The following is a 114,032-nucleotide window of genomic DNA, read 5'->3' as shown; positions in this document are numbered from 1 at the left end:
TCGCGCTGCTCGCGCTGCGCGCGCCGCTCGCCGGCACCGACGCACCCGCCTTCGGCCTGCTCGTGCTCGGCTCGCCCGATCCGCGCCGCTTCCACGACGGGATGGCCACCGATTTCCTCGCGCAGATCGCGACGCTCGCCAGCGCGGCGCTCACGCGCCTGCTGCCGCACTGATCCGCCGAACGCGATGACAGACGATCCGATCGCCGCCTACCTGTCGAACCTGAAGCACGTCAGGCAGCTGTCGGAACACACGCTGCGCGCGTACACGCACGAACTCGACGAGCTGAAAAAGCTCGCGGCCGGCCGGCCGCTCGACGCGCTGACGGCCGCCGACATGCGCGGCGCGGTCGCGCGCGCGCATGCGGGCGGGCTGTCCGCACGGTCGATCTCGCACCGCCTGTCGGCGTGGCGCGCGTTCTACCGCTGGCTCGCGCAGCGCATCGAGATGCCCGCGAACCCGGTCGCCGCGGTGCGCGCGCCCAAGCGGCCGAAAACGCTGCCGAAGGCGCTGTCGGTCGACGACGCATCCGCGTTGATGGACGCACCGGTCGCCGACACGACCGAAGGCATCCGCGATCACGCGATCCTCGAGCTGTTCTATTCGTCCGGGCTGCGCCTGGCCGAGCTGATCGGGCTCGACGTCATGTACACCCAGGCCGACGGCTACCGCTCGGCCGGCTGGCTCGATCTGGCCGAAGCCGAAGTCACCGTGCGCGGCAAGGGCAACAAGGAGCGCAAGGTGCCGGTCGGCCGCAAGGCGATCGAAGCGCTGAACGCATGGCTCGCGGTGCGCGGCGAATTCGTGAAGCACGATCCGCATCCGCTCTTCCTGTCCGTGCGTGGCAACCGGATGGCGCCGGGCGTCGTGCGCGACCGCGTGAAGCGCGCCGCACTCGCCGCCGGCATCCCCGCCAACGTCCATCCGCACGTACTGCGCCATTCGTTCGCAACGCACGTGCTGCAGTCGAGCGGCGACCTGCGCGCGGTGCAGGAGCTGCTCGGCCACGCGAGCGTCGCCGCGACGCAGGTCTATACGTCGCTCGACTTCCAGCACCTCGCGAAGATTTACGACAGCGCGCATCCGCGCGCGAAAAAGCGCGACTGACGCGCTTCCCGTGTTACCCGCCGCGCGCGGCGCCGGCAACGGCCGGCTGCGGGCGCGGCCCACTTCGATCTCATCATGCAAACCGTCACACTCAAGCCGTCCAAGGAAAAGTCGCTGCTGCGCCGCCATCCGTGGGTCTACGCCAATGCGATCGACCGCGTCGACGGCAAGCCCGCGCCCGGCACGACCGTGATCGTGCGCGCGCACGACGGCCGCTTCCTCGCGCGCGGCGCGTACAGCCCGCAGTCGCAGATCCGCGTGCGCATATGGAGCTTCGACGAGAACGAGCCGATCGACCACGCATTCTTCAAGCGCCGCGTGCAGCGCGCGGTCGCGCACCGCACGACGATGGTGTCGGGCACGGGCGCGGTGCGGCTCGTGTTCGGCGAGGCCGACGGGCTGCCGGGGCTGATCGTCGACTACTACGTCGCGGACACCGCGGAAGCCGGCGCCGCGCCGCGCGGCCAGCTCGTCTGCCAGTTCATGGCGGCGGGCGTCGAAGCATGGAAGGACGCGATCGTCGCGGCGCTCACCGGCGCGACGGGCTGCCCGAACGTGTACGAACGCTCGGACGTGTCGATCCGCGACAAGGAAGGGCTCGAACAGACGACCGGCGTGCTGGCCGGCGATGCGCCGCCCGCAACGCTGATCGCGAACGAAAACGGCGTGCGTTACCACGTCGACGTGCCGAACGGGCACAAGACCGGCTTCTACGTCGACCAGCGCGACAACCGCGCGCTCGTCGCGCAATATGCGGCCGACCGCGACGTGCTGAACTGCTTCTGCTACACGGGCGGCTTCTCGCTCGCGGCGCTCAAGGGCGGCGCGAAACGCGTCGTGTCGATCGACTCGTCGGGCGATGCGCTCGCGCTCGCGCAGCAGAACGTCGTCGCCAACGGCTTCGATGCCGAACGCGCGACCTGGCTCGACGCCGACGCGTTCAAGACGCTGCGCCGCCTCGTCGACGAAGGCGAGCGCTTCGACCTGATCGTGCTCGATCCGCCGAAGTTCGCGCCGACCCGCGACAGCGTCGATCGCGCGGCGCGCGCGTACAAGGACATCAACCTGAGCGGCTTCAAGCTGCTGCGTCCGGGCGGCCTGCTGTTCACGTACTCGTGCTCGGGCGCGATCGACATGGACCTGTTCCAGAAGATCGTCGCGGGCGCGGCTGCCGATGCGAAGGTCGACGCGCGCATCCTGAAGCGGCTCGGCGCGGGCGTCGATCACCCGCTGCTCGCCGCGTTCCCGGAAGGCGAATATCTGAAGGGGCTGCTGTTGCAAATCGTCTGATCGCCCCGATCTTGGCGGACAGCCCTGTCCGCCGGCCCTGCCTGGCGGGCCAGCGCTCGCGCCTGTCGTCCGGACGACGGGCGGGGGCTTGACAGGTATGTTTCAATGAATGGTTGTGCGCCCCGGCTCGCAGCGCGAGGGCGCGACGCACATCCTGGTTTTGACCCCGATTCACGAACCACAGGCGACCGACATGGCCACTCCCGTCACCATCCTTACCGGCTTCCTCGGCAGCGGCAAGACGACGCTGCTCAAGCGCATCCTGAACGAACAGCACGGCATGAAGATCGCCGTGATCGAGAACGAGTTCGGCGAAGAGAACATCGACAACGAAATTCTCGTGCAGGACACGACCGAGCAGATCATCCAGATGAGCAACGGCTGCATCTGCTGCACGATCCGCGGCGACCTCGCACGCGCGCTCGGCGATCTCGCCGCGAAGAAGCGCGAAGGCAAGCTCGACTTCGACCGCATCGTGATCGAGACGACCGGCCTCGCTAACCCGGGCCCCGTCGCGCAAACCTTCTTCATCGACAGCGAAATCGCCGACGACTTCCTGCTCGACGCGGTCATCACGCTCGTCGACGCGAAGCACGCGAACGCGCAGCTCGACGAACACGAAGTCGTGCAGCGCCAGGTCGGTTTCGCCGACCGCCTGTTCATCACGAAGTCGGATCTCGTCGACGACCAGACCGTCGCCGGCCTCAAGCACCGCCTGATGCACATGAACCCGAAGGCGACGATCAGGATCGTGAATTTCGGCGAAGCCGACATCAAGGAGATCTTCGACCTGCGCGGCTTCAACCTGAACGCAAAGCTCGAGATCGACCCCGACTTCCTCGCCGAAGACGATCACGCGCATCACCACCACGATCACGACCATGATCACGATCACGCCGATTGCGACCACGATCACGGTCAATGCGCGCACGATCACGAGCACGGTCACGGCCACCACAATCACCACCACGCGCATCACGACGACAAGATCAAGTCGTTCGTGTACCGCAACGACCGCCCGTTCGACCCGAACAAGCTGGAAGACTTCCTCGGCGGCATCCTGCAGATCTACGGCGAGCGGATGCTGCGCTACAAGGGCGTGCTGTACATGAAGGGCGTCGACCGCAAGGTCGTGTTCCAGGGCGTGCACCAGATGATGGGCAGCGACCTCGCCGCGAAGTGGCTGCCGGTCGAGAAGAAGACCAACAAGATGGTGTTCATCGGCGTCGATCTGCCGCAGGACCTGATCACCGACGGCCTCGACGCCTGCCTCGCCTGACGCGCGCGGGCGCCGTTTGCGCCCTTTTGCGCCCCGCCCGCGCCGCCGCTTTCGCGGCGGCCCCGGCGGCGGCGTGCGGGGAGGGTTTCGCCGTCATCGCTTTTTCGCGATTTGCGCGTTATATTTTCTAGATATTGGCGCAGCCGACGGGGATCGACCCGATACGGCGCCCGCTTGCGATTCAGTTACAATACGTGCCCGCTGGAGTACGGCAACAAACAGGCCCGGTTCTTGCTGAACCAGTTTCCGGGCATCGCAACCGCGCCGGATCGCCAATCCGCCACCCGGCCGCGGCCGATGCGATCTGCCGCGCAGCATACCGGTTCGCCGCGCGCGCAAATCCGCGCCAGGTCTGTCCTGGTATTTGAGAACCGGTTTTCCAGAGGCTTTCGGCCCCGCGGCGGCAAATCGCAAATGATTGCAAGCGCGGTTGCGGGTAATCCCAAAGTGCAGGCAATATCTCTTGATTTGCCGCACATTGAAGAAGCAAGCAGATGACGAAGAAACTCTTGACCGAAGCCGAAATCCTGAAGATGAGCGACAAGGATTACATGAATGAGGATCAGCTCGCCTTCTTCAAAAATCGGCTCGAACAGTTGCAGGCGGACATCCTCAAGAATGCAGGCCAGACGACCGAGAACCTCCGCGAGACGGTGATCGTGCCCGATCCCGCCGATCGCGCGACGATCGAGGAAGAGCACGCGCTCGAACTGCGTACGCGCGATCGCGAACGCAAGCTCCTCAAGAAGGTTCAGCAGTCGCTCGCCCGCATCGATTCCGGCGATTACGGCTGGTGCGAGGAAACCGGCGAACCGATCGGCATTCCGCGCCTGCTCGCGCGCCCGACGGCCACGCTGTCGCTCGAGGCGCAAGAGCGCCGCGAGCTGCGCCAGAAGCTGTTCGGCGACTGATCGAGCGGCGTTCCGCTCCGACACGCTGCTTCCCGAAAGCGCGCGGCCTGCCGCGCGCTTTTTGTTTTTCCGGCACCGGTTCCCGCACCTGCTCCCGTTAACAACGTGCCCTTGCGGCGGCCAGCGCCTCAAGCGATGTTTCCAAAACGGCGAACGTGCGCTGGCCCGCCGATTTGCCTCCCGCCTCTTGATATCCCGGCGCCCGCCCTAAAATGAAACGGACGCGCGCCGGGCCGCTCCCCGGCGCACTGCGATTCACGCGGCGGCGCCTCGCGCCGCCCGACTCTTCCCCGTTTTTCTCAAGGAACGCAGATGGAGCAATTTCACGGCACGACCATCGTTTCGGTCCGGCGCGGCGACAAGGTCGCGCTCGGCGGCGACGGCCAGGTAACCCTCGGCAACATCGTCATGAAGGGTGGCGCGCGGAAAGTGCGGCGGATCTACAACAACCAGGTACTGGTCGGATTCGCGGGCGGCACCGCCGATGCGTTCTCGCTACTCGACCGCTTCGAGGCGAAGCTCGAGAAGCACCAGGGCAACCTGACCCGCGCGGCCGTCGAGCTCGCGAAGGACTGGCGCACCGACCGGATGCTGCGCCGCCTCGAAGCGATGCTGATCACGGCCGATGCAACCACGACGCTCGTGATTACCGGCAACGGCGACGTGCTCGATCCGGAAGGCGGCATCTGCGCGATCGGCTCGGGTGGCGCGTATGCGCAGGCCGCGGCCCGCGCGCTCGCGGAAAACACCGAGCTGTCGCCGCGCGAAATCGTCGAGAAGTCGCTCGAGATCGCCGGCGACATGTGCATCTACACGAACCACAACCGCATCATCGAAACGATCGAGTAAGGACCGCACCATGAGCACCATGACCCCTGCCGAGATCGTCTCGGAACTCGACAAGCACATCATCGGCCAGGCGAAGGCGAAGAAAGCGGTTGCGGTCGCGCTGCGCAACCGCTGGCGCCGTCAGCAGGTCGCCGACCCGCTGCGCCAGGAAATCACGCCGAAGAACATCCTGATGATCGGGCCGACGGGCGTCGGCAAGACCGAAATCGCGCGCCGCCTCGCGAAGCTCGCGGATGCGCCGTTCATCAAGATCGAAGCGACCAAGTTCACCGAAGTCGGCTACGTGGGCCGCGACGTCGACAGCATCGTGCGCGACCTCATGGAGACCTCGGTCAAGCAGACGCGCGAAACCGAGATGCGCAAGGTGCGCAGCAAGGCGACCGACCAGGCGGAAGACCGCATCCTCGACATCCTGCTGCCGCAGCCGCGTGCGGTCGGTTTCGGCGGCAACGCCGAACACGCGAACGACGACAACAACGCGACGCGCCAGACGTTCCGCAAGCGCCTGCGCGAAGGCCAGCTCGACGACAAGGAAGTCGAGCTCGACCTCGAACAGCCGTCGGCCGGCATGGACATCATGGCGCCGCCAGGGATGGAAGAGATGACCGAGCAGATCCGCTCGATGTTCTCGAACCTCGGCAGCGGCAAGAAGCAGCGCCGCAAGGTGAAGATCAAGGAAGCGCTGAAGCTGCTGACCGACGAGGAAGCGGCGAAGATGCTGAACGAAGAGGAAGTAAAGACGAAGGCCGTGCAGAACGTCGAGCAGAACGGCATCGTGTTCCTCGACGAGATCGACAAGATCACGTCGCGCAACAACGAAGGCAGCGGCGGCGAAGTGTCGCGCCAGGGCGTGCAACGCGACCTGCTGCCGCTCGTCGAAGGCACGACGGTCAACACGAAGTACGGGATGGTCAAGACCGATCACATCCTGTTCATCGCGAGCGGCGCGTTCCACCTCGCGAAGCCGAGCGACCTGATTCCCGAACTGCAGGGCCGCTTCCCGATCCGCGTCGAGCTCGACTCGCTGTCGGTCGAAGACTTCGAGGCGATCCTCGATGCGACCGACGCGAGCCTCGTGAAGCAATACCAGGCACTGCTCGCGACCGAAGACGTGCAGCTCGAATTCGCCGACGACGGCATCCGCCGTCTTGCGGAGATCGCGTTTGCGGTCAACGAGAAGACCGAGAACATCGGCGCGCGCCGGCTGTACACGGTGATCGAGAAACTGCTCGAGGAAGTGTCGTTCGCGGCCGGCAACCACGCCGGCGAGCGCGTGACGATCGACGCGAAATACGTCGACCGGGCGCTCGGCGAAGTGTCGCAGGACGAGGATCTGTCGCGCTACGTGCTGTAACGTAACGCGCGCGATGTCCGACGCAAAACGGGCGGCCCTTTCGGGGCCGCCCGTTTTCGTTGGTGCGCAGGGCTGGCCACCGTGCGTCGCCGGCCCGCAGGCGTGATCGCGCACCGAAGGTGCGCGGCGCGCCCCCGCTTACTGCCGCACCGGCTTCTTCGCGAGCTTGCGCTGCAGCGTGCGGCGGTGCATGTTCAACGCGCGCGCGGTCGCCGAGATGTTGTTGTTGTTCTCGGCCAGCACGCGCTGGATGTGCTCCCATTCGAGCCGGTCGACCGACAGCACGACCGGGTTCTCGAGCGCCTCGTCGGCCTGCACTTCGGTCGCGTTGGTCTGCAGCGCGGCCAGGATCGACTCGACGTTCGCGGGCTTCGCGAGATAGTTGTCGGCGCCTTCCTTCACCGCTTGCACGGCGGTCGCGATGCTCGCGTAACCGGTCAGCACCAGGATTCGCGCATCGGGCTGCAGGTCGCACAGCGGCGCGATCAGGCTCAGGCCCGAATCCTCGCCGAGATGCAGGTCGACGGTGATGAACTGGAACTTGCCGCCGGCGGCGAGCCTGAGCGCCGTCTCCTTGTCGTGCGCCTGCTGGACCGCGTAACCGCGGCGCTCGAGGCCGCGCGCGAGCGTGCCCGCGAACACCTCGTTGTCGTCGATCACCAGGAAATTGTTCTCGCTCATGTGGTTTCTCCGTCTACGTGTTGGTTGAGGCGGCCGGCGCCGCGACGCGCACGACCGGCAGGCGCAGCACGGCCCGCGTGCCGCGCCCGGTAGCTGCTCCGGCCGCGCGGCCGTCCGGCGCGAGCGTCGTTCGTTCGGCCATGCGTTCGCCCGCGCGCTGGCCCGACACAGCAGCGGCCTGGCCGTTCGTCGCTGCACTGCCGGCCCGCCCGTTGCCGCCTGCCGCGCGCGGCGTGACATCGGACAATTCGATCTCGCCGCCCAGCCGCGCGGCTGCGCTGAACGCGAGATACAGGCCGACCCCGTGTCCGCCCTGCGTACTGTCGACCGGCATCGCGCCGAGCGATTCACGCAACGCGGCCGGAATGCCGGGCCCATCGTCGCATACCTCGAATTCGATTTCGTCGGCCGGACGATCGTGCGCGACCTTCGCGGCCAGCGTCACGCGCTGCGGGCTCGCGCGCGCGGCGTTGTCGAGCAGGATCGTCAGGATCTGGCCGGCCGCGACCGTGTCGTCGAGTGCGACGCCCGCCGGACGCGCGCCGAGCAGCTCGAACTGCACGTGCGGATGCCGCAGGCGCCAGTGCTCGACGAACGTGTCGAGCCAGTCGTCCACCGGCTGGCGGCTCGCGGGCGCGCTCGCGCGGCTGCGCAGGCGCGCGAGCGCCGACGTGCAAAGCGTCATCTGTTCTTCGAGCACCTTCAGGTCGGCCTCGTAGCGGGCGAGCCCCGGATCGGCGCGCGCCGCGTCGCGCAGTTCCTCGGCGAGCATCGCGATCGTCGACAGCGGCGTGCCCATCTCGTGTGCGACGGTGGCGGCCTGCACGCCGAGCGCGACCGCCCGCTCGTCGCGCAGCAGGTGCTGCTGCGCCTCGCCGAGCGCCGCATCGCGCTGGCGCAGCGCGTTCGACATGCGCGCGACGAACCACGCGATCAGCCCGACGCTGACCATGAAGTTCGCCCACATCCCGGTGCGGTAGTAGTCGAACAGGTTCGCGGGATTGTCCATGTTGAGCGGCACCGAATCGAAGCCGAGCGCCGCGTAGCATGCGACCGCGAACGCCGCGAGCCAGATCATCAGGTGCCACGGCAGCACGGCCGCCGCGATCGCGAGCGACGGCAGGTACAGCGACACGAACGGGTTGGTCGTGCCGCCCGACAGGAACAGCAGCGCCGACAACGCGCCGAGGTCGACCCACAGCTGGCCGAGCAGCTCGAAATTGGTCTCGGGCCGCGCGCGCAGCACGCGCACCCAGGTCAGCGCGTTGAAAACGATTTCGAGCGCGATGACCATCAGCATCGCCGGTAACGGCAGATGCACGCCGAAATAGGTCTGCACGACGCCGATCGTCACGAGCTGGCCGATGATCGCGAGATTGCGGAGCCAGAACAGGTGACTGAGGTTGACGCGTCCGGTGGTGGTGATTCGTTGCATCCGGGCAGTTTACCCGTTTAGCGGGCGGCGCCTCTAGCGGGGCCGGATCGGCGCGCGCGAACCACGCGCACCGTGTGCGCGGCAGACGCCGTCAGCCGGCCGCGCCGGCCATGCGCTGCGCGATCTCGTCGGCCAGGCATTCGGGGCAGCGGCAACGCGCGCCGGCCGCGGGCTGCGCGCCGCCGGGCAGCGCCGGCATCGACGCGCACCAGCACTCGAACGGCTGCGTACGCGCGCCGCAGTCGAAGCCGCGCCCGCAGTGCGGACAGCGCGCGCGGCGCGGGGCGGAACAGGCAGCGGCGGCGGAATCGGTCATGGAGGAATCGCGGAAGCGGGCGAGCAATCGCCCCACGCGACAAGCATAGCGCGGCGCACGGAATTTGCACGCCGGCCGCCCGGCCGATGCGCGCCGCGAACGCACGCGGCCCACCCTGCTGCTGCCGCCCGCGCGGCATCGCCCGCATCGCGCAGCGCCATAGCCGGCGGGCCGCCGCGTGCGGCGCCCGCCCCGCGCCACCTGCCTTCCGGCCAGCCCAAAAACCCGATGCTGCGCTGCGCCACTCCTGTACAATTCGCCCTGTTTCAACCGTTCCCAGCCAGAGCCGCCGCCATGTCCGAGCCCATCGACCTCTCGCAAATCGCCCCCACGCTGAAGGCAGAAATCCTCGCCGAAGCGCTGCCGTACATCCGCCGCTACCACGGCAAGACCGTGGTCATCAAATACGGCGGCAACGCGATGACGGAAGAGCGGCTCAAGCAAGGCTTCGCGCGCGACGTGATCCTGCTGAAACTGGTCGGCATCAATCCGGTGATCGTCCACGGCGGCGGTCCGCAGATCGACCACGCGCTGAAGAAGATCGGCAAGGCCGGCACCTTCATCCAGGGCATGCGCGTCACCGACGAAGAGACGATGGAAGTCGTCGAATGGGTGCTGGGCGGCGAAGTGCAGCAGGACATCGTGATGCTGATCAACCACTTCGGCGGCCACGCGGTGGGCCTGACAGGCAAGGACGGCGGCCTGATCCACGCACGCAAGCTGTTGATGCCGGACCGCGACAACCCGGGCCAGTACATCGACATCGGCCAGGTCGGCGAAGTCGAGGCGATCAACCCGGCGGTCGTGAAGGCGTTGCAGGACGACGCGTTCATCCCGGTGATCTCGCCGATCGGCTTCGGCGAAGATGGCCTGTCGTACAACATCAATGCAGACCTCGTCGCGGGCAAGCTCGCGACCGTGCTGAACGCCGAGAAGCTGCTGATGATGACCAACATCCCGGGCGTGATGGACAAGGACGGCAACCTGCTGACCGATCTGTCCGCGCGCGAGATCGACGCGCTGTTCGAGGACGGCACGATCTCCGGCGGCATGCTGCCGAAGATCTCGTCGGCGCTCGACGCCGCGAAGAGCGGCGTGAAGTCGGTGCACATCGTCGATGGCCGGATCGAGCACTCGGTGCTGCTGGAAATCCTGACCGAGCAGCCGTTCGGCACGATGATCCGCTCGCATTGAGCGCGCGCCGCCCGCCCCCTTCCCCCGACCTGCCGGCCGCCCTGCGGCGCCGGCGCATCTCGCGCAGCCGGCCGCGTGCCGGCGCGCCCGTCTGGCTGTTCGATCTCGACAACACGCTGCACCACGCATCGCACGCGATCTTTCCCGAGATCAACCGCGCGATGACGCAGTACATCATCGACACGCTGCAGGTCGAGCGGGCCGAAGCCGACCGCCTGCGCACCGGCTACACCGAGCGCTACGGCGCCGCGCTCCTCGGCCTCACGCGCCATCACCCGATCGATCCGCACGATTTCCTGCGCGCGGTCCACACGTTTCCCGATCTCCCCGCGATGCTGCGCGCCGAACGCGGCCTCGCGCGCATCGTCGCCGCGTTGCCGGGCCGCAAGCTGATCCTGACCAACGCGCCGGAGAACTACGCGCGCGCGGTGCTGCGCGAGCTGCGCATCGAGCGGCTGTTCGAGCGCGTGATCGCGATCGAGCACATGCGCGACCGCCGCACGTGGCGCGCAAAGCCCGATCACACGATGCTGCGCCGGACGCTGCGCGCCGCAAATGCGCGCATGTCCGACGCGATCCTCGTCGAGGATACGCGCGGCCACCTGAAGCGCTACAAGCGTCTCGGCATCGGCACGGTCTGGATCACGGGCCACCTGCCCGGCCATCTGCCGGGAACCGGACGCCCGCATTATGTCGATCAGCGCATTCGTTCGTTAAAATCGCTGCGACTGGGCACACGATCGGGGCGACAAAAATGCAGCCGACTTACCCGCAGGACCAAGCCGTAACGGAAAGCCAGGCCACACCGCCGCGCCCGCGCCCGAAGCCGGGCGAGCGCCGCGTGATGATCCTGCAGATGCTCGCGACGATGCTCGAGGTGCCGAAACCCGAGAAAATCACGACTGCCGCGCTCGCGGCCCGGCTCGACGTGTCGGAAGCCGCGCTCTACCGGCATTTCCCCAGCAAGGCGAAGATGTACGAAGGGCTGATCGAGTTCATCGAACAGGCGCTGTTCGGGCTCGTCAACCAGATCGTCGAAAAGGAGCCGAACGGCGTGCTGCAGGCGCGCACGATCGCGCTGACGATGCTCAATTTCGCCGCGAAGAACCCCGGCATGACGCGCGTGCTGACCGGCGAGGCGCTGGTCGGCGAGGACGAGCGGCTCACCGAACGCGTGAACCAGCTCATCGATCGCATCGAAGCAACCGTCAAGCAGTGCCTGCGGGTCGCGCGCACGGAGGCGAACGCGCCCGACGGCACGGCGCCGTTCGCGCTGCCGGCCGACTACGATCCGGCCGCGCGTGCGAGCCTGCTCGTCAGCTACGTGATCGGCAGGTGGCACCGCTTCGCGAAAGGCGGATTCCAGAAATCGCCGGGCGAGCAGGCCGACGCGCATCTGCGGCTGATCCTCCAGTAAGCGCAGCGTCGCCGGCCTCGCAACTCCGCGCGCCGCGCCGGCACGGCCGACGGCTGCGTATCGGACGGCATTCGCCGCAACGCGCATGAAATTCGAACTTATCCAATATCGCATTTAGTCAGTGCAGGCTATTTTTTCACCCAATCAAGCAAATCGAGGTGATTGGGTGAAGTACACATTCCTGATGTTCCGGGCGCGCCACTGCCGGCAACTCGCGTACTCCGTGGCATTCGCCGGCGCGGTGGCGCCCTGGCCGTCGGCAGCCGAGGTCCGCACGGAAGGCGGGCGGCAGGCCGATGGCGTGGTTTTGGAGGTCGCCCCCGGCGACTATTCGACGTCCGGCGACAACCGCCCGGTATTCTCCGCGCTCAACGGCGGCAGCCTGATCGCCACCGGCAAGACGCGCCTCTTCTCGTTCGGGCACGGTTCGAGCGGCGCCGCCGCCACAGGCAGCGGCTCGCACATCGAACTGCGCAACACCGAAATCCGCACCCGCGGCATTTTCGCCACCGGCATCGACGCCCGCTCCGGCGGCAGCGTAAGCGCCGACCAGGTCACCATCGACACCGATCATGACAGCGCACACGGCGTCTTTGTCGAGGGCGCCGGCAGCCACGCCGACATCGTCGACAGCCTGATCGTGACGCGCGGGCGCGAGGCGCATGGCATCGCCCTGCACCATTCGCCGGGCGGCGCCGTCGTCAACCTGGCCGATACGCAGATCCTCACGGGAGGCGATTTCGCCAATGGCGTCTACATGGGCGATGACGGCCTGCACGCGCGCGTCGAACGCGCCGCGATCCGCACGACGGGCGACCATGCGTCGATCCTGTTCATGCCGGGCGCCTCCACCGCGACATTCGACGATTCGCGCCTGCAAACCGACGGTTACGCCGCGCTCGGCGTGGACACGCGCGAAGGCCATGTCGAACTCGCGCGCACGCAGGTACTGACCAACGGGCACAGCTCGCACGGCCTGTACGCATCGAAGGAATACACCGGCACGCCATCCGTGAACGCGATCGACACGCAGGTGACGACGACCGGTGAGCGCGCAATCGGCGCAATTGCCCGGCTCGGCGGCAGGATCGCGATGACCGGAGGCGGCGTCGCCACGCACGGCGAACGTTCGCTCGGCGTCGTCTCCACCGGCACGGATTCGGTGGCCGCGCTCACCGATCTGGCCGTCGAAACGCATGGCAAGGACGCCGACGCACTCCATGCCGGCGCCGGCGGCACGATCGACGTGCTGCGCACCCGCGCGCACGCAACCGGCGACGGCGCGCATGCCGCGCGCGTCCTCGGCGGTACGCTGAACGTCGACCACGGCGTGCTCCTGAGCGAGCGATACAGCGCCATCGAAGCCGGCGATGCCGTCATCGCGCTGCGAAACGGCGCGCGCGCCGCCGGTGGCAACGGCACGCTGCTGTCGGTACGCGCGCAGTCAGGCGCTCCGGTACGCCTGACGCTCGAATCCGGCGCGCACGCCCAAGGCGACATCGTGAACCGCCCGGCCGACGACGGCAGCGCGACGCCTGCCGTGACCGACGTCGCACTGTCCGGCGCGTCGACGTGGGCCGGCGCCACGCATGCCGTGCGCGCGCTGTCGCTCGACACGAACAGCCGCTGGACCGTCACCGCCGATTCGACCGTCGGCTCCGTCGCACTGAACGGCTCGACGATCGCGTTCGCCGAGCCGAATGCCGGCGTGCCGCGCACGCTCGCCGTGCAGGGCGACTACGCGGCAAACAACGGCAAGCTGGTGATGCACGCGGTGCTCGGCGACGATGCGTCGCCCGCCGACCGCCTCGTGATCGACGGCGGCCACGCGTCCGGCAATACGGGGATCATCGTGAAACGCACCGGCGGCGAGGGCGCACAGACGACGATCGGCATCCCGCTCGTCGAAACCCGCAACGGCGGCACGACGGACGCCGCGGCATTTGCACTCGATGCCGCATCCGACGGCTACCGCCAGGGCTTCGGCACACTGTCTGCGGGCGGCTACGACTACATGCTCGCGCGCGGCGGGCAAGGCGGTCAGGCGGACGACTGGTATCTCGTGTCCGCCGCGCAACCCGAACCGCCGGTACCACCGGTCCAGCCCGGCCCGGGCGATCCCGATCCGTCAGTCAAGCCGGAAACCAAGCCGGAAATCGGGCCGCCGCCGCGCGCGGTCGCCCCCGAACCCGATGCGTATCTCGCCAACGCCGATGCGGCCGCGACGATGGCGATCCACTCGCTGCATCAACGTGAAGACCGGACGCTGCGCACCGAAGACGCCGCAGCAGGCCCGCTCGACGGCGCGGTCTGGATGCGCGCCGAGGGCCAGTTCACGTCGCAGTCGGGCGGTACGCGCAGCGTATCGGGCACCGGCCGCCTGATCCACGCGGGCGCGGACCTGCTCCGGTTCGACGACGGCCGCGGTGGCCACTTCCGCATCGGCGCGATGGGTATGTATGGCAGCCGCACGAGCTGGTCGACGCGCCCGCTATGGAATGCGGCCGAGCAACGCATCGCGAACGCCACCGCGCGCGGCAGCGTCGCGGGCTACAACGCGGGCCTGTACGGCACGTGGTACGGCAATCGCGACAGCCTGTCCGGCCCGTACGTCGATGCGTGGGTGATGTTCGGCGCGTACGCGAACCATGTCGGCGGCAGTCTCGCCGGCGATTCGTATCGGTCGCGCACCGTCACGGGCTCGCTCGAGGCCGGCCATTCGTTCCCGCTCCTCAGCAGCGGCGACACGCGCTTCTTCGTCGAGCCCGAGGCGCAACTCATCGTGTCGGACTACCGCGCGGCCGCGCACGACGCACCGGGCGGGCGCCTCGACGCACAGGGCTCGACCGATGTGCTGACCCGCGTCGGCGTGCGCGTGCACGGCGTGACGGCGATGGCCCACGGGCGCGCGCTTCGGCCGTTCATCGAAGCGAACTGGTGGCACGGGCCCGGCTCGCGGTCGCTGACGCTCGACCGCAACGCCTTCTCGTTCAGCGTCCCGCGCGATCGTGCGGCGCTCCGGGTCGGCGCGACCGGCGAAATGTCCCGGCGGTTCGCGGTGTCGGCCAGCGTCGGCGTGGAAGGCAATTTCTCCGACTACTCGGTGGTCAGCGGGCAGCTCGCCGCGAAATACCGCTGGTAACGTGGCGGCGCGGCGGCGGGCCGAAGCTGCCCGGCCGTCGAATCCGCCGTGAAATCCGTGCCCTGCGGAATTCCGCTATACTTTCCCGACTGCCGCCACCCTTGGCGGCATGTCGGAAACGCGCCGATTTGCTGACTCGATTGCGGGCGCGCGAACCGGCCGGGGCTTCGTCCCGGCGGTTCACTACAAATGCGGCTAAAGAGGTCGTCAGCCGCGCATCTCCGACTCCGCGCATCGCCGACACCATTTAGCTGCCCAGTCATAAGGCGGAACGAATGGAATCGATCGGCATCGTCGCTCCACAGACCATGCACTTCGCCGAACCGCTGCGCTTGCAAAGCGGCAGTGTGATCGGCAACTATCAGCTCGTCGTCGAGACGTACGGCGAACTCAACGCCGCGCGCTCGAACGCGGTGCTCGTCTGCCACGCGCTCAATGCGTCGCATCACGTCGCCGGCGTCTACGCGGACGATCCGCGCAGCACCGGCTGGTGGGACAACATGGTCGGGCCCGGCAAGCCGCTCGACACCAACCGCTTCTTCGTGATCGGCGTGAACAACCTCGGCTCGTGTTTCGGCTCGACCGGCCCGATGAGCACCGATCCGTCGACCGGCAAGCCGTACGGCGCGCGCTATCCGGTCGTCACCGTCGAGGACTGGGTGCACGCGCAGGCGCGCGTCGCCGACGCGTTCGGCATCGAGCGCTTCGCCGCCGTGATGGGCGGCAGCCTCGGCGGAATGCAGGCGCTCGCGTGGAGCCTGATGTATCCGGAGCGCGTCGCGCACTGCATCGACATCGCGTCGACGCCGAAGCTGTCCGCGCAGAACATCGCGTTCAACGAGGTCGCGCGCTCGGCGATCCTGTCCGACCCCGACTTCCACGGCGGCGACTACTACGCGCACGGCGTGAAGCCGAAGCGCGGCCTGCGTGTCGCGCGGATGATCGGCCACATCACGTATCTGTCCGACGACGACATGGCCGAGAAATTCGGCCGCGCGCTGCGCCGCGCCGACGGCGCGCTCGATGCGTACAACTTCAGCTTCGACGTCGAGTTCGAAGTCGAGTCGTACCTGCGCTACCAGGGCGACAAGTTCGCCGACTACTTCGACGCGAATACCTACCTGCTGATCACACGCGCGCTCGACTACTTCGACCCGGCCAAGGCGTTCGACGGCAACCTGACGGCCGCGCTCGCGCAAACGCAGGCGAAATACCTGATCGCGAGTTTCTCGACCGACTGGCGTTTCGCGCCCGCGCGTTCGCGCGAGATCGTGAAGGCGCTGCTCGACAACAAACGCACGGTCAGCTACGCGGAAATCGACGCGCCGCACGGCCACGACGCGTTCCTGCTCGACGACGCGCGCTATCACAACCTGATCCGCGCGTATTACGAACGAATCGCCAACGAGGTGGGTGCATGAACCAGCAAGCGCTGAATTCCCTGTCCGCGCGCGCGGACTTCCGCACGATCGCGCGCTGGGTCGAGCCGCGCTCGACCGTGCTCGACCTCGGCTGCGGCGACGGCTCGCTGCTCGCGCTGCTGATGGAGGAGCTGGACGTCACCGGCTACGGCATCGAGCTGAATGACGCGGGCGTGCTCGCGAGCACGAAGAACGGCATCAACGTGATCCAGCAGAATCTCGAGGACGGCCTGCGCCTGTTCGAGGATCACAGCTTCGACATCGCGATCCTGTCGCAAACGCTGCAGACGATCCACCAGACGGCCGCGATCCTGCGCGAAACGGCGCGCGTCGGCCGCGAGTGCATCGTGTCGTTCCCGAACTTCGGCTACTGGTCGCACCGGCTGTCGGTGCTGCACGGCCGGATGCCCGTGTCGAAATCGCTGCCGTACCAGTGGCACAACACGCCGAACGTGCGGGTGCTGACGATCAAGGATTTCGAGGCGCTCGCGCCCGAAGTCGGCGTCACGATCCTCGACCGCGTCGTGCTGCACGAGGGCCAGCCGATTCGATGGGGAGCGAACTGGCGTGGTAGTCTTGCTGTCTACCGCGTCAAGCGCAGCTGAGCCGGGGGGCCGTTGACGAACGCCGGGCCCGGCCCGCGCTGCCCCCTCCCGCCGCGCGCTGCCGCCGCCATCAGTCAACGCTACCCAGTTTCTGTCCATGTCGAAAACGCCACACGAGGCGCCCGCACTCACCGCTCACGAGGATCACCCCGGCTGGCGAGCCTATCTGAACACGCACATGCTGATCTGCGTGTTCCTCGGCTTCACGTCGGGTCTGCCCCTCTTCACGCTCGTCTATCTCGTGCAGGCATGGCTGCGCTCCGAGGGCGTGAACCTGAAGGAAATCGGCCTGTTCGCGCTGATCCAGTTCCCGTACACGTGGAAGTTCCTGTGGGCGCCGCTGATGGACCGCTACCTCCCGCGCCTGCCCGGCTGGCGGCCGGGCCGCCGGCGCGGCTGGATGCTGCTCACGCAGGTGCTGGTCGCGGGCGCGATCGCCGCGCTCGGCTTCGTGTCGCCGCGCGATTCCATCTGGACGGTCGCCGCGCTCACGACGCTCGTCGCGTTCTTCGGCGCAAGCTCCGACATCGTGATCGACGCGTATCGCCGCGAACTGCTGCGCGATACCGAGCAGGGCCTCGGCAACGCGATTCACGTGAATGCGTACAAGCTCGCCGCGCTGATCCCCGGCTCGCTCGCGCTGATCCTGTCCGACCACCTGCCGTGGGACGTCGTGTTCGCGCTCACCGGCGCGTTCATGCTGCCGGGCATCCTGATGACGCTCGTCGTGCGCGAACCCGAAGTGATCGGCGCGCCGCCGCGCAACCTGCGCGACGCGATCGTGCTGCCGTTCCGCGAATTCATCCAGCGTGACGGCTGGGCCGGCGCGCTGCTCGTCATCGCATTCATCTTCCTGTTCAAGATCGGCGACACGATGGCCACCACGCTGTCGACGTCGTTCTTCCTCGACATCGGCTTCTCGCGCACCGAGATCGGCATCGTCGCGAAAACCACCGCGCTCGTCGCGAGCGTCGCCGGCGGCATCATCGGCGGCGTGTGGCTCGTGAAGATCGGTATCGGCCGCGGGCTGTGGATCTTCGGCGCGCTGCAGATGGTGTCGACGCTCGGCTTCGCGTGGCTCGCGCAGCTCGGCCCCGGCTCGCCGGCCCTCGCGGTGCTCTACGACTTCACCGTATCGACGAGCCACGCGATCGCGTCGGCGCTGTCGGTGTTCGGCATTGCCGTCACGCCGCAATTCAGCCCGATGACGGTCGCGCTCGCGCTCGTCTACGGTGTCGAAACCTTCACGACCGGCCTGACGATGGCCGCGTTCGTCGCGTACATCGCGAGCACGACCGACCCGCGTTATACGGCCACGCAGTTCGCGCTGTTCACGAGCCTTGCATCGGTGCCGCGCACGCTCGCGTCGGCCGCGAGCGGCTTCATCGTCGCGAAGATCGGCTGGTTCGACTACTTCATCGTGTGCACCGCGCTCGCGATTCCCGGCATGCTGCTGCTGTTCAAGATCGCGCCGTGGAACGGTACCGCACGCAATGGCGAGGCCAGCCGTGCGCAGTAACCGCCTGCACCGCCTCGCGCGCGCTGCGGCTTCGTTGAGCGTCGGCGTCGCGGCACTCGCCGCGGGGCTCGCGCACGCGACCGACACCGGCGCGAGCACGGCAGGCTCCGCGCCGGCCGCGGCGCCGGCTGCGCCTTCGGCGCCCGCCGCAGCCGTTCCGCCGGCCGCCGCCGAAGCCGCGCAGCCGACCGGCTCCGCCGCGTCGACGAAGGCCTATACGCCGGCACCGCCGCAGGTTCGCTACGGCAACGAGATCGCCTTCCGCACGCTGATCCCGTCACAGCTGCTCGAGCAGCTCACCGCGAACGAATACGCGCAGATCGTGCAGGCGGCCGCCGACAGCAACCGCCTGCTGCCCGCGAGCCAGCCGCGCGTGAAGCGCCTGCGCGCGATCGTCGCGAAGCTCGCGCCGTATTCGGTGAAATGGAACGACCGCGTCAAGAACTGGACGTGGGACGTCAACGCGATCCGCTCGCGCGACATCCGCCTGACCTGCCTGCCGGGCGGCAAGGTGCTCGTGTACGGCGGCATGCTCGACCGCATCCGCCTGAACGACGACGAGTTCGGCGTGCTGCTCGCGCACGGCATCGCGCACGCGCTGCGCGAACACGCGCGCAGCAACTTCAGCGCGACCTCGCAAACGTCGCTGCGCGCGGCCACGCTGCCGCCGCTGTTCGGCGTCGGCGATCCGCTGCCGCAGGCACTGAACATCGGCGAGCGGCTGCAAGCGCTCCACTACGACCCGACCGACGAGACCGAAGCCGACGTGATCGGCGGCGACATCGCCGCCCGCGCGGGCTTCGATCCGCGCGCGGCGATCACGCTGTGGGACAAGCTCGCGGTCGCGACGCGCGCGAACAAGACGACCGGCTTCATCTATACGCATCCGTACAGCACGGCCCGGCGCCAGGATCTGTTGAACCGCCTGCCGGACCTGATGCCGCTGTACGCGAAGGCGATCGGCAAACGCGTCGACACGCTGCCCGACTACGCGGGCATCAGCGCGCAACGGCGCAAGGTCGTGCGGCGCTAGGCGTCGACGTCCGATTCGGCGGACAGGTCGATCGCGGCGCGCCCGCCGATCGTCCGGCTGCCGCTCTCGCGCATCCAGCGCACTTCGTCACCCGGGCTGCGGCCGAACAGCCGCTTGAACTCGCGGCTGAACTGCGACGCGCTCGCATAACCGACGCGCGCGGCGGCCGCGCCGGCGCCGATTCCGTCCTGCACCATCATCAGCCGCGCCTGGTGCAGCCGCGCGGCCTTCACGTACTGCATCGGCGACGTCGCCGTCACGTGCTTGAACTGCGCGTGGAATACCGCAAGGCTCATCCCGGCTTCGCGCGCGAGCGTCTCGACGTCGAGGTCGGCCTTGAGTTCGAGGTGGATGCGCCGCAGCGCCTTCGCGATGCGGCCGAAGTGATGCTGCTGGACGAGCGCCGCGCGGATCGCGTCGCCCTGCGCGCCTGTCAGCACGCGGTACGCGATCTCGCGCATGATCGCGGGCCCGAGCACGCGCGTGTCGTGCGGCGACGCGAGCGCCTCGAGCAAGCGCACGACCGCGTCGGCCAGCGGCGCGTCGAGCGGCGTCGAATAGACGCCGTGCGGCTCGCTGACGGCCGCGCCGAGCGTTTCGTCGAGCAGGATCGCGAGCTCGGCGATCACCGCGAGATCGATGCGGATCGAGATCGCGAGAAACGGCTCGTCCATGCTCGCGAAGGTCTCACATTCGAACGGCAGCGGCACCGACAGCACGAGATATTGCTGCGCGTCGTAGACGAACGAGCGGTCGCCGAGATAACCGAGCTTGCGCCCCTGACACACGACGATGATGCTCGGCTCGTACAGCACCGGCATGCGCGGCGCGGGACGGCTCACGCGGATGAAGCGCACGCCGTCGAGCGCCGCGAGCGTGTCGCCCTCGTTCGGCGCGAGGCGCGTGTGCAGTTCGATCATGCGGCGCTGCACGCGCTCGCCCGCGTCGGCGAAAAGGGGCTGGAAGCTCATCGGCGTGGTCCTGTCCGGCAAGAGAATCTGGCTCGCAATGTAGCACCTTGAAGGCATTTTGACGGCCGTTCGCGTGCAATTCGAGAGGAATAGGCAAATCTTCCAGACCTTCGTGTATTTCGCCGCAACGCCGCACTCCTTACGATGACGTCCTGCCTCGCCGCATCACCACAGGGTGCGACGACAGTCTGTTTCGCCGGACGTTTTTCCCGGACAAGGAGCCCCCTGCATGAGCACCACCTACGCTTACGCGGCGACCGATTCGCAGTCGCCGCTCGCCCCGTTCGAATTCCAGCGTCGCGCGCTGCGCGATCTCGACGTCCAGATCGACGTCCTCTACTGCGGCGTCTGTCACTCGGATCTGCACCAGGCCCGCAACGAATGGCGCAACACGATCTATCCGGTCGTGCCGGGCCATGAAATCGTCGGCCGCGTGACCGCGACCGGCCCGCAGGTGTCGCGCTTCAAGGTCGGCGAGCTGGTCGGCGTCGGCTGCCTCGTCGATTCGTGCCGCACCTGCCCGAGCTGCGCGGACGGCCTCGAGCAATATTGCGAGAACGGCTTCGTCGGCACCTACAACGGCCAGGATCGCGTGACGGGCGACGTCACGTACGGCGGTTATTCGACGCAGTTGGTCGTCGACGAGGCGTTCGTGCTGCGCGTGCCCGAGACGCTCGACCCGGCCGGCGCCGCACCGCTGCTGTGCGCGGGCATCACGACCTACTCGCCGCTGCGGCAGTGGAACGTCGGCCCCGGCAAGAAGGTCGGCATCGTGGGCCTCGGCGGCCTCGGCCACATGGGCGTGAAGCTGGCGCGCGCGATGGGCGCGCACGTCGTGCTGTTCACGACGTCGCCGTCGAAGATCGAGGACGGCAAGCGCGTCGGCGCGCACGAAGTCGTGATCTCGAAGGACGAAGCGCAGATGAATGCGCACCTGAACAGCTTCGACTTCATCCTGAACACGGTCGCCGCGCAGCACGACCTGAACCCGTTCCTGCACCTGCTGAAGCGCGACGGCACGATGACGCTCGTCGGCGCACCGGAGCACGATCACCCGTCGCCGCAGGTGTTCAACCTGATCTTCAAGCGCCGCCGCCTCGCGGGCTCGCTGATCGGCGGGATCGCGGAAACGCAGGAAATGCTCGACTTCTGCGCGGAGCACGGGATCACGTCGGATATCGAAACGATTCCGATGCAGCAGATCAACGCGGCCTACGAACGGATGCTGAAGAGCGACGTGAAGTACCGGTTCGTGGTGGATATGGCGTCGATCAAGCAGTAAGCGCCGCGCCGAAACAAAACGGGCCGCATGTTCGACATGCGGCCCGTTCTGCATTCGGCGATCCGGCGGCGCTAGCGCGCCCGATACTCAGCCCCGGACATCACTTCTTGTAGTCGTAGTCGATCGTCAGCGGCGCGTGATCGCTGAACTTGATGTCCTTGAAGATCGACGTGCTTTTCGCGGTGCCGGCCACGCCCGGCGTCGCGATCTGGTAATCGATCCGCCACCCGACGTTCTTCGCATACGCCTGGCCGCGGTTGCTCCACCACGTGTACTGCTCGGCGCGCGGGTCGAGCGTGCGGAACACGTCGACGTAACCGACGTCGTCGAACAGCTTCGTGAGCCACTCGCGCTCTTCCGGCAGGCAACCCGAGTTCTTCTGGTTGCTCTTCCAGTTCTTGATGTCGATTTCCTTGTGGACGATGTTCACGTCGCCGCACAGGATCACCTCGCGCTTCTTCTTGAGCTGCGCGAGATGCGGCATGAATTCGTCCATGAAGCGGTACTTCGCCTGCTGGCGCTCTTCGCCGCTCGAGCCGGACGGCACGTACACCGACACCACCGACAGCTTGCCGTAGCGCGCCTCGACGTAGCGCCCCTCGGAATCGAATTCGCTGCTGCCGAAGCCGATGATCACGTCATCGGGCTCGTGGCGGCTGTACACGCCCGCGCCGCTGTAGCCCTTCTTCTCGGCGTGGTGGAAATAGCTCTTGAAGCCGTGCGGCTCGACGAATTCGGCCGGCAGGTCGTCGGCCGATACCTTGATTTCCTGCACGCACACGCAATCGGCATTCTGTTCGCCGAGCCAGTCGAAGAAGCCCTTCTTCGCGGCGGAGCGGATGCCGTTCAGGTTGGCGGTAATCACTCGCATCATGTCGGGTTCCGTTGTTCAGTTCAGTTCGATGTTTTTTACAGGACGAAGCCTAGCGGATCTTCACGCCTTCGAGTTCGGGCTTCGGCGGCGGGAATTCCAGCTTCATGTCGGTCATCGTGCGCAGCAGCAGCTCGGCGATCATCACGTTGCGGTGCGTCTTCGAGTTCGCCGGGATCACGTACCACGGCGCATGCTCGGCCGACGTCGCGACGAGCGCGTCGCGGTAGGCAGACTGGTACGCGTCCCAGTGCTTGCGCGCGTCGAGATCGGAGATGTCGAACTTCCAGTGCTTGGTCGGATCGTCGATGCGCGCCTGCAGCCGCTCGCGCTGCTCGTCCTTCGAGATGTGCAGGAAGCACTTGATGATCGTCGTGCCGTTCTCGACGAGCATCGTCTCGAAATCGCGGATCTGCCGGTAGCGGCGCTCGCATTCCTTGCCGTCGATCGTGTCGAGCACACGCGGCACGAGCACGTCTTCGTAGTGGCTGCGGTTGAAGATCGCGAGCTCCCCCGCGGCCGGCACCTGCGCGTGCACGCGCCACAGAAAGTCGTGCGCGGCCTCGATCGGTGTCGGCGCCTTGAACGGCACGACGCGCAGGCCGAGCGGATCGACCTCGCGGAACACCGCGCGCACGGTGCCGTCCTTGCCGCTGGTGTCCATGCCCTGCAGCACGAGCAGCACGCGCTTCTTCTGCTGCGTGTGCAGGCGCTCCTGCTGCGTGTCGAGCTCGGTCGACACGGCCGACAGCCGCTCGCGGTCGGCGTCCTTCGAACCGGACGAGAACGGCTTCGCGGCCGGGTCGAACGCATCGAGCTTGAATGCGGCGGCTTCCTTCTCGCGCGTGTAGTACGGCACGCGGAAATCGTCGAGCGACGGTTGTTTCGCCATTCGTTCCTCCGTTGGTCTGTGTGGTGCATACGATAACGCACCCGCCAAACGCAACGGGCCGCCCCGAACGCATTCGGGGCGGCCCGTCGTCAAGCGCGGTTCAGGCGCGCGGTCATGTTCAGCCGAGTTTCTTCTTCAACAGTTCGTTGACCTGCTGCGGATTGGCCTTGCCCTTCGTCGCCTTCATCGCCTGGCCGATCAGCGCGTTGAACGCCTTTTCCTTGCCCGCGCGGAATTCCTCGACCGACTTCGCGTTCGCGGCGAGCACCTCGTCGATGATCGCTTCGAGCGCGCCGGTGTCGGAGATCTGCTTCAGCCCCTTCGCATCGATGATGCGGTCGGCCGCGCCTTCGTCGTCCGCCTTTTCGTCCCAGATCGTCGAGAAGATTTCCTTCGCGATCTTGTTCGAGATCGTGCCGTCGGCGATGCGCTGCAGCACCAGCGCGAGCTGCGCGGCCGAGACCGGAATCGCGTCGATCTCGATGCCGTCGCGGTTCAGTTGCGAGGATACGTCGCCCATCAGCCAGTTCGCGGCGATCTTCGCGTTGGCCGCACCGGCCTTCGCGACGACCGACTCGAAATACGCGGCCATCGCCTTGCTCGACGTCAGCACGCCCGCGTCGTACGCGGACACGCCGTACTGCTCGGCAAAGCGCTGCTGCATCGCGGCCGGCAGCTCGGGCATCCCGGACTGCACGCGCTCGATCCAGTCCTGGCCGATCACGAGCGGCATCAGGTCGGGGTCGGGGAAGTAGCGGTAATCGTGCGCGTCTTCCTTGCTGCGCATCGAACGCGTCTCGCGCTTGTCCGGATCGTAGAGGCGCGTTTCCTGCACGACTTCGCCGCCGTCCTCGATCAGCTCGATCTGGCGACGCACTTCATAGTTGATCGCTTCCTCGAGGAACCGGAACGAGTTCAGGTTCTTGATTTCCGCGCGCGTGCCGAACTTCTCCTGGCCGACCGGTCGCACCGACACGTTCGCGTCACAGCGGAACGAGCCTTCCTGCATGTTGCCGTCGCAGATGCCGAGCCACACGACCAGCCCGTGCAGCGCCTTCGCGTAGGCCACGGCCTCGGCCGCGCTGCGCATTTCCGGCTCGGTGACGATCTCGAGCAGCGGCGTGCCCGCACGGTTCAGGTCGATCCCCGTCATCCCCGCGAAGTCTTCGTGCAGCGACTTGCCTGCATCTTCCTCGAGGTGCGCGCGGGTCAGGTTGACCGTCTTCTCGTACGCGTCCTTGCCGGCCTTTTCGTTGGCGGGTACCTGGATCGTGATCTGGCCGCCCTGCACGACCGGAATCTCGTACTGGCTGATCTGATAGCCCTTCGGCAGATCGGGGTAGAAATAATTCTTGCGCGCGAAGATGCTGCGCGGCGCGATGGTCGAGCCGATCGCGAGACCGAAGCGGATCGCGCGCTCGACCGCGCCGCGGTTCAGCACCGGCAGTACGCCCGGCAGCGCCAGGTCGACCGGGCACGCCTGCGTGTTCGGCTCCGCGCCGAACTGCGTCGATGCGCCCGAGAAAATCTTCGAGACGGTCGACAGTTGCGCGTGCGTCTCGAGACCGATGACGACTTCCCATTGAGTAGCCATATGCTTACACCCCTGCCGGAACTTGCTTGTGCCAATCGGTCGCGCGCTGGAACGCGTCGGCGACCTGCAGCATCCGGGCTTCGTTGAAATAGTTGCCGATGATCTGCAGACCGACCGGGCGCTTCGCGTTCGCGCCCGCGCCGAAGCCGCACGGCACGCTCATGCCGGGCAGGCCGGCGAGGCTCACCGACAGCGTGTAGATATCCGCGAGATACATCGCCACCGGATCGTCGCCCTTCGCGCCGAGATCCCATGCGACCGTCGGCGACGCCGGGCCCATGATCACGTCGCAGGACTTGAACGCTTCCTGGAAATCGTTCGCGATGATGCGGCGGATCTTCTGCGCCTGCAGGTAGTACGCGTCGTAGTAGCCGTGCGACAGCACGTACGCGCCGACGAGAATCCGGCGCTTCACCTCGGGGCCGAAGCCTTCGGCGCGCGACTTCTTGTACATGTCGAGCAGATCGCCGTACTGCGCGGCGCGGTGGCCGAAGCGCACGCCGTCGAAACGCGACAGGTTCGACGACGCCTCGGCCGGCGCGATCACGTAATACACGGGGATCGACAGTTCCGTCTTCGGCAGCGACACGGGCACGAGCGTCGCGCCGAGCGCTTCATACTGCTTCAATGCGGCGTCGATCGTCGCGCGCACGTCGTCGGCGAGGCCTTCGCCGAAATACTCGTTCGGCAAGCCGATGCGCAGGCCCGCGAGCGGCTTGCCCGCATCGTTGCCGGCCGCCCACGGCTGGCCGAGGTGGCGCGTGAAATCCTCGTCGTCGCGCTCGAGGCTCGTCGAGTCGCGCTCGTCGAAGCCGGCCATCGCGTTGAGCAGCAGCGCGCAGTCGGACGCGCTCTGCGCCATCGGGCCGCCCTGATCGAGCGACGACGCGAACGCGATCATCCCGTAGCGCGACACGCGGCCGTAGGTCGGCTTGATGCCCGTCACGCCCGCGAACGACGCGGGCTGGCGGATCGAGCCGCCGGTGTCGGTGCCGGTCGCGGCCGGCGCGATGCGCGCGGCGACGGCGGCCGAGCTGCCGCCCGAGCTGCCGCCCGGCACCGCGTTGGTGTCCCACGGGTTCTTCACCGCGCCGAACGCGGAATTCTCGTTCGACGAGCCCATCGCGAACTCGTCCATGTTGGTCTTGCCGAGCGTGACCATGCCGGCCGCCTGCAGGCGGGCGACGACGGTCGCGTCGAACGGGCTCTCGTAATTCGCGAGCATCTTCGAGCCGGCGGTCGAGCGCCAGCCGCGCGTGACGAAGACATCCTTGTGCGCGATCGGCAGGCCGGTCAGCGCGCCGCCCGCGCCGCGCGCGAGCTCGGCATCGGCGGCCTTCGCCTGCGCGAGGGTCAGATCGGCGTCGACGTGGACGAACGCGTTCAGGCCGCGTGCGGCGTCGATCCGTTTCAGGTAGTGCTGCGCGAGCTCGACGGCCGAGCATTCCTTGGCGGCGAGCGCGGCGCGCAGTTCGGTCAGGCTTTTTTCGTGCATTGAGTGGTTTTCCTGGGAATTCTGGGTGGCGCGCGGCGCAAGCCGGCCGGCGCGCTTGTCATCGAATGCTTACTCGATCACCTTCGGCACGAGATAGAGGCCGTCCTGGACGGCCGGCGCCGGACGCTGGTTGTCGTCGCGATTGACGACTTCCGTCACGGCGTCGTCGCGCAGGCGCTGCGCGACTTCCTGGATCTGTTCGATCGGGTGGGCGAGCGGCGCGATGCCGGCAGTGTCGACCGCCTGCATCTGTTCGACGAGGCCGAAGAATTCATTGAGCTGGCCGAGCATGTGCTCGGCGTCGGCGTCGGCCATTTCGAGTCGCGCCAGGTGCGCGATGCGTTTCACATCGGTCAGGTTCAGGGCCATGCGATCACCGGAAAAACAAGGCTGCGCAGCGCATCAAAAGCAGCGCGGCGGCGGGGGGTTGGAGGGTGCGATCCCACCCTCAAAAATCGGGGACGAAGCGGCAAAAATACCACCCGTTTCGATTCAAATACCGTGAAATTATAAGGTATCATTACGCGTTCGACCCAAACCCGGCAGCCTTTTCCCGCATCGTTTCGCCCCATTTCGGCAAGCCGTGCGTGCTTCGTGCGATCCCCGGTAGACATCACTCGCAGCTTCGTGCGCCGCGGCGGCCGCTTCCGCCACGCTTCCCGAGGCTGTTATTTTTTCCGCTGCCGCCCTCAGCGTTCGCTATGCAGGGCCGGCCCAGAGCGAAACAGGATTCTGAATGTTCGGTTTTTTGCGCAGCTACTTCTCCAACGATCTGGCGATCGACCTCGGTACCGCAAACACCCTGATCTACATGCGCGGCAAGGGCATCGTGCTCGATGAGCCGTCCGTCGTGTCGATTCGTCAGGAAGGCGGCCCCAACGGCAAGAAGACGATCCAGGCGGTCGGCAAGGAAGCCAAGCAGATGCTCGGCAAGGTGCCGGGCAACATCGAGGCGATCCGCCCGATGAAGGACGGCGTGATCGCCGACTTCACCGTCACCGAGCAGATGATCAAGCAGTTCATCAAGACGGCGCACGAGTCGCGCATGTTCTCGCCGTCGCCGCGCATCATCATCTGCGTGCCGTGCGGTTCGACCCAGGTCGAGCGCCGCGCGATCAAGGAAGCGGCGCACGGCGCCGGCGCCTCGCAGGTCTACCTGATCGAGGAGCCGATGGCGGCCGCGATCGGCGCGGGCCTGCCGGTGTCGGAAGCGACCGGCTCGATGGTCGTCGACATCGGCGGCGGCACGACGGAAGTCGGCGTGATCTCGCTCGGCGGCATCGTGTACAAGGGCTCGGTGCGCGTCGGCGGCGACAAGTTCGACGAGGCGATCGTCAACTACATCCGCCGCAACTACGGGATGCTGATCGGCGAACAGACCGCCGAAGCGATCAAGAAGGAAATCGGCTCCGCGTTCCCGGGCTCGGAAGTCAAGGAAATGGAAGTGAAGGGCCGCAACCTGTCGGAAGGCATCCCGCGCAGCTTCACGATCTCCAGCAACGAAATCCTCGAAGCGCTGACCGATCCGCTGAACCAGATCGTGTCGTCGGTGAAGATCGCGCTCGAACAGACGCCGCCGGAGCTCGGCGCCGACATCGCCGAACGCGGGATGATGCTGACGGGCGGCGGCGCATTGCTGCGCGACCTCGACCGCCTGCTCGCGGAAGAAACCGGCCTGCCGGTGCTCGTCGCCGAAGATCCGCTCACCTGCGTCGTGCGCGGCTCAGGCATGGCGCTCGAGCGCATGGACAAGCTGGGCAGCATCTTCTCGTACGAGTGATCGTCTAAGCTGTTTCGTTGACATGACGCACCTGCGGCGTGGCCGGATCGCTCGTTTAGAACGAACCGCCGCGCCGTTTGCGCGTCTGAGCATCATTTAACCGATCACACGCGCCCGGCGCCGACCATGGAATACAGTCCGCCGCCCCTCTTCAAGCAAGGTCCGCCCGCGCTCGCGCGGCTCATCTTCTTCGTTGCCCTCGCCATCGCGCTCCTCATCTCGGACGCGCGCTTCAGCACGCTCGAAATCGTGCGCGGCGTGCTCGGCACCGTGCTCTATCCGCTGCAGCGCGCGGCGCTCGTGCCGCGCGACCTGTTCATGGGCGCGGCCGACATCGCCGTCACCGGCTCGTCGCTGCGCCACGAGAACGACGACCTCCGCAAGCGCAACCTCCAGTTGTCCACGCAGGCCAACCAGGCCGCCGTGCTCACGCAGGAAAACGGGCATCTGCGCGCGGTGCTCGAGCTGCGCCAGCACATCGCGACGCAATCGACGCCGGTCGAGATCCAGTACGACACGAGCGACCCGTTCACGCAGAAGATCGTGATCGGGCAAGGTTCGCAGCAAGGCATCCAGGACGGCTCGCCGGTCGTCAGCGAAGACGGCGTGATTGGCCAGGTCACGCGCGTGTTCCCGCTGCAGTCGGAAGTCACGCTGGTCACCGACCGCGATCTCGCGATTCCCGTGCAGGTGCTGCGCACCGGCCTGCGCAGCGTGATCTACGGCACGCCAAAGGGCGATTCGCTCGACCTGCGCTTCGTGCCGACGAGCGCGGATCTCGTCGTCGGCGACGAGCTCGTCACGAGCGGCCTCGACGGCGTCTATCCGCCCGGCCTGCCGGTCGCGAAGGTCGCGCGCGTCGACAAGCTCGCCGATACGGCATTCGCGCGCGTGACCTGCGCGCCGATCGCCGCCGTGCGCGGCGCGCGCCAGATGCTCGTGCTGCATTACCAGAACGACATCCCGCCGCGCCCGGCCGAGCCCGATCCGGCCGCCGACAAGAACGCGAAGGGCGGCAAGAAGGGCGCGAAAGCCGCCGCGAAGGGCGAAAAAACCGACAAGGCCGACGCGAACGCGAAGCCGGCCGCCGCGGCCCAGCCTGCCGCGAAGCCTGCGCCCGCCCCTGCCGGCAAGCCCGCCACCGCGCCGGCGAAGCCCGCGGCCGGGCAACCAGGAGCCCAGCGATGAACCGCCCGCAATACATCCTGCAGCCGGTCAATCCGTACTTCATCGTCTTCAGCCTCGCCGCCGCGTTCCTGCTGAACCTGATGCCGTGGGGCCGCCTGCCCGGCGTGCCCGACTTCGTCGCGCTCGTGCTGCTGTTCTGGAACATCCACCAGCCGCGCAAGGTCGGGATGGGCGTCGCGTTCGCGCTCGGCATCCTGATGGACGTGCATGACGCGGGGCTGCTCGGCGAGCACGCGCTCGCCTATACGCTGCTGTCGTACGGCGCGATCACGATCCACCGCCGCGTGCTGTGGATGCCGATCGGCGTGCAGGTGCTGTACGTGACGCCGCTGCTCGTCGTCGCGCAGCTCGTGCCGTTCGTGATCCGTCTCGTAATGGGCGCCGCGTTCCCCGGCTGGCGCTACCTGGTCGACGGCTTCGTCGAGGCCGCGCTGTGGCCGATCGCGAGCCACCTGCTGCTGATGCCGCAACGCCGCCCGGTCGATCCGGACGATACGCGCCCCATCTGAGCCGGACCGACCTTGACTACCCGCCGCCCCCACGTCCGCGCACTGCGCTCCGGGGCGGCACCTCGCCCGCCCGCGCGCGGGTTGGATAGACCTAGGGTCTATTTACATATGGAACGTACATGCGAATGCCCGAAATCGCTCGTAGGGCAAGAAGTGAGGAGCGCCGTTTGGCCGAGCCAAACAAGCGACGAGCGACGCCGCCATACGGGCGATTTCGGGCATTCCCCTGGAATGAATTTTAAGTTTGGGGTTGCCACGAGAACGGCCGCTCGCTGCGTTGCGCTCCTTGCGAATACGTCCAGTATTCGCGGCGTCACGCGCCTCGCGAGCGGCCGTTCTCGTGGCAACGCATGCACGTTCCATATGTAAATAGACCCTAGTCGCATGACCGAATTCAACGACACCCAACAGCAGCTCTCGAAGTTCCGCCTGCGCGTCGCGGCGGCGGGCGTGTTCGTGTTCGTCTGCTTCGGGCTGCTCGCGAGCCGCTTCTTCTACCTGCAGTTGATGCAGCACGGCAAATACGCGCTGCAGGCCGAGGAAAACCGCATCTCGGTCGCGCCGATCGTGCCGAACCGCGGGATCATCACCGACCGCAACGGCGTGATCCTCGCGAAGAACTACTCGGCCTACACGCTCGAGATCACGCCGTCGAAGCTCGACGACACGCTCGACAACACGATCGACAAGCTGTCCGAGATCATCCCGATCGACGCTCGCGACCGCCGCCGTTTCAAGAAGCTGCAGGAAGACTCGAAGAACTTCGAGAGCCTGCCGATCCGCACACGGCTCACCGACGCGGAAGTCGCACGCTTCACCGCGCAGCGCTTCCGCTTCCCCGGCGTCGACGTGCGCGCGCGGCTGTTCCGCCAATACCCGCTCGGCACGACCGCCGCGCACGTGATCGGCTACATCGGCCGGATCTCGAAGCGCGACCAGGATCGTATCGACGCGATGAGCGACGACAATGACAGCGACCAGGAAAACTACGATCCGCGACGCGACGCGAACAACTACAAGGGCACCGACTACATCGGCAAGATCGGTGTCGAGCAGAGCTACGAAACCGAGCTGCACGGGCTGACGGGCTTCGAGGAAGTCGAGGTGACGGCCGGCGGCCGGCCGGTGCGCACGCTGTCGCGCACGCAGGCGACGCCCGGCAACAACCTCGTGCTGTCGCTCGACATCGGGCTGCAGCAGGTCGCCGAGCAGGCGTTCGCCGGCAAGCGCGGCGCGCTCGTCGCGATCGAGCCGAAGACGGGCGACGTGCTCGCGTTCGTATCGTCGCCGAGCTTCGACCCGAATTCGTTCGTCGACGGCATCGACCAGCAGACCTGGGACGAGCTGAACACCTCGACCGACAAGCCGCTGCTGAACCGCCCGCTGCACGGCACCTACCCGCCCGGCTCGACGTACAAGCCGTTCATGGCGCTCGCGGGCCTGACGCTCGGCAAGCGCTCGCCGGGCTGGGGTTTCCAGGATCCCGGCTACTTCACGTTCGGCGGCCACACGTTCCGCAACGACGTGCGCTCGGGCCAGGGCTGGGTCGACATGAACAAGGCGATCATGGTGTCGAACGACACCTACTTCTACATGCTCGCGCGCGACCTCGGCGTGAACGCGATCGCGAACTTCATGAAGCCGTTCGGCTTCGGCCAGATCACCGGGATCGACATCCAGGGCGAAGCGCGCGGGATCCTGCCGTCGACCGACTGGAAGAAGAAGGCGTTCAAGAAGGCCGCGCAGCAGAAGTGGTTCGACGGCGAGACGATCAGCCTCGGGATCGGCCAGGGCTACAACTCGTTCACGATCCTGCAGCTCGCGCACGCGACCGCGACGCTCGCGAACAACGGCGTCGTGATGAAGCCTCACCTCGTGAAGGAAGTCGAGGATCCGATCTCGCGCGGGCGCCGCCTGACCGTGCCGAAGGAAAGCGAAGTGATCCCGCTCAAGCAGGCCGACATCGACGTCGTGAAGCGCGGGATGGAAAACGTGATCGAGAACCCGTCCGGCACCGCGTACAAGGTGTTCCGCGGCGCGCCGTACCTCGCCGCCGGCAAGACCGGTACCGCACAGGTGTTCTCGCTGCAGGGCTCGAACTACAAGGGTCACCTGCTCGCCGAGCACCTGCGCGACCACGCGCTGTTCATCGCGTACGCACCGGTCGACCATCCGCAGATCGCCGTCGCGCTGGTCGTCGAGAACGGCGGCTGGGGCGCGCAGGCCGCGGGCCCGATCGCGCGCCGCGTGCTCGACTTCTACCTGATCGACCGTCAGAACCCGAAGAACGAGGCCGCGGCCGTGGCGGCCGCGGCGTCGGCGACCGAACCCGTCAACGCGCCGGTGATCGGCGACGCGAACAAGCCCGCCGCCGTCGCGGCCGGCTTCAAGGCGCTGCCGCAGCCGGTCGTGCCGAACGCGGCCAGCGCGGCGGATGCGGCCTCGGCCGCCTCGGCGCCCGACGCGTCGGGTGCGGCCGGTGCTGCCGGCGCCAGCGTCGGCGCGGCGCAGCCGGCGAATGCGAACGCCAGCGCGAGCGCCGCGGCGCCGATGCCCGCGAGCCTGCCGCCGATCCGGCGCCCGCACCGGCCGCGCCGCCCCGCCAGTGACGCGCAACCGCTCGCTGTCGCGCCGCGGGACGACAACCAGCGTGCGACGCCCCCCGCGAAAGCGGCGGACGCCGGCACCGCTCATTAACGGAGAAAGGCATGCAATTCGACAAGCGCGCCTGGCTCGACAAGATCAAGCAGATGTTCGCGGGCTTCGACCGCCCGCTCGCCCTCATCGTGTTCCTGCTGCTGTGTGTCGGCATCGTCACGCTGTACAGCGCGGCGATCGACATGCCGGGCCGCGTCGAGGATCAACTGCGCAACATCCTGCTGACGTTCGTGCTGATGTGGGTGATCGCCAACATCCCGCCAACAACATTGATGCGCTTCGCGGTCCCGCTCTATACGTTCGGGGTCGCGCTGCTGGTCGCGGTCGCGCTGTTCGGGATGACCAAGAAGGGCGCGAAGCGCTGGCTGAACGTCGGCGTCGTGATCCAGCCGTCGGAGATCCTCAAGATCGCAACCCCCTTGATGCTCGCGTGGTACTACCAGCGCCGCGAAGGCGGGCTGCGCTGGTACGACTTCATCGCCGCGTTCGGGATCCTGCTGGTGCCGGTCGGACTGATCGCGAAGCAGCCCGACCTCGGCACGGGCCTGCTCGTGTTCGCGGCCGGCTTCTTCGTGATCTACCTCGCCGGCCTGTCGTTCAAGCTGATCGTGCCGGTGCTGGTCGCGGGCGTGATCGCGGTCGGCTCGATCGCCGTGTTCGAGCAGCGCATCTGCCAGCCCGAAGTGCAGTGGCCGCTGATGCACGACTACCAGAAGCATCGTGTGTGCACGCTGCTCGACCCGACCTCCGATCCGCTCGGTAAGGGCTTCCACACGATCCAGGCCGTGATCGCGATCGGTTCCGGCGGCGTGCTCGGCAAGGGCTACCTGAAAGGCACGCAGGCGCACCTCGAATTCATTCCGGAGAAGCACACCGACTTCATCTTCGCGGTGTTCTCGGAGGAATGGGGGCTCGCGGGCGGGCTCGTGCTGCTGACGCTGTACATGGCGCTGATCGCGCGCGGGCTCTACATCGCCGCGCAGGGCGCGACGCTGTTCGGCCGCCTGCTCGCGGGTTCGCTCACGCTCGCGTTCTTCGTTTATGCGTTCGTCAACATCGGGATGGTGAGTGGCGTGCTGCCGGTCGTCGGCGTGCCGTTGCCGTTCATGAGTTACGGCGGCACCGCGCTCACGACGCTCGGCATCGCGATCGGGATGATCATGAGCGTCGGGCGACAGCGGCGGTTGATGAAGAGTTGACCGCGCGGCACGGCTGCAGCAATAAAAAACGGCGCCGCGGCGCCGTTTTTTATTGGGTGTTTCGAATGCGGCAAAGCAACGCCGCGCACGCTCACTGCGGCGCTGCGCGCGGGCTCGCCGGCTCCGCGCCGCCGCCCGAGGCCGGCGCCGGCCCCTGGGCCTTCAGCCGCGCGCTCAATTCCTTGAATTTCAGCCCGGCCGTCTCGTCGCCCTGCGCGGCCGCCGCCGCGTAATACGCACGCGCGATGTTCAGGTTCTGCGCAACGCCGTCGCCGCCGCGCTCGTAGAACGACGCGGTCACGTACTGCGCGGTCGGCTCGCCCGCGTCGGCGGCCTGCTTGTACCACGCGAACGCCTGCCGGTTGTCGCGCGGCGTGCCGCGCCCGTCGAGGAACTGGTTCGCGAGCGACAGCTCGGCCTGCACGTGCCCCTGCTTCGCCGCCCGCAGGAACCAGCGATGCGCTTCGGCCGGATTGCGCGCGACGAACTCGCCGTCGTCGAACATCCTGCCGTACACGTACTGCGCATGCGACATGTTCGCGTCGGCCGCGCGCTTCAGCCAGCGCAGCCCTTCGTCGACGTTTGCGGTCACGCCTTCGCCGGTCAGCAGCATCATCGCGTAGTTGAATTGCGCGAGGCGGTCGCCGCGCTCGGCCGCGTCGTGAAACTGCACCAGCGCCGCGCGATAGTCGCCGGCGTTGTAATCGGCGACCGCCGATTGCGTCTCGCGCGACGGATCGGGTTTCGCTTGCGGCGCGCCCTGCGCGGCCGCCGCGACACACACCGCCCACAGTCCGAGCAGCGCGCCGAACCGCTTGCGCGTACCGTGCGCGCGCCTGAAGGACGCGTCGTCTTCACCGTTCATGACCGTACCTCCTGCAGCGCCTGCCGCGTCGCACGCACCAGCCAGCTCACGTCGGCCGATACCGTGATCATCCGGTAGCCAGCGCCGCGGTACTGGCGCGCGCTCGCCGTATCGCCCGCGAAAATCCCGACCGCGACACCCGCCTGCTTGCCGGCCGCGAGCACCCGCGCCATCGCGGTTTCGACGTCCGGGTGACGAATGTCGCCGAGATGCCCGAGGCTCGCCGCGAGATCGGCCGGGCCGACGAACAGGCAGTCGACGCCGGGTATCGCCGCGATCCGCTCGACTTCGTCGACGCCGCGCGCCGATTCGATCTGCACGATCACTGCGACCTGCGCATTCGCCGTCTGCAGGTAATCGCGCCGCATGCCGAACGCCGCCGCGCGCACCATGCCCGCCACGCCGCGGAGCCCGTCCGGCGATTCGGGCGACGGGTAGCGTGTGAGCCGAACCGCGTGTGCGGCGTCGTCGGGCGTCTCGATGCACGGAAACATCAGCGTGCGCGCGCCGGCGTCGAGCGCGCGCTTCACGAGCCACGGCTCGCGCGCCGGCACGCGCACGACGGGCTCGCTCGGCAGGTGCGCGGCGGCGATCGCGCGCAACTGCGAAGCAACGTCGCGGCTGTCGTTCGGCGCGTGCTCCATGTCGATGCACAGCCAGTCGTAGCCGGCGTGCGCGAGCGCTTCCGCGGCCGAGTCGCTGCCGAGCGACAGCCACAGGCCGTACAGCGGCTCATCGCCGTCGTGCAGACGTTGTTTGAGGGAATTGGTGAGCGTGCTCATCGATACGGCCTCCGGGACGGAACGGCAATCGAACGGGACAAGCAACAGGCGAAGCGAGGCGCAACACGGCGGCGGCGCCTGAGCGGGCCCTGGAGCCTTGGTCGGCCTTGGGCGGCCAATCTGACAACGCGGGCCGCGCGACGATGCACGGATGCGTTTTACGCTGCCACGCAACGATCATAGCGCGGCGTTACGCGGAATGTGGGAACCGGCGGGGAGCCGCGCCGGCGCGGAGCGTGGGCGCGGTGGCAGGCAGCCCGGCCGGCTGGCGGGGCTGCCGGGAAAGCTGGATCAGCGGCCGGGCTGGCGCTCGACGTCGGCCCAGCAGTTCGGCGTTTCGTACAGGCGCACGCGCTCGAGGCGCAGGTTCACGCCGTAGTGTGCGTCGTACACGTTCGCGAGGAGGTCGAACGCGATCGCCGCGAGGTTCTCGACGGTCGGGATCCGGTCGATCACGACGGTCTTGTGGTCGGCCATCTGCTCGAGGAACGAGCGCACGACCTCGTCACGCGCATAGACCAGGAACGCGTGGTCCCACTTGCTGACGAGGTGCTCGACCGCGAGCGCCTTCACGTCGGCGAAATCCATCACCATGCCGCGGTCGGGCGCCCCCTCGGTATCGACGAGATCGCCGCGCAGCGTGATTTCGAGCACGTAGCGATGACCATGCAGGTTCCGGCACTGGCTGCGGTGATCGGGAATGCGGTGGCCCGCGTCGAATTCGAGTTTTCGGGTAATCAGCACGATGTCAAAAGCCGTGGCTCAGGGAATGTTCAGATATTTGTGGGTCTGCATCGACAGCCGCCACTGCGGATGACGCTTGCACCAGTCGATCGCGAGTTTCGTATTGAGGTCGCGCGACGGGCCGTCCATCGGCTGCACGAGAAAATACTCGAAGTCGAGCTTCGCGTAGTCGGCGAGCCGCTGGTTGTCCTGCGGAATCACGACCTTCAGTTCGTTGCCCTTCGTGACGACGAGCGGCGCGTCGGCCTTCGGGCTCACGCAGATCCAGTCGATCGATTCGAGCACCGGCAGCGAGCCGTTGGTCTCGATCGCGATCTCGAAGCCGGCCGCGTGCAGCGCGTCGACGAGCGGCTGGTCGAGCTGCAGCATCGGCTCGCCGCCCGTGCAGACGACGAAGCGGTGCGCTTCGCCATCCGGCCACAGGCCGGCGATCGTCGCGACGAGCGCTTCGGCGTCCTTGAACTTGCCGCCGTTCTCGCCGTCGGTGCCGACGAAGTCCGTATCGCAGAAGCGGCAAACGGCCTCCGCGCGATCCTCTTCGCGGCCCGACCACAGGTTGCAGCCGGCGAACCGGCAGAACACGGCCGGCCGGCCCGCGTTCGCGCCCTCGCCCTGCAACGTGTAGAAAATTTCCTTGACCGCGTAAGTCATCGTCCTTCGTCCGGCTCGCGCCGCTCGTTGTCGATCAGAATCCGTTATCCATCAAGCGCTGCCGGCGCACCCGCGTCACAGCGGCGCTTCGGTCACCCGCTCGCCCTTCAGGTAAGCCTCGTAGCCGCGCTTGCGCAGCTTGCAGGCCGGGCATTCGCCGCAGCCGAAGCCCCAGTCGTGCAGTTCCGCGCGCTCGCCCACGTAGCACGTGTGCGTCTCGACGCGGATCAGCTCGACGAGCGCTTCGCCGCCGAGCTGCTCGGCGAGCTGCCAGGTCTGCGCCTTGTCGAGCCACATCAGCGGCGTCTCGAGCACGATGCGCGTGTCCATCCCGAGGTTCAGCGCGACCTGCAGCGCCTTCATCGTGTCGTCGCGGCAGTCGGGGTAGCCCGAAAAATCGGTCTCGCACATCCCGCCGACCAGCACGCGCAGCCCGCGGCGATAGGCGATCGCAGCGGCGATCGTCATGAACATCAGGTTGCGGCCCGGCACGAACGTGTTCGGCAGGCCGTTCGCCGTCGTCTCGATCTCGATCGTGCGCGTCATCGCGGTATCGCTGATCGCGCCGAGCACCGACAGGTCGATCATGTGATCGTCGCCAAGCCGGTCCGACCATGCGGGAAACTCGCGCTTCAGCGCTTCGCGCACGCCGTCCCGACATTCGAGCTCGACACGATGGCGCTGGCCGTAATCGAAACCGAGGGTCTCGACCGTCTGGTAGCGTTCGAGGGCCCATGCCACGCACGTGGCCGAGTCCTGCCCGCCGGAAAACAACACGAGCGCGCCGTCTTTAGCGTCTGTCCGAATCACCGTGATACTCCGTGAATGTGTAGGCTCGCGTCGCACTGCGCCCCGGGGCCGGCTGCCGCCGGGCGGCCCGACGCGTGCCGGCCTGCGCCGGCTCGACCAGTATAGGCAGCGCGGTCGGCCGCGAACGCGGCGGCGCGCTTATACCGCCCATCGCGCGGCATCGTTGCCGCGTATCGCGGCGGCGCCGTGCCGGCAGCCTGCCGCGCGCATGAACCGATACGCTAAGTCATTGAGCGGGCACGGATTTTATCACGTGCCCGCGAATGCTGCCGCGCACGCGATGCCCACCACAAACGAAAAACCCCAAGAACCTTCCGATTCTTGGGGTTGGAACTGCTGGTGGCCTGGGACGGAATCGAACCATCGACACGCGGATTTTCAATCCGCTGCTCTACCAACTGAGCTACCGGGCCAACGAAGAATGAAAGTATATCGAGCTTCCCTCATTCGCTCAAGTGTTTTCGCAAAATATTTTATACAGCGCCTTCGGACGGCTTCTTGCCGAGTTCGACGCCGAGCTGCTTGAGCTTGCGATACAGGTGCGTGCGCTCGAGGCCCGTCTTCTCCGCGACGCGCGTCATGCTGCCGTTTTCGCGCGCGAGGTGATATTCGAAGTACGCGCGCTCGAACGCGTCGCGCGCTTCGCGCAACGGGATGTCGAACGGGATCGCAGCCGTCTGCCCCGCGAGGCCGAGTGCTGCGGCCATGTCGTCGCCGAGCGTCGGCAGCGCAGCCGCGGATGCAACCGAAGCAGGCCCCGCGGCCTGTCCGGCGCCGGCCTTCGCCGCCGCGTTGGCAGACACGGGCGCCGCGCCGCGTGCGAGACCGTGTTCGACGGACTTCAGCAGCTTCTGCAGCGCGATGGGTTTCTCGAGGAAGTCGAGCGCGCCGATCTTCGTTGCCTCGACGGCCGTATCGATCGTTGCGTGCCCGGACATCATGATCACGGGCATCGTCAGCAGCCCTTGCGCCGCCCATTCCTTGAGCAACGTCACGCCGTCGGTATCGGGCATCCAGATATCGAGCAGCACGAGATCGGGCGCCTGATTCAGCCGGTATTCCCGCGCGGCCTGCGCGTTCTCCGCCGCCTCGACGACATGTCCTTCATCGCTGAGGATCTCCGAGAGCAATTCCCGGATGCCCATTTCATCATCTACCACCAGGATGGTTGCCATTTACGCTGCCTTTGTCTGCACACTTGCTTTTGTCTTAGCGGGGGTCGTCCCGGCCTGCGCGCCCGATTCGGCGCCCGGCGCATCGCTCGCCATCTGCAGGAACAGGATCGACACCTGCGCACCCTCGACGGTCTCGCCGTGCATGCGATTGCGCAGATCGATCCGCGCGCCGTGCTCGTCGACGATTTTCTTGACCGTGGCCAACCCGAGCCCCGTGCCCTTCGCCTTCGTCGTCACGTAAGGCTCGAACGCGCGGGTCAGGATGCGCGCCGGAAAACCGGGCCCGTTGTCGGACACGGTAAGACGTACCGCGACGCGCGTTTTGCCCTCGGCGTCGGGATCGCCATATTCTACTGTCTTGGTTTCGATCAACACACGCGGATGCGCAGCTTCCGCGACCGAATCCTGCGCATTTTGCAGCAGGTTGTGGATCACCTGGCGCAGTTGCGTCGCGTCGCCGCGAATCACCGGCAGCGACTGCGCAAGCTCGGCGACGATCGGACTCTTGCCTTCACCGACGCCGTACAGCCCGAGCACCTCGCTCGCCAGCTCATTCAACTGCAGGTTCGTGAGCACCGCCGGCGGCGTACGCGCATATTCGCGGAAATCGTCGACCATCCGCTTCATCGCGGCCACCTGGTTGACGATCATCGTCGCGCCGCGCTTGAGCACGTCCGCGTCGGGCGGCGCCAGCTTGTCGGACAGCTTCATCTGCAGCCGCTCCGCCGACAGCTGGATCGGCGTCAACGGATTCTTGATCTCGTGCGCGAGCCGGCGCGCGACCTCGCCCCACGCGACCGAACGCTGCGCGGAAATCACGTCGGAGATGTCGTCGAACACGACGACGTAACCGGACGTCTGCGGATCGTCGGCCTCCCCCTCGACCGTCGACGCGAGGCGCGTGCCGCGCACGAGCAGCGTCAGCGGATCGGATTCGCCCGGCACCTCGATCGCGAACTGCTGCTGCCAGTGGCCGCGATCGCCGCTGCCGGCGTCGGACGCCGCTTCGCGATCGGCGAAGGCCTTGCGCACCATCGCGCCGAACCCTGCCGCAACGCCGATCCGGTCGAGCGTCGTGCCGATCAGCGAGTTGAACGGCTGCCGAAAGATCCGCTCGGCGCCGCGGTTCGCGGTCGTCAGCCGGAACTGGCGGTCGAGCACGAACACGCCGGCCGTCAGGTTCGCGAGGATGCTCTCGAGATACGTCTTCGAATGCTCGAGCGCGATCCGGTTCTGCTCGACCGCGAGCCGCGCCTCGGACAGCTGGCGCGTCATCGCGTTGAACGACTGCGTGAGGAAGCCGAGCTCGTCGCGCGTCTTGATTTCGCGCTTCGGCGTGTAGTCGCCTTCCGTGATCTCCTTCGTGCCCTGCGCGAGCAGGAACAGCGGCCGCGCGAGCTGCTGGCCGAGCGCGAGCGCGAGCATCATCGCGATGAAGGTCGCGAGGAACAGCGCGAGCGTCAGCGTACCGATGTACATCTTGCGCAGCCCCGTGCGGCCGAGCGACTTTTCCTGGTACTCGCGATACGCGCGCTGCACGGCGTCCGCGTTATGCGCGAGCGTGGGCGGCACCGGCTGCGTGAGTTGCAGGAAACGTTCGGCCGGCTGCAGCAGCGCAGTCGTCGCATCGGGAATCGGGCGCACGACGCGCAACCGCAGCGCACCCTTTGCGCCGTGCGCGCGCGGATCGCCGTCGACTTCGCCCTCGATCGCCGCGTACGCGCCATGTTCGCGCGCCTGGTTCAGCATCAGCGGCGTCGGCAGGTCGTCCGGAATCAGCGCGGCGAAATTGCCCGACGCCTGCGCGACGATATGCAGGTCGGGCGCCGCGCCCGAGCCGCCGCGGCTCGGCTCGACGATCGTCGCGTCCTGCACGCCGAACTGGTCGCGCAACCGCAGCAGCGTGAGCGTCGTACCGTTCGTGTTCGCATCGACGCTCGCGAGCTGGTCGGACATCAGCCGCGCCTTCGTCTGCAGATCGGACAGCGACGCATCGAGCATCCCGCGGCCGAGGTTCAGGCCGGCCGTCAGCGCCGTCTCGACGTTCACGTCGAACCACGACTCGATACTGCGCGACACGAACTGGTACGACACGATGTAGATGATCCCGCCCGGCACCACGCCGACGAGCGCGAAGAACACCGCGAGCTTCGCGAGCAGCCGCGTGCCGAACTTGCCCTTCCTCAGGCGCACGACGATCATCCCGATCAGCCCGAGCACCACGAGCAGGAATACGAGCGCGACGACGATGTTCGTCGCGTACAGCCACGAGTAATAGCGATCGAAGAATTCGGTGTTCGCGCTCGCGGCCGCGAGCAGCACGAGCAGCAGCAGCGCGGTGAGCGCGACGGTCGAGACGATCACGCGGACGAGGAGGCTCTTCCCGCTGGCCGCGCGGCGCACTTTATTTAGCACGTTCGGTCACCGTGAAGTTGAAGCGCTTCCAGTCCGAGCCGAGCGTCCAGTCGCGGTTGTTCACGGCGTCGACCTGGAACGGCTTCGGCATCAGCGCCGTATCGAGCTGCATCCGCACCGACGCCGTGTAGGTTTCGCCCAGGCGCACCTGGTTGCGGTCGATCACGTGCCACGACGTGATGTGCCTGACGACCGCAAGCGCGTCCTTCAGCGACGGGAAGCCGAGCTGCAGGCCGCCCGTCGACACGCGGTACTCGCGCGTGAGCGGCTGGAACGACAGGCGGATCGTCTGTGACACCGATACCGGCTGTTCGTCAAGCCAGTACCAGCGCGCGCGGCTCAACTCGAAATCCGTCGTGAAATACACCGGAATGCCTTTGTTCACGGCATCCTCGAGGTTCGGATTCAGCTCGAAATCGAAGCGCGCGTCGAGGCTCCAGCCGCTTCCGTCGGACTGGAGCGACGCGCGCTGCACGGCGATCGATTCGGCATGCGCCGGCCGCACGATGGCCAGGCACAGCGTCAACGCGACCATCAGGACGGCCGCGAGCCGAAGTGGAAAAAGGTGTTTGATCGTCACCGTTTCTGAAACCGCGCGTAGAAAAATCCGTCGTGATCGGTGTTCTGGTCGAGTGCGCCGGTGGCCGCCCCGCCCTGCACGCCGCCCGGCAGCAGTTGGCCAGGGGCGTCCAATCGTACCGCATCTTCACAGGCCGCTTCAAACCAGCGGGCCTGCAACTCGCCTTCTTCAGGGAAGATCGAACAGGTCACGTAAAGCAGTTCGCCGCCCGGCTTCACGAGCGGCCACAGCGCCGACAGGATGCGGCGCTGTTCCGCGACGAGCGCCGGGATGTCGGCCTCGCGACGCAACCAGCGAATGTCGGGGTGCCGCCGCACGATGCCGGAAGCCGAACACGGCACATCGGCCAGGATACGGTCGAACGAGCGCCCGTCGTACCACGCGTCGGGTGCGCCCGCATCGCCGACGCGCACCTGCGCTTCGAGCGACAGGCGCACGAGGTTCTCGCCGATGCGCGCCGCGCGCGCCGCATCGCTTTCGAGCGCAACGACTTCCGCATCGGCCAGTTCGAGAATATGGCCGGTCTTGCCGCCGGGCGCCGCGCATGCGTCGAGCACGCGCATGCCGTCGCGCGCACCGAGCCATTCGGCCGCGAGCTGCGCGCCGGCGTCCTGCACCGACACCACGCCGTCGGCGAACCCCGGAATGCGATCGACCGGCAGCGCCGATGCGAGCCGCACGGCATGCCGGCCGATCGCGGTTGCTTCGATCCCGTTCGCGCGCAGCGTGTCGAGATATGCGTCGACGCTCGCGCGGCGCGCATTCACGCGCAACGTCAGCGGACCCTGGCGCTCGCCGGCCGCGAGGATCGCCTGCCATGCGTCGGGCCATGCGCGCTTCACCGCGTCAACCCACCATGCGCGGTAATTCCACCGTGCGACTGCATCGCCCTGCATCGCCGCGACGAGCGTGTCGCGCTCGCGCAGGAAACGGCGCAGCACCGCGTTGATCATCCCCTTCGCGAATACGTATTCGCGGCGTGCGCCGATCGTCGTCACGGCCTGGTCCACGACCGTGAACGCCGGGTATGCGGCCGCATCCGCCGGGTCGAGCAGCAGCGCGAGCGCGCCGGCGAGCACCGCGTTCACGTGCGCGGGCGGCGCCTTGCTGACGAGCTTGCCGATCAGCCAGTCCACGCTGCCGAGGCGACGCATCGTCCGGTAGGCAACGTCCTGCGTCGCGCCGCGTGCGAGCGCCTGCGCATCGGGCGGCATCTGCGCAAATACCGCCGAGAGTGCCGCCGGCAGCGCGGTGCCGCGCCGTACCGCATCGACCGCCTGCGCGGCCGCGTCGAGTGCGAAGCCGAGCGAATCGGGCGCAAGATGCAGCGCGGCCAGGCGCGCCGAGCGGCCGGAAGAAGACGGAGCGGAAGAACGGGTTCGAGTCATCGGAGCGGAATCGGCAAGCAAGCGCAGCAAACGAATGCGGCAAACGGCGGGATCGCGGCCGCGTGGCAGGCGCGATCTCAAACCGAGCATTGTAGCGTGCGACCATGGGGCCCCTTTGGCCCCTTTACGGCACGCACAAATGAAACACCCCGCAGCGCGAAGCGTGCGGGGTGGTGTGGCGGCCCCTGCGCGGCAACAACCGCAGGGCGCGCCGAGGCTTAGTCGAAGCGGCCGGTACGCGCCATTTCCATCAGGCGCGCGATGCGCTCCTCGGTGGCCGGGTGCGTCGAGAACAGGTTCTGCAGGCCGCCGCCGTGCAGCGGGTTCATGATCATCATCTGCGCGGTGGCCGGATGCGCTTCGGCCGCCTGGAACGGGATGCCCGCCGCATAGCGATGGATCTTGTCGAGCGCCGTCGCGAGCGACTGCGGATCGCCGGAAATCTGCGCGCCGCCGCGGTCGGCCTCGAACTCGCGTGCCCGCGAAATCGCCATCTGGATCAGCGCGCCGGCGATCGGCGCGAGCAGCGCGACCGCAATACCCGCGATCGGGTTGGCCGGCCGGCCGTTCTCGTCGCGCCCGCCGAAGAACATTGCGAAGTTCGCGAGCGCCGAGATCGCGCCCGCCATCGTTGCGGTGATCGTCGAGATCAGGATGTCGCGGTGCTTCACGTGCGCGAGCTCGTGCGCCATCACGCCGCGCATCTCGCGCTCCGACAGCACGCGCAGGATGCCCGTCGTCGCGGCGACCGCCGCGTGCTCGGGGTTGCGGCCCGTCGCGAACGCGTTCGGCGCATCCTCGTTGATCAGGTAGACGCGCGGCATCGGCAGGTTCGCACGCGTGGCCAGCTCGCGCACCATCCGGTAGAACTGCGGCGCCGTGTTCTCGTCGACTTCCTGCGCGTTGTACATGCGCAGCACCATCTTGTCGGAGAACCAGTACGAGAAGAAATTCATGCCGAGCGCGAACAGCAGCGCGATCGTCATGCCGCGCGAGCCGCCGATCATCCCGCCGATCACGATGAACAGGGCCGTGATCGCGGCCATCAGCATCGCCGTTTTGACCCAATTGAACATACCCACTCCTTATCCGTCAGGGGACCCGCCGCGCATCAAAGGGCGCGGCGGAAAATTGTAAGCGATTTGTTAGATAAGGTCTTGCCGGAAAAATTCAATCTCAGCGTTGCGATGTTGCAAGACGAAGGCCAAGGCCGACGAAAGCGCTGCCGACCGTGCGATCGAGCCATTTCTTCACGCCCGGCTTGCCGGAAAAGCGTTGCGTGACGCTGCCCGCGACCCATGCGACGAGACTCGTCCAGATCGTGCTCATCACGACGAACACCGCGCCGAGGGTCAGGAACGCCAATGCCTTGTGCGGGCTGTCGGCCGACACGAACTGCGGGAAGAACGACACGAAGAACAGCACGACCTTCGGGTTCAGCACGTTCGTCCAGAAGCCCTGCATGAACAGCTGGCGCAGTGGTTTCGCGGCTGCGGCCTGCGCTGCCGCGGCGCCCGACGGTGCGGTGGCCTGCTTCGCGAAAAGCATCCGCACGCCGAGGTAGATCAAATAGGCGGCACCGACCAGCTTGATCACCGTGAACGCGGCAGCCGACGCCGCGAGCAGCGCAGTCAGGCCGAATGCGCACGCGAGCGCGTGAACGCAGCAGCCGGCCGAAATGCCGAACGCCGACATCAGCCCCGCGCCGCGGCCCTGCGCGACGCTGCGGCCGACGATGTAGGCCGTGTCGGGACCGGGCGTGACATTCAGCAGGAAAACCGCGAGCACGAAGAAGCCGAAATGGGTGATGCCGAACATGAAAACCTCGAAACCGGAGAGCGCAGGGAAATTCTACGCGCGCCTGCCGCGCCGTGCGACTCGGCCGTTCGGCCGATTGCGCGCGGCCGGCAGACCGTGTCGAATGGCAGTCAGGCCGCGTCAGGCAACATCAGGCAGCGCGAAACGCTGGCCCGCTGCGAGCGGCGAACCGGCCAGGAATTCGCGCGCGGGCAGCCGCTTGCCGCCCGGCTTCTGCAACTGCGTGACGCGCAGCGCGCCGCTGCTGCATGCAACGACCACGCCTTCCGGCGCGGCTTCGACGATCGTGCCCGGCGCCGCGTCGCCGCGCGCCGCCACGGGCTCGGCCGACCACAGCTTGATGGCTGCGCCGTCGAGCATCGCGACGCCGCCCGGGAACGGATCGAACGCGCGCACCTGGCGCGCGAGCACGTCGGCCGGCTTGCGCCAGTCGAGCGCCGCTTCGTGCTTGCCGATCTTTTCCGCATAGGTCACGCCGTCGGCCGGCTGGGGTGTCGCCGGCAGCGTGCCCTCACGCTCGAGCTGCACGAGCGCGTCGACGATCAGCCGCGCGCCTTCGGCAGCGAGCTTGTCGTGCAAAGTGGCGGTCGTATCGTCGGGCGCGATCGCGATGCGCGCCTCCTCGATCATCGCGCCGGTGTCGAGGCCGATGTCCATCTGCATCAGCGTGACGCCCGTCTCGGCGTCGCCGGCCTCGATCGCGCGATGGATCGGCGCGGCGCCGCGCCAGCGCGGCAGCAGCGAGGCGTGGATGTTGATGCAGCCGTCGCGCGGAATGTCGAGCACCTCCTGCGGCAGCAGCAGGCCGTACGCGGCAACCACCATCACGTCGTGCGGGGTCGTGCGCAGCAACTCGATCGCGTCGGCCGCCTCCGCCGGGTACTTGCCCGCGCGGCGCAGCGACGGCGGTTGCGCGACGGGCATCCCGTGCTCGACGGCATAGCGCTTCACGGCGCTCGCCTGCAGCTTCATCCCGCGCCCGGCAGGGCGATCGGGCTGGGTGAGCACGAGCGGCACCGGAAAACCGGCCTCGTGGATCGCGGCGAGGGCAGCCGCGGCGAATTCCGGCGTGCCGGCAAAAATCACGCGCAACGTATGGGTCATGAAAGCGTTCGGGATCGGGCAGGGCGAACGCGCGTCACATCGCGCGTTCGAGTTTCTTCATCTTCGTCTTGATGCGCGTCTGCTTGAGTGGCGACAGGTATTCGACGAACACGCGCCCCATCAGGTGATCCATTTCATGCTGGACACACACGGCGAGCAGGCCTTCGCAATCGAGCTCGAAAGTCTCGCCCTGCTCGTTGAGCGCGCGCACGCGCACATGGTCGGGACGCTCGACTTCGTCGTAGATGCCCGGCACCGACAGGCAGCCTTCTTCATAGATCTGCTTCTCGTCGCTCGACCACACGATCTCGGGGTTGATGAACGCGCGCAGCTCGTTCTTCTCCTCGGAAACGTCGATCACGATCACGCGCTCGTGCACGTCGACCTGCGTGGCCGCAAGGCCGATGCCGGGCGCCGCGTACATGGTTTCGGCCATGTCGGCGACGAGCTTGCGGATCCGGTCGTCGACCTTGTCGACGGGCTTGGCGACCTTGTGCAGCCGCTTGTCGGGGTAATGAAGAATGTTGAGTAAAGCCATGGCGTTCGGTATTCGGTGGAGCGGCGTGCCGCATCGGCCATCCGGCCGGCTGGCGCCGCCGCCGGGATGCAATGAAGATGAGGCGGATGCGCGGTGAATCAATGCCGCGGATCTCGCCCCCTGCAATTGGCCGGGCGCCTGCACGCGCGGCCCTGTCGAGTATTTCGGATGATGAAAATTTTATCATGGCGTCACGCGGTTCGCTGGCCGTCGCGTTCGAGGGAAGCCTCATGACGCCGCAAGTGCTGACCACCTCCGCGCTGCGCGCATGGCTGCAGCTCGCGCATGCGCCCGGCCTCTCGCCCGCCGTATTGCAGGCGCTGCTCGATGCGTTCGGCTCGCCGGCGGCGCTGCTGCGTGCGTCCGACCCGGCCATTGCCGCAGCCGCCGGCACGGCCGCCGCGCAGGCCGTGCGCGCGAGCGATCGCGACGATCTCGATGCGCGCACCGACGCCGCGCTCGCCTGGCTCGATGCGCCGGGCAACGTGCTCGTCACGCTCAACGATCCGGCTTACCCGCCGCGGCTGCGCGACCTGTACGATCCGCCGCCGCTGCTATATGTAAAGGGCAGGCTCGACCTGCTGCACGCTCGCGGCCTCGCCGTGGTCGGCAGCCGCCACGCGACGCCGCAGGGGCTCGCCGACGCGACGCGCTTCGCGCGCGAACTGTCCGACGCGGGGCTCTCGATCGTCTCGGGCCTCGCACTCGGGATCGACGGCGCCGCACATCGCGGCGGGCTCGACGGCCGGTCGAGCACGGTCGCGGTGATCGCGACGGGCGCCGATCTCGTCTATCCGGCGCGGCACCGCGCGCTTGCCCACGAGATCGCCGCACACGGCGCGATCGTGTCGGAATGGCCGCTCGGCACGCCGGCCCGCGCCGCGCATTTCCCGCAGCGCAACCGGCTGATCGCTGCGCTCGCGATCGGCGCGCTCGTCGTCGAGGCCGCGCCGCGCTCCGGCTCACTGATCACCGCCCGGCTCGCGAACGAATTGGGGCGCGATGTATTCGCGATGCCGGGCTCGATCCACGCGCCGCTCGCGCAGGGCTGCCACGCGCTGATCCGCGACGGCGCGAAGCTCACGAGCGCGCCGCTCGATGTGCTCGAGGAATACGGGCTGGGCGAACCGGCTGCTCTCACGGCGGATGGCGCGGCGGCGCCCGGAGATTCGGGCGCGAACCCGGGTAACGCTCGCAACACCAAAGCCGCCGGCGTCACGCAAGCGAATCCCTCCGTTTCACCCGCCGCGCCAACCCTAATCGACGCACCACCAGCACCTCCACCGCCCGGCACCCCGCACGAGCAGGCCGTACTCGCCGTGCTGGGATACGGCCCAGTCACGTACGAGTGGCTCGCCGAACAAAGCGGCCTGTCCGACGACGTGTTGCATCGCGCACTGCTCGCACTCGAACTGGCCGGTCACGTCGCAAGTCTCCCCGGCGGACGCTTCGCGCGGCTTGACGCGGCGCCCACCCCGCCCGCACGTGGCGTGCTACATTTCCCGAATAGGGGCGGCCGTGCCGCCGACAATACCCAAGGAAATCCATGCCCGCGCTGAATCTCGACACCGATGCGGATCGGATCGCCGAGCGTCTCGCCGATCCCGATACGTTGCTCGTCGCCTGCCTGTGCGCCGAGTGGTGCGGCACGTGCCGCGACTACCGGACGGCCTTCGACCAGCTCGCCGACGCACATCCAGACGCCTGCTTCGCCTGGATCGACATCGAAACGCATGCCGACCAGCTCGACGATCTCGACGTCGAGAACTTCCCGACGATCCTGATCGAGGACGCCAACACCGCACGCTTCTTCGGCACGGTGCTGCCGCATGCGACGATCGTCGAGCGGATGCTGTCCGACCTGAGCGCGGTGCCCGGTGCGCCGCACGCGCCGAAATTGCGCAACGTCCTGAACGTCGAAGCCTGAATTCGCGGGCCGGCCCGGCGGGGTTTTTCGCGCGTTTGCGCGCCCCGCCACGCCGGGCGCTTGCCGCCGTTGCGCCCCCCCTCTATGATGGGCCGCTTTTTACACGCTGATCCGCCGTCACTGCGGCGTGTGCTATAAAGCGGTCGTAAAAGGGACCCACAACCGGCGAACCCGGTCTACCAACACACACCTGTCATGTCCAAAGCACTGATCATTGCGGAAAAGCCTTCTGTCGCGAACGACATCGCGCGCGCTTTGGGCGGCTTTACCAAGCATGACGAATACTACGAGAGCGACGAATTCGTCCTTTCGTCCGCTGTCGGCCACTTGCTGGAAATCGCCGCACCGGAAGAGTACGAGGTCAAGCGCGGGAAATGGAGCTTCGCGCATCTGCCCGTCATCCCCCCGCATTTCGACCTGAACCCGATCGCAAAGAGCGAGTCGCGCCTCAAAGTGCTCACCAAGCTGATGAAGCGCAAGGACGTCGACCGCCTGATCAACGCATGCGACGCGGGGCGCGAGGGCGAGCTGATTTTCCGCCTGATCGCGCAGCACGCGAAGGCGAAGCAGCCGGTCCAGCGCCTGTGGCTGCAGTCGATGACGCCGCAGGCGATCCGCGACGGCTTCGCGAACCTGCGCAGCGACACGGACATGCAGCCGCTCGCCGATGCCGCACGCTGCCGCTCGGAAGCCGACTGGCTCGTCGGGATCAACGGCACGCGCGCGATGACCGCGTTCAACAGCAAGGGCGGCGGCTTCTTCCTGACGACCGTCGGCCGTGTTCAGACGCCAACGTTGTCGATCGTCGTCGAACGCGAAGAGAAAATCCGCCGTTTCATCCCGCGCGACTATTGGGAAGTGAAGGCCGAATTCGCGTGCGCGGGCGGCTTCTACGAAGGCAAGTGGTACGACCCGAAATTCAAGCGCGACGAATTCGATCCGGAGAAGCGCGACTCCCGCCTGTGGAGCCTGCCGGCCGCCGAAACGATCGTCGCCGCATGCCGCGACCAGGTCGGCACCGTTTCCGAGGAGTCGAAGCCGTCGACGCAACTGTCGCCGCTGCTGTTCGACCTGACGAGCCTGCAGCGCGAGGCGAACGGCCGCTTCGGCTTCTCCGCGAAGAACACGCTCGGCCTCGCGCAGGCGCTGTATGAAAAGCACAAGGTGCTGACCTACCCGCGTACCGATGCGCGCGCGCTGCCGGAAGACTACCTTTCGACGGTCGAGTCCACGCTCGAGATGCTCAAGGAGAGCAACAACTACCTGCCGCATGCGAAGCAGGTGCTCGACAAGGGCTGGGTGAAGCCGAACAAGCGGATCTTCGACAACTCGAAGATCAGCGACCACTTTGCAATCATCCCGACGCTGCAGGCGCCGAAGTCGCTGTCCGAGCCGGAGCAGAAGCTGTACGACCTGGTCGTGAAGCGCTTCCTCGCCGTGTTCTTCCCGGCGGCCGAATTCCGCGTCACGACGCGGATCACCGAAGTCGCCGGCCATCACTTCAAGACCGAAGGCAAGGTGCTCGTCGAGCCGGGCTGGCTGCAGGTGTACGGCCGCGACGCCGAAGGCGCGGACGCGAACCTCGTGCCGGTGCAGAAGAACGAGAAGGTGAAGACGGACGAAATCGCCGCCGTCGCGCTCGTGACGAAACCGCCCGCACGCTACTCGGAAGCGACGCTGCTCTCCGCGATGGAAGGCGCGGGCAAGCTCGTGGAAGACGACGAGCTGCGCGAGGCGATGGCCGCGAAGGGTCTCGGCACGCCGGCCACGCGCGCGGCGATCATCGAAGGCCTGCTCGGCGAGAAATACCTGTTGCGCGAAGGCCGCGAGCTGATCCCGACCGCGAAGGCATTCCAGTTGATGACGCTGCTGCGCGGGCTCGGCGTGAAGGAACTGACCGCGCCGGAGCTCACCGGCGAATGGGAATACAAGCTGTCGCAGATGGAGCGCGGCAACCTCGGGCGCGACGCGTTCATGCAGGAAATCGCCCGCATGACGCAGCAGATCGTCAAGCGCGCGAAGGAATACGATTCCGACACGATCCCGGGCGACTACGCGACGCTCGAAACACCGTGCCCGAATTGCGGCGGCCAGGTGAAGGAAAACTACCGCCGCTTCGCGTGCACGAAGTGCGAGTTCTCGATCTCGAAGATTCCGGGCAGCCGGCAGTTCGAGATCCCGGAAGTCGAAGAGCTGCTGCAGAAGAAGGAAATCGGTCCGCTGTCCGGGTTCCGCAGCAAGATGGGCCGCCCGTTCTCGGCGATCCTCAAGCTGTCCTTCGACGACGAGACGAAGAACTACAAGCTCGAGTTCGATTTCGGCCAGGACCAGGGCGGCGAGGAAGGCGAAGCGCCCGACTTCTCCGCGCAGGAACCGGTCGGCGCGTGCCCGAAGTGCAAAGGCCGCGTGTTCGAGCACGGGATGAGCTACGTGTGCGAGCACTCGGTCGCCAACCCGAAGACCTGCGACTTCCGCTCGGGCAAGGTGATCCTGCAGCAGGAAATCACCCGCGAGCAGATGGGCAAGCTGCTTGCCGACGGCCGCACGGATCTGCTGCCGAACTTCAAGTCGTCGCGCACGGGCCGCAACTTCAAGGCATTCCTCGTGAAGCAGCCGGACGGCAAGATCGGTTTCGAGTTCGAGAAAAAGGAACCGAAGGCCGCTGCCGCGAAGAAGACGGCGAAATCGGCGACGAAGGATGCCGAAACCGTGACGGAAGGCGCCGAGGAGAAACCGGCACCGGCCCGCAAGACCGCTGCGAAGACCACCGCCACCAAGACGGCCGCCCGCAAGACGACGGCGCGCAAGACGGGCTCGTAACGACCTGGCCGCCGGGGGCCTCCCCGGCGCATCAGGCCCCCTCCGGCTGGCAGCCATAAAAAAACGCGGATCGATCGCTCGATCCGCGTTTTTCTTTGTGCCGGCGGCAACCGCCGCCCGGCCGTCGCGACGTTACAGCGGCGACGGCACCGCAACGCGCGTGCGCGGCGAACGCGGCAGGCGCGGCGACAGGTTCGGGTCGGCCGACTCGGGCTGCTCGGCACGTGTCTCGACGCCGATCGGCGCGAGCGTCGTACCCTGCGCGGCCCACTGCTCGCCGATCGTCGCATCGGTCGAGTGGCTGAAATACTCGACGAGGTGGTCGATGAACGTGCGCACCTTCGCAGGCAAATGGCGCCGGCTCGGGTAAGCGATGTTGATTTCGACCTGCGGCAGCCGGAAATCCGGCAGCAGCCGCACGAGCGCGCCGCGCGCGATGTCGCTGCCGATCAGATAGCTCGGCAGGATCGCGACGCCCATTCCGAGCAACGCGAACTGCCGCAGCATCGCGGTGTTGTTCGCGACGATCACGTTGGTCGGGCGCACGCGCACTTCACCGTCCGGCCCCGTGAACACACGCTCGTCGCCCCAGTATTCGGCCGGCAGGCTCAGGCTCGGGTGCTCGGCAAGCTGCTCCGGATGAGTCGGCACGCCGTGCTTCTCCAGATAGCTCGGCGTCGCGCACACGGTCATGCAGCCGGTGGTCAGGCGCCGCGTGACGATGCTCGCGCTGCGCATCTGGCGCGTGACGACGATGCCGACGTCGAAGCCTTCCTCGACGAGATCGACCTGCCGGTCGACCAGCGTGAGATCCGGCACCACTTTCGGGAAATTCTCCGTGTACGACTGCAGCACGGATGCGAGGTTATGCAGGCCGAACACGACCGGCGCGACGATGCGCAGTGTGCCGACCGGCTCGTGATTGCGCGCGACGACCATCTGCTCGACGTCCTCGAGCTCATCGAGGATCTGGCGAGCACGCTCCAGATAGACCTGACCCGACTCCGTCAGGGAAAGACTGCGTGTGGTGCGGTTCAGCAAACGCGTGCCGAGCCGGCCTTCCAGATCGGCGACGTGACGCGTCGCGACCGCGTTGGAAATGTCCATTGCGCTCGCGGCCCGCGCGAAACTGCCGAGATCTGCAACCTTGACGAACACGCGCATCGACTGCAAATGATCCATAAACGACTCCTGCCGCTGTTACAACTTCAAAAAGATGAAGCAAATGCGTAATTCTCCTACGACAACGGAAATGATGCAGAGTTGCCCAACAACGCCCCGGTTGAGGATAAAAATAGTCAAAAATCCTCGCGTTCTGCGGATGGATGATCCAATTATTCTGATTGAAGCAACAATTGGGTGAACCTCGTCGAGTAAGCGGCCGAATCAGGAAGGACGTATTTGATGCGACACAACAGCGCACCCTCGCGCACTGCACGCAAGCGCCGCCGGGTGTGGCTGCCGCCAATTGCGGCGGAGCGTAACAACCTGTTAAAAAGACACCATGAAGGCAGCCGACGTAGCATCATGTCGGCCCCGGCCGGGCGGGACGGGTGCGCAACGTGCGCCGCCGCCACCGCCGCTTTCAACGCGCGACACCCCATTCACCATGAAAATTGCCATCCTCGACGACTACCAGGACGCCGTCCGCAAGCTGAACTGCTTCGAGATGCTTGCCGGCCACGACGTGAAGGTCTTCAACAACACGGTGCGCGGCCTGGGACAGCTCGCTAGCCGTCTGGCGGAAGTCGAGGCGCTCGTGCTGATTCGTGAACGAACCCCGATTTCGTCGCAACTGCTCGCCAAGCTGCCGAACCTGCGCATGATCAGTCAGACCGGCCGCATCTCGAGCCACATCGATCTCGAAGCGTGTACCGACCGCGGTATCGCGGTGCTCGAAGGCACGGGTTCGCCGATCGCGCCCGCCGAGCTGACCTGGGCGCTCGTGATGGCCGCCCAGCGCCGCATTCCGCAGTACGTCGCGAACCTGAAGCAGGGCGCCTGGCAACAGTCGGGCCTGAAGACGTCGGCGATGCCGCCGAACTTCGGCCTCGGCCAGGTACTGCGCGGCCAGACGCTCGGCATCTGGGGCTACGGCAAGATCGGCCGGCTCGTCGCCGGCTACGGCAAGGCGTTCGGGATGAACGTGCTGATCTGGGGCCGCGAGCATTCGCTCGAGGCCGCGCGCGCCGACGGCTATACGGCCGCCGAGAGCCGCGAGGCGCTGTTCGAGCAGAGCGACGTGCTGTCGCTGCACCTGCGCATGCACGACGACACGCGCGGGATCGTCAAGCAGGAAGACCTGATGCGGATGAAGCCGACGTCGCTGCTCGTCAATACGAGCCGCGCCGAACTGCTCGAGGAAAACGCGCTCGTCAACGCGCTGTCGCACAACCGTCCGGGGATGGTCGCGATCGACGTGTTCGAGAGCGAGCCGATCCTGCAGGGCTACAGCCTGCTGCGGATGGAAAACGTGATCTGCACGCCGCACATCGGTTATGTCGAACGCGAAAGCTACGAGCTTTATTTCAGCGCGGCGTTCAGGAACATCCTCGCATTCGACGACGGCGACATGTCGAGCGTCGCCAACCCGGAAGCGCTGACGCCGATCCGCAAGCGCTGATCGCACGGGCCGCGCACGCCGCGCGGCCCCGCTTCTCCGTTCCCCGCCTTCAGGCGGCCACGCGGCCGCCCGTCATCGCGTCGACGCGTGTGAGGAAGTGCTCGCCGTCGCGCCGTCCGAGGTCGTACGCATGCCGCATCTGCGACGGGCTCGTGTAATCCCAGCTCGAAATCGGCACCTTGCTCGACGGCTGCACGTACAGCCGCCGCTGGTCGCCGTGCGCGACCGTGAACATCTGCGGACGCGGATACAGCCGCGTGACGAGCACCAGCACGTCGCCCGGCGACGGGTCGAGCGCGTCGACCGGCACGTTGTCGACCATCCCGCCGTCGAGCACCGGCCTGCCGCCACGGCGCAGCACCGGCGTGAATGGTGGCGTGCAGGACGACTGCAGGATCAGGTCGGCGAGTTCGTCGACTTGCGTGCAGGCTTGCGCACGCACGAATTCAGGCCGGAAGCCGAGCGAGCGCCCGAGCGTCGGGTGCAGCGTCTTGCGCACGTACTTCTCGATGTTGTACGCGACGAGGCCCGCTGCGACCGCGCTGCGCGCGCCGAGCCAGCGCGGCACGTGCGACACGCCGATGCGGATCTCCGGTGCCGCGGCGAGCTTCGCGAACGGCTCGCCGTAGATGTCGAGCAAGGCCTGGCGGTAAATGCGGTAATGCGGAAACACGGGCTCGCGCCCGAACAGGTTGCCCCAGTACGCGTTCTTCCGGTTGTGGCGCAGCGCCTCTTCGTAATAGCGCATCACCCATGCGGCGTCGCGCGTATACAGCATGCACGCGGTCGCCGCGCCGGCCGAGATGCCGGTGATCACGCGCGGGCGCAGGCCCAGCGACGGCTGCGCGACGTCCCAGAAGCCGGCCTGCCACCAGCAGCGATTGCCGCCGCCGGCAAAAACGATCTGGTCGAACATCGCGCCGCTCAGCTGACGAGTGCGTAGGTCGACGTCGCGTGAACGGCCATCTTGCCGTCCTCGTCGAACAGCTCGACTTCACCGAACACGAGATTGCGGCCCATCCGCAGCACGCGCGCGGTGACGAGCACGTCGCCCTTGCGCACGGGACGCATGAAGTTCGTGTTCAGCGACACGGTCGTCATCGGCCGGAACTCGCCGAGCGCGGCGGAGATCGCGACCACCATCGCCGTATCAGCCGCAGCGGTGAAGACCTGACCGCACATCACGCCGCCCGAATGACGGAATTCGCCGGAAAACGGCAGGCGCAGCGTGACGCTGTCGTCGCCGATCGACACGGGGACCAGACCAAGCGAGCGGACCCACGGGGCCAGCAGGCGATCCAGCAATTCGCGAACTGCGTTTTCGTCCATCTTCGACTGTCCAGAAAACGTTGCGCGACCGCCGCGCAACGCGTGTGGCGTCATCATACCGGGGCCGCGCAAACTGCGATCGCTCGTTACCGCGCCGACAGCTGCCGTTGGCGTGACGAAATATTTTCAGGAAATTTGCACAAAGGACTTGCCAAGCCTTAAATAGCCGGGCATAATCTTTCTTCTGTTGGGGGCGTTAGCTCAGTTGGTAGAGCAGCGGACTCTTAATCCGTAGGTCGAGTGTTCGAGTCACTCACGCCCCACCAAGAAATTCAAAGGGTTACAAGCGATTGCTTGTAACCCTTTTTTCTTGCCTGTCGACGAAGTGTCAACGCAAAAATAAGAATCGGGGCCACGAATGCAGTTCGATGATTTGAAGACCATCCTCGAGATTGGCCTGGCACTTTTCGGGCCTGCATGCTTCTTCGGGTGGGACCAAAGATACCGCTTGTGGCGCAAACAACGAGCGATCGCGAGACTTCAAAAGCAGCGCGCATACTATGCGCAGCTCGCAACCTCGGACTCCGCCGTTCGACACTTCCTGTTCGCCCAGCTGTTCATTCTGGCCGCCATCGCCTTCATCGCCCTGATGTTTCTGGGCCTCTACGGCTCCAATACCAACCAACAAGCCATGCGCGGGGTTCTTACCATCCTCGGCACCGCCGGATATTCTGTCGCCTGCTTCACGCTTGGGCGCCTCCACCGGATAAAGATCATTGATCAGTATTTGGCCCGCGTCGACCGTGACCTGCAGAAGCTACAACAGCCTTAGCCTTATCGTCCTGACACAAGGGCCAGCCACGTAACACCAGCAAATTTCACATGGCGGAATGCTGGTTGCTGAGGGTATTGATTTTGAGTAGCCTGTCAAGAGGATCCGGCGTTTGACGGAAATTCAGACTACCCAATAAAGACCACCCGCCGTGACTATCGTCTTCAAGAAGCCCCCTCTTGTCGAACTTATCGCCGAGCTTCGGTGGGGCACTCCCATGTTCGGACTAGCACCCGGCGGCACGGGAGCTTTTGCGTTTCCTGCTGGGATGGGTGAGCAGGGGCAACAGTTGCAATTTTCATTTGCAACCCTGTTCGACTCCTTCTTTATGCGCTTCGCAGTAGAAGCTCACAAGATGGGCTTCACCATTCAGGAGCGTGTCACCCCGCCGAACGCCTTATTGATGCCGTTTCAGACAGTTTGGCGCTGGAAGAAGCCGAACGTACCGGGGCTATTCCTGCAGCTTGGATCCGGCGTCTTCACTGTCAACGGCGGCCCACCAGCCTATTCTCACTGGGACACATTCGTCCCGATAGTCCAGGAAGGAGTCTCCGGTCTACTTGCCTCCTTGGAGGCATACCCGGAACCGCGCCCAACTGCGTTCTCACACACGCTACTGCGTTACATTGATTTGTTCGATAGCGAGGTCGCCAAAAAGAAGGCTCCGCTCGAGTTTTTCCGGGATGTCTTGGGCTTGAAAATTGACTTGCCCGAAACCATGTTGAAATTCGAAAGCGGCGATCGGCCCATCATCCCTCAGTTGAATTTGCAAATTCCACTGAAAGATGGCGCTGCAAACTTCATGTTTGCGCACGGAGTCGTCGGTGGACGGAGCGGTCACATTCTTGATACGACGGTTACGCGTAATACGGAGGTGCCGCTCAACGCAAACTCTGTCGCCGAGAGCTTTACGGCCTCGCACGCAATCACCAATGAAGTGTTTATGGCGCTAACAAAGCCGCTACACGCGGAGATGGAGCCATCAGAATGATCGGGGAATTTCTCAATACGGGCATTGATCTGAGGCCCACGTCGGCACTCACCGCTGAACGTACGTCATACATGCCCCCAGTCGAGTCGGCATCGTACTGGTCGTATGCCGTCAATACCGTGGTCGTCCCGCTTCTTCCAACGGCAGCGATCATGTATCAAGTTGCGCACGGCAGAGAAACCGCGTTGCTCGATGAGTACGAGGCACTTCAGGCTAACTGGGACGGATACGACGCCGATCCCATTAGCGAAGATGCATGCAGTGCTGCGAAGTCTTTTCTTGTGTCCTTGCCATCCAGCTTCGAATCTCCAGACTTGTGCCCCAATCCATCTGGCACCATTTCGATGGAGTGGGAGTCGTCCAACGGACAAGCGCAACTCGAGCTCGGTCGCAGCAAGTTCAGCTTTTATTTGCGTCAAAAGGGTGCCGCAACGGTATACCAGCGTGGGGACTCCAAGCTTGCTTCGTCGGTCTACGGGCTGCTCGCGATGCTGTATGCGAATCCGCGTCCAAGATCCATTACAAATATCGAATATTGAGCGCATTCGTCCATGGCAGACGATGTCGACAAGGACATCCCGAATGATGAGCATGTGGTACGTGGGATCTGCACCCCATACCACTATGACCAGAAGAAGGGAAAACTGAAGAAAGGGGCCTTCAAACAGAAGGATCCGACGCGTGGCGTGTCCGTTTATCGCACCTTGATCTTGTCGTCTCAGAACTGCAAGGAGCGGGCAAAAGCGTTAGGTAATGCCGACAAGCAGTATGTCGGTCTCGCCTGTGTCGCTGCTGGGATAGTTCGCTCCTCCGAGGCTCAAATTGCTGACACTCGGGAAGCGATGTTTTATGGCCATGCGGATATATTCATCGTCACGGGGCCGACGAGTATCAGCACGAAGCTGGCGAACCACTGCCGCCAGAAATCTCGGATCTCGTTGATAAGCGCATCGATTTGATTCTAAATTCAACCGCGTTTTATCTGGACCCAACACCAGACACCGATGACTGGCAAGGTCCAGATCTTGCTGCCGCATAGGCGTCGACTGTTATGCAGTTGACATCGACTGCAAGCACTGCAGCGCGTTGAAGCGCTTTGCCTCTTCTAGATGGTCGGGGGCGAGATGGGCGTAGCGCATCGTCATCGCAAGGCTTGCGTGCCCCAATATTCGCTGCAGCGACAGAATATTGCCGCCGTTCATCATGAAGTGGCTCGCGAACGTGTGGCGTAGGACGTGGGTAAGCTGGCCATCCGGCAACTCGATTCGCGCCCTGTCGACGGCCTCGCGGAAGGCTGACGCGGCCGCATCGAAAATCTGAGCCTCTTTGCCGTATTGTTGGTGATGCGCCCGGATCTCGTTGTACAGATCTTGGTCAACAGGTACGGCCCGCGTCTTGCCGCTCTTGGTGCGTGCGTACTGGATTAAACCATCTCGGACCTGATGAATCGTCAGGCCTTCTGCCTCACTCCATCTTGCACCGGTAGCCAGACAGATCTTAGCGATCAACTTCGCGTGCTTGTTCCGGCCTTCGCCCAACTCGTGTAGCAGGCGAACTATTTGAGAGCGATCGAGGTAGGTCAGCTCGCGCTCTACCACTCTGAACTGTCTTAGCGAGGACAGCGGGTTGTCGCCCTTCCATTGCCCCAGACGCTTGAGCTCGGAAAACACGGATCTAAGGTAGGCATGTTCTCGGTTCATGTTGGCAAGGCTAATGCCCGCCTTCAAACGTTGGTCTCGATATGTGGCAAAAATCTGCACCGAAAACTTATCGGCCACCGGATTGCTCATTGCTACTGCCATAGCCACTAGTCGACGCTTCATGTCCTCGCCCGACCTCAACGAGCGCCCATGGTGCTGGTACCACGTCTCGATAAGGTCTGTCAGACGGCGCAAATCTCTGCGCGCCGGTGCCCATTCAGTATCTTGAGTCACTTTCGTACGAAGCCATGCCTCGTACGCTTTCGCTTCAGCTAGGGTCTTCAGAGTTTTGCGAACTCGCTTTGCCCCTCTTCCGCCGGGTTGTACATCGACCAACCAACCTGCATCAGTCTTTTTGATCGTCATTCTCTAGTTCGTCCAAGGTTTTTTCCTCCTCGGTACGTAGGCGACTGACCTTCCGAATCATTGCTTCGAGAGAGCGCAACTTGTCATCCTCATCAAAGTGCGGATTCTCGTGCATACGCTCGCGAAGGTAGTCCTGCCGTTCGATCTCCAAGCGAAAAAGCTGCCCCGCGCGCTCGCGATGCATCGGCAGTGCAGAAAGCGGAACGTCACCGTCCTGCCTAAATGCGTCCATGTGGCCATGCGTTTGGTCAGTGATGCCCGTCGTGAGCCAAAACGCATACTGCGGCCAAGCCTTCCCGAGCGCCTCGACCATCTCGCCGCTGATCTTCGTACCGCGGTTCCAGAACGTCTTCCAAGACTCCGCACTGATTCCAGTCTTCTCCGACAGCTCTTTGAAGCGCTGCCGTGGATCAGTAGCAAGGTCAATCAACGCCCTTGCACGATTATATATAGTCATCTCACCCTCTTGATAGGTTCATTTGAACCTATATACTTCGCCTCACAACCACATCGGTGTGTTCAAACAATTATGCGTGCGATCGCGGACCTTGGCCAAGACTCGTTTAGCGAAGCGGTGGGATATGCCCCACTCATGGACAGGCGCAGGTTCGCTCAGGCAGTCGGTGTCACCGCCGAAACGGTCGAAGGATGGATTGCTCGGCGTGAATTGCCGATGGTCAAGATCGGCCGGCGCAACTTGGTGAACGTTGCCGCGATCCACCGCCGGTGCTTGCTCGAGGAAGCGTGAGATGACTGCTCCCACAATCTTGGTTCGTTACCTCTCCGCATATTTCGAGCTTTGGGTAGTGACGGCCTCGAGCCTTCCGTTCGAGGACTGGCGCTATCTCGTTCGATTCGCCGAAACCAACCTCAAACAGCTCACACATCCGTCAGCGTCAGTCGTCTCGGATTTGCTGCTCCTCCGATTGAAGCGGCACCCGCTCACAACTCCGGCGCGCGCTCAACTCCATAAGCTCATGTGGGGCCTATCGATTGTTGCCGAACTCAATCCGGATCAACGGAGTGAAGTTAGCCAATCTGTCTTCACTTGCCTTAACAAAAATTTTTAGGAATGCATATGAGTCGCATGAAGAAATTGCTGGAAGACGACGTAGCGCTCAAGCATTCAGCACGCCGCTGCAAAAGCAATGAGGCAGCACAGACGACGCCAAGCTCCGTCGCTGCTGCCACACCAGATTGCCCCCCCTCTACTAACAGGGGGGAACGGAAAGGCCGGCCATCGCGACGGTTCAGGAATTGCAGATGGTCATGACGGACACGGGTGAATTGAAAACCATCCTGGTGCGCCAGCCGGTCAACGAACAGGTTGCGATGATCGACACGCTTCGCTTCACGGTGGGCGAGGAAACGTGGAACCGGACCGCAGGCATTCAGCTTGTTGCAGATGAGGCGTTCATCTTCGAAGCGAGCAAGCACCTGATGCAAATCTTCGGCTTTGGCATCACGCGCGATCTGAAAAAGAGCCGCGATTTCTATATGAACGCGTGGGAACTGGGAGACAACTATGGTCACGTCGCCTTCGGTGGTGCCAGTCAGCGTGGAACGATGCTCATCAATTTGAGCGGCCAAGGGTGCATCGCCGCTAAGGCTGGGTGGGAATCTCGTTTGTACGACTTCCTAGTCGATACGGCAGCTCGACCGACGATCACGCGCATTGACCTCGCGCATGACTGCATGCAGGGCGAATACACGGTCGATCAGGTCGATGGTTGGTACGACGATGGCCTGTTTACCTGCTCCGTGAACGCCCCGCACCATGAATACAAGGGCGATTGGAAGAAGCCGAACGGCAGGGGTCGCAGCGTGTACGTCGGCTTGCGTCGCAACGGCAAGCTCTGCCGCGCATATGAGAAAGGCCGTGAACAAGGCGATGCCGACTCGGAATGGTTGCGGATCGAAGTGGAATTTCGGAACAACAAGCGCGTTATCCCCCTCGACGTGTTGCTCGATCCATCCAGCTACTTCGTTGGTGCGTATCCGTGCCTTCGCTTCCTAGATGCCTCTCGCTCGCCGGAAAAGATTGAGATCAAGCGTAAGGCGGCGGAGATCAACGTTGATGCGAGCCTGAAGAACATCCGCACGAGCTATGGGAAGTACGCGTTCGTGCTGCGCAATCTGCTGGGCGACGCCGATTTTCTCGATGCGATCACGAATGATTCGGGCGATTGGCCTGAGCGCCTCAAGGTACCCGATTACGAGACCTGTGCGGTCCCGATCCACGTCTACGGCATGACCAAGCCCTTTAACGATTTAGACCCCTCTGGCGATGGCTGGACAGAGGAAACGGTCTTTGCACCAGCCGCTACTACGGGAAACAAACCATGCGATTCACGAGCAATGTGAAGGTAACGGGGATGAAGGCGAGCAAAGGCCAAATGGAAAACGGAACGACCTTCGACAGCACGAAGGTCTACACCGAAACGCCGCTTGACGATTCGAAAGGCACGGCTAAGGGCTTCGCGGTCGCGGAGTTCACGCTCGGCACGTCTGCCGAGTTCGACAAGTACAAGCATCTGCCCTTCCCCTTCGAGGCTGCTGCGGATCTGGAGCTCGTGACGAACGGGAAGACGCAGAAAACCGTGATGCATTCGCTGAAGCCGGTGGAAATGTCCCGGCCGGCCAAGGCAGGCTGATTATGGACAGCGGGGTCGTGTACGTGGTGCAGGACCTTGTTTCCGGCGGCTTCCTACGGCCTGATTCCGGCGACGTGGGTCGGACCGACCGCCTCCGAGATGCAGGCGGATTCGAAGATATAGGCGAGGCGTATGAGGCCGGAATTGACCATTGCGACGGGTCCTTTGACGTCGTGCCGCTGATCTTCGTTCGGAAGGGGAATTGATTGTGTCGGTCGGCACTGTTCAGAACGTCTTGCTGTGTATGCCCGTCACGTCGGATCAGTCGTCGGCACTCGATCAGCAGATCTGTCCGCCCTCGGGCAGTCAGTATTTCCATATTCAAACGCAGCAGGGATACGTGATCGATCCGGCGAGTGCGGGCTATCTCGATGGCCTCGCGGTTCCGTTCGATTACACCGCTGCGTCGGGGTTCTTCGCGCTGGCGTTCACGATGGTTGTCGGGGTCTGGATGGTGAGCGCTAGCGTGGGAGGCATTCTCGCGTTGATCAAGCGAGGATGACGCGTGCCGGGCGCTTCCCGGTTTTTCGTTCAAAAGGTAACAGCAAATGAAGGCAAAAAATCAGGTGGTTAAGAATTTCGTGGTCGGCGTAGCGGCGGCGGGATCGGCTCTGGTGGCAAATGCTCAGGCGGCAACGACGCCGGTCGACGTGACGCCGATTACATCAGCGGTCGATTTCGGCTCGGTCGTGGTCGGGATCATGTCGGTCGCGAGCGTGATGGTCGGCGTCTATGTTGCGTGGCGTGCTGCGAAGTTCGCCCTGCGTGCGGTCAGGGGCCTGTGATCTAGCGGGACACCGGTCGTGGGGAGCCGCTGGGCTCCCCGTTTCGTTTACGGGGGCGATGTGATGGCAGTAACCGAAGTTTGGTACGTGGTGGTGTTCGCGTGGGGCATCGTTTGTGGCTGGGCCTGCGTGTCAGGCCTGAAGGGGTGAAGCCATGACCAAGCGAAAGATTGTTTGCTTGCTGCTCTCGCTATCGGTCGCCGGACAAGCGGAGGCCGGCAACATTCTTATGTTCGATTCGAACGGAGTTGTGACCGCGCGTAATGATCCGACGACGCCCTATAGCTACGGCAAGAGCCAGATTGAGACTTCCGGTTTGTTGTATTCGAAGCTTGGGAAGGCGGGGTATGCGCCAACTAGTGCGCAGGTGACGTCGACGGTTCAGGCGATCGAAAGTGTCGCGGTTAGTGCGGCTAATGGCGCCCGATCGGGTATCGGTGGCGGGTGGCTCGGAATGATCGGCGGGGCGGTCCTCGGGGCGGTGATCAATTGGGCGATCGGGTTGGGTCTGGACAAGCTTGTTAAGTGGTGGTTCGGGTCTGGCGACAGCGTCACCGCTACTACTTCTGCAAGTGCTCCGCCTATAGGGTCCTTTTACTATTTTGCGCTTGAGCGGGAGTGGCCGGACAAGTGCGGGCAACGGATCGAAAAGGACTACATGACCGATGTCGAGGCGTTTAACGCGGACGCCGCTGCATCGAAGCAAACGCCGGTCAATTGCTATGGCACCGATCCAGCAAAGACTACGGATTGGAAGCTCGATAGCTGTAACGGGAGGGGTACCTGCACGGCCCATGCGACGAGCTGGGTTGATGGCAGCACGGTCAACAGCACGTTCGATTACAGCTACCAGTACGGTGTACCCGTGAATCTTCAGGTATCGAGTGCGGGCGATGGGTCACCGGTGACGACTGATATAGCTACGGCTACCAAGAACGTGCCGGACTCGGAAAAGGCACAGCCGATTAATCCGGAGCTTGCGGCCAGTACGGTGAATGCGCTGTGGCAGCAAGCGTCGCAGTTGCCAGGATTTCAGGGTGTGCCGTATGACCCGAGCAACCCCGTGACGACGCAGGATGCGACGGACTGGCAGAACGCGAATCCGAGCTATACGCCGACGGTTGGTGATGCGTTGGGTGTGGGTACGGGTTCGGGTACGCAGGGGCAGGCTAATGTCGGCGGTTCGGTCGGTTCGTTGCCGATCCACAACACGCCGGGCGTGTCGGATCCCACGCCGGGCGTGAATCCGGGCACCGGCACCGGCACCGGCACCGGCACCGGCACTGGCACTGGCACTGGCACTGGCACTGGCACTGGCACTGGGGCGCAGTGCGGTGCTCCGGGTCAACCTGCTTGCGAGGTGGATCTCGGTCCGAATCCAAATACGTCGCAGCCTTCGTTGGAGAACACTCCAACGATCCAAATGATCCTCGGTCCGGTTTTGAACATCTTGCCGGGCTTCAGCTCATGGCATGTTCCGGCGCACTCGGCGGTGTGTCCAACGGCGACCTTCGCGATGTTCGACCACACGTACACGATGGATCAGCACTGCATGATTTTTGAGCAGAATCGTTCGGTGATTAGCGCCGGTTTTTCACTTCTGTTCGCGTTGGCGGCAGTGTTTATTGTTCTCACTGCATGAGGTGATCCATGTACGCAATTCTGATGTCTGCAGTTTGGTCGGCGCTGACGTGGCTGTTTCGATCGGTGCTGATCAAGTTCGTGCTGTATTTCGCGTTGTATTTCTTCGTGACGGAAGCGGTGCAGTTCCTGCAAGGGCAGGGCATCTTGCCTACCGCCACGTCGCTTTCGCAGGCGTTCGGTGCTGTAGGTCCGGGGGTATGGTATTTCCTCGATCTTTTTTCGGTGAGCTATGGAATGCCAATGGTAGTTGCGGCGTATGCGGCTCGTTTTGTTATCCGACGCATTCCGTTGATCGGGTGAATTGAATGTCCATTAATGCTTACTGCGGGATCATGGGATCGGGTAAGTCGTACGAGGTTATTTCCGGTCCGGTGCTCGAGGCGATTGCGCGGGGTCGTCGGGTGGTTACGAATGTCGATGGTGTTAGGGAAGAGGCGATGCACGCGTACCTTGCGGAGAAGCGTGGGCTTAATCCGTCGAAGCTCGGTCGCATCGTACACGTGACGACTGATCGCGTGCGTGAGGAAGGATTCTTCCCGGTTGAGGTTGAAGGTTCAGGCGGGGCGACGGTAACGCCGGGTCTGGTTGAGCCCGGCGATTTGCTTGCGATCGACGAAGCGTGGAAGTTGTGGGCGACCGGGGAGAAGCTTTCGAAAGAGCATGTATCGTTCTTCCGTATGCATCGGCATTTCGTCAATCAGGAATCGGGGCTCGCCTGCGACATTGTGCTGATGGTCCAGTCGGTGACTGATTTGCATCGGATGCTAAAGCCGGTGCTTGAGCTGACATTTGTGATGCACAAGCTCAAGATGCTCGGTGCGTCGACGCGTTATCGAGTTGAACAATATGACGGTTGGAAGCAGAACGCGAAAACGCGGGTTGCTACTTACTACAAGACGTATAACCCAGAGATCTTTCCGCTCTATAAGAGCTATGCGGGCGGGGCCGGTCACGAGGCTGTCGTAGACGCACGCCAAAACGTGCTACTCGACCGTAAGTTGTGGGTGGTGGGTGGTGTGTCGTTTGTGTTGTTTTGCGCCGGACTTTGGGGAGTCGCTCGATTTTTTTCGCATAAACCAAAGCCGGCACAAGGTCAGGTCTCTGGTGTTTCTGCTGCGGGTGCTTCTGCAGTGACCGTGCCGGGGGATCTCCCGGCTTGCCCGCGCCATCGCCCGCTCCTGCGAAGGTGTCGGACGTTTCGGACACGTGGCGGGTGCTTGGGCGATTCGAGTCCGGCACCGTGCAGTACGTGGTGCTCGCTGACGCAGGCGGGCGCATCCGTGTCGATTCTCCTGCTGCGTTCAACGGGCTTGGGACATCGATTTTCGGTCGAGTGGACGGCGAACGTGTTGCGATGTGGTCGGGCGCAAAGCCGACTGCCGGTGCGCCTTCTGTTATTCCTGGGGGTAGCTCGAAATGAGCGTCAAGAGTCTGCTCACGCTTGCAGTGATGTGGCCTGCGCTCGCGGTGGCCGATAAGCCGGCGTCGATGCCGGTAGCGCCACCGTTACCGACGTTGGCATCGCTCGGTGGTCAGACGGCAGCGCCGCTTCCCGTCTCGGTACCGCTCACGCCGACGCAGCCAATGGTGCAGCATTCGAAGGGCAATTCGTTCGACCTGCGATTCGCGACGGTTTCGTTCGTGGTCGACTTCGTGTACGAGAATGCGGTGAAAACGCCGCATGTGATCGGTCCGGACGTGCTCGCGGATCAGCGACAGGTGTCGTTCCGTTACAAGGCCGACGACGGCGACTTGCGCCGTTTTCTTTCAGCGTTCCTTGATTCGCTTGGATATGTCGTGACGGTGCGCGATGGCGTGGATTTCATCGGGAAGAAGCCTGATGCGGACCAGCCGAGGGAAGTGCGTGAGCCGTTCGTCTACGTTCCGCGCTACCGCAAAGCCGATTACCTGATGCGGTTAGTGCAGCCTCTGGTAGGTGGGCGGTTCACGACACAGCGAGGGGTGTCGCCGACTGGTGCGGCCGCATTGCAGGGAAAGGGCGAAGTTGCGCGGAACGTGCCACAAGAATCGGCAGCGGCGATGATTGACCAGAGTTCGGATCAGCTTGTGTTCATGGGTACACCGGGTGAGATCGAGGCGCTCCGGAAGGTCTTGCCGATGATCGACGTGGCCCGTGGCAAGGTGAATTTGCGTGCGTGGGTTTACGAGGTCAATAACACGACACAGGATCAATCGGGTTTTGCTCTTGCAGTTAGCCTGTTTGGTGCGGCGATTGGGTTGAACGTGAACAATGGATTGTCCGATCCATCAGCCTCGACAGTGCAGCTGCGCGCTGGCAACGCAGTGACGCTTGGCATTCAGGCGCTTGATTCGGATAGCCGTTTCAAGGTGCTGACGCGCCCCAATCTGACGGTGCTGTCCGGTGATCGCGCGCGGCTCAATGTCGGTCAGCAGGTGCCAACGCAGGGGCAGGTGAGTTATCAAGGACCAAGTGGAACACCGGTTCAGTCAGTTGTGTATCAGGACGCTGGCGTTATTTTTGACGTGCAACCAACGGTGATGCGGGACACGATAGAGCTGTCGGTAGAAGAGGAAATATCCGACTTCGTGCGCACGTCGACGGGCGTGAATACCTCGCCTACAAAAAACACGCGGAAGCTTCAAACCGTTACAACCTTGAGTAACGGCGATGTCGCAGTAATCGGAGGCTTGTTGCAAGCACACGACTCGTTGTCATCGTCAGGCCTCTCCTTCCTACCCAAATGGGCGAAAGGCCGTGGCTCATTGCGCGATCAGACAGAGATAGTGCTTGTGCTGCAAGTCACGAAGATCTAGGTGTGCCGCAGGCAAGGCTCCATCGCCCGCAACGCGCGAGCGTGAGGACGTGGGCCTTGCCTACGGCGAGCTACTGCATACGCGTTACGCTGGGAACGCACGGCAGCCCGTCGACGTTCGGCCGCCTACGGGCGTTCGACATTAACGTGTGCATAGTCGACAATCCGACATGCCGACTATCCTTGGATATGGCCGCTATGGTGAACGAGACAACTGCATCGAAAGAATCGACACGCGCGCAGATGATGGACGCGACAGCACGGTTCATCAAGAAACTTGACGCCATTCCGGGCTGGCACGAGGCACGGGTTTCGAGCTTGGTAGCGACAATGGATCTCGATGGAATATTGCCGGAGCCGACTGATGAGGCAAAGCCGTTTCAGCTCCCCCTGACGTGGAGCTGCAGCATGCTGTCGTCACACGTTACCTCGAGCTGTACGACGTCGCGCTCTCTGTAAGGTCCTGCGAGTATTACTTCCGCCGTTTCCCATTCAACGGCTTACCCGTGACTCGACATGAGCACCTAAGTAACGCTTGCGAGTTGTACTTCAGCCGCATCTATCAGTTCAAAGAGCGTCTCAAGCAACTGGTTGACGCTGTCGATCGCTTGGTGCCAAAACATGGCATTCAGTTCGGTCCATTCATCAAGCAATTCGGCAAGGAGTTCGATCAGGAAATTCGCGAACGCAATCAGATTCACCACCACCAAAAGTTCATAGATCTCGATATCGAGCGCGTCTATATGACAGGGATGCATGACCTCGTGTACCCGAACGGGGGTGGAAAACAGAACAACGCATGTACTACCGAAAGGTCGCGAAGACATGGGCAGAGCGTGTTCGCAATCGTAGCGAACGATTGGAGATGTTCGTCGACGCAGTCGCCGAGGCGCTTCTGAAAGGTTGCCCCTTTCTCACCGATATTTAGGACCCGCTATGCCACCTGACATTGCCACCCCGGATCCCGTAATCAGATTTTTTGAATGGTTCGTGTTTGATGCAGACGGAGCACGCTACTTTGCGGGAAAGGCTCAAATGAATCGTTCGCGATACAGCATGAGCATGCGGATCGTGCACTTCGATTACGAGACCCGCAGAGGAACTGACGAGTCTGGATCCGTGTACGAGTTGATAGGAGCGAGCGCCTTCTGCGTCTCCGTGCCGGTCGTCTGGGAGACGTGGCTAAGTGATCGAGAATGCTCGACATGGCGGGACGTGACCGCCGAGTATATGGCGCCTTGTCCTACATACCACTAGGCGTCAGTTGCGCACTTATTCATCAATCGCGGTCGCGTACTGCATTGCGCGAGCGTCAATCAGCGCGTGGTGCCGTCCTACGTGGCGGCGAAAGTAGTCCTCCATGCGCTGCTGATCAAGCTGAACGCGGCAGGCTCGCCAACCAGCAGGCGGGCCATCCATTAGGTCACATAGCAGCTCCCAATCGCCACCGTAGTCAAAACACAGCAGACGCTCGCGCTCGTTGGTGTATTGATCGAGCCAGAGGCTCAGCTCGGTGTGCAAAGAATCGCGCGTGAACACCCGGTCCGGGTACTTTCCGAGCTGGGGAAGAACTGCTGCGCGGACAAACTCGCTGCAGCTAGATTGTTCGAAATCCGAGCGCTCCCCATAAAACTCGCGGCCGTCGTCCGCGACGAGGCCAATGCTGATGAGCTCGCAGTCAATGAAATCCGTGAATTCGGTGTCGACATAGACGTGCACCGGCATTGCTGAACGCTCCGGGAAACTGGTTGAATACGAGGATACCAAATCTGTAAGTGACTGATTTTTAAGGAGTCGCGATTAGCGACTCGTTGCTACCCGCTCGTTCTTTTTCAGCAAGTGTTTGATTTTATTGGATTCCCGGGTTGGGAAAGCGCCACGCTCAGATCTTGATAGCCGCGCTAGATCCGATCCGGGCGGCTAGCGTGAGGAGTGTCCGGCACGTAATCGACGCGGCCTAGCGCGACGGCCCCTCTGCAGCGTGCGATGGGTGATCGCGCGGCTCAGCGCGGCCCGCCGGACCGAGTAGCGGGTATATTCGATACCGTAGGCCGCAGCTACGGCGGTATCCGACCGCCATCTTGCAAGGCAATTAACAGGGCCTGATCGTAAGAGGAACCATATGTGCCACGCCCCGGGGATCTCTCCCAAAAACCCCTTCTGAGTCAACGACTTGGTATTACCAATGTCTCCGTCGCTCCGCATCGGCAACGAGATCAAAGGGCGGGCGCTACCCAGCGGCTGGAGCGTCAACTAAGTGTCAACGGCACTGTCGAATACAGTCGACCAGTGTCGCGTCGTTGCTCGAAAGCAACGGTAATATCGACCAGTATCGACCACTGTCGCTTTCGCAAGGGACTCTTAATCCGTAGGTCGAGTGTTCGAGTCACTCACGCCCCACCAGGAATTCCGAAGCCCGGTTAGCGAAAGCTAACCGGGCTTTTTCCTTTTCGTCGCCCGCTTTCGCGCCCACGCACGGTAAGCATCCGCACGCCCGTTCCGCATCGTTTCCGCTAGAATCGTCCGACAAATATCACACGACCGGCGCAGGCACTGCCGTTTGCCCGCCGGCACTGAGAGAACATGGGACGCCAGACATGGAAGCATGTGAACGAGACGCGACCATTCAGAGGGCCTGGTTGCGCCGATATCGGCCTGTCCGTCGGGGCACGCCGCTCGCCCGAGCACACCCGAATCCGCCGTGCGCCGCACGCAGCGGGTCCGGTCATGCCGCGTAAGGACGCGCTCGTCGCGGTCTTGCTCGGCGTCGCGCTGCTCGTGCTGGCCGGCGTGCTCGCCGTCACGGCCGGCCGCGCGACCGGCCATCTGGTCCGCGCGCCGGGCACCGTCGTGCGCATCGTGCAGGACAGCGACGCGATGCGCGCGTACCGGCCGATCGTCGCCTACCTCGCGAACGACGGCCAGCGCCGCGAAGTCGCCGGCAATACTGCATCGACCGTCCCCGCGTACGACATCGGCGAGAACGTCGACGTGTTGCTCGACCCCGCCCATCCCGACCGTCCCGCCCTGATCGACGATTTCGCGCAGCGCTGGTTTCCGGCTGCGGTGCCGGCACTGCTCGCCATCGCGTCGTTCGCGATCGGCGGCCTGCTGATCGCCGGCGAGCGCCGCCGCGGGCAATCCGACGCGCCGCCGACCCGCGCCGAACGCAAGCAGGCGCGGCGCCGCTGGGATATCGCGGTCGTGCTGATCCCGATCGCGATCGGCACCGGCTTCCTCGCCGGCGCGGGCGCCACCGGCCTGCGCCAGTGGCAGATCGTGCGCCACTACGCGCAATCGACCGGCCATGTCGTCGAGATCGCGAAAAGCGCGCGGTCGCCCCGCGCGCGCACATCGCTGTATTCGGCGATCGTCGCATTCACGACCGACAGCGGGCGGCCGATCACATTCGTCCAGGGTTCGGCGTCGTCGCATCCGGGCCTGCACGAAGGCGATGACGTCGACGTGCTGTACGACCCCGTCACACCCGAGCGCGCAGTCGTCGACCGCTTCTGGGATCGCTGGGGCCTCACGGCCATCCTGTTCGCGATCGGCGCGCCGTTCCTCGCGGCCGGGCTGTTCGTCGCCGCGACGCTGTGGCCGGAACATCGGCCGCACGAAGCCGCACAATGACGATCGCGCGCCGGTCGCGCGCGGCGCGGCAACCGTAACGGCGCGCGCATCACCGCTCCCTGAACGCCTCCACCTTCGCGCGATTGCCGCACGTGCGCATGTCGCACCAGCGCCGCCCGACGCCGCGGCCGCGATCGACGAAGAACCACGTACAGCGGCCGCACTGCCGCACGCGCGCGAAATCATCGCTGCGCAGCAGATGCTCGAAGCCGAGCGCGGCCGCATCGACCCAACGCGACGCGGCGCGCGCGTCGGGCCGCCATGCGAACCGGCCGCCAACCGCGTCGAACGCGCTGCGCCCGATCGCGTCGCGGATCGCCACGGCAAGCCGCTCCGCCGCGCGCGTGCCGGCGCTGCCGCCACCGCCGACCGTCAGGTGCGCGATCGCCGCGTACGCATCCTCGCGAAAGCGATGCAGCGCCATCAGTTCGTCGGCGCCGTCCTGCCGCGCATGACGCAGAAACCGCGCCAGATCGTCCGGCGCCAGCAAGCCCGATTGCTCCGCCCACGCACGTACAGCCGGCCAGTCGACGAGTTTGTCCTCGTCGCGCGTTTTCCCGGTGTCGGCCACCGTATTGAGGAAGTCCAGCGCCGGATGGCCGCCGACGAAATCGGCCGCACCCCATTCATGCGCGTGTCGCGCGGGCTCGTGTCGAGTAACCATTTATTTTCGCCTATCGGTTTCACGCCCGAAAAATCCGGAGTAACCTTTTAATAACCAAAACAGGTTAGCACGGAGATGCCGATGCTCGAACTCGCGAACCGTTTCAATTTCGAAGGCCACCGGATTGCATGGGGCACGCTCGGCGAAGGGCCGCCGCTCGTGCTCGTGCACGGCACGCCGTTTTCGTCGCAGGTGTGGCGACGGATCGCGCCGTGGCTCGCGCGGCGTCATCGTGTGTTCTTCTACGACCTGCTCGGCTACGGCCAGTCCGACATGCCCGACGCGGACGTGTCGCTCGGCCGCCAGAACGTGCTGTTCGGCGCGCTGCTCGATGAATGGAACGTCACACGCCCGCGCGTGCTCGCGCACGACTACGGCGGCGCCACCGTGTTGCGCGCGCACTTCCTCGACGGCATCGCGTATGCGGATCTCACGCTCGTGAACCCGGTCGCGATCGCGCCGCAGGGTTCACCGTTCGTGCGCCATGTCGCGCAGCACGAAGCCGCGTTCACCGGATTGCCGGCGTATGCGCATCACGCGCTCGTGTCGGCCTATATCGGCAACGCGGTTGCGCGGCCGCTGAGCGACGACACCCTGTCGATCTACCGTTCGCCATGGCTCACGCCGGCCGGCCGGCCCGCGTTCTATCGCCAGATCGCGCAGATGCGCCAGCGCTACATCGAGGAAGCGGAGGCCCGCTACGCTGCGCCGGATTTTCCGGTGCGCATCGTGTGGGGCGAGGACGATGCGTGGATTCCGCTCGAACAGGGGCAGGCGCTCGCCGACCGCATCGCGAACGGCAAGCTGATCCGGGTGCCGCGTGCAGGACACCTGGTCCAGGAAGATGCGCCGGAGGCGATCGTCGCAGCAGTGCTCGACACGCAAGGGCAGCGCTGAGCGCTGCAGGAATCGCGTAGCGCGTCAGAACGCCGGCACGCCTTGCGCGAGCGTCGCGATGAACTTCGCGGTGCGCGGGTCGCTCGGCCGGCCGAACAGGTCACGCGATGCACCGGCCTCGACGATGCGGCCATCGGCGAGAAACACCGCGTCGTGTGCGATCGACGCAGCCAGGCGCAGGTCGTGCGTGGCCATCAGCATCGTCGTGCCTTCGCGCGCGAGCTGGCGCAGCACTTCGACCACTTCGATGGACAGCTCGGGATCGAGCGCCGACGTCGGCTCGTCGCACAGCAGCACCTGCGGCGACGGCGCGAGCGCGCGCGCGATGGCGACACGCTGCTGCTGGCCACCCGACAACGTCGCGGGCCATGCGTCGGCCTTGTCCGCGATGCCGACCTTGTCGAGCAACGCGAACGCCCGTTCACGCGCACGCTCGTGCGGCCAGCGCTGCACGGTCACGAGCCCTTCCATCACGTTCTGCACGACGCTCAGGTGCGGAAACAGCTGGAAGTTCTGGAACACCATGCCGGTCTGCCGGCGCACCGCGAACACGGCGTCGCGCGACGGCCGGCGCCCGGGCGCGAAATCGATGCGCGCATCGCCGACGGTCAGCACACCCGCCTCGGGCACTTCGAGCAGGTTCACGCAGCGCAGCAGCGTGCTCTTTCCGCTGCCGGACGGCCCAATCAGCGCGGTCACGCTGCCCGGCTGCAATGCGAGGTCGATCGCGCTCAATACGCGATGCGTGCCGAACGATTTGTCGATGCGTTCGAGACGAATCATCGCAACTCCGCCTGGAACAGCGCGTGACGGCCGAAACGGGTTTCGAGGTGACGTTGCAGCGTGGAGAGCACCGAGCTGAACAGCAGGTAGATCAGCGCGGCTTCGGTATAGAGGATCAAGGGCTCGTAGGTCACGGCCGCGATGCGCTGCGCGGCCTGGAAGATCTCGGGCACGGTCAGCACGGCCGCGAGCGACGTGTCCTTCACGAGCGAGATGAACGAGTTCGACAGCGCGGGCAGCGCAACGCGCGTTGCCTGCGGCAGGATCGCGCGGCGCAGCGCCTGCGCGCGCGTCATCGCCATCGAGTACGCGGCCTCCCATTGCCCCTTCGGGATCGATTCGATCACGCCGCGAATCACCTCGGCGTTGTACGCGCCGACGTTCAGCGAGAAACCGATCACGGCGGCGGTCAGCGGGTCGAGCACGATGCCGACGCTCGGCAATCCGTAGAAGATCACGAACAGTTGCACGAGCAACGGCGAGCCGCGGAACAGCCAGATATAGAAACGCACGGCGGCCTGCGCCCAGCGCGGCCCGAACAGGCGCGTGAGCGCCGCGCCGAACGCGAGCAGCAGGCCGATCGCGAACGACGCGAGGGTGAGCGGAACCGTGAACACGAGCCCCGCGTAAAGCAGGGGCCGCAGCGATTCCGCCATCAGGTGCAGCCAGGGCGGCATCGTTCAGTCTCGCGTCACGGCTGCGACACGTCGCGGCCGAAGTACTTCTGCGAGATCTTCGCGTAGGTGCCGTCCGACTTGATGTCCGCGAGCGCCTTGTCGATCGCGGCCACCAGCTCGGGGCTGCCCTTGCGCAGCAGCACGCCCGATGCGTCGCCGGCACCGCGCGTGCCGGTCGCCGCGATCTTCAGTTTCGCGTCGGGCTTGTGCTTGCGGAAATCGAGGTACGACAGCGAATCGTTGATCGTCGCGTCGACGCGCCCGGACGTCAGCAGGTCGATCGCTTCGTTGAAGCCCTGCACGGGCACGACGTCCGCGCCGTGCGCCGCCGCGAACTTGCCGAAGTTGCTCGTCAGCGTGTTCGCGGATTTCTTGCCCTTCAGGTCGTCGAACGAGCGGATCGTCGTGTTGTCCGTGCGCACGATCAGCACCGGATGCGACGTGATGTACGGCGTCGAGAACGCATATTTCGCCTTGCGCGCGTCGGTGATCGACACTTCGTTGACGACCGCGTCGTAGCGGTTCACGTCGAGGCCCGCGATCAGCCCGTCCCATTTGCCTTCGACGAATTGCGGCTTCACGCCGAGGCGCTGCGCGATCGCGGTCGCGATATCGACGTCGAAGCCCGTCAGCTTGCCCGTCTCGTCGTGATACGTGAACGGCGCGTACGTGCCTTCGGTGCCGACCCGGAACACGCCGGACGACTTGATCTGCGACAGGTCGTCGGCCGCGAGCGCGCTCGTGACGGCAGCGGCCTGCAGCAATGCAACGACCAGAATGGAGCGAAGGATTTTCATGGTGCGGACCCCGAATGATTGGAGGGAATGATCCCGCGGCACGCGCGTGCCGTTCGAGAGGTCCGCGAATTCTACCGACGCGTCGAAGCGCGGCAAAAACGCAAATCGGCTAACGATATGAGCCGTTCGAATAACGCCCGCACCGGCCGCGAAGCCGGTGCGGGCGCCTTTCACCCCGCTTACCAGGGCAGCGAATACGTCTTCGTATTCGTGAAGCTCTTCATCGCTTCCTGCACGCCCTCCTTGTAGCCGAGCCCCGAATCCTTCACGCCGCCGAACGGCGTCAGTTCGAGCCGGTAGCCCGGTACTTCGCGCACGTTCACGCTGCCCACTTCCAGCTCGGTGATGAAGCGCGTGATGTTGTCGAAGCGATTCGTGCACACCGACGACGACAGCGCGTAGTCGGTGCTGTTCGACATCCGGATCGCTTCGTCGATGTCGCGAAAGCGCATGATCGGCGACACGGGGCCGAACGTTTCATACTTCACGAGCGGCATGTCGGGCGTCACGCAATCGACGACCGTCGGCGAATACAACGCGCCGTCACGCACGTTGCCGACCAGCAGCCGCGCACCGCGCGCGATCGCATCGTTCACCTGCTGCTCGCAGAACTTCGCGGCCGCTTCGTCGATCACCGTGCCCATGTCGACCGACGGATCGGCCGGGTTTCCGTACGACCACGCGCGCGTCTTTTCGACGACGAGTTCCGTGAAGCGATCGGCGACCGACTCGTGCACGAGCATCCGCTTGATCGCGGTGCAGCGCTGCCCGGAGTTCTTGTACGAGCCCGACACCGCGAGCGTGCTCGCTTCGTCGAGATCGGCGTCCTCCATCACGATGATCGGGTCGTTGCCGCCGAGCTCGAGCACCGCGCGCCGATAGCCCATGCGCGACGCGATCGACTTGCCGATCGATACGCCGCCGGTGAACGTGATCAAATCGATCGCCGGGTTCGTGATCAGCTCGTCCGCGATTTCCTTCGGGTCGCCGGTGAGCACCTGCAGCATCTGCGGCGGCAAGCCGGCTTCGTACAGGATGTCCGCGAACAGGTAACACGATAGCGGCACCTTCTCCGAAGGCTTCACGACGATCCGGTTGTTGGTCGCGACCGACGGCACGATCTTGTGCGCGACCTGGTTCATCGGGTGGTTGAACGGCGTGATCGCCGAGATCACGCCGAGCAGCGGATCGCGCTGCGTGTACACGCGGCGCTTCTTGCCGTGCGGCGTCAGATCGCACGAGAAGATCTGCCCGTCGTCCTTCAGCACTTCGCCGGCGCCGAACGTCAGCACGTCGGCCACGCGCCCGGCTTCATACGTCGAATCCTTGATGCACAACCCGGCCTCGGCCGTGATCAGCGCCGCGATCTCGGCGGTGCGCGAGCGCACGATGTCGGCCGCGCGACGCAGGATCGCCGCGCGATCGTGACGCGTGAGCGTCGGCCGATACGCACGCGCGACCGCGAATGCACGCCGCACGTCGTCCAGCGTCGCCTTCGGCACGGTGCCGACCAGCGAGCCGTCGTACGGGTTGCGCACGTCGATCACGGCGTCGCGATGAATCCTTTCGCCGTCGATTCGCAGTGCTTCGCGACGAATCTCGCGGACGTCCGTCGATGCTGCAATGGCGTTCATGAGTGTGTCCCCTTGCGGATGCGGATGCATCACTGCAGATGGTTGAGCGCGATGTCGATGATGTCGAAGTTGCGCAGCCGCGCGCGGCCCGTGACGTCGGTGGCGACCGGCTTGCTGAAGATCAGCGGCACGATCTGTTCGGAGATCCCGCCGTGCGAGCGCAGCGGCACGTCGAGGCCCGACAGGTCGTGCTTGATGCGGCGCGTGCCGAGCACGACGTCCTGCTTCGAGATCACGATCAGGTCGCCCATCCGCGCGGGCGGCAGCTCGAAGCGCGCGCAGCCTTCGGCGCCCGTCAGCACGACCTCGATGCCGTCCACCGCCGCAAGACGCGCGCGCAGCGCATCGGCATCGGCCGACGCCGGCACGTAGACGGTCGCGAACGAACCGAGCGCGCCGTGGTGCACGACGTACGGATCGGTGATCGGCAGGATCACGCGCGCCGCGTCGTGGCCGAGCCACTCGTCGAACAGCTCCTGCAGGTAGATCACGTTCGGCTCGCCGGTCTCGTCGTCGTGCTTCGCGTTCATCCCGTGGTCGGCCGTGATCGCGACGATCGCGCCGAGTTCGTCGAGGCGCTGCAGGTACGTGTCCATCATCGCGTAGAACGCATTTGCCCCTTCCGTGCCGGGCGCGCACTTGTGCTGCACGTAGTCGGTGGTCGACAGGTACATCAGGTCGATCGGGCGCGTCTCGAGCAGGCGCACGCCGGCCGCGAACACGAATTCGGAAAGATCGGCGCTGTACACGCTCGGCACTGGTTTGCCCACCAGTTCGAGCACGTTGTCGATGCCGTTCTCTTCGATGCTCGCCTCGTCGGCCTTTTCCGACGAGAAGCAGATGCCCTTGAGCCCCTTGCCGAGCAGGCGCCGCAGCTTGTCTTTCGCGGTGACGACCGCGACGCGCGCGCCCTGCTCGGCGAAGGTCGCGAGCACGGTGGGCGCGACGAGGTACTTCGGATCGTTCATCAGCACCTCGGCGCCGGTGTCGCGATCGTAGAAGTAGTTGCCGCTGATCCCGTGGATCGCCGGCGGCACGCCGGTGACGATCGACAGGTTGTTCGGGTTCGTGAAGCTCGGCACCACGCATTCGCCCTTGAGCGCCGTGCCGGGCTTCAGCAGCGTGCGCAGGAACGGCGCAACGCCGGCCTCGGCCGCTTCCTCCAGATATTCGTATGCGCAGCCATCGACGCAGACGACCACCACGGGCCGGCTCATCCAGTTGTAGCGGCGGCCGTTCACTTCCACGGATACAGGCGTTTCAGTCATGACGTTCATTCCTTTCAGTTCGAAGGGGTTGAGCCGTCGGCGCCCGCGTCGCGCCGAAGGGAGGTGTTTTCCATGCTTGACATTAAAATTGATGATTTGTAGATTGTCAACAACATGCAGAGAACAGAAAGCAAAACAACGTAGCAGCAAGAGGGCTGGTCTCCACTCATCCGCCGTGTGTCGCGGCGCCACAGTCAAGGGGTCTGAAGATGAACGAAGTGCCGGTAAACAAGCGTTTGAATGCATGGGCGGCGGGTGCGGCCCGTTTCGCGCTGGCCGCAGCGGTCGCGCTCGGCGCCGCGCAGGCGGCGCACGCGAAGACGTCGCTGCTCGTCTATACCGCGCTGGAAGACGAGGCGATGAAGCCCTACAAGGACGCGTTCGAGAAAGCGAACCCCGATATCGAGATCCGCTGGGTGCGCGACTCGACCGGCTCGGTCACCGCGAAGCTGCTCGCGGAGAAGAACAACCCGCGCGCGGACGTCGTGCTCGGCCTCGCCGCGTCGAGCCTCACGCTGCTCGACCTGCAAGGCATGCTGATGCCGTACACGCCGAAGGGCTTCGACCAGCTCACGCGCAAGTACAGCGACGCGAACACGCCGCCGCACTGGGTCGGCATGGACGTGTGGGGCGCGACGATCTGCTACAACCGCGTCGCCGCGCAGGCGAAGAACATCCCGAAACCGACGTCGTGGGAAGACCTGACGAAGCCGGTCTACAAAGGTGCGATCGTGATGCCGAGCCCGGTCTCGTCGGGCACCGGCTACCTCGACGTGACCGCGTGGCTGCAGACCTTCGGTGACGACAAAGGCTGGAAATTCATGGACGCGCTCGACAAGAACGTCGCGCAGTACGTGCACTCGGGCTCGAAGCCGTGCACGCTCGCCGGCACCGGCGAGTTCCCGATCGGCATCTCGTTCGAATTCCGCGGCCACGAGCTGCAGTCGCAGGGCGCGCCGATCGATCTCGTGTTCCCGAAGGAAGGGCTCGGCTGGGACATGGAAGGCACGGCGATCATGAAGACGACGAAACAGCCCGATGCCGCGAAGAAGCTCGCCGACTTCATGGCGAGCAAGGACGCGAACCAGATCACCGCGCGCTGGTGGGCGATCGTCGCGTATCCGGGCGTGGCGCGGAAGCTGGCCGGCATTCCCGACAACTATTCGGACCTGCTCGTGAAGAACGACTTCGTGTGGTCCGCGAAGAACCGCCAGTCGATTCTCGACACCTGGCAAAAGCGCTACGGGGCAAAAGCGCAGCAGTAATGCCGCGACCGGCAGCGGGGCCGCGCCGCGCGCCGCCCCGCGCCACCCTTTTCGTCGTCGAATCCGGCCCCCGGGGCCGCCCCAGCATGGAGGCGCGCATGGCACCTTATCTGAGCGTAGAACGCATCGAGAAGCGGTACAACGACACGCAGGTTCTCACCGACATCAACCTGAGCGTGATGAAAGGCGAAATGATCTGCTTCCTGGGGCCGTCCGGCTGCGGGAAAACCACGCTGCTGCGGATCATCGCGGGGCTCGAAACGCAGAACGCCGGCCAGATCATGCAGGACGGCCGCGACATCTCGCGGCTGCCGCCGCAACTGCGCGACTACGGGATCGTGTTCCAGTCGTACGCGCTGTTCCCGAACCTCACCGTGTACGACAACGTCGCCTACGGGCTCGTGAACCGCAAGATGAAGCGCGAGGCGATCCACGAGCGCGTGCACACGCTGCTCGCGCTGGTCGGCCTGCCCGACAGCCATCGCAAGCATCCGGGCCAGCTCTCCGGCGGCCAGCAGCAGCGCATCGCGCTGGCGCGCGCGCTCGCGACGTCGCCGGGCCTGCTGCTGCTCGACGAGCCGCTGTCGGCGCTCGACGCGCGCGTGCGCGTGCGGCTGCGTCAGGAGATCCGCGCGCTGCAGCAGCGGCTCGGCGTGACGACGATCATGGTCACGCACGACCAGGAGGAGGCGCTGTCGATGGCCGACCGCATCGTCGTGATGAACCACGGCGTGATCGAGCAGATCGGCACGCCGCTCGAAATCTACCGGCAGCCGGCGTCGCCGTTCGTCGCCGACTTCATCGGCCGCGTCAACACGATTCCTGCCGAAGTCGCGCAGGATGGCACGCTGCGCGCGGGCGCCGTCGGCTTCGACTGCGGCCACGGCGCGGCACGCCCCGCGCAGGGCGCGGCGGTGTCGGTCTATGTGCGGCCGGAAGACCTGCGCATCCGCGTGCCGGGCGAAACGGCCGACAACGTGCTGGCCGGCCGCGTCGAGAAGCTCGAATTCCTCGGCGCGTTCTGCCGCGTGAGCTTCCGCATCGACGGGCTCGACGGCCAGGAGATCGTGGCCGACCTGTCGTATCACGACGTCGACCGCACCGGCGTGCAGGCCGGCGCGCGCATCGACCTCGCGCTCGATCGCGAGCATGTCCGCGTGTTCCCGAGCGCGAAGGAGCGACTGCAATGAGCACCGTCCTGACCGAGCGCCGCCGCGGCGCGTCCGCCCCCGCCGACGTGCGGCAGATCACGCACTGGCACGATCGCATCGCACAGTTCACGCTCGTCGCGATGGCCGCGCTGATGTCGCTGTTCCTGCTGCTGCCGCTCGCGCTCGTCGTGCAGAAATGCTTCGTCGACGCGGACGGGCATTTCGTCGGCGCGCACAACTTCGTCGAGTATCTCGAGGACAGCGGCGTGCTGCGCTCGATGCTGCATTCGCTGACGGTGGGCGCGCTCGTCACGGCGATCGTCGTGCCGATGGCGTTCACGTTCGCGTATGCGCTGACGCGCTCGTGCATGCCGCTGAAGAACGCCGCTCGCACGATCGCGCTGCTGCCGCTGCTCGCGCCGACGCTGCTGTCGGCCGTGTCGTTCATCTACTGGTTCGGCAACGCGGGGCTGCTCAAGCCGCTGCTGCACGGCCACTCGATCTACGGGCTGCCGGGCATCGTGCTGAGCATGGTGTATGCGTCGTTCCCGCACGTGCTGATGATCCTCGTCACCGCGCTGTCGCTCGCGGACGGCCGGCTCTACGAAGCCGCCGACGCGATGGGCACGAGCCGCACGCGCAAGTTCTTCACGATCACGCTGCCCGGCGCGAAGTACGGGCTGATCAGCGCGACGATGGTCGCGTTCACGATGTGCATCAACGACTTCGGTGTGCCGGTGGTGATCGGCGGCTCGTACAACGTGCTGTCGACCGACATCTACAAGCTGATCATCGGCCTGCAGGATTTCAACCGCAGCGCGGTCGTGAGCCTGATGCTGCTGTGCCCGGCGCTGGTCGCGTTCGGCGTCGACTTCTTCATCCGCCGCCGCCAGCAGTCGCAACTCGGCGCGCGCTCGACGCCGTACCAGCCGAAGCCGTCGCGCGGTTTCGACGCCGCGATGCTCGCGTACTGCACGCTCGTATGCGCGTTCTTCATCGCGGTCGTCGGCATCTCGGTGTTCGCGTCGTTCGTGAAGTTCTGGCCGTACCAGATGAGCCTCGGGCTGCAGCACTACAAGATGGGGTTGATCGGCGCCGGCATCTTCGACGCGTACAAGAACAGCCTGCGGATGGCCGCGACGGTGGCGATCGGCGGCACGATCGTCGTGTTCGGCGGCGCCTACCTGATCGAGAAGACCCGCGGCGCGCGCTGGCTGCGCGGCTTCATCAGCCTGTGCGCGATCCTGCCGATGGGCGTGCCGGGCCTCGTGCTCGGCATCAGCTACATCTTCCTGTTCAACGCGCCCGGCAACCCGCTGAACGGGTTGTACGGCTCGCTGTGGCTGCTCGCGATCGTCACGGTCGTCCACTACTACGCGTCGAGCCACCTGACCGCCGTCACCGCGCTCAGGCAGATCGACAGCGAGTTCGAAGCCGTGTCCGCGTCGCTGAAGGTGCCGTTCTACAAGACTTTCCTGCGCGTCACCGTGCCCGTGTGCCTGCCCGCGATCCTGCTGATCGCGCGCTACCTGTTCGTCAACGGGATGACGACGGTCTCGGCCGTCGCGTTCCTGTACTCGCCCGACACGCAGCCCGCGTCGGTCGCGATCCTGAACCTCGACGACGCGGGCCAGATGGGCCCGGCCGCCGCAATGGCGACGCTCGTGCTCGTGACGTCGTCGTGCGCGTGCCTGCTGTTCGCATGCATCTCGCACCGCCTGCTGCGCCGCACGCAGGCCTGGCGCCACCCGCATCGCCGCTGATCCTTTCGCCGCATTCACGTGACGTCCCGACTTCACCAAGGAGACACCATGACGCTCGCCGCCCAGCCCATCCTGCTCACCCCCGGCCCCCTGACGACTTCCGATCGCACGCGCGACGCGATGCTGCGCGACTGGGGATCGTGGGACAGCGATTTCAACGCGATCACCGCGCGGCTGCGCGAACGCCTGCTGCAGATCGTGCACGGCGAAGGCACGCACGAATGCGTGCCGCTGCAAGGCAGCGGCACGTTCTCGGTCGAGGCCGCGATCGGCACGCTCGTGCCGCGCGACGGCCACGTGCTCGTGCCGAACAACGGCGCGTACTGCCAGCGCATCGCGAAGATCTGCCGCGTGCTCGGCCGCCGGCTGACGACGATCGACTACAGCGAGGATCGTCGCGTCGATCCGGCCGACGTCGAGCGCGCGCTCGCCGGCGACCCGACCATCACGCACGTCGCGCTCGTGCACTGCGAGACGGGCGCCGGCGTGCTGAACCCGCTGCACGAGATTGCACAGATCGTCGCGAAGCACCAGCGCGGGCTGATCGTCGATGCGATGAGTTCGTTCGGCGCGATCGACATCGACGCGCGCACGACACCGTTCGACGCGGTGATCGCGGCGTCCGGCAAATGCCTCGAAGGCGTGCCGGGGCTCGGCTTCGTGATCGCGAAGCGCAGCACGCTCGAACGCTGCGAAGGCAACAGCCACTCGCTCGCGATGGACCTGTACGACCAGTGGGTCTACATGCAGCGCACCACGCAGTGGCGCTTCACGCCGCCGACGCACGTGGTCGCGGCGCTCGATGCGGCCGTCACGCAATACGTCGACGAAGGCGGGCTCGCCGCACGCGGCGGCCGCTACCAGCGCAACTATCGCGCGCTGATCGACGGGATGCTCGCGCTCGGCTTCCGGCCGTTTCTCGATCCGGCGATCCAGGCGCCGATCATCGTCACGTTCCATGCGCCGGACGATCCGAACTACGACTTCAAGCGGTTTTATCAGGAGGTCAAAAAGCGCAGCTACATTCTGTATCCGGGCAAGCTGACCGAAGTCGAGACGTTCCGCGTCGGCTGCATCGGCCACTTCGGCGAGGCCGGCATTCCGGGCGCCGTCGCGGCGATCGCCGACACGCTGCGCGCGATGGGCGTGCGGCGCGTGTCGGCCGAAGCGGCAGCCTGATGCGATTTGCCCGGCCGCATGCGCGTGCATGCGGCCAACCGCCGGGTGTCGCCACCCGACGGCTGCGTTTTTCCGGCCGTGCGCTGCATGGCCCCGACCCTTATTGAAGACACAACCGATGCGACCCTTCTGGATCGAACAAGCACTGTTCAACGACGGCGATCTCGCCCCCGCGCTGCAAGGCGCGACGCAGGCCGACGTCTGCATCGTCGGCGGCGGCTTTACCGGGCTCTGGACCGCGATCCAGGCAAAACAGCAGAACCCGGCGCTCGACATCGCGATTGTCGAAGCCGACCTGTGCGGCGCGGGCGCGAGCGGCCGCAACGGCGGATGCCTGCTCACGTGGTCCGCGAAATTCCTGACGCTGCGGCGCCTGTTCGGCGAAGCCGAGGCGATCCGGCTCGTGAAGGCGTCCGAAGCCGCCGTTCAGCACATCGCCGATTTCTGCCGCGCGCACGGCATCGATGCGGAGCTGCGGCTCGACGGCACGCTGTACACGGCGACGTCGCGCGCGCAGGTCGGCACGCTCGCGCCGGTGCTCGACGCGCTCGCCGCCTGCGGCATCCACAGCTACGAGCCGCTGCCGCCCGCGGAAGTCGCGCGCCGCTCGGGTTCCGCGCGCAATCTCGACGGCGTCTATTCGCCGATCGCCGCGACCGTGCATCCCGGCAAGCTCGTGCGCGGGCTGCGCCGCGTCGCGCTCGCGATGGGCATCCGGATCTACGAGCGCACGCCGATGCTCGACTTCACGCCCGGTCAACCGGCCGTCGTGCGCACGCCGTCCGGCAGCGTCACGGCGGGCAAGCTCGTGTTCGCGATCAACGCGTGGATGGCGAGCCGCTTCCCGCAGTTCGAGCGCACGATCGCGGTCGTGTCGAGCGACATGGTCATCACCGAGAAATGCCCGGAACTGCTCGAGAAAACCGGGCTCGTGGACGGCGTGTCGGTGCTCGATTCGCGAATCTTCGTCTACTACTACCGCACCACCGCCGATGGCAGGCTGATGCTCGGCAAGGGCGGCAACACGTTCTCGTGGCGCAGCCGCATCGCGCCGGTGTTCGACCTGCGCTCACCATACGAGGCGCAGCTCACGCAAAGCCTGCGCGAGTTCTTCCCGTCGCTGGCGGGCGTGCCGGTCACCGCGAGCTGGAACGGCCCGTCGGATCGCTCGGTCACGGGCTTCCCGTTCTTCGGCCGCCTCGACGATGCGCCGAACGTGTTCTACGGCTTCGGCTATTCGGGCAACGGCGTCGGGCCGACCTACATGGGCGGGCAAATCCTGTCGTCGCTGGTGCTCGGCCTCGACAACGCGTGGACGCGCAGCCCGATCGTGCGCGGCCCGCTCGGCCACTTCCCGCCGGAGCCTATCCGCTATGTCGGTGCGCACGTCGTGCGCAATGCGATCCGCCGCAAGGAACGCGCGGAAGACGAAAGCCGGCAACCGTCGGCCGTCGATACGTGGCTCGCGAAATTCGCGAGCGCGGCCGGGAAGGCCGACAAGGCGTGACGATGCGACGACGGTAACGACGCAATGAAAAAGGGACGCTGCGAAGCGTCCCTTTGCTTTTGCGCGGCAACCCGCGCGAGCGTTGCCCGGCGCCTACGCGCGCGCGGTCTTCTCGCGCGCCGCCTTGCCCGTCGCCGGCAGCCCCTGCTCGTGCGTGCGGCGCATCCGGGCCAGGCCGTGCGAGACGTGCTCACGCACGAGCGCGACGGCCTTCTCGCCGTCGCCGCTCGCGAGCGCCTGCACGATCTTGTCGTGCTCGGCCGCCGACACGGCGATCGCATCCTCCTCGGCCTCGATCGCGGCCTGGCGCAGCAGGCCGAGCTGGCGCACGAGCCGGCGATAGGTATCGGTGAGGTGCGTATTGCCGACGCCGACCACCATCGCGTCGTGGAACTGCACGTTCAGCTCGGTATAGCGCGTGACGTCGTGCGTTTTCGCGGCGTCCTTCATCGACTGGATGATGCCCTTCAGGATCTTCAGCGTGTCGGGCGAAATGCGCTGCGCGAGCGCGCGCGCAACCGACTCGTCGAGCATCGCGCGCACTTCGTAGATCTCCTCGGCCTCGCGCAGCGGCACGACGCGCACGGTCACGCCGCGATTTTTCTCGTTGCGCAGCAGGCCGGCCTGTTCGAGCGCGCGGAACGCTTCGCGCACAGGGCCGCGCGACACGTTCAGCTTCGTCGCGATCTCGACTTCGTTGAGCTTCTCGCCGGGCGCGTATTCGCCGGAGACGATCGCGCGCTCGAGCATGTCCTGGACGATCATCGCGAGCGACTGGCTTTGCAGGAGTTCGATGGCGCTGAGCGCGTTCGGGGAGGTCATGGTCGGGCAGGCAGCAGGGCTGCGGATGAAAACGAGGGCGCCATATCGGCGAATGATCCTTATATACCCTCGGCCCGACACATTGTCAACAGTTTTCAGTTTCCAAAAACCAATCCCGCCTGCCGGAATGTCACCGGCAGGCGGTTGCCGCGCGGCCGGCAGGCTGCACCCGAACCGCGCGACGCATGCCGACCGTCAGGCCGTGTGCTTCACCGGCCCCGGATCGCTGTGGCTCGGCCGGCCCGTCTCGACGTGGCCCGCGAAGCGGCGCACGACCTTGTCGTCGCCGCCGCGCAGCGTCGTCGCGGTAATCGTCAGATCGTACCAGCCGTGGCTCGACGACAGCTCGAAGTGATCCTCGACGCGCTCGCCCGGCTCCAGCGTGTAGGTGCGCGCATGTGCGTGGCTGTATGCGTTGTCGACCGTCACGCGGCACGTCGCGCGCCCGCTGTTGCGCAGTTGCAGGTACACGTGGCGGTTGCGCACGTCGTAGCCGATCTTCGCTTCCGGGTTCGCGTGGCGGCCGTCCGCCGCAAGCCGCGTGTTGCCCTGGAATTCGCACAGATAGCCGTTCGGGCCGTACGCCGCGAGATGGTAGGCGCCGCGCGCGGCCGACGTGCTCCACGTGTCGACGAAGCGGTCATGTGCGGACACCGCGTAGCGGCGCGGCTGCGTCGCCGGATTGAGGCGGTCGTACACGTAGAACGCCGCGCCCGCGTCACCGGAGTTCGCGAAATCGAGCGACACGGCATCGTCGTGCCCGCTCACGCGGCTGTGCACGAACAGTTCGTACGGCAGCGCACGCGCGGGCCGCGTGCCGGGTTCCTGCGCCGGCATCGACTGCTGCGCGGGCACCTGGTACGCCTGGCCGGCCGTCGCGATGTGCTGCGGCACCGTGAAGCTCACCGTGCGCGTGTCGGGCCGTGCGGAGAAGTCGAAGGCGGACGTGAGGTCGCCGCAGATCGACCGGCGCCATGCGCTGATGTTCGGCTCCTTCACGCCGAAACGCGCTTCGAGGAAACGCAGCACCGACGTGTGGTCGAACGTCTCCGAGCAGACCCAGCCGCCCTTCGTCCACGGCGAGATGATGATCAGCGGCACGCGCGGCCCGAGGCCGATCGGCTGGATGCCGCCCGGGTCCGCGCCCGGCACGAGCGGGCTCATCTCGCCCGGATACTTGTTCAGGTCGAGCAGCTCGTCGCCGAGGTTCGACAGCAGGTTCGACGACACGATGCCCTGGCCGCCCACGCCGCTCGTCACCGGCGGCACCGGCGGCACGACGTGGTCGAACAGCCCGTCGTTCTCGTCGTAGTTGAGGATGAACACCGTCTTCGCCCACACCTCGGGGTTCGACGTCAGCGCCTCGAGCACCATGTTGATGTAGAACGCGCCGTCGGTCGGCGAGGCCTGCGGGTGCTCGCTGTACTTGTACGGCGACACGATCCACGACACCTGCGGCAGCCGGTTCGCCTGCACGTCGGCCTTCAGCTCGGCGAGCGTGTGATCCGACGCGCCCTTGTCGACCAGCGGGCCGCTCGCGCCTTCCTTCACCTGGAACTTCTTGAAGAACATCAGCGAGTTGTCGGTGTAGTTGTCGGTCGGGTCGCCCGGGATGCCCGTGCCGCCCTGATACACCTTCCAGCTGACCTTCGCGTTCTCGAGGCGTTCGGCGTAGGTCGTCCACGTGTAGCCGTTCACGTCGTCGCGCTCGCCGATGCCCGGGCCGTTCGGCGGGGTGCCGTAGATGTTGCGCGGGTCGACCGTGCCGGTCCACAGGTAGATGCGGTTCGGCGCGGTGTCCGCGTGCGCGGAGCAGAAGTACGAATCGCAGATCGTGAACGCGTCGGCCAATGCGTAGTGGTACGTGAGATCCTGGCGCTTCAGGTAGCCCATCGTCAGCACGTCCTGCTTCTGGTTCACCCACTGGTCCCACTGGCCGTTGTTCCAGGACAGGTGGCCGCTGCTCCAGCCGTGGTTGGTGCCCGGCTGGAATTCGGTCGTCTGCTTCGGGTCGAGGTAGAACGGCAGCACGTACGGCGCGGACGGATCGAGGCCGCGCGAATGGTAGTTCTTCGTGAACACCGACGCCGGCGGCTGCTGCCACACCGGCGCGCCGCTCGGCAGCAGGTGCGGGCGCGGGTCGTTGAAACCGCGCACGCCGCGCAGCCCGCCGAAGTAATGGTCGAACGAACGGTTTTCCTGCATGAAGATCACGACGTGTTCGACGTCGCGGATCGTACCGGTGCGATAGGCGGCCGGCATCGCCAGCGCGTTGCGGATCGCGGGCGGAAAGCCCGCGTAGGCGGCCATCGCGCCGGCCGACTGCGCGGCAAGGCGCAGGAAATCGCGTCGATTGTTCGAAGACATGAAGGGAACCCTGTTGTCGGTAGGAGTGGGGGTGCCGGTCGAGCGGGGCCGGCGGTCGGTGTGTTACCCGCTATTACCCCGCACCGGCATGTCCCGGCCGTGACCGGTTACCGCAGGTTTCTTTGGGCTACCCACAAGAATTTTTCGAAGCGACGCACGACGCGTCTTTCATGCGGCCGACACACGCATGCGCTACGCTGACGCGCGATGAAGTGGGGGGAGAAGCCGAGTCGTGTTCGATCAGCTGAAGGCGTTCCACGCGACCGTCCGGCAGGGCAGCATCACGCGCGCCGCGCGCCACCTGGGCGTGAGCCAGCCGACGATTGCCGCGCAGATCCGGCAGGTCGAGCAGGTGTACGGCGTCGAGCTGTTCTACCGCAGCGGCCGCAAGCTCGAAGTCACCGAAACGGGCATCGAGCTGCTGCCGCTCGTCGAGAAGATGATCGCGCTCGAGGCGCAGGCCGACATCATGCTGCGCAACGTCGGCGGCCTGTTCGAAGGCCATCTGCGGATCGGCGCGACGGGCCCGTACTACATCATGGATGCAGTCGGCCGCTTCTCGAACGCGCATCCGTCGATCGCGCTCACGTGCCGGATCGGCAACTCCGAGGAGATCCTGCAGGCGCTGCAGGAATTCCGCATCGATCTCGCGGTATCGTCGCAGCGCAATGACGCCGACGGCCTCGAACGCAAGGTGATCTCGACCGATCCGCTCGTGCTCGTCGTGCACCGCAACCATCCGCTCGCGCGTTTCGACGCGATCGACCCGGTACAGCTCGCCGACGTGCGGCTGCTGATTCGCGAAGAAGGCTCGGTCACGCGCCGCTGCACGGAGACGATCCTCGCGGCGGCCGGCGTCGCGGCCTCGTCGGTTGCCGAGATCGGCAGCCGCGAAGCGATCCGCGAGGCGATCCTGCACGGCGTGGGCGGCAGCCTGTTTCCGCTCGGCGAGCGCGATCAGCGCGACGGCGATCGGGATCACGGCGACGAGGAAGGACAGGAACAGCGAGTGGGCGACCGGCGTCAGCGGCTGCGCGAAGACGATGCCGGGCGGTAGGGCGTCGGTGGGGTTCATCGTGTCTCCAGTGTCGACCCAAGTTAGCGCTTTAGCGCTTACTTGGGTCCCATGCCTTGTGCGGTCGACCCGAGTTGGCGCTTTGGCGCTTGCTCGGGTCCCATGCCTTGGGCGGTCGACCCGGGTTGGCGCTTTGGCGCTTGCTCGGGTCCCATGCCTTGGGCCGGCGACCCGGGCTGGCGCTTCGGCGTGCCCCCGGATTCAGTACAAGGCGCTCTGCAATCGCGGCGACGATCGGACGCTTGCGCGCGCAACCACGTTGCACGGCCAACCGATCAGTCGCTTAAAAGAGGTTAGGAGGCGCGTGGCGCTTGTACAAGGGGGGACAAGCCCGATGCGTGACGACCCGATACGAACCGTTCGCCGCACGATGACCGGCAGTTGGCGGATACCTGTCGCGCCCGCCAGGAAGGCAGCCGCGAACGACTCATTCCCGCCCGCAGCGCCATCTCCCCCGCAATGTTGCACGTGCAACAAAGGTGCCTGCCTGCCGCGGGGATGTTTCGTTTGGCATCCGAAGCCTAGACTGGCCGCATCGATTCCGCCCGCGCCGCCAACGACGGCTCGGCACCGGAACCTCACGGAGCAAACACGATGAAGACGATGAAACACGCGACATGCGCGTTCGTGCTGATCGGCGCGGCCTTCGCGGCCCACGCACAAGCCGCATCGACGCTGACGCGCGCGGAGGTCCGCCAGGAACTCGTGGAGTTGGAGGCCGCCGGCTACCGGACGAGCCTTGCGAGCAGTCCGGACTTTCCGGAGAACATGCAGGCGATCATGCAGCGTGCCGCGCAGGCGCGCGGTGCGGATGCCGGTTACGGCAGCGACGGCGGGGCAAATGTGGAATCGGGCAAGCCGGCGCTGCCGCACGCGATCGATCGCGGCACGTACGCCCATCATTGATGGCTGTCTGACCCGGATCGATCGCGCTACGGCGCGATGAGCCGCCGTGTTGCCGGCGCTGCCCGACGCGCAGCCAACCGGCAGCGGTTACCGCGTAACGCGCCCTGCGCCGCCCGGCACACACGCGGCCCGCCCACCCAGGCGTGCGGCCGCATGCGCGGTCGTCAGACGCTGAAGCGGTTCAGCGTATAAGCGCGATAGGCCGCGACGAACGCGTCGAACGATCCGGCCTCCTTCGCTTCGATGTCGGCCTGTTCGGCCAGCGACTTCGCGGCAAGCGCCTGCTCGGTGCGCAGCGTGTCCGCCGACGGCGGATGCGCACGGAAATGCGCGGCATGCGCTTCGCTCTGCGCCAGCGCGAACGCGAGGAACGACTGCCCGTTCTCGCGCATCGTGCGCAGCACGCGCGCCGACGGCGTGCGCTCCGGATCGGCGAGCTTCTCGCGTTGCGCGGCGATCGCCCGCGCATGCTCGTCGCCGCCGCGAATCTCGTCGAGCCGGCGGCCGACGGTTTCGATATCGGCCATCAGATCGTCCGCCCACGCCTGCAGCGTGACCGGCTCTCCGTCGCGCGACAGCGTGAGCCCCGGCTTGCGGCCTTCCATCGTCACGCTGCCGAAGTTCGCGTTCGCTTCCTTGTACGCCGGACAGTCGAGCGGCCCGCTGTCGTCGAGCGCGCACGCGAGCAGGAACGCATCGATGAAGCGTGCGGTTTCCAGCGCGATACCGGTCGGCTCGAACGGATCGATGTCGAGGCAGCGCACTTCGATGTACTGCACGCCGCGCGACGCGAGCGCATGCAGCGGGCGCTCACCCGAATACGTGACGCGCTTCGGCCGGATCGTCGAGTAGAACTCGTTCTCGATCTGCAGCACGTTCGTGTTGATCTGGATCCACTCGCCGTCGCGATGCGTGCCGATCGCCTCGTAGGCCGGATACGGCTCGCTCACGGCCTTCGACAGCGCGTCGAGATAGCCGGGCAGCGTGTTGTAGTCGACGTGCAGCGCGGCCTGGGCGGTCGTGTTCGAGTAGCCGAGATCGCTCATCCGCAGGCTCGTCGCATACGGCAGGTACAGCGTGTCGGCGTCGAACGTCTCGAGCTTGTTCGGCTTGCCGCGCAGGAACTTCGTGTCGAGCGCGGGCGACGCGCCGAACAGGTACATCAGCAGCCAGCTGCGGCGGCGGAAGTTGCGGATCTGCGCGAGATAGCGCTCCGACTGGTAATCGACGAGCGTGGCCGTCGAGCCTTCTTCCGCGTGCAGGCGCCGCCACACTTCTTCGTGCAGCGAGTAGTTGTAGTGGATGCCGGCGATGCACTGCATCGTGCGGCCGTAGCGATACGCAAGCCCGCGCCGGTACACCGTCTTCAGGCGGCCGATGTTCGACGTGCCGTAGTCGGCGATCGGAATCTGGTCGTCGGCCGGTAGCAGGCCCGGCATCGAGTCGTTCCACAGCATCTCGTCGCCGAGCGACGCATAAACGTAGCGATGCAGATCGTCGAGGCGTTCGAGCGTGATGGCGGCGTCGGGTTCCGCGGGCGTGATCAGTTCGATCAACGCTTCGGAATAGTCGGTCGTCAGCGCCGGGTGCGTGAGTGCCGAGCCGAGCGCGCGCGGATGCGGCGAGAACGCGATCATCCCGTCGCGCGTCACGCGCAGGCTTTCCTTTTCGATGCCGCGCAGGCCGTCGGGCAGATGCTGCCGCGTCGGGCCCGAGCTCAGTGCTTCGAGGCGATTCAGCAGCAGTTCGGACTGGCGGTGAGTCATGGTGTTCGACATGGAGACGCAAGTGCGTGACGGCCGCGCGCAGAACGCCGCGCGCGGCCGGCTGGATTGTTGGTCGCTTCGTTGGTAGCGGGCACTTTAACATCTCGCCGAAACCCGCGCTTGAGGTGGCCGCAGGCATGGCGCGCGGCCCGGAGAGGGCCGCCGGACGGGCCGATCGCGGCCGTCGCGTCTTGTGTCTCCGGTTCCCGGCAGCGCCAACCGGCACGTCGGTCACGCGGATTCGTCGGATGGAACGTAACGCATGGACGGGCGGCGGCAGGTGCAACCATGCCGCAGAACCGGCCAAATACGCGGTGGGAAAAAAGGCAGGCGGGCGCGTTGCGCGCCCGGCATCAGACAGGCGCCGGATTCGCGGAATCGCCGTGATGACCCGCATCCGGCGGGCAGCCGGCGCATGGTGGCACAGCCTGCTCAACGGGTTGCATCGCGGCGTTGCCCGGTCGTACCCGAGCGCGCGCCGCCGCCATCACCCGCCGCGCGCGCCGCCGGCCCGGTCGGCCACTTCGTTCCACAAATGCAGCGCCGCATACGCGCGCCACGGCCGCCAGCCTTCGGTGCGGCGCTTCTGGCTCGTGAGCCGGTCGAGCGACGGATCGCGCGCGGCAATCGACTGCATCAGCACGAGATCGGATGCCGGCCACGCGTCGGGGTCGCGCCACGCGCGCATCGCGATGTATTCGACGGTCCACGGCCCGATGCCGGGCAGATCGAGCCACGCGCTGCGCAGCGTCGCGAGATCGGCGTGCGCGCGATCGACCGGCACGTCGCCGGACGCCACCGCGCGCGCCACGCCCGTCAGCGCAGCAACGCGCTTGCCGGGCATCCCGATCTTGTCGAGATCGCACGCGGCCAGTGCATCGGGCGTCGGGAACCGCCACGCGGGCGCACCGTCCGGGGCCGGCATGCCGTCGACATCGACGCGCTCGCCGGCCCGTTCGACGAGCCGGCCGACGATCGTCGTCGCGGCCTTCACGCTCACCTGCTGGCCGACGATCGCGCGCACCGCCAGCTCGAACCCCGACCATGCACCCGGCACGCGCAGCCCCGGCGCGGCCTCGACGAGCGGTGCGAACCACGGATCGCGCGCGAGCCCGCCGCCGATCGCGCCCGGATCGGCGCCGAGGTCGAACATCGTCGCGACGCGCTCGGCGAACGCATCGTCGACATGACGCACCACCGCGCCTTCGACGGTCGCGATCAGACAATGCTTGCGCGGATGTTTCGTGACGGTGAGCCGCCCCGCATCGCCGTGCAGGTCGACGATGCGGCGATACGCGCCGTCCGCGACCTGCTCGACGCCCGGAATCGCGCGCCCGCTGAAGAAGCGCAGCACGCGCGCCCAGTCGTAAGGCGCCTTGAAGCGCAGCTCCATTTGCACGGACGGCGGCACATGGCCGCCGTTCGCGATGGACGTAATCGTCGCTTTTTCAATGCTCAAACCGCACTTCCCTCCGCAATGGATTCGGTTTCATCGTGATTGGCATGACGCGCCTCGGAGGCGAGCAGCGTCTCCTTGCGGCGCACGCCCCAGCGATACCCGGCGAGCGCGCCGCCCTTTTGCACGACACGATGGCACGGGATCGCGAGCGCGACCGGGTTCGACGCACACGCGGACGCAACGGCCCGCACCGCGCGCGGTGAGCCGAGCGCTTCGGCAATCTCCGAATAACTGCGCGTTTCGCCGTACGGAATATGCGTCAGCGCTTCCCACACGCGCTGCTGAAACGCCGTCGGCGCGATGTCGAGCGGCAGGTCGAACGCGTGCCGCGTGCCGTCCAGATACGCGCGGATCTGCGCCACGAACGGCGCGAGCCGCTCGGACGATTCGACCAGCTCGGCGCGCGCGAACGCGTCCTTCAGTTCGCCGACGAGCGACGCCGGTTCGTCGCCGAATGCGATCCGGCAGATGCCCTGTTCGGTCGCGGCAACCAGCACCGTGCCGAGCGACGTCGACGCGGTCGCATAGTCGATCCGCAGGCCGGCGCCCTGGCGGCGGAACGCGGACGGCGCCATCCCGAGCTCGCGCGGCACCGACGCGTAAAGCCGCGACGGCGAGTTGAAGCCCGCGTCGACGGCCGCCTGCGTGACCGGCTGCCCGCTTTGCAGCGCCTGCCGCAGCGCGGCGCCGCGCTGCGCGGCCTGATACTGCCGCGGCGACACGCCGACCACGCGCTTGAAGAGTCGCTGAAGGTGGAACGAGCTCACGTGAACGGCGTCGCTCAGTTGCTGCAGCGTGAGCCGCTCGGCATGCGCGTCGAGCACCGCGCACGCGCGGTTGACGATCTCGAGCTCGCGCGGCAGCCCTTCCGGCTGGCAGCGCTTGCAGGGCCGGAAGCCGGCCGCACGCGCGGCCGCCGGATCGGCGAAGAAGGACACATTCTCTCGGCGCGGCAGCCGCGACGCGCAGGTCGGGCGGCAGAACACGCCGGTCGTGCGCACGGCATAGAAGAACGCGCCGTCCGCATGCGGATCGCGCTCGGTCACGGCGCCCCAGCGGGCATCGTCGGTCGGATAGGCGGTTTTCATCTGAACCTCGCACTCTCTAGTGTAGATGGTGCCTACTCTAGACATCGGCACGTGCCGTCGCGCCCTGAATCTTGCTCTGTGATTCGACCCGGCTAACCGGGGCCGCATCACCCGAAAATAAATCCGGCAAAACGCCCGCGCCGGCTGTTCCAGCGCGGGTTTCGTCATCGTCCCGTCACTATTTTGCTGCAGTGCGGATGCGACAAATCGCCGTCCTGACGTTTTTTTGCATTCGAAATATTGCGTCGCACCATCGCCGTGTGTATAGTTGGAACTGTCTCCTCCATGTCTCCTCCTGATATGGATTAAGCCCGTTCCGCTCTGCGTGAACGGGCTTTTTTTCGTCTGTCGATTGTGCCGCGTTCCAGCCGGCGGCGCAGGCGCGATGCGTCTACACTCGATGCTCGTCGACTGCGAAGGAGTATCCGCCCATGAAGCCCACCATCCGCGCGATCGATCACATCGTGCTGCGCGTGACCGACATGGCCGCGATGACGCGCTTTTACTGCGACGCCGTCGGTTGCCACGTGGAGAAGGAACAGCCCGACCTGGGCCTCGTGCAGTTGCGCGCCGGCGATGCGCTGATCGACCTGCTGTCGGTCGGCGGCCCGATCGACCGTCCCGACAGCGGCCCGCCCGGCACCGGGCGCAACCTCGATCACCTGTGCCTGCGCGTCGAGCCGTTCGATCCCGACGCGCTGATCGCGCATTTCGCCGCGCATGGTGCGCCGCCGGGCGCGCCCGCGGAGCGCTACGGCGCCGGCGGCTACGGGCCGTCGATCTACCTGTTCGATCCCGAAGGCAACATGCTGGAATTCAAGGGGCCGCCGGCCGCGATCGGCTGAACGCGGCCGGAGCGCGGGCCGTCACGCGTCCGCGCGCGCCTTCAGCACCGTCCATTCGACCGCGACCGGATCGTGGTCGGCGCTCGAGATCCACGCCGCGCCGTCCTGCACCGTGCATTGCAGGCGCATCGTGCGCTCCGCGAGCTGCCCGAGCGCGGTCGCGACGCCGTCGGCAAGCGACAGCACCTGCACGTTGCGCAGCCGCTCGACCTTGCTGCGCACGCCCTGCCACCAGATATCCGACGTCTTGCCGCCATAGGCGATCACCGTGACCTGCCCGGCGCGGCCGGACGCCTTCGAGATGCGCCGTTCGTCCGGCTGGCCGGCCTCGATCCAGACGTCGATCGCGCCCGTCAGGTCCTTCTGCCACAGATCGGGCTCATCGACGTCCGACAGCCCCTTGCAGAATTCGAGCCGCTCGTGCGCGAACAGCGCGAACGCGACGATGCGCACCATCATCCGGTCGTCGGTTTCCGACGGATGGCGCGCCACCGTCAGCGCGTGATCGGCGTAGTAATGCCGATCCATGTCGGCGATTTGCAGTTCGGCTTTGTAGATCGTGGATTTCAGCGCCATGCGGATACGGCCCGGGCGGGCATTCGGTTCGGTCGGGCCGTGATGATACCGAATGCGCGCCGTCCGGCGCGTGTCATGCGCGCCCCACAGTGCAACGGCCCGACATCCGCCGGGCCGTGTTCGGTTCGCGCCGCCGGACTCCGGCCGGCGCGCTCGCGCGTCGTGCGACTGCGCGATGACTGCGCGGGTTATTGCTTGACGAAGCGCGAATCGGTCCAGAGGCCTTGCTGGTCGCTGTTGTCGGCGCTGACGAACTGCACGTCTCCCTGATCGACCGACACCACGCGGAAGCGCTGGCCTTCCGGCACCGACAGGCAGCGGTAGTCGTCGAAGTACTGCTGCTTCGCCTGCGACTTGCCGTCGCGCTCGTGACTCAGTACGGAATCCAGATTGTCTTTCGACAGACAGCCCCATGCGTTCTTCGTCAGCTGGATTTCCTGCTTCGGCTTGACGGCCGAATCACCGCCGGCCTGGGCAATCGACACCGCGCAAAATGCGCCGACGAGGGCAAAAAGGATACCGGTACGCTTCATCATGTTCTGTCTCCAGGCTTGCGGGCACCAGGCTTGGGTTAGCTATGTGTTTAAAGATGATCGTCAACCCGCGTTTTTCACTTTAGAAGACCGGCAAGCGATAGCAAGCACATTTGTTGTGCGACCGCAATAGCGGCGGATTGTCGCACCCCGTGCGCAGCCCGTTTTTCATGCGATGCGCGCATGGGGCAACGCCTGCCGCGCGGCGGACAGATCCGTGACGCCGGGCACAGAGCGTTATCCGGCAAGGCTTTCAGCAAATTTACAATCCGGCGATTGAACGGTTTGGATAATCCATTTCGCTATCCGGATCATTTTGATGCACTGCACATAAAGTCATCCGAAACGATTCGACTTTACCGCAACGCGGAATCGCATTTACCTGATACAAGAAGAATGCCAGGTATAAGCGCATCCGTATTTATCCGTGTTTCCCCGCATGCATCAGGCGCCCGCGGCGTGGCTCCGCGGGCGCATTTCGTCATCGTGTTTACCCGGCTTTATTCAAGCCGATTGCTGACGCTCGAAATAATCGCGCTGAAAGATGCACATGCGATAAGCGTTGTGATACGCGCCGTTTCCGAAAAATTCTTCCTTCAATTCGGCCTCGTGCTGGAATCCGCATTTTTCGTACACGTGAATCGCCGCCGCATTCGACGTATCGACAATCAGGTAGAGCTTGCGCATGTTCAGCACCTTGAACGCGTACTCGATCGCGAGTCGCGTCGCCTGGCCGGCATAACCGCGCCCCTGGCACTGCGGCGCGATGATGATCTGGAACTCGCCGCGGCGGTGGATGTAGTCGAGCTCGATCAGCTCGACGAGGCCGACCAGTTCGCCTTGCGCGTCGACCGTGACGAAACGGCGCTCGCGCTGGTCGTGCACGTGACGGTCGTACAGTTGTGACAGTTCCGAGAAGGTTTCATACGGCTCCTCGAACCAGTAGCGCATGATCTTCGCGTCGTTGTTCAGCTCGTGGACGAAGCGCAAGTCCTGGCGCTCCAGCGGCCGCAGCGCGAGTGTGTTGGTATCGTTCTGGAGTTGCATGTTCATGTCCTTTTTGATGCCGGCGCACGTGCGGAACGCCCGTTCGGCACGGCTGCGCCCGGGCCCGTTCCGCACTGTAAGAAGTTGAACGCGGGCGAGGTTCAGAGCCTAGAATGGGAGCAAGGGTTCCTGCCACCGCAAGGAGGCTATCGTGTTCGAGCAAGTCATACTCGGAATTTTCCTCGTGCTGCCGCTCGTGATCGTCGCGGCGCTGTTCTCCGACGAACTCTGGCAGGAGCACCGGCGTCAGCATCCGCGCGACGAAAACGCACCGCATATCGACTGGAAACATCCGTGGCGCCGCGTGCGACGCGGGCATTGAGTCGATCGCCGTTCCCCAGAAGGGCGTGCCGGCCGCCTCAAGTCGCGCAATCCGTGATGCGCCGCCTTGGGCGCAACGCTCCCGCTTCGATCCGATTCGCGCCCAACCAGCGAGACGCCGCCGTGAACGACCAGCCCGCTTCCCCTCCGCACGATATCCCTCACGAAACGATCGATCTGCAGATCGCCGACGTGCTGGCGGCCGTCCGCTACCCGGCGAACAAGGATGCGATCGTCGACGCCGCGCGCGATGCCGGCGCCAGCAACGAAGTGCTGTCGATGCTCGACGGCCTGCCCGAACAGGACTACGCGAACGTCGATGCCGTCACGCACTGGGTCGCCGGCAACTTCGGCCCGGGGCTCGGCATTTGAGCGCGCGCGAATAACGCGATAGGATCGGGCCGCACCGGTCGCGCCGCGACCGGATGCGTATCGCCCGGCGCAAGACCGGGCGTTTGCGCACGCGTGTCCGGGGGACTCCATGGAAGGCATCCTGATCCAGCACACGACGCGCCGCCAGCTCTGGTTCGGCGCGCTGACGGCGCTCGTCATCCTGCTCGCGCTCGGGATCGCTGCCCCGCATGCGAATGTCACGCTCCCGGTCGTCGAGCCGTTCATGCCGATGTGCGCGCTCACCGTGTTCACGACCGCGAGCATCGCGGCGTTCTTCCTCGGCGCGCAATTCACCGTGACGCGCCAGCCGGTACTCGGCGCGCTCGGCGGCGCCTATGCGTTCACCGCGCTCGCCGTTGCACTGCAGTTGCTCACCTTTCCCGGCGTGTTCGCGCCGCAGGGCCTGCTCGGCGCACGTCCGCAAAGCGCCGCGTGGATGTGGGTCTTCTGGCATGCGGGCTTTCCGTGCCTCGTGATGGCCGCGCTGCTCGCACGCGAGCGGCTGACGCAAGCACCGGTCGGCGAGAAACAGACGCGCCGGTGGGCCGTCGCACTGGTCGGCGGCCCGGCCGTCGCGGCCGCGCTGCTGTGCGCGCTCGCGCTGAACGTGTCGCTGCCGCCCGCGTTCCATCCGCCCGGCGACGCGGCCGTGCTGCCCGTCAACGGCGTCGCGCTCGTCGTGTGGATACTCAATGCGCTTGCGCTCGTTGCCGTGCTGGTGACCGGCCGGCTGCGCACGACGCTCGACCTGTGGCTCGCGATCGCGGTGCTCGCATGCCTCACCGACACGACGCTGAACCTGCTGACCACGAACCGTTTCACGGTCGGCTGGTATGTCGCGCGCGTGTTCAGCATGTTCACGCCCGGCGTGCTCGTGTGCGTGCTCGCATGGGAAGTGACGATGTTGTATCAGCAACTGTTCGAAGCGCACGCGACGCTGGTCCGATCCTCCGCGCGCGACGGCCTGACGGGCGCGTTCAACCGCAGTCACTTCAACGATCACTTCCATACGCTGTTCCTGCAGGCGCGGCGGCAAGGCGAGCCGCTGTCGCTGCTGATGGTCGACGTCGATCGCTTCAAGGCATACAACGATGCGTTCGGTCACGTGAAGGGCGATGCGTGCCTGATCGCGGTCGCGAATGCGCTGGCCGGCGCGGTGAGACGGCCAGCGGATATCGTTGCGCGTTACGGCGGCGAGGAATTCGCGATCGTGTTGCCGAACACCGGGGCGCGCGGGGCGCGGGTCGTTGCCGAAGAAGCGCGCGAAGCCGTGTTGCGGCTCGATCTCGCGATGCCTGCGTCGCCGGCCGGGCGCGTGAGCGTGAGCGTCGGCTGTGCGACCGTGTCGGCCGACGATCTGTCGACGCCCGACGCATTGATCGAAGCCGCCGATGCCGCGCTGTATCGCGCGAAGGATGCGGGGCGAAACAGGGTCGTCGCGGCCTGAAAACGTCTGCTGTTTGGGGCATTTGTTACGGTCATTTTGACCGGAATAATGCGCCGTTACGCAATGCGCAGCAGGGATACCAATGCTTACAGCCCGTGTTGCGGGCGCTCGCTATGCTGGGTTTCATATCGAACCCGAGCAGGTGAGCGCCATGAAGAAAACCCTTTTGCTGATTGCCGGTATCGCCGTGCTGTTGAGCGGCTGTATCGTCGTGCCGGACGGCGGGTATTACGGCGGTGGCGGGTATTACCATCACCGGCATTGGGATTGATGCGGGTGAGGGTCCGGCTGCATCGATCCGGACCTTCACGCCATCAAGCCGGCTTGGTCAACTCGGCATGCATCAGAAATACTTGTAGCGCAGCGAGCGTTTCGTAGTGGAGGCGCTCGAGTCACGCATTCTTGTGGCCAATCTTCGGTCGGCAATGCCTCGACCATCATCCAGTTGGTCGTCCTCGCATCGCGAAATTCGAAACACCCCACAAGCGTCGACACCGCCCCGGTGGACTTCAGCTGTACGAGCGTCGTGGCGATACGCCGACGCTCATTTCAAGATGCGTAGGCGTCGTTCGCGAGACGCAGATCGCCTTTGATCACTCGCTCATAATTCACCGAGTACCTGTCACCTCAAGTTTGTGGTTTGAGTGCAGGCTGACGCTCGACTCAATTGCCTTACCAAGACAAACGTCAAAAAGGTGAAACTCCTTTCGGTGTGAACATGCGTATCGACGATCTCACGATTCCAGCTCAATTACATGACCAGGGAAATACAGATTATTTTTGGCTCAAAAATCAATCACCCTGATAAACATTCGAACTGGTCCGATTGATTTTCGAGCAAAAACCACGATAGCGTAACAGGCATATCATGTACCGCTCAACATCGTCGGAGCCAAAGCAGAAATGCCATCAAATAAATGTAAAATTCCATATTTCGCAATTAATAAAATTTTTTGGAAATGGAAACTCCATGACGGAGAAGATGGATGCATAATCGTTCCAAATATTGCGCTATCCATGGATACACCTGCACCACCGCTCCCGACACAACAAAAACCGAAGTTAGCCGAATCCAAACGTGCTTCCGCCGCACCAAAGCATGACTCTCTTGACAAAATGGTTGATGATTTGGAAAGGGCTGGCAAGGCTCTCGCACGCTTTCAAGCGTGGCTCAATGCTTCCGATCCTCAAAGACCTATCATCGTGAAGCCCAAAAAGAATGATTCCGTACCAACGTTCGATATCCAAGAGATTCCCGCAGCAATGCGCAAAATATACCTCCCCAAATCTGCCGCTCTGATGGAGCGATGGTTTTCTGGAAAATTAAATTATTCGCGCACCTCTTTGGATGAATCATCAGAAATCAACCAAGACGGAAAACCATACCCCGCCGACATGTACGACATGTCCACAATTAAATTGGATTGGGTTCTGCGCTTTCCCCGAGCGAAGCAGCAATTCGATCATCTTATTAATGAAGCGATTCGTTCACAAAAATCCAGAAACCAACTTCACAAACTACTGATTCCATATAAAGACTGTGCAGCGAGACTCTACACCGACGACATATGCGGGAACGATCTCCGCGATATTCATCGACGATTTCAGTTTCAATACTCAAGAGTAGACAGCACGTTTGGACAAAAACTTGAAACTCAACTGGATGCACAACTTCGCAACAATGGCGTACCTGACGATTTGTCTGGGGCGTTGGGTTCGTTCAACATATATGCAGCGCTCGGAAGCGTGCGCTTCTCATGGGATGTGGATTCGAACAGAACAACAGCCGAGGTGACGGGACTGTGGGTGTATGTGAAAGACAATTATACATTTACCGACAAACCCGGAGAGCGATCTCAATATTTAGGACATTGGAGTAGCAACGGCGTTATCGTCGTTCCATATAGGGCAGCCGCCGCATTCCTGAACTCCGAGCATGTCCCATATGTCAAATATGCGGTCGCCAGAGGCAATTCACTCATCAAAGAGAATGTCTACTATCCAGTGGAGAACATCGACTTTCGACGATGGGCTGAAATACACTCCAGAGGCGGCGATTTCATCATTTACTCCGACAAAAAATATATTCCAATCTCTCCCGCCATAGAGATTCCACTATAAAAACCCAACAATATATTATGAGAAATTCTTTTAAGGTTATCCTTGCATTACTTCTCATGGCGCTGGTTGGCATTTATTCCTTTAACCCAACACCCCAAGGAGAACAATGTAGAAAGTCAACATCTCCGGATGGAGCATATATTGCCGAGCTGTGTCTCTTAGCGTGGGTTCCGGGCGGAGATTCCCGGTATGTAGGTCGTGTGTACCGCGCGCAAACCGGAAGGTTGTTAGCTCAACACACATTTAGCACACCTGCTCCGGAAATTTCATGGAATAGCTACGACGATGTCTACGTGTCCTTTTCAAAAGGAGACGGTGGTGATGACTCTGTATACATATCGCTACCGCCACCTCTGATCGATCGGCTTCTAGCAGTACGTCCGCACCTGTAAAACCGCAGTGCCAATCTGATCGGTAGTCGTCACATGGATACAGACACATTCTATTGCAGGGCAATGGCCGCGCCATTCCCGGCCTGCAATCCTTTTCGCTTCTATTTCCCGATACAAAACCTGCTGAAAATCACCCCCAGCAGATCATCCGACGTGAACTCCCCGGTAATCGCATTGAGCTGTTCCTGCGCGAGCCTCAACTCCTCGGCAAACAGATCGAGCGACTGCGCCCTTTGCTCCGCGTGATCCGCCGCCTGCGCCAGATGCGCCTGCGCGGCCCGCAACGCGATCAGGTGCCGCTCGCGCGCGAGATACACGCCTTCGGCCCCCGCCTGCCACCCGGCGATCCGCAGCAGCTCCGCGCGCAGCATGTCGATCCCGTCGCCGCGCTTGGCCGACAGATGCACCTCGGTCAGATCGCCTTCCGCCGCCGGATGCTCGACGCAAGCCGGCACACCGGTCAGATCCGTCTTGTTCAGCACGCGCACCACCGGCACGCCGCCCGGAAACCGCGCCGCGATCACCTCGTCATCCGGCGTCAGCCCCGTGCGCGAATCGAGCAGATGCAGCACGACGTCCGCGCGCTCGATCTCGCTCCACGTGCGCGCGATACCGATCCGCTCGACCTCATCCTCCGTCTCGCGCAACCCGGCCGTATCGATGATGTGCAGCGGAATCCCTTCGACCTGGATCGTCTGCGCGACCTTGTCGCGCGTCGTGCCCGCGATCGGCGTGACGATCGCCAGCTCCGCGCCGGCCAGCGCGTTCAGCAGCGACGACTTGCCGACGTTCGGCTGCCCCGCGAGCACGACCGACAACCCTTCACGCAACAACGCACCCTGCCGCGCATCGCCGAGCACGTGCGCGAGCTGCGCGCGGATTTTCGCGAGCTTGCCGCGCGCATCGGCCGCTTCCAGGAAGTCGATCTCCTCTTCCGGAAAATCGAGCGTCGCCTCGACCAGCATCCGCAGCGTGATCACGTCGTCGACGAGCGCATGGATCTGCCGCGAGAACGCGCCGTCGAGCGAACGCCCGGCCGAGCGCGCCGCGGCTTCGGTGCTCGCCTCGATCAGGTCGGCAACGGCTTCGGCCTGCGCGAGGTCGAGCTTGTCGTTCAGGAACGCGCGCCGCGTGAACTCGCCCGGCTCCGCGAGCCGCAGCCCGAAGCCGCGCCCCGCATCCAGGCAGCGCTGCAGCAGCAGCTGCATCACGATCGGCCCGCCATGCCCTTGCAGCTCGAGCACGTGCTCGCCGGTGTACGAATGCGGCGCAGGGAAATACAGCGCGATCCCGCGGTCGAGCGGCGCGCCGTGCTCGTCCAGGAACGGCACGTAGCTCGCGTGACGCGGCGCGAGTTTCTGCCCGCACAACGCGTCGATCAACGGCAACGCAGCCGCCTCGCCGCCGCGCCCGAACGACACGCGGACGACCCCGATGCCGCCCCGTCCGGCAGCAGTGGCAATGGCGACGATCGGATCGGAATCGGTAGCGAGCATGGGAATCGGATGAATCGGGTGATCGGACAGTGAGTGGTGCGCCCGCGCAACAGTTCGGGCATTGGAACGCCGGCATTGTAGCGTGCCGGCATACATGCCATCGGGCGCCATGCGGGATTCGGACACACTCGAATTTATCCCACCGGGGATAAGCCGAGTATCAGCCCTGCGCGATAACACAGCCATCGTTTCGGACGAGTATGCCTACCGGGGCGGCCCGACGCTTCGTCCCTCAATTTCATTGCGCATCCTGCGCAAGGCCGGGATTCGTCCGAACAAGATACGTTTATCCCATATGGTTGTCTGAAACGCATCGGTGGAATTGCACAATCTCCCCCATGCCGACATCCGAAGAAAAAGCCGCGTTCTCGGAACGCCTGAAATTCGCCCTGCGGCGCAGCCCGGAGAAGGTCACCGGCGCGACGGAGCTTGCGAACCGATTCAATCTGCGCCATCGCGGAACGCATCCCGTTTCACCGCAAACCGCGCACAAGTGGCTGACGGGCCGCACGATTCCGACATCGGACAAACTCGAAACGCTCGCCGAATGGTTGCGCGTCGAGCTGCACTGGTTGCATTACGGGCCATCGCCGAGCGTGATCGAACACACGACGCCGCAACCGCTGCCGCGCGACGAACGCTATCCGCCGACACCCGAGACGATCGAACTCGCGTCGAAGATCGAGTCGCTGTCTCCGCATCAGCGTTACCTCGTTCAGGAGCTGGTCGAGCAGTTCTACGGCGAACCGAAAATCGAAGCGAAGAAAGCCTGACCGGGCACGGCACGCGCGCCGCCGCCCGAAAACAAAAAGCCGCATGGGCGAACCATGCGGCTTTTTTTCATGCAGCGCGGGCGGCGAACCACCCGCGCGTGCCCAAGGGCGTCAGGCCGGTTTCTTCTTGGCCCCGCCAAGCTTGCGCGTGATGTAGTACTGCTGCGCGATCGACAGCACGTTGTTCACGACGTAGTACAGCACGAGGCCGGCCGGGAAGAAGAAGAACATCACCGAGAACGCGATCGGCATGAACTTCATCATCTTTGCCTGGACCGGGTCCGGCGGCGTCGGGTTCAGGCTCGTCTGCACGTACATCGACACGGCCATCAGCACCGGCAGGATGAAGAACGGATCGCGCTGCGACAGGTCGTGAATCCAGAGAATCCACGGCGCGCCGCGCATTTCGACCGACGCGAGCAGCACCCAGTACAGCGAGATGAACACCGGGATCTGGATCACGACCGGCAGACAGCCGCCGAACGGATTGACCTTCTCGGTCTTGTACAGCTCCATCAGCGCCGAGTTCATCTTCTGCGGATCGCTCTTGAAGCGTTCGCGCAGCGCCTGCATGCGCGGCGTGATTTCCTTCATGCGCGCCATCGACTTGTAGCTCGCGGCCGACAGCGGGAAGAACACGGCCTTGATCAGCAGCGTGAGCAGCACGATCGACCAGCCCCAGTTGCCAACGTAGCTGTGGATCTTCTCGAGCAGCCAGAACAGCGGCTTCGCGATGATCGTCACCCAGCCGTAGTCCTTCACGAGTTCCAGGCCCGGCGCGATACCTTCGAGCATGCGCTCTTCTTCCGGACCGGCGAACAGGCGCGCCTGCACGTCGGCCGACTGGCCCGGCGCGATCGCGGCGACCGGCTGCTTCACGCCGACGCGATACAGCGTCGGATCGATCTTTTCAGCGTAGATGTCGCGCTTCACGCCCTGCTGCGGAATCCAGGCCGACGCGAAGTAGTGCTGCACCATCGCGACCCAGCCGTTGTCGGCGGAGGTCACGTAGTCGGCCTTGTTCTTGTCGAGGTCGCTGAAGTTGATCTTCTGGAAGTGCTTCGCGTCCGTGTAGACCGCCGGCCCGAGGAACGTGTGCGAGAACATCGGCGTTTCGACGGCCGTGTTGTCGCGGACGAGTTCCATGTAGACCGTCGGCGTGACAGGCGCCGTGCCGACGTTGTCGATCTTGGTGTCGACGCCGATCACGTAGCTGCCGCGCGTGAACGTGTAGGTCTTCACGACCTTCACGCCGCCCTTCACCGGCGATTCGAACGACAGCTTCAGCGCGTTCTGGTCGCCCGCCAGCGACGTCGAGCCCGCATTGACCTGCGTGTAGACGTCGTTGTGGTTCGGGAAATCGCCGCCGAGCAGGCCCGAGCGCGCGAGGTACGTGTGGCCGGCCGTGTGGTCGAACAACGTGATGTACAGGTCGGGCTGCTTGCCGTCGCCTTGCTTCTTCAGCGTCAGCTTCGCGAGCGTGCCGCCGCGCGTGTCGATTTCGCCGTCGTACACGTCGGTCGAGAACTTCACGAGCTGCGCCTGCGCGGCCGGTGCCGTCGTCGACGGTGCGGCGCCGGCTGCGGCGGCAGGCACTTCACCTGCGGTCGTCGTCGTCGCGCCCGTGCCCGATGCGCCGCCGGCAGCGGCCGCGGGGGTCGTCTGCGTGGCGCTGGGGAAGAACATCGACGGGCGTCCATGGGACCGCTGCCAGTTGTCGTACAGCATGACAGCTGACATGAAGAAGATCACCCATAGGACGGTGCGTTTGATATCCATGCGTTGTCTCAGAGTCGATGGGACCGCGCGTCGGCTTCGCCGCGAGCGCGAGTGTCGGAGTTGGGCGGCGGGACGAGGTCGATGCCGCCCGCGGAAAACGGATGGCATCGGCACACGCGCCTGACGGCGAGATACGTGCCGCGCGCGGCGCCATGATACTGGATTGCCTCGCGCGCGTAATCCGAACAGGAAGGATAAAAACGGCAACGGTTGCCGAGCATAGGGCTCACGGCAACCTTGTAGAAGCGCAGCAAGGCGATCAATACCGTTTCCATACCTTGGGCGGCGCCGTTCGGCGCCGCGTCAAAACCGGCCGGGCAGGCGCGAACGCCGCACCGGGCACGGATGCGTCACTCGGACGCGGGCTTCGACGCACGGCGGGCGATCTCCCGGACTGCCCTGTCGAGCAGTTCGCGGATCTCGGCCGCACACATCGCCGCGAGCGGGGCGGAAGCCGCGCTCGGCAGCGCTTTCTTGTCGAAGCGCGTGTGCTGCCGCAGCAGCAGGTCGTAACCGGCGAATTCGGTCCGGCGCAAGCGAAACGCGTCGCGCGCCAACCGCTTCACGAGATTACGCGTGACTGCACGCGGCGCATACTTCTTGCCGACGACGAGCCCCAGACGCGCGGGCTGACCGGTCGGCTTGCCGTAAATCACGAAGTGCGCGGAGCGCCGCCAGGGGCGCAAACGAAAAACGGATGAAAATTCATCCGTTTTCAGAAGTCGCGCAGCTTTCGGGAAGGCGGCTTTCGTCTGCGACGGATTCGCACCCGGCTCGACGGCACCTTCCGCAGGACTGCGGACGGCGGACACAGCGCGCAACCTGCCTTAGATGGCGAGGCGCTTGCGGCCCTTCGCGCGGCGAGCGTTGATGACCTTGCGGCCACCTGCCGTCTTCATGCGGACACGGAAGCCATGGGTGCGCTTGCGGCGCGTCACGGACGGTTGGTAAGTACGTTTCATGATGTTCTCACTTGTTCGAGAATGTCGAAATTCAGGGGACCGCGTGCCCTTAACCGGAGGCATTCGGGCGAACGCAATCGCCGGGAATACAGGATTGGTTTTCGCGGAACCCGCTATTTAAACCGTTTTTCTCTTGACGGTCAATACCTTAGGAGTCGGACGCCTGTGCCGGCCCACGCCGATCCGGCCCCGCGCCCCACAAACCCAGCCTGTGGATAAGTCCCGCTGTGGCCGCGTTTGGCGTTAGAATCTCGCCTTATCTCCAAGAATCCCGCACGCCGCTTCGGCTCCCGCCTGCCTCTGCACGACTGTGACGCAGGCGTCCGAGGCACGCTCGCACGACCGCTTCGGGCCTTGTTGCGTGACCGCGACAAGGGCGCCGGCGAGCCGCGCTGTGCATGCAAAAAACGACAGTTACTTGATGAACGATTTCTGGCAACACTGTTCCGCACTGCTGGAGCGCGAGCTGACGCCCCAGCAGTACGTGACGTGGATCAAACCCTTGGCCCCGGTGGCCTTCGATGCGTCGGCGAACACGCTGTCCATCGCCGCGCCGAACCGCTTCAAGCTGGACTGGGTCAAGAGCCAGTTTTCGGGCCGGATCTCCGATCTGGCCCGGGATTTCTGGAACGCGCCGATCGAAGTCCAGTTCGTCCTCGATCCCAAGGCAGGCATGCGCAGCGCAGCGCCCGCGACCGGCGCCGCGCCGGCTGCCCGCGCGCGCCGCTGGCCCCAAGCGGCCCGGCCGCGACGGTCGCCGCGATCGCCGCCAACCTCGCCGCGAATGCCGCTGCGGCGCCGGCCGACGTGCCGATGACGCCGTCGGCAGCCGCCGCGCATCACCTGAACGCCGACGACGCCGACATCGACCTGCCGAGCCTGCCCGCACACGAAGCGGCCGCCGGCCGCCGCACGTGGCGCCCGGGCCCCGGCGCCGCGCCGTCCGGCGGCGAAGCCGATTCGATGTACGAACGTTCGAAGCTGAACCCCGTGCTCACGTTCGACAACTTCGTGACCGGTAAGGCGAACCAGCTGGCGCGCGCCGCCGCGATCCAGGTCGCGGACAACCCCGGCATTTCGTACAACCCGCTGTTCCTGTACGGCGGCGTCGGCCTCGGCAAGACCCACCTGATCCACGCGATCGGCAACCAGCTGCTGCTCGACAAGGCCGGCGCGCGCATCCGCTACATCCACGCCGAGCAGTACGTGTCCGACGTGGTGAAGGCGTACCAGCGCAAGGCGTTCGACGACTTCAAGCGCTACTACCATTCGCTCGACCTGCTGCTGATCGACGATATCCAGTTCTTCTCCGGCAAGTCGCGCACGCAAGAGGAATTCTTCTACGCGTTCGAGGCCCTGGTCGCGAACAAGGCGCAGGTGATCATCACCAGCGACACGTATCCGAAGGAGATTTCGGGGATCGACGATCGCCTGATCTCGCGCTTCGACTCCGGCCTCACCGTCGCGATCGAGCCGCCCGAGCTGGAAATGCGCGTCGCGATCCTGATGCGCAAGGCGCAGTCGGAAGGCGTGAACCTGTCGGAAGACGTCGCGTTCTTCGTCGCGAAGCACCTGCGCTCGAACGTGCGCGAACTCGAAGGCGCGTTGCGCAAGATCCTCGCGTATTCGAAGTTCCACGGCCGCGAGATCTCGATCGAGCTGACCAAGGAAGCGCTGAAAGACCTGCTGACCGTGCAGAACCGGCAGATTTCGGTCGAGAACATCCAGAAGACCGTCGCCGACTTCTACAACATCAAGGTCGCCGACATGTATTCGAAGAAGCGTCCCGCGAACATCGCGCGGCCGCGGCAGATTGCGATGTACCTGGCGAAGGAACTCACGCAGAAGAGCCTGCCGGAAATCGGCGAGCTGTTCGGCGGGCGCGATCACACCACCGTGCTGCACGCCGTGCGCAAGATCGCCGACGAGCGCAGCAAGGACGCGCAGCTCAACCACGAGCTGCACGTGCTGGAACAAACGCTGAAGGGCTGAGCGCGCGGGCGCGCTTGATAATTCGGCATCCGCCCCAAATTAAGGGGGGCGGTTCGGTTTTGAGGCACAATACTGGTTTGACCGCCCCGGTGGAGGCGGGCCAAGAGCCCGGCCGGCGGGGCGCTGCGAGGCTGCTGCGCTGCAGGCCGTTACTCAACGAAGGAACTCTATGCAACTGGTCAAGACCGAACGAGACACCCTCCTCAGGCCGCTGCAAACGGTCAGCGGCATCGTCGAACGCCGCCATACGTTGCCGATCCTCGCCAACCTGCTGATCACCAAGAACGGCCCGGACGTTTCATTCCTGTCGACCGACCTGGAGCTGCAGATCACCACGCGCGCCGATTTCGGCGTCGGCGGCGACCAGGTGGCCACCACCGTCGCGGCCCGCAAGCTGCTCGACATCCTGCGCGCGATGCCTGACGGCCAGGTCACGCTGTCGCTCGCCGACAAGCGCCTCACCGTTCAATCGGGCAAGAGCCGTTTCGCACTGCAGACGCTGGCGGCCGACGAGTTCCCGACCGTCGCACAGGCGAAGGATTTCGGCGCCACGCTCACCGTCCCGCAGAAGTCGTTCCGCCAGCTGCTCGGCATGGTGCACTTCGCGATGGCGCAGCAGGACATCCGCTACTACCTGAACGGCATGCTGCTCGTCGTCGACGGCGACCAGCTGATGGCCGTGGCCACCGACGGCCACCGCCTCGCGTTCTCGTCGATGAAGCTCGAAGGCGGCACGTTCGGCCGCCAGGAAGTGATCGTGCCGCGCAAGACGATTCTCGAGCTGCAGCGCCTGCTCGAAGACATCGACGACACCGTCACCATCGACATCGCGCAAACCCAGGCCAAGTTCACGTTCGGCCAGGTCGAGCTCGTGTCGAAACTCGTCGAGGGCAAGTTCCCCGACTTCCAGCGCGTGATCCCGAAGGCGCACAAGAACACGTTCGAAATCGGCCGTGAAGAACTGCAGCGCTCGCTGCAACGTGCTGCGATCCTGACCTCGGACAAGTTCAAGGGCGTGCGCTGCATCATCGCGCCGGGCCAGCTGAAGATCATGTCGACCAACGCCGATCAGGAAGAGGCGCAGGAAGAACTGGAAATCGCCTATCAGGGCGACACCGTCGACATCGGCTTCAACGTCACGTATCTGCTCGACGTGCTCGCGAACCTGAAGGTCGACACCGTGCAGGTGAGCCTCGGCGACGCCAGCTCCAGCGCGCTGATTACGGTGCCCGAGAACGACGAGTTCAAGTATGTCGTGATGCCGATGCGCATCTGACGCGCACGACATCAAGACACACACCAGGGGGCGGCAAGCCCCTTTGGCGTTTTTATGGCGAACCGACAACCTGTCCTTTCGGTGCCTGACCGGCACCTTGGACGGGCCAGGAAACTGGAGCGGCCCGGCGATTTCTCTCGCTGAAACGCACCGCGCCGCCACTAGAGTGGCCTCGCAGAACCGGAAGATATCCATGAGTGAACAGCACAATTCGCAACCCGATAACAGCAGCTACGGCGCCTCGTCGATCCAGATCCTCGAAGGTCTGGAAGCGGTGCGCAAGCGCCCCGGGATGTACATCGGCGACACGTCGGACGGCACCGGTCTGCATCACCTCGTGTTCGAGGTGCTCGACAACTCGATCGACGAAGCGCTGGCCGGGTACTGCAACGACATCCACGTGACGATTCACGCCGACAACTCGATTTCCGTGACCGACAACGGCCGCGGGATTCCGACCGACGTGAAGATGAACGACAAGCACGAGCCGAAGCGCAGCGCCGCCGAAATCGTGATGACCGAGCTGCACGCCGGCGGCAAGTTCGACCAGAACAGCTACAAGGTGTCCGGCGGCCTGCACGGCGTGGGCGTGTCGTGCGTGAACGCGCTGTCGAGCTGGCTGCGCCTCACCGTGCGCCGCGGCGGCAAGAAGCGTTTCATGGAGTTCCATCGCGGCATCGCGCAGGATCGCGTGCTCGAGATGGTCGACGGCGTGGAAGTGTCGCCGATGCTGGTGACGGGTGACACCGAGAACCGCGGCACCGAAGTGCACTTCATGGCCGATCCGACGATCTTCGGCACGGTCGAATATCACTACGACATCCTCGCGAAGCGGATGCGCGAGCTTTCGTTCCTGAACAACGGCGTGCGGATTCGTTTGACCGACCTGCGTTCGGGCAAGGAAGACGATTTCGCGTTCGCCGGCGGTGTGAAGGGCTTCGTCGAGTACATCAACAAGACGAAGACCAACCTGCACCCGACGATTTTCTTCGCCACCGGCGAGAAGGACGGCGTGGGCGTCGAAGTCGCGATGCAGTGGAACGACAGCTACAACGAGAACGTGCTGTGCTTCACCAACAACATTCCGCAGCGCGACGGCGGCACGCACCTGACCGGCCTGCGGGCCGCGATGACGCGCGTCATCAACAAGTACATCACCGACAACGAAATCGCGAAGAAGGCGAAGGTCGAGACGACCGGCGACGACATGCGCGAAGGGCTGTCGTGCGTGCTGTCCGTGAAGGTTCCGGAGCCGAAATTTAGCTCGCAGACGAAGGACAAGCTGGTTTCTTCTGAGGTTCGCGCGCCGGTTGAAGAAGTCGTGGCGAAGGCTCTGGAAGAGTTCCTGCTCGAAACGCCGATCGACGCGAAGATCATCTGCGGGAAGATTGTTGAAGCTGCGCGTGCGCGGGATGCCGCGCGGAAGGCGCGTGAGATGACGCGCCGTAAGGGCGTGCTCGACGGCGTCGGCCTGCCGGGCAAGCTCGCGGACTGCCAGGAGAAAGACCCGGCGAAGTGCGAAATCTACATCGTCGAGGGTGACTCGGCAGGTGGGTCGGCCAAGCAAGGGCGTGATCGCAAGTTCCAGGCAATCCTGCCGCTGCGCGGCAAGGTGCTGAACGTCGAGAAGGCGCGCTACGACAAGCTGCTGTCGTCGGAACAGATCGTCACGCTCGTGACCGCGCTTGGCTGCGGCATCGGCAAGGACGATTACAACCTCGACAAGCTGCGCTATCACCGCATCATCATCATGACCGACGCGGACGTCGACGGTGCGCACATCCGGACGCTGCTGCTCACGTTCCTGTATCGCCAGATGCCAGACATGATCGAGCGCGGGTACGTGTATATCGCGCAGCCGCCGCTTTACAAGATCAAGGCGGGCAAGGACGAGCGGTATCTGAAGGATGACGTGGAGCTCAACGCGCACATGCTGCGGTTGGCGCTGCAAGGGTCGGAGCTGGTGCCGGGTGAGAATGCGGCCGTGATTTCCGGCGATGCGCTCGGGGAGCTGGCGCGGTCGTATCTGCTGTCGCGAAGCGTGATCGACCGGTTGAGCCGGTTGTATGACCCGGCGGCGCTCGAGGCGATCATGGATGGGGTTGCTATTGATCTCTCCAACGAGGCTTCGACGGAGGCTTCGGCGAAGGCGCTGCACGCTGCGTTGCATGATGAAGCGCTGAAGAACGAAGTGCGTGTGGTGCCTTCGTATGATCCGGTGCGCGAGCAGCGGTCGCTGCATGTCGAACGCACCCATCACGGGAATGTGCGGGTTTCGGTCATCGACCAGGAATTCCAGCACACGGCGGATTATCAGCAGCTCGTGGCCACCGCGAATACGTTCACGGGGCTTATTGGGGAAGGTGCGGTCATCAAGCGTGGTGAACGCAGCATGGCTGTGTCGGACTTCAAGAGTGCGATGAAGTGGCTGCTTGCGGATGCCGAACGGAATGTTTCGAAGCAGCGGTATAAGGGGCTGGGGGAGATGAACCCCGGGCAGCTGTGGGAAACGACGATGGATCCGACGGTGCGGCGTTTGTTGCGTGTGCAGATCGAGGATGCGATTGCCGCGGATGGGATCTTTACTACGCTCATGGGGGATGATGTGGAGCCGCGGCGAGCGTTTATCGAGTCGAATGCGTTGCGGGCGGGGAATATTGACGTCTAACTCATGGTGTAGACGTAGGGCGCCAGAGTATGTGCGACTGGCGCCACAGTTTTGCGACTGTGTGACTAAGTTATTGCGATTGCCCTACGCATTGTCGGCATCACGTCATGATGTCGCCGCGCGGACTCTTAATCCGTAGGTCGAGTGTTCGAGTCACTCTCGCCCCATCAAGGAATTCAAGCACCTGGCCCAGCCTAAACGGCTGGGCTTTTTGTTTTTTTCTTTCTGGTCTTCTGGGTTTCTGGATCTCGTGTAGCGGCGTAGGAACATTTGGGGCGCATCAATCAGCGCTGATCCATGCTGGCCAAGGTCAGGCCTTGATGATCAGATCTGCCCCCTATTGAGCCGTGACGATCGCGGCACTACCAGACTTGCATTCGACTTAAGTAAGGTTCGCCTGTATGAGTTGAGACACAAAATCGGTGTACCAAACTTTCGGCATGTTGCGCCAAATCTCGTGCGCATATCTGACCCGCGAAATATCGCCTCGCATGACCATCGCGTATAACTCGTCGTACCCTTGGACGTTAACAAAGAACTTAAGCATGTGATCGTCCAAGAAATAGAACTCGTCGTGGTCGAGACCGCGCTGCGTAGCGTCGTCCATCAACAATCCGAACAGAAAAGCCCATTCATCCTGGTCGTCACCCGCACCGAGCGGTTGCGTCAGGTCTGCCCGACCATTGGACTCTGCATGAACTCTGTTGTGGCATTCGCGACAAAGTGTGATGCCGTTTCCGGAGGCGAAACTCCCCCAAGGGTAAAGCGTTCTCCGAACAATATGGTGCGCTTGGATACCCCGTGTCGAACTACAACACACGCAACGCGACAGATCGCGCGCTTTCACAAACCTGCTCCACAAACGAAGGCACCACGCGGTCGATCGGCGCGCATCGACCGCCATTTCAAGTTTTCGCCGAAATCGCCGGAGTTCATCAAGGTCTTCCGTCAACATCTGTGGATCACCGCAATGGCTCATGCTTCACCGTTGTGTCTTTTTACGAGGCGCTATGAAATGCTGACCCTAACGTGTCGAGAGCTGCAATCTACCGCGAAAATGCTAGCCCGCTCGGACTTCAGATCAAGGATACGACTCTGGTATTGACCAACGCATCCAAATGGTCATGAAGCAACATCGGAACCGCCCCACCTGAAATCAGAACCCCAGCCTCCATGTTTTGCTCCATTGCATGACCGGTCAGGTTGGCGCTGGTGATAAAACAAATGCTACCGTCAGCAACGGCGATCTTAGAGTGGACCCGACCGTCGGAAAATGGCGCAACTCGGTCCCCCCACGCATAGAGCTTCACGGACGGGAGTAGCTTTCTCATCTTACCGATCGCATCGAACGAGATGCTTCCGCCGTGATCCAGTGATGATTCGAGCAACATCGCGATGCTCACGCCGCGTGCGCTTGCTTCGCTCAACGCCTTCACGATAGT

At 65.0% G+C, this 114,032-nt stretch carries 105 protein-coding genes, 3 tRNA genes and 2 pseudogenes (2 of these 110 only partly in view); 59 read left to right on the top strand and 51 right to left on the bottom strand.

The window, feature by feature from the left end; genetic code table 11:
• From BBJ41_RS13160 to hslU, 8 genes are all read left to right on the top strand, one after another.
• Positions 1–173 carry the 3' end of a DUF484 family protein gene (locus BBJ41_RS13160; RefSeq protein WP_069746747.1) on the top strand. The gene continues 553 nt to the left of window position 1, outside the view, so 173 of the gene's 726 nt are visible here — the last part of the coding sequence; its start codon lies beyond the left edge, outside the window; the stop codon is at positions 171–173.
• Positions 174–186: 13 nt separating this feature from the next.
• A complete protein-coding gene (xerC, locus tag BBJ41_RS13155) occupies positions 187–1,107 on the top strand; it encodes a tyrosine recombinase XerC (protein ID WP_069746746.1) in 921 nt (306 codons plus the stop codon).
• A gap of 75 nt (positions 1,108–1,182) precedes the next feature.
• Positions 1,183–2,397 (top strand): class I SAM-dependent rRNA methyltransferase, encoded by a 1,215-nt coding sequence (locus tag BBJ41_RS13150; RefSeq protein ID WP_069746745.1) that lies wholly within the window; start codon positions 1,183–1,185, stop codon positions 2,395–2,397.
• A 193-nt stretch (positions 2,398–2,590) separates the two neighbouring features.
• Positions 2,591–3,676 (top strand): CobW family GTP-binding protein, encoded by a 1,086-nt coding sequence (locus BBJ41_RS13145; protein ID WP_069747693.1) that lies wholly within the window; start codon positions 2,591–2,593, stop codon positions 3,674–3,676.
• A gap of 174 nt (positions 3,677–3,850) precedes the next feature.
• Positions 3,851–4,174, top strand: a complete 324-nt coding sequence (locus BBJ41_RS41450; RefSeq protein WP_156814788.1) for a hypothetical protein — start codon at positions 3,851–3,853, stop codon at positions 4,172–4,174.
• Positions 4,171–4,587, top strand: a complete 417-nt coding sequence (gene dksA, locus BBJ41_RS13140; protein WP_006477498.1) for an RNA polymerase-binding protein DksA — start codon at positions 4,171–4,173, stop codon at positions 4,585–4,587. Before BBJ41_RS41450 ends, dksA begins: the two co-directional genes overlap by 4 nt.
• A 312-nt stretch (positions 4,588–4,899) precedes the next feature.
• Positions 4,900–5,436 carry an ATP-dependent protease subunit HslV gene (gene hslV, locus BBJ41_RS13135; protein ID WP_006760749.1) on the top strand — a complete coding sequence of 179 codons (537 nt, stop codon included), beginning with the start codon at positions 4,900–4,902 and terminating at the stop codon, positions 5,434–5,436.
• 10 nt (positions 5,437–5,446) lie between these two features.
• The gene (gene hslU / locus BBJ41_RS13130) at positions 5,447–6,790 is read left to right on the top strand and encodes an ATP-dependent protease ATPase subunit HslU (protein ID WP_069746744.1); all 1,344 of its coding nucleotides are present in this window, start codon (positions 5,447–5,449) and stop codon (positions 6,788–6,790) included.
• Between the two features lie 138 nt (positions 6,791–6,928).
• Here hslU and BBJ41_RS13125 read toward each other — a convergent pair whose 3' ends face one another.
• The 3 genes from BBJ41_RS13125 to BBJ41_RS13115 form a co-directional block, all read right to left on the bottom strand.
• Positions 6,929–7,471, bottom strand: coding sequence for a response regulator transcription factor (locus tag BBJ41_RS13125; RefSeq protein WP_011546464.1), 543 nt, complete (start codon positions 7,469–7,471; stop codon positions 6,929–6,931).
• A 13-nt stretch (positions 7,472–7,484) separates the two neighbouring features.
• Positions 7,485–8,906 carry an ATP-binding protein gene (locus tag BBJ41_RS13120; protein WP_069746743.1) on the bottom strand — a complete coding sequence of 474 codons (1,422 nt, stop codon included), beginning with the start codon at positions 8,904–8,906 and terminating at the stop codon, positions 7,485–7,487.
• 91 nt (positions 8,907–8,997) lie between these two features.
• The gene (locus BBJ41_RS13115) at positions 8,998–9,222 is read right to left on the bottom strand and encodes a cysteine-rich CWC family protein (protein ID WP_069746742.1); all 225 of its coding nucleotides are present in this window, start codon (positions 9,220–9,222) and stop codon (positions 8,998–9,000) included.
• Positions 9,223–9,516: 294 nt separating this feature from the next.
• Between BBJ41_RS13115 and argB the strand changes: the two genes are divergently transcribed.
• The 8 genes from argB to BBJ41_RS13075 all read left to right on the top strand — a co-directional run bounded on the left by argB (position 9,517) and on the right by BBJ41_RS13075 (position 19,553).
• Positions 9,517–10,416, top strand: coding sequence for an acetylglutamate kinase (gene argB, locus BBJ41_RS13110; RefSeq protein WP_006490510.1), 900 nt, complete (start codon positions 9,517–9,519; stop codon positions 10,414–10,416).
• A complete protein-coding gene (locus BBJ41_RS13105) occupies positions 10,413–11,204 on the top strand; it encodes a pyrimidine 5'-nucleotidase (protein ID WP_069746741.1) in 792 nt (263 codons plus the stop codon). Before argB ends, BBJ41_RS13105 begins: the two co-directional genes overlap by 4 nt.
• Complete coding sequence (slmA, locus tag BBJ41_RS13100) at positions 11,171–11,833, top strand: nucleoid occlusion factor SlmA (RefSeq protein ID WP_069746740.1); 663 nt, start codon at positions 11,171–11,173, stop codon at positions 11,831–11,833. The genes BBJ41_RS13105 and slmA overlap by 34 nt, the downstream gene beginning before the upstream one ends.
• A 166-nt stretch (positions 11,834–11,999) precedes the next feature.
• On the top strand, positions 12,000–14,975 hold the full coding sequence (locus BBJ41_RS13095; RefSeq protein ID WP_236872030.1) for an autotransporter family protein: 2,976 nt from the start codon (positions 12,000–12,002) through the stop codon (positions 14,973–14,975).
• A gap of 275 nt (positions 14,976–15,250) precedes the next feature.
• Positions 15,251–16,396 (top strand): homoserine O-succinyltransferase MetX, encoded by a 1,146-nt coding sequence (gene metX, locus BBJ41_RS13090; RefSeq protein ID WP_069746739.1) that lies wholly within the window; start codon positions 15,251–15,253, stop codon positions 16,394–16,396.
• Complete coding sequence (gene metW, locus BBJ41_RS13085; RefSeq protein WP_069746738.1) at positions 16,393–17,001, top strand: methionine biosynthesis protein MetW; 609 nt, start codon at positions 16,393–16,395, stop codon at positions 16,999–17,001. The genes metX and metW overlap by 4 nt, the downstream gene beginning before the upstream one ends.
• Positions 17,002–17,098: 97 nt before the next feature.
• Complete coding sequence (locus BBJ41_RS13080) at positions 17,099–18,520, top strand: AmpG family muropeptide MFS transporter (RefSeq protein ID WP_069746737.1); 1,422 nt, start codon at positions 17,099–17,101, stop codon at positions 18,518–18,520.
• Positions 18,510–19,553, top strand: coding sequence for a M48 family metallopeptidase (locus BBJ41_RS13075; protein WP_069747691.1), 1,044 nt, complete (start codon positions 18,510–18,512; stop codon positions 19,551–19,553). The genes BBJ41_RS13080 and BBJ41_RS13075 overlap by 11 nt, the downstream gene beginning before the upstream one ends.
• Here BBJ41_RS13075 and BBJ41_RS13070 read toward each other — a convergent pair.
• On the bottom strand, positions 19,550–20,524 hold the full coding sequence (locus BBJ41_RS13070; RefSeq protein ID WP_069746736.1) for an AraC family transcriptional regulator: 975 nt from the start codon (positions 20,522–20,524) through the stop codon (positions 19,550–19,552). The two genes, BBJ41_RS13075 and BBJ41_RS13070, sit on opposite strands and share 4 nt — an antisense overlap.
• 229 nt (positions 20,525–20,753) lie before the next feature.
• Between BBJ41_RS13070 and BBJ41_RS13065 the strand changes: the two genes are divergently transcribed.
• A complete protein-coding gene (locus BBJ41_RS13065) occupies positions 20,754–21,806 on the top strand; it encodes an NAD(P)-dependent alcohol dehydrogenase (RefSeq protein WP_069746735.1) in 1,053 nt (350 codons plus the stop codon).
• A gap of 100 nt (positions 21,807–21,906) precedes the next feature.
• Here BBJ41_RS13065 and BBJ41_RS13060 read toward each other — a convergent pair whose 3' ends face one another.
• The 5 genes from BBJ41_RS13060 to gatC form a co-directional block, all read right to left on the bottom strand.
• The gene (locus BBJ41_RS13060; RefSeq protein WP_069746734.1) at positions 21,907–22,680 is read right to left on the bottom strand and encodes an exodeoxyribonuclease III; all 774 of its coding nucleotides are present in this window, start codon (positions 22,678–22,680) and stop codon (positions 21,907–21,909) included.
• Positions 22,681–22,729: 49 nt separating this feature from the next.
• The gene (locus BBJ41_RS13055; protein WP_069746733.1) at positions 22,730–23,569 is read right to left on the bottom strand and encodes a polyphosphate kinase 2 family protein; all 840 of its coding nucleotides are present in this window, start codon (positions 23,567–23,569) and stop codon (positions 22,730–22,732) included.
• 118 nt (positions 23,570–23,687) lie between these two features.
• The gene (gene gatB / locus BBJ41_RS13050) at positions 23,688–25,163 is read right to left on the bottom strand and encodes an Asp-tRNA(Asn)/Glu-tRNA(Gln) amidotransferase subunit GatB (protein ID WP_069746732.1); all 1,476 of its coding nucleotides are present in this window, start codon (positions 25,161–25,163) and stop codon (positions 23,688–23,690) included.
• 4 nt (positions 25,164–25,167) lie between these two features.
• Entirely contained in the window at positions 25,168–26,658 is a 1,491-nt protein-coding gene (gatA, locus tag BBJ41_RS13045) for an Asp-tRNA(Asn)/Glu-tRNA(Gln) amidotransferase subunit GatA (protein ID WP_069746731.1), read from the bottom strand.
• A 69-nt stretch (positions 26,659–26,727) separates the two neighbouring features.
• Entirely contained in the window at positions 26,728–27,027 is a 300-nt protein-coding gene (gatC, locus tag BBJ41_RS13040; protein ID WP_069746730.1) for an Asp-tRNA(Asn)/Glu-tRNA(Gln) amidotransferase subunit GatC, read from the bottom strand.
• Between the two features lie 367 nt (positions 27,028–27,394).
• On the opposite strand from gatC, the gene BBJ41_RS13035 reads away from it, so the two are divergent.
• From BBJ41_RS13035 to rodA, 5 genes are all read left to right on the top strand, one after another.
• Positions 27,395–28,438, top strand: coding sequence for a rod shape-determining protein (locus tag BBJ41_RS13035; RefSeq protein ID WP_004189550.1), 1,044 nt, complete (start codon positions 27,395–27,397; stop codon positions 28,436–28,438).
• Between the two features lie 126 nt (positions 28,439–28,564).
• Positions 28,565–29,626 (top strand): rod shape-determining protein MreC, encoded by a 1,062-nt coding sequence (gene mreC / locus BBJ41_RS13030; RefSeq protein WP_069746729.1) that lies wholly within the window; start codon positions 28,565–28,567, stop codon positions 29,624–29,626.
• The gene (gene mreD, locus BBJ41_RS13025) at positions 29,623–30,135 is read left to right on the top strand and encodes a rod shape-determining protein MreD (RefSeq protein WP_009687274.1); all 513 of its coding nucleotides are present in this window, start codon (positions 29,623–29,625) and stop codon (positions 30,133–30,135) included. The genes mreC and mreD overlap by 4 nt, the downstream gene beginning before the upstream one ends.
• A 384-nt stretch (positions 30,136–30,519) precedes the next feature.
• Complete coding sequence (gene mrdA / locus BBJ41_RS13020) at positions 30,520–32,832, top strand: penicillin-binding protein 2 (protein ID WP_069746728.1); 2,313 nt, start codon at positions 30,520–30,522, stop codon at positions 32,830–32,832.
• Between the two features lie 11 nt (positions 32,833–32,843).
• Positions 32,844–33,992, top strand: coding sequence for a rod shape-determining protein RodA (gene rodA / locus BBJ41_RS13015; RefSeq protein WP_069746727.1), 1,149 nt, complete (start codon positions 32,844–32,846; stop codon positions 33,990–33,992).
• 91 nt (positions 33,993–34,083) lie between these two features.
• On the opposite strand, the gene BBJ41_RS13010 is transcribed toward rodA, so the two are convergent.
• The 14 genes from BBJ41_RS13010 to def form a co-directional block, all read right to left on the bottom strand.
• Positions 34,084–34,857: a tetratricopeptide repeat protein gene (locus BBJ41_RS13010; RefSeq protein ID WP_069746726.1), complete on the bottom strand. Its 774-nt coding sequence runs from the start codon at positions 34,855–34,857 to the stop codon at positions 34,084–34,086.
• Positions 34,854–35,639, bottom strand: coding sequence for an HpcH/HpaI aldolase family protein (locus tag BBJ41_RS13005; RefSeq protein WP_069746725.1), 786 nt, complete (start codon positions 35,637–35,639; stop codon positions 34,854–34,856). Before BBJ41_RS13005 ends, BBJ41_RS13010 begins: the two co-directional genes overlap by 4 nt.
• Before the next feature lie 291 nt (positions 35,640–35,930).
• Positions 35,931–36,383, bottom strand: coding sequence for a 6-carboxytetrahydropterin synthase QueD (queD, locus tag BBJ41_RS13000; protein WP_069746724.1), 453 nt, complete (start codon positions 36,381–36,383; stop codon positions 35,931–35,933).
• Between the two features lie 18 nt (positions 36,384–36,401).
• Positions 36,402–37,034, bottom strand: coding sequence for a 7-carboxy-7-deazaguanine synthase (queE, locus tag BBJ41_RS12995; RefSeq protein ID WP_048244690.1), 633 nt, complete (start codon positions 37,032–37,034; stop codon positions 36,402–36,404).
• Between the two features lie 75 nt (positions 37,035–37,109).
• Complete coding sequence (queC, locus tag BBJ41_RS12990; protein WP_069746723.1) at positions 37,110–37,844, bottom strand: 7-cyano-7-deazaguanine synthase QueC; 735 nt, start codon at positions 37,842–37,844, stop codon at positions 37,110–37,112.
• A gap of 337 nt (positions 37,845–38,181) precedes the next feature.
• A tRNA-Phe gene (locus BBJ41_RS12985) sits at positions 38,182–38,257 on the bottom strand.
• A 60-nt stretch (positions 38,258–38,317) separates the two neighbouring features.
• A complete protein-coding gene (gene esaR / locus BBJ41_RS12980; RefSeq protein ID WP_069746722.1) occupies positions 38,318–39,019 on the bottom strand; it encodes a response regulator transcription factor EsaR in 702 nt (233 codons plus the stop codon).
• Positions 39,020–41,434 carry a sensor histidine kinase EsaS gene (gene esaS, locus BBJ41_RS12975; RefSeq protein WP_069746721.1) on the bottom strand — a complete coding sequence of 805 codons (2,415 nt, stop codon included), beginning with the start codon at positions 41,432–41,434 and terminating at the stop codon, positions 39,020–39,022.
• Positions 41,424–42,014, bottom strand: coding sequence for a DUF4390 domain-containing protein (locus tag BBJ41_RS12970; RefSeq protein WP_069747690.1), 591 nt, complete (start codon positions 42,012–42,014; stop codon positions 41,424–41,426). The genes esaS and BBJ41_RS12970 overlap by 11 nt, the downstream gene beginning before the upstream one ends.
• A complete protein-coding gene (rsmB, locus tag BBJ41_RS12965) occupies positions 42,011–43,402 on the bottom strand; it encodes a 16S rRNA (cytosine(967)-C(5))-methyltransferase RsmB (RefSeq protein WP_069746720.1) in 1,392 nt (463 codons plus the stop codon). The genes BBJ41_RS12970 and rsmB overlap by 4 nt, the downstream gene beginning before the upstream one ends.
• Positions 43,403–43,620: 218 nt before the next feature.
• Positions 43,621–44,478 (bottom strand): zinc metalloprotease HtpX, encoded by an 858-nt coding sequence (gene htpX, locus BBJ41_RS12960; protein WP_006485774.1) that lies wholly within the window; start codon positions 44,476–44,478, stop codon positions 43,621–43,623.
• A gap of 100 nt (positions 44,479–44,578) precedes the next feature.
• Positions 44,579–45,220 (bottom strand): LysE family translocator, encoded by a 642-nt coding sequence (locus BBJ41_RS12955; protein WP_069746719.1) that lies wholly within the window; start codon positions 45,218–45,220, stop codon positions 44,579–44,581.
• Between the two features lie 120 nt (positions 45,221–45,340).
• A complete protein-coding gene (gene fmt, locus BBJ41_RS12950) occupies positions 45,341–46,324 on the bottom strand; it encodes a methionyl-tRNA formyltransferase (RefSeq protein WP_069746718.1) in 984 nt (327 codons plus the stop codon).
• A gap of 34 nt (positions 46,325–46,358) precedes the next feature.
• A complete protein-coding gene (def, locus tag BBJ41_RS12945; protein ID WP_011353573.1) occupies positions 46,359–46,862 on the bottom strand; it encodes a peptide deformylase in 504 nt (167 codons plus the stop codon).
• A gap of 185 nt (positions 46,863–47,047) precedes the next feature.
• Between def and dprA the strand changes: the two genes are divergently transcribed.
• From dprA to BBJ41_RS12930, 3 genes are all read left to right on the top strand, one after another.
• The gene (gene dprA / locus BBJ41_RS12940; RefSeq protein WP_069746717.1) at positions 47,048–48,421 is read left to right on the top strand and encodes a DNA-processing protein DprA; all 1,374 of its coding nucleotides are present in this window, start codon (positions 47,048–47,050) and stop codon (positions 48,419–48,421) included.
• Positions 48,409–48,789, top strand: coding sequence for a thioredoxin family protein (locus tag BBJ41_RS12935; RefSeq protein ID WP_069746716.1), 381 nt, complete (start codon positions 48,409–48,411; stop codon positions 48,787–48,789). Before dprA ends, BBJ41_RS12935 begins: the two co-directional genes overlap by 13 nt.
• Before the next feature lie 195 nt (positions 48,790–48,984).
• The gene (locus BBJ41_RS12930) at positions 48,985–51,609 is read left to right on the top strand and encodes a DNA topoisomerase III (protein WP_069746715.1); all 2,625 of its coding nucleotides are present in this window, start codon (positions 48,985–48,987) and stop codon (positions 51,607–51,609) included.
• Positions 51,610–51,741: 132 nt separating this feature from the next.
• On the opposite strand, the gene BBJ41_RS12925 is transcribed toward BBJ41_RS12930, so the two are convergent.
• Complete coding sequence (locus BBJ41_RS12925; protein ID WP_069746714.1) at positions 51,742–52,791, bottom strand: LysR family transcriptional regulator; 1,050 nt, start codon at positions 52,789–52,791, stop codon at positions 51,742–51,744.
• Between the two features lie 427 nt (positions 52,792–53,218).
• Here BBJ41_RS12925 and BBJ41_RS12920 point away from each other — a divergent pair, with 427 nt between their 5' ends.
• Positions 53,219–54,232: a D-2-hydroxyacid dehydrogenase family protein gene (locus tag BBJ41_RS12920; protein WP_069746713.1), complete on the top strand. Its 1,014-nt coding sequence runs from the start codon at positions 53,219–53,221 to the stop codon at positions 54,230–54,232.
• A gap of 49 nt (positions 54,233–54,281) precedes the next feature.
• On the opposite strand, the gene BBJ41_RS12915 is transcribed toward BBJ41_RS12920, so the two are convergent.
• Together BBJ41_RS12915 and BBJ41_RS12910 are read right to left on the bottom strand one after the other, a co-directional pair.
• Entirely contained in the window at positions 54,282–55,148 is an 867-nt protein-coding gene (locus BBJ41_RS12915) for a patatin-like phospholipase family protein (RefSeq protein WP_069746712.1), read from the bottom strand.
• 8 nt (positions 55,149–55,156) lie between these two features.
• Complete coding sequence (locus BBJ41_RS12910) at positions 55,157–55,561, bottom strand: PaaI family thioesterase (RefSeq protein ID WP_069746711.1); 405 nt, start codon at positions 55,559–55,561, stop codon at positions 55,157–55,159.
• A gap of 190 nt (positions 55,562–55,751) precedes the next feature.
• Here BBJ41_RS12910 and BBJ41_RS12905 point away from each other — a divergent pair.
• From BBJ41_RS12905 to BBJ41_RS12885, 5 genes are all read left to right on the top strand, one after another.
• Positions 55,752–55,827: transfer RNA gene (locus BBJ41_RS12905), tRNA-Lys, on the top strand.
• 92 nt (positions 55,828–55,919) lie between these two features.
• Positions 55,920–56,333: a hypothetical protein gene (locus tag BBJ41_RS12900; protein WP_069746710.1), complete on the top strand. Its 414-nt coding sequence runs from the start codon at positions 55,920–55,922 to the stop codon at positions 56,331–56,333.
• Between the two features lie 151 nt (positions 56,334–56,484).
• The gene (locus BBJ41_RS12895; protein WP_069746709.1) at positions 56,485–57,324 is read left to right on the top strand and encodes a TIGR04255 family protein; all 840 of its coding nucleotides are present in this window, start codon (positions 56,485–56,487) and stop codon (positions 57,322–57,324) included.
• Positions 57,321–57,863, top strand: coding sequence for a hypothetical protein (locus BBJ41_RS12890; RefSeq protein ID WP_069746708.1), 543 nt, complete (start codon positions 57,321–57,323; stop codon positions 57,861–57,863). Before BBJ41_RS12895 ends, BBJ41_RS12890 begins: the two co-directional genes overlap by 4 nt.
• A gap of 12 nt (positions 57,864–57,875) precedes the next feature.
• Entirely contained in the window at positions 57,876–58,283 is a 408-nt protein-coding gene (locus BBJ41_RS12885) for a hypothetical protein (protein WP_069746707.1), read from the top strand.
• 90 nt (positions 58,284–58,373) lie between these two features.
• On the opposite strand, the gene BBJ41_RS12880 is transcribed toward BBJ41_RS12885, so the two are convergent.
• A complete protein-coding gene (locus tag BBJ41_RS12880) occupies positions 58,374–59,390 on the bottom strand; it encodes a phage integrase (RefSeq protein ID WP_069746706.1) in 1,017 nt (338 codons plus the stop codon).
• Entirely contained in the window at positions 59,371–59,820 is a 450-nt protein-coding gene (locus BBJ41_RS12875; protein ID WP_156814787.1) for a hypothetical protein, read from the bottom strand. Before BBJ41_RS12875 ends, BBJ41_RS12880 begins: the two co-directional genes overlap by 20 nt.
• A gap of 833 nt (positions 59,821–60,653) precedes the next feature.
• Here BBJ41_RS12875 and BBJ41_RS12865 point away from each other — a divergent pair.
• From BBJ41_RS12865 to BBJ41_RS12830, 8 genes are all read left to right on the top strand, one after another.
• A complete protein-coding gene (locus BBJ41_RS12865) occupies positions 60,654–61,754 on the top strand; it encodes a replication initiation factor domain-containing protein (RefSeq protein ID WP_069746704.1) in 1,101 nt (366 codons plus the stop codon).
• Positions 61,733–62,044, top strand: a complete 312-nt coding sequence (locus tag BBJ41_RS12860) for a hypothetical protein (RefSeq protein ID WP_060082951.1) — start codon at positions 61,733–61,735, stop codon at positions 62,042–62,044. Before BBJ41_RS12865 ends, BBJ41_RS12860 begins: the two co-directional genes overlap by 22 nt.
• A 202-nt stretch (positions 62,045–62,246) precedes the next feature.
• Complete coding sequence (locus BBJ41_RS39030; protein WP_156814786.1) at positions 62,247–62,546, top strand: hypothetical protein; 300 nt, start codon at positions 62,247–62,249, stop codon at positions 62,544–62,546.
• A 46-nt stretch (positions 62,547–62,592) separates the two neighbouring features.
• The gene (locus BBJ41_RS12845; RefSeq protein ID WP_069746702.1) at positions 62,593–62,829 is read left to right on the top strand and encodes a hypothetical protein; all 237 of its coding nucleotides are present in this window, start codon (positions 62,593–62,595) and stop codon (positions 62,827–62,829) included.
• Between the two features lie 154 nt (positions 62,830–62,983).
• Positions 62,984–64,471 (top strand): hypothetical protein, encoded by a 1,488-nt coding sequence (locus BBJ41_RS12840; RefSeq protein WP_156814785.1) that lies wholly within the window; start codon positions 62,984–62,986, stop codon positions 64,469–64,471.
• A gap of 8 nt (positions 64,472–64,479) precedes the next feature.
• On the top strand, positions 64,480–64,773 hold the full coding sequence (locus tag BBJ41_RS12835) for a DUF2523 family protein (protein WP_069746700.1): 294 nt from the start codon (positions 64,480–64,482) through the stop codon (positions 64,771–64,773).
• Between the two features lie 5 nt (positions 64,774–64,778).
• Positions 64,779–65,951 carry a zonular occludens toxin domain-containing protein gene (locus BBJ41_RS39025; RefSeq protein WP_236872029.1) on the top strand — a complete coding sequence of 391 codons (1,173 nt, stop codon included), beginning with the start codon at positions 64,779–64,781 and terminating at the stop codon, positions 65,949–65,951.
• Positions 65,890–67,269: a type II secretion system protein GspD gene (locus BBJ41_RS12830; protein WP_069746699.1), complete on the top strand. Its 1,380-nt coding sequence runs from the start codon at positions 65,890–65,892 to the stop codon at positions 67,267–67,269. The genes BBJ41_RS39025 and BBJ41_RS12830 overlap by 62 nt, the downstream gene beginning before the upstream one ends.
• Before the next feature lie 523 nt (positions 67,270–67,792).
• Here BBJ41_RS12830 and BBJ41_RS40395 read toward each other — a convergent pair.
• Both BBJ41_RS40395 and BBJ41_RS12815 read right to left on the bottom strand, forming a co-directional pair.
• Complete coding sequence (locus BBJ41_RS40395; protein WP_167362198.1) at positions 67,793–68,026, bottom strand: hypothetical protein; 234 nt, start codon at positions 68,024–68,026, stop codon at positions 67,793–67,795.
• A 514-nt stretch (positions 68,027–68,540) separates the two neighbouring features.
• Complete coding sequence (locus BBJ41_RS12815; RefSeq protein ID WP_069746697.1) at positions 68,541–68,993, bottom strand: 3'-5' exonuclease family protein; 453 nt, start codon at positions 68,991–68,993, stop codon at positions 68,541–68,543.
• Positions 68,994–69,851: 858 nt separating this feature from the next.
• Here BBJ41_RS12815 and BBJ41_RS12810 point away from each other — a divergent pair.
• Positions 69,852–70,901 carry a DUF3592 domain-containing protein gene (locus BBJ41_RS12810; protein ID WP_069746696.1) on the top strand — a complete coding sequence of 350 codons (1,050 nt, stop codon included), beginning with the start codon at positions 69,852–69,854 and terminating at the stop codon, positions 70,899–70,901.
• A gap of 49 nt (positions 70,902–70,950) precedes the next feature.
• Here BBJ41_RS12810 and BBJ41_RS12805 read toward each other — a convergent pair whose 3' ends face one another.
• Complete coding sequence (locus tag BBJ41_RS12805) at positions 70,951–71,565, bottom strand: CGNR zinc finger domain-containing protein (protein WP_069746695.1); 615 nt, start codon at positions 71,563–71,565, stop codon at positions 70,951–70,953.
• Between the two features lie 81 nt (positions 71,566–71,646).
• Between BBJ41_RS12805 and BBJ41_RS12800 the strand changes: the two genes are divergently transcribed.
• Positions 71,647–72,462 (top strand): alpha/beta fold hydrolase, encoded by an 816-nt coding sequence (locus BBJ41_RS12800; protein WP_069747688.1) that lies wholly within the window; start codon positions 71,647–71,649, stop codon positions 72,460–72,462.
• A gap of 24 nt (positions 72,463–72,486) precedes the next feature.
• Here the strand turns inward: BBJ41_RS12800 and BBJ41_RS12795 are convergent, their stop codons facing one another.
• From BBJ41_RS12795 to phnA, 5 genes are all read right to left on the bottom strand, one after another.
• On the bottom strand, positions 72,487–73,245 hold the full coding sequence (locus tag BBJ41_RS12795) for an amino acid ABC transporter ATP-binding protein (RefSeq protein ID WP_069746694.1): 759 nt from the start codon (positions 73,243–73,245) through the stop codon (positions 72,487–72,489).
• Positions 73,242–73,922, bottom strand: a complete 681-nt coding sequence (locus BBJ41_RS12790) for an amino acid ABC transporter permease (protein WP_069746693.1) — start codon at positions 73,920–73,922, stop codon at positions 73,242–73,244. Before BBJ41_RS12790 ends, BBJ41_RS12795 begins: the two co-directional genes overlap by 4 nt.
• A gap of 14 nt (positions 73,923–73,936) precedes the next feature.
• On the bottom strand, positions 73,937–74,719 hold the full coding sequence (locus BBJ41_RS12785; protein WP_069747687.1) for an amino acid ABC transporter substrate-binding protein: 783 nt from the start codon (positions 74,717–74,719) through the stop codon (positions 73,937–73,939).
• A gap of 179 nt (positions 74,720–74,898) precedes the next feature.
• Positions 74,899–76,353, bottom strand: coding sequence for a phosphonoacetaldehyde dehydrogenase (gene phnY / locus BBJ41_RS12780; RefSeq protein WP_069747686.1), 1,455 nt, complete (start codon positions 76,351–76,353; stop codon positions 74,899–74,901).
• Between the two features lie 29 nt (positions 76,354–76,382).
• A complete protein-coding gene (gene phnA, locus BBJ41_RS12775) occupies positions 76,383–77,621 on the bottom strand; it encodes a phosphonoacetate hydrolase (protein WP_069747685.1) in 1,239 nt (412 codons plus the stop codon).
• A gap of 209 nt (positions 77,622–77,830) precedes the next feature.
• Between phnA and BBJ41_RS12770 the strand changes: the two genes are divergently transcribed.
• The 5 genes from BBJ41_RS12770 to BBJ41_RS12750 all read left to right on the top strand — a co-directional run bounded on the left by BBJ41_RS12770 (position 77,831) and on the right by BBJ41_RS12750 (position 84,486).
• A complete protein-coding gene (locus BBJ41_RS12770) occupies positions 77,831–78,886 on the top strand; it encodes a putative 2-aminoethylphosphonate ABC transporter substrate-binding protein (protein ID WP_069746692.1) in 1,056 nt (351 codons plus the stop codon).
• A gap of 98 nt (positions 78,887–78,984) precedes the next feature.
• Positions 78,985–80,076, top strand: coding sequence for a putative 2-aminoethylphosphonate ABC transporter ATP-binding protein (locus BBJ41_RS12765; protein WP_069747684.1), 1,092 nt, complete (start codon positions 78,985–78,987; stop codon positions 80,074–80,076).
• Positions 80,073–81,800 carry a putative 2-aminoethylphosphonate ABC transporter permease subunit gene (locus BBJ41_RS12760; protein WP_069746691.1) on the top strand — a complete coding sequence of 576 codons (1,728 nt, stop codon included), beginning with the start codon at positions 80,073–80,075 and terminating at the stop codon, positions 81,798–81,800. The genes BBJ41_RS12765 and BBJ41_RS12760 overlap by 4 nt, the downstream gene beginning before the upstream one ends.
• A 48-nt stretch (positions 81,801–81,848) precedes the next feature.
• Positions 81,849–82,979: a 2-aminoethylphosphonate--pyruvate transaminase gene (locus BBJ41_RS12755; protein WP_069746690.1), complete on the top strand. Its 1,131-nt coding sequence runs from the start codon at positions 81,849–81,851 to the stop codon at positions 82,977–82,979.
• Positions 82,980–83,097: 118 nt separating this feature from the next.
• A complete protein-coding gene (locus BBJ41_RS12750; protein ID WP_069746689.1) occupies positions 83,098–84,486 on the top strand; it encodes an FAD-dependent oxidoreductase in 1,389 nt (462 codons plus the stop codon).
• 93 nt (positions 84,487–84,579) lie between these two features.
• On the opposite strand, the gene BBJ41_RS12745 is transcribed toward BBJ41_RS12750, so the two are convergent.
• A complete protein-coding gene (locus BBJ41_RS12745; RefSeq protein ID WP_069746688.1) occupies positions 84,580–85,308 on the bottom strand; it encodes a phosphonate utilization associated transcriptional regulator in 729 nt (242 codons plus the stop codon).
• Between the two features lie 195 nt (positions 85,309–85,503).
• Positions 85,504–87,675 carry a phosphocholine-specific phospholipase C gene (locus BBJ41_RS12740; protein WP_069746687.1) on the bottom strand — a complete coding sequence of 724 codons (2,172 nt, stop codon included), beginning with the start codon at positions 87,673–87,675 and terminating at the stop codon, positions 85,504–85,506.
• 232 nt (positions 87,676–87,907) lie between these two features.
• Here BBJ41_RS12740 and BBJ41_RS12735 point away from each other — a divergent pair.
• Positions 87,908–88,636 (top strand): annotated as a pseudogene (locus BBJ41_RS12735) (LysR substrate-binding domain-containing protein); the annotation flags it as partial.
• Positions 88,637–89,344: 708 nt separating this feature from the next.
• Complete coding sequence (locus BBJ41_RS12730; protein ID WP_069746686.1) at positions 89,345–89,656, top strand: DUF4148 domain-containing protein; 312 nt, start codon at positions 89,345–89,347, stop codon at positions 89,654–89,656.
• Positions 89,657–89,820: 164 nt separating this feature from the next.
• Here BBJ41_RS12730 and gshA read toward each other — a convergent pair whose 3' ends face one another.
• From gshA to ada, 3 genes are all read right to left on the bottom strand, one after another.
• Positions 89,821–91,434: a glutamate--cysteine ligase gene (gene gshA, locus BBJ41_RS12725; protein ID WP_069746685.1), complete on the bottom strand. Its 1,614-nt coding sequence runs from the start codon at positions 91,432–91,434 to the stop codon at positions 89,821–89,823.
• Between the two features lie 475 nt (positions 91,435–91,909).
• On the bottom strand, positions 91,910–92,881 hold the full coding sequence (locus BBJ41_RS12720) for a DNA-3-methyladenine glycosylase family protein (RefSeq protein WP_069746684.1): 972 nt from the start codon (positions 92,879–92,881) through the stop codon (positions 91,910–91,912).
• Positions 92,878–93,969, bottom strand: a complete 1,092-nt coding sequence (gene ada / locus BBJ41_RS12715) for a bifunctional DNA-binding transcriptional regulator/O6-methylguanine-DNA methyltransferase Ada (RefSeq protein ID WP_069746683.1) — start codon at positions 93,967–93,969, stop codon at positions 92,878–92,880. Before ada ends, BBJ41_RS12720 begins: the two co-directional genes overlap by 4 nt.
• A 431-nt stretch (positions 93,970–94,400) precedes the next feature.
• Here ada and BBJ41_RS12710 point away from each other — a divergent pair, with 431 nt between their 5' ends.
• Positions 94,401–94,814, top strand: a complete 414-nt coding sequence (locus BBJ41_RS12710; protein WP_069746682.1) for a VOC family protein — start codon at positions 94,401–94,403, stop codon at positions 94,812–94,814.
• Positions 94,815–94,835: 21 nt separating this feature from the next.
• Here BBJ41_RS12710 and BBJ41_RS12705 read toward each other — a convergent pair whose 3' ends face one another.
• The 3 genes from BBJ41_RS12705 to speG form a co-directional block, all read right to left on the bottom strand.
• Positions 94,836–95,390: a YaeQ family protein gene (locus BBJ41_RS12705; RefSeq protein ID WP_069746681.1), complete on the bottom strand. Its 555-nt coding sequence runs from the start codon at positions 95,388–95,390 to the stop codon at positions 94,836–94,838.
• Positions 95,391–95,578: 188 nt separating this feature from the next.
• Positions 95,579–95,926 (bottom strand): surface attachment protein Sap1, encoded by a 348-nt coding sequence (gene sap1 / locus BBJ41_RS12700; RefSeq protein ID WP_011353606.1) that lies wholly within the window; start codon positions 95,924–95,926, stop codon positions 95,579–95,581.
• 501 nt (positions 95,927–96,427) lie between these two features.
• Positions 96,428–96,970 carry a spermidine N1-acetyltransferase gene (speG, locus tag BBJ41_RS12695; RefSeq protein WP_069747683.1) on the bottom strand — a complete coding sequence of 181 codons (543 nt, stop codon included), beginning with the start codon at positions 96,968–96,970 and terminating at the stop codon, positions 96,428–96,430.
• A gap of 151 nt (positions 96,971–97,121) precedes the next feature.
• On the opposite strand from speG, the gene BBJ41_RS41155 reads away from it, so the two are divergent.
• From BBJ41_RS41155 to BBJ41_RS39005, 5 genes are all read left to right on the top strand, one after another.
• Positions 97,122–97,292 (top strand): hypothetical protein, encoded by a 171-nt coding sequence (locus BBJ41_RS41155; RefSeq protein ID WP_039364617.1) that lies wholly within the window; start codon positions 97,122–97,124, stop codon positions 97,290–97,292.
• A 122-nt stretch (positions 97,293–97,414) separates the two neighbouring features.
• Positions 97,415–97,663, top strand: a complete 249-nt coding sequence (locus BBJ41_RS12690) for a DUF2795 domain-containing protein (RefSeq protein WP_069746680.1) — start codon at positions 97,415–97,417, stop codon at positions 97,661–97,663.
• Between the two features lie 109 nt (positions 97,664–97,772).
• Positions 97,773–99,131 (top strand): GGDEF domain-containing protein, encoded by a 1,359-nt coding sequence (locus tag BBJ41_RS12685; RefSeq protein WP_069746679.1) that lies wholly within the window; start codon positions 97,773–97,775, stop codon positions 99,129–99,131.
• 151 nt (positions 99,132–99,282) lie between these two features.
• Positions 99,283–99,402, top strand: a complete 120-nt coding sequence (locus tag BBJ41_RS12680; RefSeq protein ID WP_175972632.1) for a lipoprotein — start codon at positions 99,283–99,285, stop codon at positions 99,400–99,402.
• Positions 99,403–100,148: 746 nt separating this feature from the next.
• Entirely contained in the window at positions 100,149–101,252 is a 1,104-nt protein-coding gene (locus BBJ41_RS39005) for a DUF6402 family protein (protein WP_236872027.1), read from the top strand.
• Positions 101,253–101,745: 493 nt separating this feature from the next.
• Here the strand turns inward: BBJ41_RS39005 and mnmE are convergent, their stop codons facing one another.
• The gene (gene mnmE / locus BBJ41_RS12675) at positions 101,746–103,140 is read right to left on the bottom strand and encodes a tRNA uridine-5-carboxymethylaminomethyl(34) synthesis GTPase MnmE (RefSeq protein WP_069746677.1); all 1,395 of its coding nucleotides are present in this window, start codon (positions 103,138–103,140) and stop codon (positions 101,746–101,748) included.
• 338 nt (positions 103,141–103,478) lie between these two features.
• On the opposite strand from mnmE, the gene BBJ41_RS12670 reads away from it, so the two are divergent.
• Complete coding sequence (locus BBJ41_RS12670) at positions 103,479–103,913, top strand: transcriptional regulator (protein ID WP_069746676.1); 435 nt, start codon at positions 103,479–103,481, stop codon at positions 103,911–103,913.
• Between the two features lie 111 nt (positions 103,914–104,024).
• On the opposite strand, the gene yidC is transcribed toward BBJ41_RS12670, so the two are convergent.
• The 4 genes from yidC to rpmH form a co-directional block, all read right to left on the bottom strand.
• The gene (gene yidC / locus BBJ41_RS12665; RefSeq protein ID WP_069746675.1) at positions 104,025–105,692 is read right to left on the bottom strand and encodes a membrane protein insertase YidC; all 1,668 of its coding nucleotides are present in this window, start codon (positions 105,690–105,692) and stop codon (positions 104,025–104,027) included.
• Between the two features lie 8 nt (positions 105,693–105,700).
• Positions 105,701–105,967, bottom strand: a complete 267-nt coding sequence (gene yidD / locus BBJ41_RS12660; RefSeq protein ID WP_006750110.1) for a membrane protein insertion efficiency factor YidD — start codon at positions 105,965–105,967, stop codon at positions 105,701–105,703.
• Positions 105,968–106,042: 75 nt separating this feature from the next.
• Entirely contained in the window at positions 106,043–106,504 is a 462-nt protein-coding gene (rnpA, locus tag BBJ41_RS12655) for a ribonuclease P protein component (protein ID WP_069746674.1), read from the bottom strand.
• 15 nt (positions 106,505–106,519) lie between these two features.
• Positions 106,520–106,654: a 50S ribosomal protein L34 gene (gene rpmH, locus BBJ41_RS12650; RefSeq protein ID WP_004198824.1), complete on the bottom strand. Its 135-nt coding sequence runs from the start codon at positions 106,652–106,654 to the stop codon at positions 106,520–106,522.
• 421 nt (positions 106,655–107,075) lie between these two features.
• On the opposite strand from rpmH, the pseudogene dnaA reads away from it, so the two are divergent.
• From dnaA to BBJ41_RS40390, 4 genes and pseudogenes are all read left to right on the top strand, one after another.
• Positions 107,076–108,646 (top strand): annotated as a pseudogene (dnaA, locus tag BBJ41_RS12645) (chromosomal replication initiator protein DnaA).
• Positions 108,647–108,815: 169 nt separating this feature from the next.
• Positions 108,816–109,922 carry a DNA polymerase III subunit beta gene (gene dnaN, locus BBJ41_RS12640; RefSeq protein ID WP_006756934.1) on the top strand — a complete coding sequence of 369 codons (1,107 nt, stop codon included), beginning with the start codon at positions 108,816–108,818 and terminating at the stop codon, positions 109,920–109,922.
• A 193-nt stretch (positions 109,923–110,115) separates the two neighbouring features.
• Positions 110,116–112,590 (top strand): DNA topoisomerase (ATP-hydrolyzing) subunit B, encoded by a 2,475-nt coding sequence (gene gyrB, locus BBJ41_RS12635; RefSeq protein ID WP_069746673.1) that lies wholly within the window; start codon positions 110,116–110,118, stop codon positions 112,588–112,590.
• 75 nt (positions 112,591–112,665) lie between these two features.
• Positions 112,666–112,757 (top strand) — tRNA-Lys (locus tag BBJ41_RS40390).
• Positions 112,758–112,972: 215 nt separating this feature from the next.
• On the opposite strand, the gene BBJ41_RS12630 is transcribed toward BBJ41_RS40390, so the two are convergent.
• Both BBJ41_RS12630 and drmC read right to left on the bottom strand, forming a co-directional pair.
• Positions 112,973–113,545, bottom strand: a complete 573-nt coding sequence (locus BBJ41_RS12630; protein ID WP_069746672.1) for an HNH endonuclease — start codon at positions 113,543–113,545, stop codon at positions 112,973–112,975.
• A gap of 121 nt (positions 113,546–113,666) precedes the next feature.
• A protein-coding gene (drmC, locus tag BBJ41_RS12625) for a DISARM system phospholipase D-like protein DrmC (RefSeq protein ID WP_069746671.1) crosses the window boundary here: on the bottom strand, positions 113,667–114,032 show its 3' end. The gene runs 396 nt beyond the window's last position; only the last 366 of its 762 coding nucleotides appear in the window; the start codon falls outside the window, past its right edge; its stop codon occupies positions 113,667–113,669.

It is taken from the genome of Burkholderia stabilis, assembly GCF_001742165.1.
GTDB lineage: Bacteria > Pseudomonadota > Gammaproteobacteria > Burkholderiales > Burkholderiaceae > Burkholderia > Burkholderia stabilis.
This window is presented reverse-complemented; position numbering and strand designations above follow the sequence as displayed.

Excerpts from the sequence above, each read along its gene's own strand:
- xerC (WP_069746746.1), top strand. The coding sequence starts at position 187 with ATGACAGACGATCCGATCGCCGCCTACCTGTCGAACCTGAAGCACGTC.
- BBJ41_RS13150 (WP_069746745.1), top strand. The coding sequence starts at position 1,183 with ATGCAAACCGTCACACTCAAGCCGTCCAAGGAAAAGTCGCTGCTGCGC.
- BBJ41_RS13145 (WP_069747693.1), top strand. The coding sequence starts at position 2,591 with ATGGCCACTCCCGTCACCATCCTTACCGGCTTCCTCGGCAGCGGCAAG.
- dksA (WP_006477498.1), top strand. The coding sequence starts at position 4,171 with ATGACGAAGAAACTCTTGACCGAAGCCGAAATCCTGAAGATGAGCGAC.
- hslV (WP_006760749.1), top strand. The coding sequence starts at position 4,900 with ATGGAGCAATTTCACGGCACGACCATCGTTTCGGTCCGGCGCGGCGAC.
- hslU (WP_069746744.1), top strand. The coding sequence starts at position 5,447 with ATGAGCACCATGACCCCTGCCGAGATCGTCTCGGAACTCGACAAGCAC.
- BBJ41_RS13125 (WP_011546464.1), bottom strand. The coding sequence starts at position 7,471 with ATGAGCGAGAACAATTTCCTGGTGATCGACGACAACGAGGTGTTCGCG.
- BBJ41_RS13120 (WP_069746743.1), bottom strand. The coding sequence starts at position 8,906 with ATGCAACGAATCACCACCACCGGACGCGTCAACCTCAGTCACCTGTTC.
- BBJ41_RS13115 (WP_069746742.1), bottom strand. The coding sequence starts at position 9,222 with ATGACCGATTCCGCCGCCGCTGCCTGTTCCGCCCCGCGCCGCGCGCGC.
- argB (WP_006490510.1), top strand. The coding sequence starts at position 9,517 with ATGTCCGAGCCCATCGACCTCTCGCAAATCGCCCCCACGCTGAAGGCA.
- slmA (WP_069746740.1), top strand. The coding sequence starts at position 11,171 with ATGCAGCCGACTTACCCGCAGGACCAAGCCGTAACGGAAAGCCAGGCC.
- metX (WP_069746739.1), top strand. The coding sequence starts at position 15,251 with ATGGAATCGATCGGCATCGTCGCTCCACAGACCATGCACTTCGCCGAA.
- metW (WP_069746738.1), top strand. The coding sequence starts at position 16,393 with ATGAACCAGCAAGCGCTGAATTCCCTGTCCGCGCGCGCGGACTTCCGC.
- BBJ41_RS13080 (WP_069746737.1), top strand. The coding sequence starts at position 17,099 with ATGTCGAAAACGCCACACGAGGCGCCCGCACTCACCGCTCACGAGGAT.
- BBJ41_RS13070 (WP_069746736.1), bottom strand. The coding sequence starts at position 20,524 with ATGAGCTTCCAGCCCCTTTTCGCCGACGCGGGCGAGCGCGTGCAGCGC.
- BBJ41_RS13065 (WP_069746735.1), top strand. The coding sequence starts at position 20,754 with ATGAGCACCACCTACGCTTACGCGGCGACCGATTCGCAGTCGCCGCTC.
- BBJ41_RS13060 (WP_069746734.1), bottom strand. The coding sequence starts at position 22,680 with ATGATGCGAGTGATTACCGCCAACCTGAACGGCATCCGCTCCGCCGCG.
- BBJ41_RS13055 (WP_069746733.1), bottom strand. The coding sequence starts at position 23,569 with ATGGCGAAACAACCGTCGCTCGACGATTTCCGCGTGCCGTACTACACG.
- gatB (WP_069746732.1), bottom strand. The coding sequence starts at position 25,163 with ATGGCTACTCAATGGGAAGTCGTCATCGGTCTCGAGACGCACGCGCAA.
- gatA (WP_069746731.1), bottom strand. The coding sequence starts at position 26,658 with ATGCACGAAAAAAGCCTGACCGAACTGCGCGCCGCGCTCGCCGCCAAG.
- gatC (WP_069746730.1), bottom strand. The coding sequence starts at position 27,027 with ATGGCCCTGAACCTGACCGATGTGAAACGCATCGCGCACCTGGCGCGA.
- BBJ41_RS13035 (WP_004189550.1), top strand. The coding sequence starts at position 27,395 with ATGTTCGGTTTTTTGCGCAGCTACTTCTCCAACGATCTGGCGATCGAC.
- mreC (WP_069746729.1), top strand. The coding sequence starts at position 28,565 with ATGGAATACAGTCCGCCGCCCCTCTTCAAGCAAGGTCCGCCCGCGCTC.
- mreD (WP_009687274.1), top strand. The coding sequence starts at position 29,623 with ATGAACCGCCCGCAATACATCCTGCAGCCGGTCAATCCGTACTTCATC.
- mrdA (WP_069746728.1), top strand. The coding sequence starts at position 30,520 with ATGACCGAATTCAACGACACCCAACAGCAGCTCTCGAAGTTCCGCCTG.
- rodA (WP_069746727.1), top strand. The coding sequence starts at position 32,844 with ATGCAATTCGACAAGCGCGCCTGGCTCGACAAGATCAAGCAGATGTTC.
- BBJ41_RS13010 (WP_069746726.1), bottom strand. The coding sequence starts at position 34,857 with ATGAACGGTGAAGACGACGCGTCCTTCAGGCGCGCGCACGGTACGCGC.
- BBJ41_RS13005 (WP_069746725.1), bottom strand. The coding sequence starts at position 35,639 with ATGAGCACGCTCACCAATTCCCTCAAACAACGTCTGCACGACGGCGAT.
- queE (WP_048244690.1), bottom strand. The coding sequence starts at position 37,034 with ATGACTTACGCGGTCAAGGAAATTTTCTACACGTTGCAGGGCGAGGGC.
- esaR (WP_069746722.1), bottom strand. The coding sequence starts at position 39,019 with ATGGCAACCATCCTGGTGGTAGATGATGAAATGGGCATCCGGGAATTG.
- rsmB (WP_069746720.1), bottom strand. The coding sequence starts at position 43,402 with ATGACTCGAACCCGTTCTTCCGCTCCGTCTTCTTCCGGCCGCTCGGCG.
- htpX (WP_006485774.1), bottom strand. The coding sequence starts at position 44,478 with ATGTTCAATTGGGTCAAAACGGCGATGCTGATGGCCGCGATCACGGCC.
- BBJ41_RS12955 (WP_069746719.1), bottom strand. The coding sequence starts at position 45,220 with ATGTTCGGCATCACCCATTTCGGCTTCTTCGTGCTCGCGGTTTTCCTG.
- fmt (WP_069746718.1), bottom strand. The coding sequence starts at position 46,324 with ATGACCCATACGTTGCGCGTGATTTTTGCCGGCACGCCGGAATTCGCC.
- def (WP_011353573.1), bottom strand. The coding sequence starts at position 46,862 with ATGGCTTTACTCAACATTCTTCATTACCCCGACAAGCGGCTGCACAAG.
- dprA (WP_069746717.1), top strand. The coding sequence starts at position 47,048 with ATGGCGTCACGCGGTTCGCTGGCCGTCGCGTTCGAGGGAAGCCTCATG.
- BBJ41_RS12935 (WP_069746716.1), top strand. The coding sequence starts at position 48,409 with ATGCCCGCGCTGAATCTCGACACCGATGCGGATCGGATCGCCGAGCGT.
- BBJ41_RS12930 (WP_069746715.1), top strand. The coding sequence starts at position 48,985 with ATGTCCAAAGCACTGATCATTGCGGAAAAGCCTTCTGTCGCGAACGAC.
- BBJ41_RS12925 (WP_069746714.1), bottom strand. The coding sequence starts at position 52,791 with ATGGATCATTTGCAGTCGATGCGCGTGTTCGTCAAGGTTGCAGATCTC.
- BBJ41_RS12920 (WP_069746713.1), top strand. The coding sequence starts at position 53,219 with ATGAAAATTGCCATCCTCGACGACTACCAGGACGCCGTCCGCAAGCTG.
- BBJ41_RS12915 (WP_069746712.1), bottom strand. The coding sequence starts at position 55,148 with ATGTTCGACCAGATCGTTTTTGCCGGCGGCGGCAATCGCTGCTGGTGG.
- BBJ41_RS12910 (WP_069746711.1), bottom strand. The coding sequence starts at position 55,561 with ATGGACGAAAACGCAGTTCGCGAATTGCTGGATCGCCTGCTGGCCCCG.
- BBJ41_RS12900 (WP_069746710.1), top strand. The coding sequence starts at position 55,920 with ATGCAGTTCGATGATTTGAAGACCATCCTCGAGATTGGCCTGGCACTT.
- BBJ41_RS12890 (WP_069746708.1), top strand. The coding sequence starts at position 57,321 with ATGATCGGGGAATTTCTCAATACGGGCATTGATCTGAGGCCCACGTCG.
- BBJ41_RS12885 (WP_069746707.1), top strand. The coding sequence starts at position 57,876 with ATGGCAGACGATGTCGACAAGGACATCCCGAATGATGAGCATGTGGTA.
- BBJ41_RS12880 (WP_069746706.1), bottom strand. The coding sequence starts at position 59,390 with ATGACGATCAAAAAGACTGATGCAGGTTGGTTGGTCGATGTACAACCC.
- BBJ41_RS12865 (WP_069746704.1), top strand. The coding sequence starts at position 60,654 with ATGGTCATGACGGACACGGGTGAATTGAAAACCATCCTGGTGCGCCAG.
- BBJ41_RS12860 (WP_060082951.1), top strand. The coding sequence starts at position 61,733 with ATGCGATTCACGAGCAATGTGAAGGTAACGGGGATGAAGGCGAGCAAA.
- BBJ41_RS12845 (WP_069746702.1), top strand. The coding sequence starts at position 62,593 with ATGAAGGCAAAAAATCAGGTGGTTAAGAATTTCGTGGTCGGCGTAGCG.
- BBJ41_RS12840 (WP_156814785.1), top strand. The coding sequence starts at position 62,984 with ATGACCAAGCGAAAGATTGTTTGCTTGCTGCTCTCGCTATCGGTCGCC.
- BBJ41_RS12835 (WP_069746700.1), top strand. The coding sequence starts at position 64,480 with ATGTACGCAATTCTGATGTCTGCAGTTTGGTCGGCGCTGACGTGGCTG.
- BBJ41_RS39025 (WP_236872029.1), top strand. The coding sequence starts at position 64,779 with ATGTCCATTAATGCTTACTGCGGGATCATGGGATCGGGTAAGTCGTAC.
- BBJ41_RS12830 (WP_069746699.1), top strand. The coding sequence starts at position 65,890 with ATGAGCGTCAAGAGTCTGCTCACGCTTGCAGTGATGTGGCCTGCGCTC.
- BBJ41_RS40395 (WP_167362198.1), bottom strand. The coding sequence starts at position 68,026 with ATGCATCCCTGTCATATAGACGCGCTCGATATCGAGATCTATGAACTT.
- BBJ41_RS12815 (WP_069746697.1), bottom strand. The coding sequence starts at position 68,993 with ATGCCGGTGCACGTCTATGTCGACACCGAATTCACGGATTTCATTGAC.
- BBJ41_RS12810 (WP_069746696.1), top strand. The coding sequence starts at position 69,852 with ATGGGACGCCAGACATGGAAGCATGTGAACGAGACGCGACCATTCAGA.
- BBJ41_RS12805 (WP_069746695.1), bottom strand. The coding sequence starts at position 71,565 with ATGGTTACTCGACACGAGCCCGCGCGACACGCGCATGAATGGGGTGCG.
- BBJ41_RS12800 (WP_069747688.1), top strand. The coding sequence starts at position 71,647 with ATGCTCGAACTCGCGAACCGTTTCAATTTCGAAGGCCACCGGATTGCA.
- BBJ41_RS12795 (WP_069746694.1), bottom strand. The coding sequence starts at position 73,245 with ATGATTCGTCTCGAACGCATCGACAAATCGTTCGGCACGCATCGCGTA.
- BBJ41_RS12790 (WP_069746693.1), bottom strand. The coding sequence starts at position 73,922 with ATGCCGCCCTGGCTGCACCTGATGGCGGAATCGCTGCGGCCCCTGCTT.
- BBJ41_RS12785 (WP_069747687.1), bottom strand. The coding sequence starts at position 74,719 with ATGAAAATCCTTCGCTCCATTCTGGTCGTTGCATTGCTGCAGGCCGCT.
- phnY (WP_069747686.1), bottom strand. The coding sequence starts at position 76,353 with ATGAACGCCATTGCAGCATCGACGGACGTCCGCGAGATTCGTCGCGAA.
- phnA (WP_069747685.1), bottom strand. The coding sequence starts at position 77,621 with ATGACTGAAACGCCTGTATCCGTGGAAGTGAACGGCCGCCGCTACAAC.
- BBJ41_RS12770 (WP_069746692.1), top strand. The coding sequence starts at position 77,831 with ATGAACGAAGTGCCGGTAAACAAGCGTTTGAATGCATGGGCGGCGGGT.
- BBJ41_RS12765 (WP_069747684.1), top strand. The coding sequence starts at position 78,985 with ATGGCACCTTATCTGAGCGTAGAACGCATCGAGAAGCGGTACAACGAC.
- BBJ41_RS12760 (WP_069746691.1), top strand. The coding sequence starts at position 80,073 with ATGAGCACCGTCCTGACCGAGCGCCGCCGCGGCGCGTCCGCCCCCGCC.
- BBJ41_RS12755 (WP_069746690.1), top strand. The coding sequence starts at position 81,849 with ATGACGCTCGCCGCCCAGCCCATCCTGCTCACCCCCGGCCCCCTGACG.
- BBJ41_RS12750 (WP_069746689.1), top strand. The coding sequence starts at position 83,098 with ATGCGACCCTTCTGGATCGAACAAGCACTGTTCAACGACGGCGATCTC.
- BBJ41_RS12745 (WP_069746688.1), bottom strand. The coding sequence starts at position 85,308 with ATGACCTCCCCGAACGCGCTCAGCGCCATCGAACTCCTGCAAAGCCAG.
- BBJ41_RS12740 (WP_069746687.1), bottom strand. The coding sequence starts at position 87,675 with ATGTCTTCGAACAATCGACGCGATTTCCTGCGCCTTGCCGCGCAGTCG.
- BBJ41_RS12730 (WP_069746686.1), top strand. The coding sequence starts at position 89,345 with ATGAAGACGATGAAACACGCGACATGCGCGTTCGTGCTGATCGGCGCG.
- gshA (WP_069746685.1), bottom strand. The coding sequence starts at position 91,434 with ATGTCGAACACCATGACTCACCGCCAGTCCGAACTGCTGCTGAATCGC.
- ada (WP_069746683.1), bottom strand. The coding sequence starts at position 93,969 with ATGAAAACCGCCTATCCGACCGACGATGCCCGCTGGGGCGCCGTGACC.
- BBJ41_RS12710 (WP_069746682.1), top strand. The coding sequence starts at position 94,401 with ATGAAGCCCACCATCCGCGCGATCGATCACATCGTGCTGCGCGTGACC.
- BBJ41_RS12705 (WP_069746681.1), bottom strand. The coding sequence starts at position 95,390 with ATGGCGCTGAAATCCACGATCTACAAAGCCGAACTGCAAATCGCCGAC.
- sap1 (WP_011353606.1), bottom strand. The coding sequence starts at position 95,926 with ATGATGAAGCGTACCGGTATCCTTTTTGCCCTCGTCGGCGCATTTTGC.
- speG (WP_069747683.1), bottom strand. The coding sequence starts at position 96,970 with ATGCAACTCCAGAACGATACCAACACACTCGCGCTGCGGCCGCTGGAG.
- BBJ41_RS12685 (WP_069746679.1), top strand. The coding sequence starts at position 97,773 with ATGGAAGGCATCCTGATCCAGCACACGACGCGCCGCCAGCTCTGGTTC.
- BBJ41_RS12680 (WP_175972632.1), top strand. The coding sequence starts at position 99,283 with ATGAAGAAAACCCTTTTGCTGATTGCCGGTATCGCCGTGCTGTTGAGC.
- BBJ41_RS39005 (WP_236872027.1), top strand. The coding sequence starts at position 100,149 with ATGGATACACCTGCACCACCGCTCCCGACACAACAAAAACCGAAGTTA.
- mnmE (WP_069746677.1), bottom strand. The coding sequence starts at position 103,140 with ATGCTCGCTACCGATTCCGATCCGATCGTCGCCATTGCCACTGCTGCC.
- BBJ41_RS12670 (WP_069746676.1), top strand. The coding sequence starts at position 103,479 with ATGCCGACATCCGAAGAAAAAGCCGCGTTCTCGGAACGCCTGAAATTC.
- yidC (WP_069746675.1), bottom strand. The coding sequence starts at position 105,692 with ATGGATATCAAACGCACCGTCCTATGGGTGATCTTCTTCATGTCAGCT.
- yidD (WP_006750110.1), bottom strand. The coding sequence starts at position 105,967 with ATGGAAACGGTATTGATCGCCTTGCTGCGCTTCTACAAGGTTGCCGTG.
- rpmH (WP_004198824.1), bottom strand. The coding sequence starts at position 106,654 with ATGAAACGTACTTACCAACCGTCCGTGACGCGCCGCAAGCGCACCCAT.
- dnaN (WP_006756934.1), top strand. The coding sequence starts at position 108,816 with ATGCAACTGGTCAAGACCGAACGAGACACCCTCCTCAGGCCGCTGCAA.
- gyrB (WP_069746673.1), top strand. The coding sequence starts at position 110,116 with ATGAGTGAACAGCACAATTCGCAACCCGATAACAGCAGCTACGGCGCC.
- BBJ41_RS12630 (WP_069746672.1), bottom strand. The coding sequence starts at position 113,545 with ATGTTGACGGAAGACCTTGATGAACTCCGGCGATTTCGGCGAAAACTT.